The 111,697-nt window shown below is 59.5% G+C and carries 110 protein-coding genes and 1 rRNA gene (1 of these 111 cut by a window edge); 60 read left to right on the forward strand and 51 right to left on the reverse strand.

The genetic code is table 11. The annotated features are described in order from the left end of the window. Genes dnaA through gyrB form a run of 4 tightly spaced genes read left to right on the forward strand, consistent with a single transcriptional unit; the run spans position 1 to position 6,198 of the window. Positions 1-1,521: a chromosomal replication initiator protein DnaA gene (gene dnaA, locus AC3ITA_RS00005; protein ID WP_095943031.1), complete on the forward strand. Its 1,521-nt coding sequence runs from the start codon at positions 1-3 to the stop codon at positions 1,519-1,521. A gap of 39 nt (positions 1,522-1,560) precedes the next feature. After that, entirely contained in the window at positions 1,561-2,664 is a 1,104-nt protein-coding gene (gene dnaN / locus AC3ITA_RS00010) for a DNA polymerase III subunit beta (protein WP_007969885.1), read from the forward strand. Between the two features lie 7 nt (positions 2,665-2,671). Beyond that, positions 2,672-3,775: a DNA replication/repair protein RecF gene (recF, locus tag AC3ITA_RS00015; RefSeq protein ID WP_095943030.1), complete on the forward strand. Its 1,104-nt coding sequence runs from the start codon at positions 2,672-2,674 to the stop codon at positions 3,773-3,775. A 5-nt stretch (positions 3,776-3,780) separates the two neighbouring features. After that, positions 3,781-6,198: a DNA topoisomerase (ATP-hydrolyzing) subunit B gene (gene gyrB, locus AC3ITA_RS00020; RefSeq protein WP_095943029.1), complete on the forward strand. Its 2,418-nt coding sequence runs from the start codon at positions 3,781-3,783 to the stop codon at positions 6,196-6,198. Between the two features lie 330 nt (positions 6,199-6,528). Here the strand turns inward: gyrB and AC3ITA_RS00025 are convergent, their stop codons facing one another. The 4 genes from AC3ITA_RS00025 to glyQ form a co-directional block, all read right to left on the reverse strand. Then, positions 6,529-7,308 (reverse strand): lysophospholipid acyltransferase family protein, encoded by a 780-nt coding sequence (locus tag AC3ITA_RS00025; RefSeq protein WP_032829311.1) that lies wholly within the window; start codon positions 7,306-7,308, stop codon positions 6,529-6,531. Positions 7,309-7,391: 83 nt separating this feature from the next. Further along, complete coding sequence (gene gmhB / locus AC3ITA_RS00030; protein ID WP_489280829.1) at positions 7,392-7,931, reverse strand: D-glycero-beta-D-manno-heptose 1,7-bisphosphate 7-phosphatase; 540 nt, start codon at positions 7,929-7,931, stop codon at positions 7,392-7,394. A 4-nt stretch (positions 7,932-7,935) separates the two neighbouring features. Continuing rightward, complete coding sequence (gene glyS / locus AC3ITA_RS00035; protein ID WP_095943027.1) at positions 7,936-9,990, reverse strand: glycine--tRNA ligase subunit beta; 2,055 nt, start codon at positions 9,988-9,990, stop codon at positions 7,936-7,938. Then, on the reverse strand, positions 9,987-10,940 hold the full coding sequence (glyQ, locus tag AC3ITA_RS00040; protein ID WP_003187265.1) for a glycine--tRNA ligase subunit alpha: 954 nt from the start codon (positions 10,938-10,940) through the stop codon (positions 9,987-9,989). The genes glyS and glyQ overlap by 4 nt, the downstream gene beginning before the upstream one ends. Before the next feature lie 81 nt (positions 10,941-11,021). Here glyQ and AC3ITA_RS00045 point away from each other — a divergent pair, with 81 nt between their 5' ends. After that, on the forward strand, positions 11,022-11,579 hold the full coding sequence (locus AC3ITA_RS00045; protein WP_095943026.1) for a DNA-3-methyladenine glycosylase I: 558 nt from the start codon (positions 11,022-11,024) through the stop codon (positions 11,577-11,579). Positions 11,580-11,619: 40 nt separating this feature from the next. After that, positions 11,620-12,507 carry a lysophospholipid acyltransferase gene (locus AC3ITA_RS00050; RefSeq protein WP_095943025.1) on the forward strand — a complete coding sequence of 296 codons (888 nt, stop codon included), beginning with the start codon at positions 11,620-11,622 and terminating at the stop codon, positions 12,505-12,507. A gap of 67 nt (positions 12,508-12,574) precedes the next feature. On the opposite strand, the gene AC3ITA_RS00055 is transcribed toward AC3ITA_RS00050, so the two are convergent. From AC3ITA_RS00055 to def, 5 genes are all read right to left on the reverse strand, one after another. Further along, the gene (locus AC3ITA_RS00055; RefSeq protein ID WP_150671894.1) at positions 12,575-12,889 is read right to left on the reverse strand and encodes a tetratricopeptide repeat protein; all 315 of its coding nucleotides are present in this window, start codon (positions 12,887-12,889) and stop codon (positions 12,575-12,577) included. Positions 12,890-13,055: 166 nt separating this feature from the next. Continuing rightward, on the reverse strand, positions 13,056-14,432 hold the full coding sequence (trkA, locus tag AC3ITA_RS00060; RefSeq protein WP_046042728.1) for a Trk system potassium transporter TrkA: 1,377 nt from the start codon (positions 14,430-14,432) through the stop codon (positions 13,056-13,058). Positions 14,433-14,454: 22 nt separating this feature from the next. Next, positions 14,455-15,765: a 16S rRNA (cytosine(967)-C(5))-methyltransferase RsmB gene (gene rsmB / locus AC3ITA_RS00065; RefSeq protein WP_150671893.1), complete on the reverse strand. Its 1,311-nt coding sequence runs from the start codon at positions 15,763-15,765 to the stop codon at positions 14,455-14,457. Continuing rightward, positions 15,762-16,721 (reverse strand): methionyl-tRNA formyltransferase, encoded by a 960-nt coding sequence (gene fmt, locus AC3ITA_RS00070; RefSeq protein WP_095943022.1) that lies wholly within the window; start codon positions 16,719-16,721, stop codon positions 15,762-15,764. The genes rsmB and fmt overlap by 4 nt, the downstream gene beginning before the upstream one ends. 57 nt (positions 16,722-16,778) lie before the next feature. Further along, positions 16,779-17,285, reverse strand: a complete 507-nt coding sequence (def, locus tag AC3ITA_RS00075) for a peptide deformylase (RefSeq protein ID WP_095943021.1) — start codon at positions 17,283-17,285, stop codon at positions 16,779-16,781. 184 nt (positions 17,286-17,469) lie between these two features. Between def and AC3ITA_RS00080 the strand changes: the two genes are divergently transcribed. The 3 genes from AC3ITA_RS00080 to tsaC all read left to right on the forward strand — a co-directional run bounded on the left by AC3ITA_RS00080 (position 17,470) and on the right by tsaC (position 20,095). Then, positions 17,470-18,294, forward strand: a complete 825-nt coding sequence (locus AC3ITA_RS00080) for a peptidoglycan-binding protein (protein WP_095943020.1) — start codon at positions 17,470-17,472, stop codon at positions 18,292-18,294. 81 nt (positions 18,295-18,375) lie between these two features. Further along, positions 18,376-19,482 carry a DNA-processing protein DprA gene (dprA, locus tag AC3ITA_RS00085; RefSeq protein WP_150671891.1) on the forward strand — a complete coding sequence of 369 codons (1,107 nt, stop codon included), beginning with the start codon at positions 18,376-18,378 and terminating at the stop codon, positions 19,480-19,482. A 55-nt stretch (positions 19,483-19,537) separates the two neighbouring features. Next, entirely contained in the window at positions 19,538-20,095 is a 558-nt protein-coding gene (gene tsaC / locus AC3ITA_RS00090) for an L-threonylcarbamoyladenylate synthase type 1 TsaC (RefSeq protein WP_095943018.1), read from the forward strand. A gap of 112 nt (positions 20,096-20,207) precedes the next feature. Here the strand turns inward: tsaC and AC3ITA_RS00095 are convergent, their stop codons facing one another. Continuing rightward, complete coding sequence (locus AC3ITA_RS00095; RefSeq protein WP_150671890.1) at positions 20,208-21,185, reverse strand: NADPH:quinone reductase; 978 nt, start codon at positions 21,183-21,185, stop codon at positions 20,208-20,210. Between the two features lie 163 nt (positions 21,186-21,348). Here AC3ITA_RS00095 and hemF point away from each other — a divergent pair, with 163 nt between their 5' ends. Together hemF and aroE are read left to right on the forward strand one after the other, a co-directional pair. Next, entirely contained in the window at positions 21,349-22,263 is a 915-nt protein-coding gene (gene hemF, locus AC3ITA_RS00100; protein ID WP_057716534.1) for an oxygen-dependent coproporphyrinogen oxidase, read from the forward strand. 13 nt (positions 22,264-22,276) lie between these two features. Further along, a complete protein-coding gene (gene aroE / locus AC3ITA_RS00105) occupies positions 22,277-23,098 on the forward strand; it encodes a shikimate dehydrogenase (protein WP_095943016.1) in 822 nt (273 codons plus the stop codon). Positions 23,099-23,212: 114 nt separating this feature from the next. On the opposite strand, the gene AC3ITA_RS00110 is transcribed toward aroE, so the two are convergent. The 3 genes from AC3ITA_RS00110 to betC form a co-directional block, all read right to left on the reverse strand. Continuing rightward, complete coding sequence (locus AC3ITA_RS00110) at positions 23,213-24,781, reverse strand: SulP family inorganic anion transporter (RefSeq protein WP_095943015.1); 1,569 nt, start codon at positions 24,779-24,781, stop codon at positions 23,213-23,215. Positions 24,782-24,932: 151 nt separating this feature from the next. Next, a complete protein-coding gene (gene choX / locus AC3ITA_RS00115) occupies positions 24,933-25,853 on the reverse strand; it encodes a choline ABC transporter substrate-binding protein (RefSeq protein WP_414929632.1) in 921 nt (306 codons plus the stop codon). 16 nt (positions 25,854-25,869) lie between these two features. Continuing rightward, positions 25,870-27,384, reverse strand: coding sequence for a choline-sulfatase (gene betC, locus AC3ITA_RS00120; RefSeq protein ID WP_414929631.1), 1,515 nt, complete (start codon positions 27,382-27,384; stop codon positions 25,870-25,872). Positions 27,385-27,498: 114 nt separating this feature from the next. Here betC and AC3ITA_RS00125 point away from each other — a divergent pair, with 114 nt between their 5' ends. Beyond that, positions 27,499-28,449, forward strand: a complete 951-nt coding sequence (locus tag AC3ITA_RS00125; RefSeq protein WP_095943012.1) for a choline sulfate utilization transcriptional regulator — start codon at positions 27,499-27,501, stop codon at positions 28,447-28,449. Here the strand turns inward: AC3ITA_RS00125 and AC3ITA_RS00130 are convergent. Beyond that, complete coding sequence (locus AC3ITA_RS00130) at positions 28,446-29,108, reverse strand: NAD(P)-dependent oxidoreductase (RefSeq protein WP_095943011.1); 663 nt, start codon at positions 29,106-29,108, stop codon at positions 28,446-28,448. The genes AC3ITA_RS00125 and AC3ITA_RS00130 overlap by 4 nt on opposite strands. A gap of 86 nt (positions 29,109-29,194) precedes the next feature. Here AC3ITA_RS00130 and AC3ITA_RS00135 point away from each other — a divergent pair, with 86 nt between their 5' ends. Further along, a complete protein-coding gene (locus tag AC3ITA_RS00135; protein ID WP_095943010.1) occupies positions 29,195-29,521 on the forward strand; it encodes a DOPA 4,5-dioxygenase family protein in 327 nt (108 codons plus the stop codon). Here AC3ITA_RS00135 and AC3ITA_RS00140 read toward each other — a convergent pair whose 3' ends face one another. Then, entirely contained in the window at positions 29,522-29,923 is a 402-nt protein-coding gene (locus tag AC3ITA_RS00140; RefSeq protein ID WP_489279047.1) for a GFA family protein, read from the reverse strand. 320 nt (positions 29,924-30,243) lie between these two features. Between AC3ITA_RS00140 and AC3ITA_RS00145 the strand changes: the two genes are divergently transcribed. The 9 genes from AC3ITA_RS00145 (at position 30,244) to AC3ITA_RS00185 (ending at position 40,613) form a co-directional block, all read left to right on the forward strand. Beyond that, positions 30,244-31,551: a CitMHS family transporter gene (locus tag AC3ITA_RS00145; protein ID WP_095943008.1), complete on the forward strand. Its 1,308-nt coding sequence runs from the start codon at positions 30,244-30,246 to the stop codon at positions 31,549-31,551. Positions 31,552-31,636: 85 nt separating this feature from the next. After that, positions 31,637-32,404 (forward strand): TerC family protein, encoded by a 768-nt coding sequence (locus AC3ITA_RS00150; RefSeq protein WP_095943007.1) that lies wholly within the window; start codon positions 31,637-31,639, stop codon positions 32,402-32,404. Between the two features lie 299 nt (positions 32,405-32,703). Further along, on the forward strand, positions 32,704-34,362 hold the full coding sequence (locus AC3ITA_RS00155; RefSeq protein ID WP_489279049.1) for a Na/Pi cotransporter family protein: 1,659 nt from the start codon (positions 32,704-32,706) through the stop codon (positions 34,360-34,362). Positions 34,363-34,417: 55 nt separating this feature from the next. Beyond that, positions 34,418-35,794, forward strand: coding sequence for a M16 family metallopeptidase (locus AC3ITA_RS00160; protein WP_489279051.1), 1,377 nt, complete (start codon positions 34,418-34,420; stop codon positions 35,792-35,794). A gap of 228 nt (positions 35,795-36,022) precedes the next feature. Further along, positions 36,023-37,051, forward strand: coding sequence for a DUF5924 family protein (locus AC3ITA_RS00165; protein ID WP_489279052.1), 1,029 nt, complete (start codon positions 36,023-36,025; stop codon positions 37,049-37,051). A 53-nt stretch (positions 37,052-37,104) separates the two neighbouring features. Beyond that, positions 37,105-38,253 carry an MlaE family ABC transporter permease gene (locus AC3ITA_RS00170; protein WP_489279054.1) on the forward strand — a complete coding sequence of 383 codons (1,149 nt, stop codon included), beginning with the start codon at positions 37,105-37,107 and terminating at the stop codon, positions 38,251-38,253. Continuing rightward, positions 38,250-39,053 (forward strand): ABC transporter ATP-binding protein, encoded by an 804-nt coding sequence (locus AC3ITA_RS00175; RefSeq protein WP_095943002.1) that lies wholly within the window; start codon positions 38,250-38,252, stop codon positions 39,051-39,053. The genes AC3ITA_RS00170 and AC3ITA_RS00175 overlap by 4 nt, the downstream gene beginning before the upstream one ends. Position 39,054: 1 nt before the next feature. Then, a complete protein-coding gene (locus AC3ITA_RS00180) occupies positions 39,055-39,993 on the forward strand; it encodes an MlaD family protein (protein ID WP_489279056.1) in 939 nt (312 codons plus the stop codon). Further along, the gene (locus AC3ITA_RS00185) at positions 39,990-40,613 is read left to right on the forward strand and encodes an ABC-type transport auxiliary lipoprotein family protein (RefSeq protein WP_489279057.1); all 624 of its coding nucleotides are present in this window, start codon (positions 39,990-39,992) and stop codon (positions 40,611-40,613) included. Before AC3ITA_RS00180 ends, AC3ITA_RS00185 begins: the two co-directional genes overlap by 4 nt. Positions 40,614-40,734: 121 nt before the next feature. On the opposite strand, the gene AC3ITA_RS00190 is transcribed toward AC3ITA_RS00185, so the two are convergent. Both AC3ITA_RS00190 and AC3ITA_RS00195 read right to left on the reverse strand, forming a co-directional pair. Next, positions 40,735-41,385 (reverse strand): HAD family hydrolase, encoded by a 651-nt coding sequence (locus AC3ITA_RS00190; RefSeq protein WP_489279059.1) that lies wholly within the window; start codon positions 41,383-41,385, stop codon positions 40,735-40,737. Positions 41,386-41,411: 26 nt separating this feature from the next. Next, positions 41,412-41,957, reverse strand: a complete 546-nt coding sequence (locus AC3ITA_RS00195) for a gamma carbonic anhydrase family protein (protein WP_150671880.1) — start codon at positions 41,955-41,957, stop codon at positions 41,412-41,414. 88 nt (positions 41,958-42,045) lie between these two features. Between AC3ITA_RS00195 and prlC the strand changes: the two genes are divergently transcribed. Both prlC and AC3ITA_RS00205 read left to right on the forward strand, forming a co-directional pair. Then, the gene (prlC, locus tag AC3ITA_RS00200) at positions 42,046-44,097 is read left to right on the forward strand and encodes an oligopeptidase A (RefSeq protein ID WP_489279062.1); all 2,052 of its coding nucleotides are present in this window, start codon (positions 42,046-42,048) and stop codon (positions 44,095-44,097) included. Further along, positions 44,094-44,381: a YheV family putative zinc ribbon protein gene (locus tag AC3ITA_RS00205; RefSeq protein ID WP_008018424.1), complete on the forward strand. Its 288-nt coding sequence runs from the start codon at positions 44,094-44,096 to the stop codon at positions 44,379-44,381. The genes prlC and AC3ITA_RS00205 overlap by 4 nt, the downstream gene beginning before the upstream one ends. 41 nt (positions 44,382-44,422) lie before the next feature. Here the strand turns inward: AC3ITA_RS00205 and AC3ITA_RS00210 are convergent, their stop codons facing one another. The 3 genes from AC3ITA_RS00210 to AC3ITA_RS00220 form a co-directional block, all read right to left on the reverse strand. Continuing rightward, positions 44,423-45,067, reverse strand: a complete 645-nt coding sequence (locus AC3ITA_RS00210) for a dual specificity protein phosphatase family protein (RefSeq protein WP_414929626.1) — start codon at positions 45,065-45,067, stop codon at positions 44,423-44,425. Between the two features lie 109 nt (positions 45,068-45,176). Continuing rightward, a complete protein-coding gene (locus tag AC3ITA_RS00215; protein ID WP_414929625.1) occupies positions 45,177-45,725 on the reverse strand; it encodes a hypothetical protein in 549 nt (182 codons plus the stop codon). A gap of 87 nt (positions 45,726-45,812) precedes the next feature. Then, positions 45,813-46,115 carry a hypothetical protein gene (locus AC3ITA_RS00220; protein WP_095942994.1) on the reverse strand — a complete coding sequence of 101 codons (303 nt, stop codon included), beginning with the start codon at positions 46,113-46,115 and terminating at the stop codon, positions 45,813-45,815. Positions 46,116-46,337: 222 nt separating this feature from the next. Here AC3ITA_RS00220 and AC3ITA_RS00225 point away from each other — a divergent pair, with 222 nt between their 5' ends. From AC3ITA_RS00225 to AC3ITA_RS00235, 3 genes are all read left to right on the forward strand, one after another. Next, positions 46,338-47,396 (forward strand): PA0069 family radical SAM protein, encoded by a 1,059-nt coding sequence (locus AC3ITA_RS00225; RefSeq protein WP_095942993.1) that lies wholly within the window; start codon positions 46,338-46,340, stop codon positions 47,394-47,396. A 243-nt stretch (positions 47,397-47,639) separates the two neighbouring features. Then, a complete protein-coding gene (locus AC3ITA_RS00230; protein ID WP_008045785.1) occupies positions 47,640-48,371 on the forward strand; it encodes a carbonic anhydrase in 732 nt (243 codons plus the stop codon). Positions 48,372-48,461: 90 nt separating this feature from the next. Next, entirely contained in the window at positions 48,462-49,988 is a 1,527-nt protein-coding gene (locus AC3ITA_RS00235; protein WP_150671876.1) for a SulP family inorganic anion transporter, read from the forward strand. A 120-nt stretch (positions 49,989-50,108) separates the two neighbouring features. Here AC3ITA_RS00235 and AC3ITA_RS00240 read toward each other — a convergent pair whose 3' ends face one another. After that, positions 50,109-50,759, reverse strand: coding sequence for a hypothetical protein (locus AC3ITA_RS00240; RefSeq protein ID WP_095942991.1), 651 nt, complete (start codon positions 50,757-50,759; stop codon positions 50,109-50,111). A 369-nt stretch (positions 50,760-51,128) separates the two neighbouring features. Here AC3ITA_RS00240 and coxB point away from each other — a divergent pair, with 369 nt between their 5' ends. From coxB to AC3ITA_RS00260, 4 genes are all read left to right on the forward strand, one after another. Then, positions 51,129-52,256 (forward strand): cytochrome c oxidase subunit II, encoded by a 1,128-nt coding sequence (gene coxB, locus AC3ITA_RS00245; RefSeq protein ID WP_095942990.1) that lies wholly within the window; start codon positions 51,129-51,131, stop codon positions 52,254-52,256. A gap of 82 nt (positions 52,257-52,338) precedes the next feature. Continuing rightward, positions 52,339-53,931, forward strand: a complete 1,593-nt coding sequence (gene ctaD / locus AC3ITA_RS00250; protein WP_095942989.1) for a cytochrome c oxidase subunit I — start codon at positions 52,339-52,341, stop codon at positions 53,929-53,931. A gap of 126 nt (positions 53,932-54,057) precedes the next feature. Further along, entirely contained in the window at positions 54,058-54,609 is a 552-nt protein-coding gene (locus AC3ITA_RS00255; protein ID WP_056726726.1) for a cytochrome c oxidase assembly protein, read from the forward strand. Between the two features lie 25 nt (positions 54,610-54,634). Continuing rightward, on the forward strand, positions 54,635-55,522 hold the full coding sequence (locus AC3ITA_RS00260; protein WP_489279066.1) for a cytochrome c oxidase subunit 3: 888 nt from the start codon (positions 54,635-54,637) through the stop codon (positions 55,520-55,522). A gap of 11 nt (positions 55,523-55,533) precedes the next feature. On the opposite strand, the gene AC3ITA_RS00265 is transcribed toward AC3ITA_RS00260, so the two are convergent. Then, a complete protein-coding gene (locus tag AC3ITA_RS00265; RefSeq protein ID WP_095942987.1) occupies positions 55,534-55,737 on the reverse strand; it encodes a twin transmembrane helix small protein in 204 nt (67 codons plus the stop codon). Between the two features lie 71 nt (positions 55,738-55,808). Between AC3ITA_RS00265 and AC3ITA_RS00270 the strand changes: the two genes are divergently transcribed. Genes AC3ITA_RS00270 through AC3ITA_RS00290 form a run of 5 tightly spaced genes read left to right on the forward strand, consistent with a single transcriptional unit; the run spans position 55,809 to position 59,708 of the window. Beyond that, entirely contained in the window at positions 55,809-56,549 is a 741-nt protein-coding gene (locus AC3ITA_RS00270; protein WP_489279069.1) for an SURF1 family protein, read from the forward strand. After that, on the forward strand, positions 56,515-57,108 hold the full coding sequence (locus tag AC3ITA_RS00275) for a hypothetical protein (protein ID WP_489279071.1): 594 nt from the start codon (positions 56,515-56,517) through the stop codon (positions 57,106-57,108). The genes AC3ITA_RS00270 and AC3ITA_RS00275 overlap by 35 nt, the downstream gene beginning before the upstream one ends. 10 nt (positions 57,109-57,118) lie before the next feature. Continuing rightward, positions 57,119-58,189, forward strand: coding sequence for a COX15/CtaA family protein (locus AC3ITA_RS00280; protein ID WP_095942984.1), 1,071 nt, complete (start codon positions 57,119-57,121; stop codon positions 58,187-58,189). Beyond that, positions 58,177-59,076: a heme o synthase gene (gene cyoE / locus AC3ITA_RS00285; RefSeq protein ID WP_095942983.1), complete on the forward strand. Its 900-nt coding sequence runs from the start codon at positions 58,177-58,179 to the stop codon at positions 59,074-59,076. Before AC3ITA_RS00280 ends, cyoE begins: the two co-directional genes overlap by 13 nt. Next, positions 59,073-59,708, forward strand: a complete 636-nt coding sequence (locus AC3ITA_RS00290) for an SCO family protein (RefSeq protein ID WP_095942982.1) — start codon at positions 59,073-59,075, stop codon at positions 59,706-59,708. The genes cyoE and AC3ITA_RS00290 overlap by 4 nt, the downstream gene beginning before the upstream one ends. Positions 59,709-59,875: 167 nt before the next feature. Here AC3ITA_RS00290 and AC3ITA_RS00295 read toward each other — a convergent pair whose 3' ends face one another. From AC3ITA_RS00295 to AC3ITA_RS00305, 3 genes are all read right to left on the reverse strand, one after another. Beyond that, positions 59,876-60,646: a MetQ/NlpA family ABC transporter substrate-binding protein gene (locus AC3ITA_RS00295; protein ID WP_150671871.1), complete on the reverse strand. Its 771-nt coding sequence runs from the start codon at positions 60,644-60,646 to the stop codon at positions 59,876-59,878. A gap of 73 nt (positions 60,647-60,719) precedes the next feature. Then, a complete protein-coding gene (locus AC3ITA_RS00300) occupies positions 60,720-61,394 on the reverse strand; it encodes a methionine ABC transporter permease (RefSeq protein ID WP_056726718.1) in 675 nt (224 codons plus the stop codon). Then, the gene (locus AC3ITA_RS00305) at positions 61,394-62,401 is read right to left on the reverse strand and encodes a methionine ABC transporter ATP-binding protein (RefSeq protein WP_095942980.1); all 1,008 of its coding nucleotides are present in this window, start codon (positions 62,399-62,401) and stop codon (positions 61,394-61,396) included. The genes AC3ITA_RS00300 and AC3ITA_RS00305 overlap by 1 nt, the downstream gene beginning before the upstream one ends. A gap of 210 nt (positions 62,402-62,611) precedes the next feature. On the opposite strand from AC3ITA_RS00305, the gene katE reads away from it, so the two are divergent. Further along, positions 62,612-64,750 (forward strand): catalase HPII, encoded by a 2,139-nt coding sequence (gene katE, locus AC3ITA_RS00310; protein ID WP_095942979.1) that lies wholly within the window; start codon positions 62,612-62,614, stop codon positions 64,748-64,750. 50 nt (positions 64,751-64,800) lie between these two features. Here the strand turns inward: katE and AC3ITA_RS00315 are convergent, their stop codons facing one another. The 4 genes from AC3ITA_RS00315 to zur are packed head-to-tail and all read right to left on the reverse strand — an operon-like array spanning position 64,801 to position 67,603. Next, a complete protein-coding gene (locus AC3ITA_RS00315) occupies positions 64,801-65,517 on the reverse strand; it encodes a PA5502 family lipoprotein (protein ID WP_489279072.1) in 717 nt (238 codons plus the stop codon). Positions 65,518-65,554: 37 nt separating this feature from the next. After that, positions 65,555-66,343 (reverse strand): zinc ABC transporter permease subunit ZnuB, encoded by a 789-nt coding sequence (gene znuB, locus AC3ITA_RS00320; protein ID WP_046042679.1) that lies wholly within the window; start codon positions 66,341-66,343, stop codon positions 65,555-65,557. Then, positions 66,336-67,121: a zinc ABC transporter ATP-binding protein ZnuC gene (znuC, locus tag AC3ITA_RS00325; RefSeq protein WP_007989407.1), complete on the reverse strand. Its 786-nt coding sequence runs from the start codon at positions 67,119-67,121 to the stop codon at positions 66,336-66,338. Before znuC ends, znuB begins: the two co-directional genes overlap by 8 nt. Beyond that, on the reverse strand, positions 67,118-67,603 hold the full coding sequence (zur, locus tag AC3ITA_RS00330; protein WP_095942977.1) for a zinc uptake transcriptional repressor Zur: 486 nt from the start codon (positions 67,601-67,603) through the stop codon (positions 67,118-67,120). Before zur ends, znuC begins: the two co-directional genes overlap by 4 nt. Before the next feature lie 66 nt (positions 67,604-67,669). On the opposite strand from zur, the gene znuA reads away from it, so the two are divergent. Next, positions 67,670-68,599, forward strand: a complete 930-nt coding sequence (znuA, locus tag AC3ITA_RS00335; RefSeq protein ID WP_150671868.1) for a zinc ABC transporter substrate-binding protein ZnuA — start codon at positions 67,670-67,672, stop codon at positions 68,597-68,599. Between the two features lie 71 nt (positions 68,600-68,670). Here the strand turns inward: znuA and AC3ITA_RS00340 are convergent, their stop codons facing one another. After that, positions 68,671-69,621, reverse strand: coding sequence for a homoserine kinase (locus AC3ITA_RS00340; RefSeq protein WP_489279073.1), 951 nt, complete (start codon positions 69,619-69,621; stop codon positions 68,671-68,673). 60 nt (positions 69,622-69,681) lie between these two features. Then, positions 69,682-69,969, reverse strand: coding sequence for a DUF2782 domain-containing protein (locus AC3ITA_RS00345; protein WP_095942975.1), 288 nt, complete (start codon positions 69,967-69,969; stop codon positions 69,682-69,684). 74 nt (positions 69,970-70,043) lie between these two features. On the opposite strand from AC3ITA_RS00345, the gene polA reads away from it, so the two are divergent. After that, positions 70,044-72,857: a DNA polymerase I gene (gene polA / locus AC3ITA_RS00350; RefSeq protein ID WP_489279075.1), complete on the forward strand. Its 2,814-nt coding sequence runs from the start codon at positions 70,044-70,046 to the stop codon at positions 72,855-72,857. A gap of 400 nt (positions 72,858-73,257) precedes the next feature. Here the strand turns inward: polA and yihA are convergent, their stop codons facing one another. Next, complete coding sequence (yihA, locus tag AC3ITA_RS00355; RefSeq protein ID WP_414929614.1) at positions 73,258-73,902, reverse strand: ribosome biogenesis GTP-binding protein YihA/YsxC; 645 nt, start codon at positions 73,900-73,902, stop codon at positions 73,258-73,260. A 191-nt stretch (positions 73,903-74,093) separates the two neighbouring features. Between yihA and AC3ITA_RS00360 the strand changes: the two genes are divergently transcribed. The 7 genes from AC3ITA_RS00360 to AC3ITA_RS00390 all read left to right on the forward strand — a co-directional run bounded on the left by AC3ITA_RS00360 (position 74,094) and on the right by AC3ITA_RS00390 (position 81,338). Further along, entirely contained in the window at positions 74,094-74,384 is a 291-nt protein-coding gene (locus tag AC3ITA_RS00360) for a c-type cytochrome (RefSeq protein WP_095942973.1), read from the forward strand. 45 nt (positions 74,385-74,429) lie between these two features. Beyond that, positions 74,430-75,059 (forward strand): c-type cytochrome, encoded by a 630-nt coding sequence (locus tag AC3ITA_RS00365; RefSeq protein WP_095942972.1) that lies wholly within the window; start codon positions 74,430-74,432, stop codon positions 75,057-75,059. A gap of 198 nt (positions 75,060-75,257) precedes the next feature. Beyond that, positions 75,258-75,899, forward strand: a complete 642-nt coding sequence (locus AC3ITA_RS00370) for a thiol:disulfide interchange protein DsbA/DsbL (protein ID WP_489279078.1) — start codon at positions 75,258-75,260, stop codon at positions 75,897-75,899. A 14-nt stretch (positions 75,900-75,913) separates the two neighbouring features. After that, positions 75,914-76,792, forward strand: a complete 879-nt coding sequence (locus AC3ITA_RS00375) for an endonuclease/exonuclease/phosphatase family protein (RefSeq protein ID WP_057712592.1) — start codon at positions 75,914-75,916, stop codon at positions 76,790-76,792. After that, on the forward strand, positions 76,789-78,765 hold the full coding sequence (locus AC3ITA_RS00380; RefSeq protein ID WP_489279080.1) for a GGDEF domain-containing protein: 1,977 nt from the start codon (positions 76,789-76,791) through the stop codon (positions 78,763-78,765). The genes AC3ITA_RS00375 and AC3ITA_RS00380 overlap by 4 nt, the downstream gene beginning before the upstream one ends. Positions 78,766-78,868: 103 nt before the next feature. After that, complete coding sequence (locus AC3ITA_RS00385) at positions 78,869-79,648, forward strand: N-acetylmuramoyl-L-alanine amidase (protein ID WP_095943056.1); 780 nt, start codon at positions 78,869-78,871, stop codon at positions 79,646-79,648. A gap of 76 nt (positions 79,649-79,724) precedes the next feature. Then, on the forward strand, positions 79,725-81,338 hold the full coding sequence (locus tag AC3ITA_RS00390; RefSeq protein ID WP_095942968.1) for an EAL domain-containing protein: 1,614 nt from the start codon (positions 79,725-79,727) through the stop codon (positions 81,336-81,338). Between the two features lie 7 nt (positions 81,339-81,345). On the opposite strand, the gene AC3ITA_RS00395 is transcribed toward AC3ITA_RS00390, so the two are convergent. Beyond that, positions 81,346-83,136, reverse strand: a complete 1,791-nt coding sequence (locus tag AC3ITA_RS00395; RefSeq protein WP_489279083.1) for an ATP-binding protein — start codon at positions 83,134-83,136, stop codon at positions 81,346-81,348. 10 nt (positions 83,137-83,146) lie between these two features. Beyond that, a complete protein-coding gene (gene algB / locus AC3ITA_RS00400; protein WP_150671863.1) occupies positions 83,147-84,493 on the reverse strand; it encodes a sigma-54-dependent response regulator transcription factor AlgB in 1,347 nt (448 codons plus the stop codon). Positions 84,494-84,932: 439 nt separating this feature from the next. Between algB and AC3ITA_RS00405 the strand changes: the two genes are divergently transcribed. The 5 genes from AC3ITA_RS00405 to AC3ITA_RS00425 all read left to right on the forward strand — a co-directional run bounded on the left by AC3ITA_RS00405 (position 84,933) and on the right by AC3ITA_RS00425 (position 89,063). Then, positions 84,933-85,220 (forward strand): hypothetical protein, encoded by a 288-nt coding sequence (locus AC3ITA_RS00405; protein WP_095942965.1) that lies wholly within the window; start codon positions 84,933-84,935, stop codon positions 85,218-85,220. Positions 85,221-85,292: 72 nt separating this feature from the next. Beyond that, positions 85,293-85,457 (forward strand): DUF1328 domain-containing protein, encoded by a 165-nt coding sequence (locus AC3ITA_RS00410; RefSeq protein WP_095942964.1) that lies wholly within the window; start codon positions 85,293-85,295, stop codon positions 85,455-85,457. A 248-nt stretch (positions 85,458-85,705) separates the two neighbouring features. Further along, positions 85,706-86,011 carry a hypothetical protein gene (locus AC3ITA_RS00415; protein ID WP_489279086.1) on the forward strand — a complete coding sequence of 102 codons (306 nt, stop codon included), beginning with the start codon at positions 85,706-85,708 and terminating at the stop codon, positions 86,009-86,011. A gap of 285 nt (positions 86,012-86,296) precedes the next feature. Continuing rightward, positions 86,297-87,628 (forward strand): glutamate/aspartate:proton symporter GltP, encoded by a 1,332-nt coding sequence (gltP, locus tag AC3ITA_RS00420; RefSeq protein ID WP_095942963.1) that lies wholly within the window; start codon positions 86,297-86,299, stop codon positions 87,626-87,628. A gap of 205 nt (positions 87,629-87,833) precedes the next feature. Further along, positions 87,834-89,063, forward strand: a complete 1,230-nt coding sequence (locus tag AC3ITA_RS00425; protein WP_095942962.1) for a nucleoside recognition domain-containing protein — start codon at positions 87,834-87,836, stop codon at positions 89,061-89,063. Here the strand turns inward: AC3ITA_RS00425 and AC3ITA_RS00430 are convergent. Further along, positions 89,045-90,142: an aminopeptidase gene (locus AC3ITA_RS00430; RefSeq protein ID WP_489279089.1), complete on the reverse strand. Its 1,098-nt coding sequence runs from the start codon at positions 90,140-90,142 to the stop codon at positions 89,045-89,047. The genes AC3ITA_RS00425 and AC3ITA_RS00430 overlap by 19 nt on opposite strands. 59 nt (positions 90,143-90,201) lie before the next feature. Here AC3ITA_RS00430 and AC3ITA_RS00435 point away from each other — a divergent pair, with 59 nt between their 5' ends. Both AC3ITA_RS00435 and AC3ITA_RS00440 read left to right on the forward strand, forming a co-directional pair. Continuing rightward, positions 90,202-90,624 (forward strand): PA0061/PA0062 family lipoprotein, encoded by a 423-nt coding sequence (locus tag AC3ITA_RS00435; protein ID WP_095942960.1) that lies wholly within the window; start codon positions 90,202-90,204, stop codon positions 90,622-90,624. Between the two features lie 40 nt (positions 90,625-90,664). Continuing rightward, entirely contained in the window at positions 90,665-91,084 is a 420-nt protein-coding gene (locus AC3ITA_RS00440) for a PA0061/PA0062 family lipoprotein (RefSeq protein WP_095942959.1), read from the forward strand. 4 nt (positions 91,085-91,088) lie between these two features. Here the strand turns inward: AC3ITA_RS00440 and AC3ITA_RS00445 are convergent, their stop codons facing one another. Together AC3ITA_RS00445 and AC3ITA_RS00450 are read right to left on the reverse strand one after the other, a co-directional pair. After that, a complete protein-coding gene (locus AC3ITA_RS00445; protein ID WP_095942958.1) occupies positions 91,089-91,322 on the reverse strand; it encodes a DUF1161 domain-containing protein in 234 nt (77 codons plus the stop codon). A 177-nt stretch (positions 91,323-91,499) separates the two neighbouring features. Beyond that, positions 91,500-91,931, reverse strand: a complete 432-nt coding sequence (locus AC3ITA_RS00450) for an OsmC family protein (RefSeq protein ID WP_056726695.1) — start codon at positions 91,929-91,931, stop codon at positions 91,500-91,502. Positions 91,932-92,170: 239 nt separating this feature from the next. On the opposite strand from AC3ITA_RS00450, the gene AC3ITA_RS00455 reads away from it, so the two are divergent. Continuing rightward, positions 92,171-93,172, forward strand: a complete 1,002-nt coding sequence (locus AC3ITA_RS00455; protein ID WP_008045867.1) for an LLM class flavin-dependent oxidoreductase — start codon at positions 92,171-92,173, stop codon at positions 93,170-93,172. A gap of 68 nt (positions 93,173-93,240) precedes the next feature. On the opposite strand, the gene AC3ITA_RS00460 is transcribed toward AC3ITA_RS00455, so the two are convergent. Both AC3ITA_RS00460 and AC3ITA_RS00465 read right to left on the reverse strand, forming a co-directional pair. Further along, complete coding sequence (locus AC3ITA_RS00460) at positions 93,241-93,462, reverse strand: DUF1161 domain-containing protein (RefSeq protein ID WP_489279092.1); 222 nt, start codon at positions 93,460-93,462, stop codon at positions 93,241-93,243. Between the two features lie 121 nt (positions 93,463-93,583). Further along, positions 93,584-93,799 carry a dodecin gene (locus tag AC3ITA_RS00465; protein WP_095942957.1) on the reverse strand — a complete coding sequence of 72 codons (216 nt, stop codon included), beginning with the start codon at positions 93,797-93,799 and terminating at the stop codon, positions 93,584-93,586. Positions 93,800-93,956: 157 nt separating this feature from the next. Here AC3ITA_RS00465 and AC3ITA_RS00470 point away from each other — a divergent pair, with 157 nt between their 5' ends. Next, a complete protein-coding gene (locus AC3ITA_RS00470; protein ID WP_095942956.1) occupies positions 93,957-94,280 on the forward strand; it encodes an ElaB/YgaM/YqjD family protein in 324 nt (107 codons plus the stop codon). Here AC3ITA_RS00470 and AC3ITA_RS00475 read toward each other — a convergent pair. After that, complete coding sequence (locus AC3ITA_RS00475) at positions 94,277-95,170, reverse strand: LysR family transcriptional regulator (protein ID WP_095942955.1); 894 nt, start codon at positions 95,168-95,170, stop codon at positions 94,277-94,279. The two genes, AC3ITA_RS00470 and AC3ITA_RS00475, sit on opposite strands and share 4 nt — an antisense overlap. Positions 95,171-95,294: 124 nt before the next feature. Here AC3ITA_RS00475 and trpB point away from each other — a divergent pair, with 124 nt between their 5' ends. Further along, the gene (gene trpB, locus AC3ITA_RS00480; protein ID WP_008002146.1) at positions 95,295-96,515 is read left to right on the forward strand and encodes a tryptophan synthase subunit beta; all 1,221 of its coding nucleotides are present in this window, start codon (positions 95,295-95,297) and stop codon (positions 96,513-96,515) included. Beyond that, positions 96,515-97,327 (forward strand): tryptophan synthase subunit alpha, encoded by an 813-nt coding sequence (trpA, locus tag AC3ITA_RS00485; RefSeq protein ID WP_095942954.1) that lies wholly within the window; start codon positions 96,515-96,517, stop codon positions 97,325-97,327. Before trpB ends, trpA begins: the two co-directional genes overlap by 1 nt. Positions 97,328-97,390: 63 nt before the next feature. On the opposite strand, the gene AC3ITA_RS00490 is transcribed toward trpA, so the two are convergent. The 11 genes from AC3ITA_RS00490 to AC3ITA_RS00540 form a co-directional block, all read right to left on the reverse strand. Next, positions 97,391-99,352 (reverse strand): DUF7844 domain-containing protein, encoded by a 1,962-nt coding sequence (locus AC3ITA_RS00490; RefSeq protein ID WP_489279095.1) that lies wholly within the window; start codon positions 99,350-99,352, stop codon positions 97,391-97,393. Continuing rightward, entirely contained in the window at positions 99,349-99,669 is a 321-nt protein-coding gene (locus AC3ITA_RS00495) for a DUF2388 domain-containing protein (protein WP_057712574.1), read from the reverse strand. Before AC3ITA_RS00495 ends, AC3ITA_RS00490 begins: the two co-directional genes overlap by 4 nt. Then, the gene (locus AC3ITA_RS00500) at positions 99,662-100,015 is read right to left on the reverse strand and encodes a DUF2388 domain-containing protein (protein ID WP_489279097.1); all 354 of its coding nucleotides are present in this window, start codon (positions 100,013-100,015) and stop codon (positions 99,662-99,664) included. The genes AC3ITA_RS00495 and AC3ITA_RS00500 overlap by 8 nt, the downstream gene beginning before the upstream one ends. A gap of 105 nt (positions 100,016-100,120) precedes the next feature. Beyond that, positions 100,121-100,438, reverse strand: coding sequence for a DUF2388 domain-containing protein (locus tag AC3ITA_RS00505; protein ID WP_095942951.1), 318 nt, complete (start codon positions 100,436-100,438; stop codon positions 100,121-100,123). Between the two features lie 142 nt (positions 100,439-100,580). After that, entirely contained in the window at positions 100,581-100,790 is a 210-nt protein-coding gene (locus tag AC3ITA_RS00510) for a DUF1127 domain-containing protein (protein ID WP_095943055.1), read from the reverse strand. 258 nt (positions 100,791-101,048) lie between these two features. After that, positions 101,049-101,264 carry a DUF1127 domain-containing protein gene (locus tag AC3ITA_RS00515; protein ID WP_008018491.1) on the reverse strand — a complete coding sequence of 72 codons (216 nt, stop codon included), beginning with the start codon at positions 101,262-101,264 and terminating at the stop codon, positions 101,049-101,051. 319 nt (positions 101,265-101,583) lie between these two features. After that, entirely contained in the window at positions 101,584-103,077 is a 1,494-nt protein-coding gene (gene scpC, locus AC3ITA_RS00520; RefSeq protein WP_150671858.1) for a succinyl-CoA:acetate CoA-transferase ScpC, read from the reverse strand. Positions 103,078-103,290: 213 nt separating this feature from the next. Then, positions 103,291-104,727: an NAD(P)(+) transhydrogenase (Re/Si-specific) subunit beta gene (locus tag AC3ITA_RS00525; protein ID WP_489279100.1), complete on the reverse strand. Its 1,437-nt coding sequence runs from the start codon at positions 104,725-104,727 to the stop codon at positions 103,291-103,293. Next, positions 104,724-105,074, reverse strand: coding sequence for an NAD(P) transhydrogenase subunit alpha part 2 (locus AC3ITA_RS00530; RefSeq protein WP_053152987.1), 351 nt, complete (start codon positions 105,072-105,074; stop codon positions 104,724-104,726). Before AC3ITA_RS00530 ends, AC3ITA_RS00525 begins: the two co-directional genes overlap by 4 nt. 11 nt (positions 105,075-105,085) lie before the next feature. After that, positions 105,086-106,207 carry a Re/Si-specific NAD(P)(+) transhydrogenase subunit alpha gene (locus AC3ITA_RS00535; RefSeq protein ID WP_489279102.1) on the reverse strand — a complete coding sequence of 374 codons (1,122 nt, stop codon included), beginning with the start codon at positions 106,205-106,207 and terminating at the stop codon, positions 105,086-105,088. A 435-nt stretch (positions 106,208-106,642) separates the two neighbouring features. Further along, positions 106,643-107,542, reverse strand: coding sequence for a LysR family transcriptional regulator (locus tag AC3ITA_RS00540; RefSeq protein WP_095946415.1), 900 nt, complete (start codon positions 107,540-107,542; stop codon positions 106,643-106,645). Between the two features lie 157 nt (positions 107,543-107,699). Here AC3ITA_RS00540 and AC3ITA_RS00545 point away from each other — a divergent pair, with 157 nt between their 5' ends. The 3 genes from AC3ITA_RS00545 to AC3ITA_RS00555 all read left to right on the forward strand — a co-directional run. Further along, positions 107,700-108,881, forward strand: a complete 1,182-nt coding sequence (locus AC3ITA_RS00545) for an acyl-CoA dehydrogenase (protein WP_489279104.1) — start codon at positions 107,700-107,702, stop codon at positions 108,879-108,881. 11 nt (positions 108,882-108,892) lie between these two features. Next, positions 108,893-110,113 carry a CaiB/BaiF CoA transferase family protein gene (locus AC3ITA_RS00550; protein WP_489279106.1) on the forward strand — a complete coding sequence of 407 codons (1,221 nt, stop codon included), beginning with the start codon at positions 108,893-108,895 and terminating at the stop codon, positions 110,111-110,113. A gap of 584 nt (positions 110,114-110,697) precedes the next feature. Then, a 16S ribosomal RNA gene (locus AC3ITA_RS00555) occupies positions 110,698-111,697 on the forward strand; it runs 537 nt beyond the window's last position.

Raw genomic sequence — 111,697 nt, forward strand, 5'->3', positions numbered from 1 at the left:
GTGTCAGTGGAACTTTGGCAGCAGTGCGTGGAGCTTCTGCGCGATGAGCTGCCTGCCCAACAATTCAACACTTGGATCCGTCCACTACAGGTCGAAGCCGAAGGCGACGAGTTGCGTGTCTATGCGCCCAATCGTTTTGTTCTGGACTGGGTCAACGAAAAATACCTGGGGCGTGTTCTCGAATTGCTCGATGAACACGGCAATGGCATGGCACCTGCGCTTTCCCTGTTAATAGGCAGCAAACGCAGTTCGGCACCTCGTGCCGCGCCCAATGCTCCCCTGGCTGCCGCGGCTTCCCAGGCCCAGGCTGCTCAAGCGCCAGCCAGTCCGCCGACGGCACCTGCCGCCGCGTCGACCAAGCGTGCGACGCAAAAAGTGTCTGAGGTCATTGAGGAAGAACCTTCCCGTGACAGCTTCGACCCGATGGCCGGCGCCAGTTCGCAACAGGCTCCGGTTCGCGCCGAACAACGTACCGTGCAGGTCGAAGGTGCGCTCAAGCACACCAGTTACCTGAACCGCACCTTTACCTTCGAGAATTTCGTTGAAGGTAAATCCAACCAGCTGGCGCGCGCCGCCGCCTGGCAGGTGGCAGATAACCCCAAGCACGGTTACAACCCGCTCTTCCTTTATGGTGGCGTTGGCTTGGGTAAAACCCACTTGATGCACGCTGTGGGTAACCATCTATTAAAGAAGAACCCGAATGCCAAGGTGGTGTACCTGCATTCCGAGCGTTTCGTGGCAGACATGGTCAAGGCCCTGCAGCTGAATGCGATCAACGAGTTCAAACGCTTCTACCGTTCGGTGGACGCGTTGCTGATCGATGACATTCAGTTCTTCGCCCGCAAGGAGCGTTCCCAGGAAGAGTTTTTCCACACCTTCAACGCCCTGCTCGAAGGTGGCCAGCAGGTTATTCTCACCAGTGACCGCTACCCGAAAGAAATCGAAGGCCTTGAAGAACGCCTGAAATCCCGCTTTGGCTGGGGCCTGACCGTAGCGGTCGAGCCGCCGGAGCTGGAAACCCGCGTGGCTATCCTGATGAAGAAGGCCGATCAGGCCAAAGTCGAGCTGCCTCACGATGCCGCGTTCTTCATTGCCCAGCGCATTCGCTCCAACGTCCGTGAGCTGGAAGGCGCGCTCAAGCGCGTGATTGCCCACTCGCACTTCATGGGCCGCGATATCACCATTGAGCTGATTCGCGAATCCCTGAAGGACTTGTTGGCGTTGCAGGATAAACTGGTCTCTGTGGATAACATTCAGCGCACTGTCGCCGAGTACTACAAGATCAAGATCTCTGACTTGCTGTCCAAACGCCGTTCGCGTTCGGTCGCTCGTCCGCGTCAGGTCGCCATGGCATTGTCCAAGGAACTGACCAACCACAGCCTGCCGGAAATCGGTGATGTGTTTGGCGGTCGCGACCATACAACGGTCTTGCACGCGTGCCGCAAGATCAACGAACTTAAGGAATCCGACGCGGACATCCGCGAGGACTACAAGAACCTGCTGCGTACGCTGACCACTTGATGAACACCAGCGCAGCTTATTAAGGCAAGGGACTAGACCATGCATTTCACCATTCAACGCGAAGCCCTGTTGAAACCCCTGCAACTGGTCGCAGGCGTCGTCGAACGCCGACAGACCTTGCCGGTACTTTCCAACGTGCTGCTGGTTGTCGAAGGCCAGCAATTGTCGCTGACCGGTACCGACCTGGAAGTCGAGCTGGTTGGTCGTGTTCAACTCGAAGAGCCGGCGGATCCGGGTTCCATCACCGTGCCTGCGCGCAAGCTGATGGACATCTGCAAAAGCCTGCCGAACGATGCGCTGATCGACATCAAGGTCGACGAGCAGAAGCTTGTGGTCAAGGCTGGCCGTAGCCGCTTCACTCTGTCGACACTGCCGGCCAACGACTTCCCTACCGTGGAAGAAGGCCCGGGTTCGCTGACCTGCAGCCTGGAGCAAAGCAAGCTGCGTCGTCTGATCGAACGCACCAGCTTCGCCATGGCCCAGCAGGACGTGCGTTATTACCTCAACGGCATGCTGCTGGAAGTTTCCGCCGGTGTGATCCGCGCCGTGGCCACCGACGGTCACCGTCTGGCCATGTGCTCAATGCAGGCCGATATCGGTCAGCCGGATCGTCACCAGGTCATCGTGCCGCGTAAGGGTATCCTCGAGCTGGCACGCCTGCTCACCGAGCCGGACGGCAATGTCAGCATCGTGCTGGGTCAGCATCACATCCGCGCCACCACCGGTGAGTTCACCTTCACTTCGAAACTGGTCGACGGTAAATTCCCGGACTATGAGCGTGTTCTGCCTAAGGGCGGCGACAAGCTGGTACTTGGCGATCGCCAGGCTCTGCGCGAAGCGTTCAGCCGTACCGCCATTCTGTCCAACGAGAAGTACCGTGGTATCCGTCTGCAACTGGCGAGCGGTCAGCTGAAGATCCAGGCGAACAACCCGGAGCAGGAAGAGGCGGAAGAAGAAGTGGGCGTTGAATACAACGGCGGCTCTCTGGAAATCGGCTTCAACGTGAGCTACCTGCTCGACGTACTGGGCGTGATGACCACTGAGCAGGTTCGTCTGATCCTGTCCGACTCCAACAGCAGTGCGCTGGTGCAGGAATCGGATAACGACGACTCGGCCTACGTTGTCATGCCGATGCGTCTGTAATAGCTAGATGTCCTTAAGTCGCGTCTCGGTCACCGCGGTGCGCAATCTGCACCCGGTGACCTTCTCCCCCTCCCCCCGCATCAATATTCTTTACGGCGCCAACGGCAGCGGCAAAACCAGTGTTCTGGAAGCCATCCATCTGCTGGGGCTTGCCCGTTCGTTTCGCAGCACTCGTTTGTTGCCGGTCATTCAATACGAACAATTGGCATGCACGGTTTTTGGCCAGGTTGAACTGGCGGAGGGTGGGCAAAGCGCCTTGGGCATTTCGCGGGATCGCCAAGGCGAATTCCAGATCCGTATCGATGGGCAGAACGCGCGCAGCGCCGCGCAACTGGCCGAGATACTGCCACTGCAACTGATCAATCCGGACAGCTTTCGATTGCTGGAAGGGGCGCCGAAGATTCGCCGACAGTTTCTGGACTGGGGTGTGTTCCACGTGGAACCGCGCTTCATGTCAACCTGGCAGCGCTTGCAGAAGGCCCTGCGCCAGAGAAACTCTTGGCTGCGGCATGGTACACTTGACGCCGTTTCACAAGCGGTTTGGGACAGGGAACTGTGCCAGGCCAGCGCTGAAATTGATGAATACCGCCGCGCTTATATCAAAGCCTTGAAACCAGTCTTTGAACAAACCTTGAGCGAACTGGTTGAGCTTGAAGGCTTGACGCTCAGCTATTACCGCGGCTGGGACAAGGACCGAGAACTGAGTGCTGTGCTCGCCGGGTCTCTTCAGCGAGACCAGCAAATGGGGCATACCCAGGCCGGACCACAACGTGCTGATTTGCGTCTCAGACTGGGCGCACACAACGCCGCGGACATCTTGTCCCGTGGCCAGCAGAAGTTGGTGGTTTGCGCATTACGGATTGCCCAAGGGCACTTGGTCAGCCAGGCTCGACGCGGTCAGTGTATTTATCTGGTGGATGACTTGCCGTCCGAACTGGACGAGCACCACCGTCGCGCGCTTTGCCGCTTGTTGGAAGACTTACGCTGCCAGGTCTTTATCACCTGTGTAGATCACGAATTATTGAGGGAAGGCTGGCAGACGGAAACGCCAGTCGCTCTGTTCCACGTGGAACAGGGCCGTATCACCCAGACCCACGACCATCGGGAGTGAAGGCATTGAGCGAAGAAAATACGTACGACTCAACGAGCATTAAAGTGCTGAAAGGCCTGGATGCCGTACGCAAACGTCCCGGTATGTACATTGGTGACACCGACGATGGCAGCGGTCTGCACCACATGGTGTTCGAAGTGGTCGATAACTCGATCGACGAAGCTCTCGCCGGCCACTGCGACGACATTAGCATCATCATTCACCCGGATGAGTCCATCACCGTTCGTGACAACGGTCGTGGCATCCCGGTAGACGTGCACAAAGAAGAAGGCGTTTCGGCAGCCGAGGTCATCATGACCGTGCTGCACGCCGGCGGAAAGTTCGACGACAACTCCTATAAAGTATCCGGCGGTCTGCACGGTGTAGGTGTGTCGGTGGTGAACGCACTGTCCAAAGAGCTTGTTCTTACGGTGCGCCGCAGCGGAAAAATCTGGGAACAGACTTACGTCCATGGTGTTCCGCAAGAACCGATGAAAATCGTCGGCGAGAGTGAGACAACCGGTACCCAGATTCACTTCAAGCCATCGGCTGAAACCTTCAAGAATATCCACTTTAGCTGGGACATCCTGGCCAAGCGGATTCGTGAACTGTCCTTCCTCAACTCCGGTGTCGGCATCGTCCTCAAGGATGAGCGCAGCGGCAAGGAAGAGCTGTTCAAGTACGAAGGCGGCCTGCGTGCGTTCGTTGAATACCTGAATACCAACAAGACTGCGGTCAACCAGGTGTTCCACTTCAACATTCAGCGTGAAGATGGCATCGGCGTGGAAATCGCCCTGCAGTGGAACGACAGTTTCAACGAGAACCTGTTGTGTTTCACCAACAACATTCCACAGCGCGATGGCGGTACTCACCTGGTGGGTTTCCGTTCCGCACTGACGCGTAACCTGAACACTTACATCGAAGCGGAAGGCCTGGCGAAGAAGCACAAGGTCGCCACCACCGGTGACGATGCCCGTGAAGGCCTGACCGCGATTATTTCGGTGAAAGTACCGGATCCGAAGTTCAGCTCCCAGACCAAAGACAAGCTGGTGTCTTCCGAAGTGAAGACCGCGGTCGAACAGGAAATGGGCAAGTACTTCTCCGACTTCCTGCTGGAAAACCCGAACGAAGCCAAGCTGGTCGTCGGCAAGATGATCGATGCGGCGCGTGCCCGTGAAGCGGCGCGTAAAGCCCGTGAAATGACCCGTCGTAAAGGCGCGCTGGATATCGCCGGCCTGCCGGGCAAACTGGCCGACTGCCAGGAAAAAGACCCTGCCCTTTCCGAACTGTACCTCGTGGAAGGTGACTCTGCTGGCGGCTCCGCCAAGCAGGGACGTAACCGTCGGACCCAGGCCATCCTGCCGCTGAAGGGCAAAATCCTGAACGTCGAGAAGGCGCGTTTTGACAAGATGATCTCTTCGCAAGAAGTGGGCACCTTGATCACTGCGCTGGGCTGCGGTATCGGCCGCGACGAGTACAACATCGACAAGCTGCGTTACCACAACATCATCATCATGACCGATGCTGACGTCGACGGTTCGCACATCCGTACCCTGCTGCTGACCTTCTTCTTCCGTCAGTTGCCGGAGCTGATCGAGCGTGGCTACATCTACATCGCTCAGCCGCCGCTGTACAAAGTGAAGAAAGGCAAGCAAGAGCAATACATCAAAGACGACGACGCCATGGAAGAGTACATGACGCAGTCGGCCCTGGAAGATGCGAGCCTGCACCTGAACGAAGAAGCACCTGGCATTTCCGGTGAAGCACTTGAGCGTCTGGTGACTGACTTCCGTCTGGTGATGAAGACCCTCAAGCGTCTGTCGCGCCTGTATCCACAGGAGCTGACCGAGCACTTCATCTACCTGCCAGCGGTGAGCATGGAGCAACTGTCCGATCACGCAGCGATGCAGGATTGGCTGGCTCAGTACGAAGTTCGCCTGCGCACCGTCGAGAAGTCCGGCCTGGTTTACAAAGCCAGCCTGCGTGAAGACCGTGAACGTAACGTCTGGCTGCCGGAGGTCGAACTGATCTCCCACGGCCTGTCGAACTACGTCACCTTCAACCGCGACTTCTTCGGCAGCAACGATTACAAGACTGTCGTTTCGCTAGGCGCTCAACTGAGCACTCTGCTGGACGACGGCGCGTACATCCAGCGTGGCGAGCGCAAGAAGCCGGTGACCGAGTTCAAGGAAGCCCTTGAATGGCTGATGGCTGAAAGCACCAAGCGTCACACCATCCAGCGATACAAAGGTCTGGGCGAAATGAACCCGGATCAGCTATGGGAAACCACCATGGACCCAAGCCAGCGTCGGATGCTCAAAGTGACCATCGAAGACGCCATTGGCGCGGACCAGATCTTCAACACCCTGATGGGTGATGCGGTCGAACCTCGCCGTGACTTCATCGAGAGCAACGCTTTGGCGGTGTCCAACCTGGACTTCTGATCCCGGTCGACACCAACGAAAAGGCCAACGCATTGCGTTGGCCTTTTTTATTCGCCGCGTTTTACTCTCTCGCCGGAGCAACACGCGGTCTCATTGCGGCTCCTGTCTCACGACCTACGGGCGATCCAGGCTGCTTCGTCATGGCGAAAGCCTGCGTTTGCTCCGGGCATCAAAAAACCGGCTATATCAGCCGGTTTTTTTACGTCCGAAAAAAACTTATGCACGTTTTTATGATTTTTATCATTCTAAGAAATATGTAAAAAAATCATAAGCTTACATGCAAAAAACAACGTTTTTCGATGAAACGGTACACAGGTTATCCACAGAATCTCAGACAGCCACCTGATCGTTTGAAACCGGCGCTTGCGGGGCCGGTGGCAACGAGCCCATTTCCCGTTGCATCTGCTCGTTCCACGCCTGGACCCGGTCGTTCAATTCAGCAATGGCTCGCGGTCCGGTGCCTGCGGCATACATCGGCTCGCCAATGATCACTGTGATGACGCCCTGCTTCTTCGCCCAACCGGTTTTCGGCCAAAACTTGCCTGCGTTGTGCGCAATCGGCAGCACCGGCAACTCGGCGTTGACCGCCAAGGCGCTGCCACCGCGCGAGAACTTTCCGACGGTGCCGAAAGGAACGCGTGTGCCTTCGGGGAAGATCAGCACCCAGACATTGTCCTTGAGCAATTCATCGCCTTTTTGCGCCACATGCTTGAGCGCGGCTTTCGGGTTGTCGCGATCGATGGCGATCGGTCGCAGCATGGCCATGGCCCAACCGAAGAACGGCACATAGAGCAATTCACGTTTGAGCACCTGGCTCAGCGGTGAGAAGTAGGCCGAGAGAAAGAACGTCTCCCAGGTGCTCTGGTGGTTTGACTGAATGACGCAAGGCCGTTCAGGTACGTTCTCGGCACCCTTCACTTCGTAGCGAATGCCCAGGAACACTTTGCTCAGCCACAGGGCGCAGCGGCACCAGTACACGTTGATGAAGCGATAACGTGCCTTGAAGGGCAGAAACGGCGCGATAAAAAAACTCAAGCTGCACCACAGCAAGGAGCTGGTGCCCAGTAGCAGGTAAAAGAGGAAGGTTCTGATGGCCTGCAATATCGACATGGTGACGTTTACCGTTGCGGGAATTGCCCGCCTGTATAAAGCGCACTCCTGATGGGTCCCTTATCAGGAATTTCAGAAGCACTCTAATTGTGGATAAGTTCTGCGGCAATCGCCGCCAGATCGTCAAAAATCAATGTGCCAACCGGAAGGGTTTTACCCAAAGTCTTTTCGCCTTTCCCGGTCTTTACCAAAACTGGCTGTGAATCGACGGCTTTGGCGGCCTCCAGGTCACCAAGGCTGTCGCCGACGAACCAGAGATTGGTCAGCGACACGTTGTAATGAGCGGCGATGGTTTTCAACATCCCGGGTTTCGGCTTGCGGCAATCGCAGCCTTCGTCCGGTCCGTGCGGGCAGTAAACGATCAGCCCGACTTCACCGCCCTGCTCCGCCACCAGCGCGCGCAAGCGCTCGTGCATGGCATCCAGGGTGGCGATGTCGTAATAACCGCGAGCGATGCCCGACTGGTTGGTAGCGACCGCTACCGTCCAGCCGGCCTTGCTCAACTGCGCGATGGCTTCGATCGAACCGGGGAGTGGAATCCACTCCTCTGCCGACTTGATGTAAGCGTCGGAGTCGTAATTGATCACTCCGTCCCGATCGAGAATCAGCAGTTTCAACAGCAGTCCCTCAACCCAGCAGCGAAATGTCGGCGACGCCGAGGAACAACCCACGCAGACGCGCCAGCAACGCATAACGGTTGGCGCGCACTTTTGCGTCCTCCGCGTTGACCATCACGGCTTCGAAGAACGCATCCACCGGCTCGCGCAGTGCAGCCAGGCGTGCCAGGGACTCGCTGTACTGACGCGAGGCGGCCATTGGCTGTACAGCCTGGTCAGCCTGCTGGATCGCCGAGTACAGGGAGAACTCGTTGGCATTGTCGAAGTACTTCGCTTCCACGACTGTCGGAACGGAGCCTTCGACCTTGCTCAGCAGGTTAGACACGCGCTTGTTCACGGCGGCGAGGGCGGCAGCTTCCGGCAGTTTGCGGAAAGCCTGTACCGCTTGCACGCGCTGGTCGAAGTCCAGGGCAGAGCCTGGCTTCAGGGCACGTACCGACAGGTAGGTCGCAACATCCACGCCTTCGTCTTCGTAACGGGCACGCAGGCGGTCGAAGATGAATTCCAGCACCGAGTCGTTGAGGCCGGCAGCCTTGACCTTGGTCCCGAACGCATTCACGGCGAAAGCCACGGCGTCGTTCAGGTCCAGATCCAGTTGCTTCTCGATCAGGATACGCAACACACCCAGCGCTGCACGGCGCAGTGCGTACGGGTCTTTGCTGCCGGTCGGCAGCATGCCGATACCGAAGATACCCACGAGGGTGTCGAGCTTGTCGGCGATGGCCACGGCCGCACCGGTCAGGGTGCTCGGCAGTTCAGCGCCGGCACCACGCGGCATGTACTGCTCGTTCAGCGCCAGTGCGACATCTTCCGGCTCGCCGTCGTTGAGGGCGTAGTAGTAACCGGCGACACCTTGCATCTCCGGGAACTCGCCGACCATCTCGGTCGACAGGTCGCACTTGGACAGCAGGCCCGCACGAGCAGCCCACGAAGCGTTGCCGCCAATGCGCGCCGCGATGTAGGCGGCGAGTCTGGAAACGCGCTCGGCCTTGTCGTAGACGCTGCCGAGTTTTTCCTGGAACACCACGTTTTGCAGGCGTTGGTTGAAGTCTTCGAGCTTCTGCTTCTTGTCTTGCTTGAAGAAGAACTCGGCGTCGGTCAGGCGTGGGCGAACCACTTTCTCGTTACCGGCGATGATCTGCTGCGGGTCTTTGCTTTCGATGTTGGCCACGGTAATGAAACGTGGCAGCAACTTGCCGTCGGCGTCCAACAGGCAGAAGTACTTCTGGTTGTCCTGCATGGTGGTGATCAGGGCTTCCTGCGGCACGTCGAGGAAGCGCTCTTCGAACGAGCACACCAGCGGCACTGGCCACTCGACCAGCGCGGTCACTTCATCGAGCAGGGCTGGCGGAACGATTGCCGTGCCTTCCTGACGGGTGGCCAGCTCTTCGGTGCGCTTGCTGATGATCTCGCGACGCTCGTTGGCGTCGGCCAGCACGTAGGCGGCACGCAGGTCGGCCAGGTAGCTGGACGGCGAACCGATGCGCACGTTTTCCGGGTGATGGAAGCGGTGGCCACGGGAGTCACGGCCGGCCTTCTGGGCGAGGATGGTGCAATCGATGACCTGGTCACCGAGCAGCATCACCAGCCACTGGGTCGGACGAACGAATTCTTCCTTGCGCGCGCCCCAACGCATGCGTTTAGGGATCGGCAGGTCGTTCAGGGAATCTTCGACGATGGTCGGCAGCAGGCTCGCGGTCGCCTTGCCGGCGATGCTCTGGCTGTAGCGCAGTTTCGGGCCGCTCTGATCGATTTCGCTCAGGTCGACGCCGCACTTCTTGGCAAAGCCCAGTGCCGCCTGGGTCGGGTTGCCTTCGGCGTCGAACGCGGCCTGACGTGGCGGGCCGTCGAGGTTGATGCTGCGATCCGGCTGCTGGGTGGCCAGTGCGGTGATCAGCACGGCCAGGCGGCGCGGGGCGGCATAAACGGTTTTGCTCTCGTAGTTCAGGCCGGCTGCTTGCAGGCCCTTGTCGATACCGGCGAGGAACGCCTCGGCCAGGGTGTTCAGGGCTTTGGGTGGCAGTTCTTCAGTGCCCAGTTCAACCAGAAAATCCAGAGCACTCATTGTGCAGCCTCCAGCTTGGCCAGTACTTCATCACGCAGGTCCGGGGTCGCCATCGGGAAGCCCAGCTTGGCGCGAGCCAGCAGGTAGGCTTGCGCAACGGAACGCGCCAGGGTGCGTACACGCAGGATGTATTGCTGACGCGCGGTCACGGAAATTGCCCGGCGCGCATCCAGCAGGTTGAAGGTATGGGAAGCCTTCAACACCATTTCGTAGCTCGGCAACGGCAGCGGCTGGTCGAGTTCGATCAGGCGCTTGGCTTCGCTTTCGTAGAAATCGAACAGTTCGAACAGCTTGTCGACATTGGCGTGTTCGAAGTTGTAAGTGGACTGCTCCACTTCGTTCTGGTGGAACACGTCGCCGTAGGTCACTTTGCCGAACGGACCGTCAGCCCAGACCAGGTCGTAGACCGAGTCCACACCTTGCAGGTACATGGCCAGACGCTCGAGACCGTAGGTGATCTCGCCGGTCACCGGGTAGCACTCGATGCCGCCCGCTTGCTGGAAGTAAGTGAATTGGGTCACTTCCATGCCGTTGAGCCAGACTTCCCAGCCCAGACCCCAGGCGCCGAGGGTCGGCGATTCCCAGTTGTCTTCGACGAAGCGGATGTCGTGGACCAGCGGGTCCAGGCCGACGTGCTTGAGGGAGCCCAGGTACAGTTCCTGGAAGTTGTCCGGGTTCGGCTTGAGGACCACCTGGAACTGATAGTAGTGCTGCAGACGGTTCGGGTTTTCGCCGTAGCGGCCGTCAGTCGGACGGCGGCTTGGCTGCACGTAGGCGGCGTTCCAGGTTTCCGGGCCGATGGCGCGCAGGAACGTTGCGGTGTGGAAAGTGCCGGCGCCTACTTCCATATCGTAGGGCTGAAGTACCACACAACCTTGCTCGGCCCAGTATTGCTGGAGGGCGAGGATCAAGTCTTGGAAGGTACGCACGGCTGGCGTAGGCTGGCTCACGAAATTCACCTGTTTCTTGGGCTGCGATTTAAAGAGCGGGAGTATACCCGATTCATTGCTGCGCACGCCCCCTGGAGCCTTATGCCACGCTGCTTTTGGTGTTCCGAAGATCCGCTGTACATGGCTTATCACGATCAGGAGTGGGGCACGCCGTTACGGGATGCGCAGGGTTTGTTCGAGTTGCTTTTGCTCGAAGGGTTCCAGGCCGGCCTTTCCTGGATCACCGTACTGCGCAAACGCGAGCATTATCGCCAGGTGATGTTCGGGTTTGATGTCCAGCGCGTGGCGCAGATGAGCGATGCCGAAATCGACGAGTTGATGCTCGATCCCGGCATCATCCGCAACCGGCTCAAGCTCAACGCGGCCCGGCGCAATGCCCAGGCCTGGCTGGCGCTGGAGGACCCGGTGGCGTTTCTCTGGTCGTTCGTCGGTGGTGTGCCTGTAATCAATCATTTCAAGGATCGCAGCGAAGTTCCGGCCGTGACGCCGACCGCCGTGGAAATGAGCAAAGGCCTGAAAAAAGCCGGTTTCACGTTCGTCGGCCCAACCATTTGCTATGCGCTTATGCAGGCTTCGGGCATGGTCATGGATCACACCCGGGACTGCGACCGCTACGCGCAGTTGGTGAACGGCGGTTAGAATGGCCGCCTCGCGCACAGCACAAAATCAGGAGTGACCTGTGGATAAGTTGAAAGGCGCCTTGCTGGTAGGCGCTCTGCGGCTGTTTGCCCTGCTTCCGTGGCGGGCCGTGCAGGCCGTGGGCTCGGCGATTGGCTGGGTCATGTGGAAAACCCCGAACCGTTCCCGCGACGTGGTGCGGATCAATCTGTCCAAGTGCTTTCCGGACATGGACCCCGCCGAGCGTGAACGCCTGGTGGGCCAGAGCCTGAAGGACATCGGCAAGTCCCTGACCGAAAGCGCCTGCGCCTGGATCTGGCCGGCCGAACGCTCCATCGACCTGGTTCGCGAGGTCGAAGGCCTCGACATATTGAAGGACGCCCTCGCCTCCGGCAAAGGCGTGGTCGGCATCACCAGCCACCTGGGCAACTGGGAAGTGCTCAACCACTTCTATTGCAGCCAGTGCAAACCGATCATTTTCTACCGTCCGCCGAAGTTGAAGGCGGTGGATGAATTGTTGCAAAAGCAGCGGGTGCAGTTGGGTAACAAGGTTGCCGCTTCCACAAAGGAAGGCATCCTCAGTGTCATCAAGGAAGTGCGCAAAGGGGGGGCAGTGGGCATTCCCGCTGACCCGGAACCATCCGAATCCGCCGGGATCTTCGTGCCGTTCTTCGCCACTCAGGCGCTGACCAGCAAGTTCGTGCCGAACATGCTGGCCGGCGGCAAAGCGGTCGGCGTGTTCCTGCACGCCCTGCGCCTGCCGGACGGTTCCGGCTACAAAGTGATCCTTGAAGCCGCGCCGGAAGCCATGTACAGCACCGATACAGCGGAATCCTGTGCGGCCATGAGCCAGGTGGTCGAGCGCTATGTGCGGGCTTATCCGAGCCAGTACATGTGGAGCATGAAGCGCTTCAAGAAGCGCCCACCGGGTGAAGAGCGTTGGTATTGAGTCGATTGGAATGATCTGTGGATAACCTTGGCATCGGGGGGTTATCCACAACCGTTCATTCGTCTGATCAGTGCGCCTGACGCTCGAGCTTCTTCAGGAACACCGTCATTTCCTTCTCGGCCTGCTTGTCGCCATGGGCGCGAGCGGCTTCCAGGCCTTGCTCCCAGGCCTGCCGCGCGGCCGCAAAGTCCGCCAGCGCCAGATGGGCCTTGCCCAGTAGTTTCCACGCCGCCGAATACTTCGGATCGAAATCGACGCAGCGTTGAAAATGCTCCGCAGCCTTGGCGTTTTCCCCCAGATCCAGATAGCCCTTGCCCAGACCGAAGCGCAGCAATGAGTTATCCACACCCTTGGCGAGCATTTTTTCCAGGGATTCGATCATGGTGGACTCCTTGCGTGAGGCATGTCAGGGGTTGATTTATTGTAGGAGCGAGCTTGCTCGCGATGAACCCGAGAGCGACGCGGGGTGTCTGGTTTCCAGCATTATCGTTGACGACCATCGCGAGCAGGGCTCGCTCCTACAAAGTCAGGACAGCGCTAAATCCGGATCAGAAGAAACTCAACCCCACATGGAAAAGCTTCTCCACATCGCGAATATGCTTTTTATCCACAAGGAACAGAATCACATGGTCGCCCGCTTCGATCACGGTGTCGTCGTGGGCGATGATCACTTCTTCGTCGCGGATAATCGCACCGATGGTGGTGCCCGGCGGCAGGCCGATGTTTTCGATGGCCTTGCCGATCACCTTGCTCGATTTCGCATCGCCATGGGCAATCGCCTCGATGGCTTCTGCCGCGCCCCGGCGCAGTGAGTGCACGCTGACGATGTCGCCCCGGCGCACGTGGGCCAGCAAGGTGCCGATGGTCGCCAGTTGCGGGCTGATGGCGATGTCGATGTCGCCGCCCTGGATCAGATCGACATAAGCCGGGTTGTTGATGATGGTCATCACCTTCTTCGCGCCCAGGCGCTTGGCCAGCAACGATGACATGATGTTGGCTTCGTCGTCGTTGGTCAGGGCCAGGAAAAGGTCGGCGTCGGCAATGTTCTCCTCCATCAGCAGGTCGCGGTCCGAAGCACTGCCTTGCAACACCACCGTGCTGTCGAGGTGGTCCGAGAGATGACGGCAACGTGCCGGATTCATCTCGATGATCTTTACCTGATAACGGCTTTCGATGGCTTCGGCCAGACGTTCGCCGATCTGCCCGCCACCGGCGATGACAATGCGTTTATAAGTTTCGTCGAGACGGCGCATTTCGCTCATCACCGCACGAATGTTCGCCTTGGCGGCGATGAAAAATACTTCGTCGTCGGCCTCGATCACTGTGTCGCCCTGGGGCAGGATCGGCCGGTCACGACGGAAAATCGCCGCGACGCGGGTTTCCACGTTCGGCATGTGTTCACGCAATTGCCGCAGCTGCTGGCCCACCAGCGGCCCGCCGTAGTACGCCCGCACCGCCACCAGTTGCGCCTTGCCTTCGGCGAAGTCGATCACCTGCAAGGCACCAGGGTGCTGGATCAGACGCTTGATGTAGTTGGTGACCACTTGTTCCGGACTGATCAGCACGTCCACCGGAATCGCTTCGTTCTGGAACAACTGCTCTTCGCGGGTCAGGTACGCGGCTTCGCGAACCCGGGCGATCTTGGTCGGGGTGTGGAACAGGGTGTGGGCGACCTGGCAGGCGACCATGTTGGTTTCGTCGCTGTTGGTTACGGCGACCAGCATGTCGGCGTCATCGGCACCGGCCTGACGCAGCACCGTCGGGAATGAACCGCGACCCTGCACCGTGCGAATGTCCAGGCGGTCGCCAAGGTCGCGCAGGCGTTCGCCATCGGTGTCGACCACAGTAATATCGTTGGCTTCGCTGGCCAGGTGTTCCGCCAGCGAACCGCCGACCTGCCCTGCACCGAGGATGATGATTTTCATCCAGTCACTCCATTGAATCCATTTAACCGCGCGCGGCGGCGATCTTGATCAGCTTGGCGTAGTAGAACCCGTCGTGGCCACCTTCCTGGGCCAGTAACTGGCGACCATGGGGCTGCTTGATGCCGGCCGCCGTGGCGAGGTCCAGTTCACGAGCACCCGGCGTGCGGGCGAGGAAGGCTTCGATGACTTCGGTGTTCTCGGTCGGCAGCGTGGAGCAGGTGGCGTACAGCAGGATGCCACCCACCTCCAATGTGGTCCACATGGCGTCGAGCAACTCGCCCTGTAGCAGTGCCAGCGCGGCGATGTCGTCGGGTTGGCGGGTCAGCTTGATGTCCGGGTGACGACGAATCACACCCGTGGCCGAGCATGGCGCGTCCAGCAGGATGCGCTGGAACGGCTTGCCGTCCCACCACGCCTGAGTGTCGCGACCGTCGGCGGCAATCAGTTCGGCGCTCAGTTTCAGGCGTTCGAGGTTTTCCCGCACCCGCACCAGCCGCTTGGCCTCCAGGTCTACCGCCACGACACCGGCCAGTTTTGGCTCGGCTTCGAGGATGTGGCAGGTCTTGCCACCTGGCGCACAGCAGGCGTCCAGCACCCGTTGGCCCGGCGCGAGGTCGAGCAGATCGGCAGCCAGTTGCGCGGCTTCGTCCTGCACGCTGATCCAGCCCTCGGCGAAGCCTGGCAGGCCGCGCACGTCGGTGGCGGCTTCGAGCACGATGCCGTCGCGGCTGTACACACATGCTGTGGCGGCGATACCCGCGTCAGTTAGCAAACCGAGGTAGGCATCACGGCTGTGATGGCGACGGTTGACCCGCAGGATCATCGGCGGATGCGCATTGTTCGCCGCGCAAATGGCTTCCCATTGCTCTGGCCAGAACGCCTTCAAAGATTTCTGCAACCAGCGCGGGTGAGCGGTGCGCACCACCGGATCGCGTTCCAGCTCGGCGAAAATTGTTTCGCTCTCGCGTTGAGCATTACGCAGCACCGCGTTGAGCAACGCCTTGGCCCAGGGCTTTTTCAACTTGTCGGCGCAACCGACGGTTTCACCGATGGCGGCATGGGCCGGGACGCGGGTATAGAGCAGCTGATAGAGACCGACCAGCAACAGTGCCTCGACATCGGCGTCGGCGGCTTTGAATGGTTTCTGCAGCAGCTTGGCCGCCAGTGCCGACAGGCGCGGCTGCCAGCGCGCGGTGCCAAAGGCCAGGTCCTGGGTGAAGCCGCGATCACGGTCCTCGACCTTGTCCATCTGCGTAGGCAGCGAACTGTTGAGCGAGGCTTTTCCGCTCAGGACAGCGGCAAGTGCCTTGGCGGCGGCCAGACGCGGGTTCATTGAGCGTCCGCCGCTTGACCGAGGACAGTGCCGGCTGCGAATTTCTCACGGCGGCTGTTGAACAGGTCACTGAAGTTCAGCGCCTTGCCGCCGGGCAATTGCAGGCGGGTCAGGCACAAGGCCTGCTCGCCGCACGCGACGATCAGACCGTCCTTGCTGGCGCCGAGGATTTCACCCGGGGCGCCTTTGCCTTCGGCCAGATTTGCGGCCAGCACTTTCAGGGCTTCGCCGTTCAAGGTGCTGTGGGTGATCGGCCATGGGTTGAAGGCCCGCACCAGACGCTCCAGCTCAACGGCCGGGCGACTCCAGTCGATGCGTGCTTCGTCCTTGTTCAATTTGTGCGCGTAGGTGGCCAGGCTGTCGTCCTGCACTTCGCCCTCCAGGGTTGCGGCGGCGAGGCCGGCAATCGCCTGGACCACGGCCGGCGGGCCCATTTCGGCCAGGCGATCATGCAGGCTGCCGCCGGTGTCTTCGGCGCTGATCGGCGTAGCGACCTTGAGCAGCATCGGCCCGGTGTCGAGGCCGGCTTCCATGCGCATCACGGTCACACCGCTTTCGGCGTCCCCCGCTTCCACGGCGCGCTGGATCGGCGCCGCACCACGCCAGCGTGGCAGCAGCGAGGCGTGACTGTTGATGCAACCCAGGCGCGGAATATCCAGCACCACTTGCGGCAGGATCAGGCCGTAGGCGACGACCACCATCAGGTCCGGCTTCAGTGCAGCCAATTCAGCCTGAGCATCTTCATTGCGCAAGGTCGGCGGTTGCAGCACCGGGATATTGTTCTCCAGAGCAAGCTGCTTGACCGGGCTCGGCATCAGTTTTTGCCCGCGACCGGCCGGACGATCCGGTTGAGTGTAGACCGCGACGATCTCGTAAGGGCTGCTCAGCAGGGCCTTGAGGTGTTCGGCGGCGAATTCCGGGGTGCCGGCAAAGACAATGCGCAGTGGCTCAGGCATGGGTGACGTCTCTTGAAAAGAAAAAGGCTTGCCGCAGCAAGCCTTTGAAGATGGGCATCAGGCGTTCTGGCGATGAAGCTTTTCCAGTTTCTTCTTGATGCGGTCGCGTTTGAGCGTCGACAGGTAATCGACGAACAATTTGCCGTTGAGGTGGTCGCATTCGTGCTGGATGCACACGGCGAGCAAATCTTCGGCGATCAGTTCGTAAGGCTGGCCGTCGCGGTCCAGTGCCTTGACCTTGACCCGTTGTGGGCGATCTACGTTTTCGTAGAAGCCCGGCACCGACAGGCAGCCTTCCTGATACTGGCCCATCTCGTCGGTCAGCGGTTCGAACTCGGGGTTGATGAACACTCGTGGTTCGCTGCGGTCTTCGGAGAGGTCCATCACGACGATACGTTTGTGCACGTTGACCTGGGTAGCGGCGAGGCCGATGCCAGGCGCTTCATACATTGTTTCAAACATGTCGTCGACCAACTGACGCACTTCGTCGTCCACTACGGCCACTGGCTTGGCGATAGTGCGCAGACGCGGATCAGGGAATTCGAGGATGTCTAAAATGGCCATAAGCTTGATTAGTGCACGTGTGAAGTAAGGTCGGGTCGATGGCCTGGCGGTCCGAAGATGCAGGCTACCGTTGTAAAACGTAGCTCCCTTTTGTTGACAAGCAAGTCTTGATAAGCAAGCAGGGAGCGAGCCTCTGACGGCTCTGGCGTTTCACGCGAATGCACATAATAAAGGGATTCACCGCATGAGGAAATCACTACTCGCCCTGCTGCTGCTGGCCTCGGCCGGTTGGGCGTACGGGCAAGTGCAACTTCGGGAAGATATTCCCACCATAAAGCTGTCGCCTCAGGTGCGTAGCAGCCCGGCAACCGAGGCTATCCCCGGCATTGCGCTGAAATCCATCAACAGCTTTCTGCTGAGCAACCGCATCGTCGACAAGGCCGAGGATTTCGACAAGGCGCCTTACATCGTCGCTGGCGATTCCGAACGCGTACTCAGCGGCGCGGGTGACCGCATCTTTGCCCGTGGCCATTTCGATCCGGCGCAACCGGCGTATGGCATCTTCCGCCAAGGCAAGGTCTACACCGATCCGCAGAGCAAGGAGATTCTTGGGATCAACGCCGACGACATCGGCAGCGGTGAGGTCGTGGCGACCGAAGGCGACGTCGCTACCCTGGAGTTGCAACGCACGACCCAGGAGGTCCGCCTCGGCGATCGTTTGTTTAGCGGTGAAGAGCACGCGATCAACTCGACCTTCACGCCCAGCGCACCGAGTCACGAAATCAACGGTTTGATCATCGATGTACCGCGTGGGGTCACGCAGATCGGCGAGTTGGACGTGGTTACGCTGAACAGGGGGCAGCGCGACGGCCTGGCCGAAGGCAATCTGCTGGCGGTAATGAAGACCGGCGAAACCGTGCGCGACCAGATTACCGGTCAGCCGTTGAAAATTCCCGATGAGCGCGCCGGTCTGCTGATGGTTTTCCGTACCTACGACAAACTCAGTTATGGGCTGGTGCTCAGCGCTTCGCGCTCGCTGTCGGTGATGGACAAGGTGCGAAATCCGTAAGCGTGCTTCACAAGTTACCAACAGAGTTATCCACAGCTTATTCCCGTTTGTACGGGGGCTTATTACGATCAAGGATGATCCATGTCGCTGCCTGCTGTTACACCGGTTTCCCCCGCGGAACTGGAAGCTCGATTACGTCTGCACCGTTTGCCGGAACTCGGTCCGGCACGGTTCAAGAAGCTGCTTGAAGCCTTTGGCTCGGCGTCCAAAGCGATCAGCGCACCGGCCAGTGCCTGGCGCGCGCTGGGTTTGCCACTGGCCTGTTCCGAGGCCAGGCGTAGCACTGAAATCCGTGACGGTGCCAGTCATGCATTGGCCTGGCTGGAGCGCCCGGCCCAGCATTTACTGATGTGGGACCAGCCGGACTACCCGGCCCTGCTGGCACAAATCAGCGATGCACCGCCGCTGTTATTTGTCGCGGGCGATCCGGGCATTCTGGAAAAACCACAACTGGCGATGGTCGGCAGCCGTCGCGCATCCCGGCCAGGAATGGACACCGCTGCCGCATTTTCCCGCAGCCTGGCAGGTGCCGGTTTTGTCATTACCAGCGGCTTGGCCCTGGGCATTGATGCCGCCGCGCACCAGGCCGCGCTCGACGTCGGCGGGCAAACGGTCGGTGTGCTCGGTACGGGGCTCGAGAAGTTTTATCCACAGCGAAACAAACGCCTGGCGGACGCCATGATCGCTATGGGCAGCGCAGTGCTTTCGGAGTTTCCGCTGGACGCTGGGCCCAGCGCCGGCAACTTCCCCCGGCGCAACCGGATCATCAGTGGTTTGTCTCTCGGGGTGCTGGTGGTCGAAGCCAGTGTCGCCAGCGGTTCACTGATCACCGCGAGGCTGGCGGCGGAACAGGGGCGCGAGGTGTTTGCGATGCCCGGGTCGATCCATCACCCCGGCGCCCGCGGCTGTCATCAGTTGATCCGGGACGGTGCGGTGCTGGTGGAAACCATCGAACATATCCTCGAAGCCTTGCGCGGCTGGCAACGACTGCCGTTATCCACAGAAATCTGCACCCCTGCAACGACTCACCCGCTGTTGAAACTGCTGCTTTCCGCGCCTCTCACCAGTGAAGCGCTGGCCGATGCAAGCGGCTGGGCCTTGCCGAAAGTGCTGGCGGCGTTGACGGAACTGGAAATGGATGGCCGCGCCGTGTGCGAAAGCGGGCGCTGGTTTGCGCGGGTGAGCTAGGTTTTATAAACAAGATCGGTAAACTGCGCAGAGCCTTAGTCTGGAGTGTTTTTTCATGGTCAACAGTTGGCGTGTGCAACAAGCCGCGCAAGCAATTCGCGCCGGGGCGGTGATTGCCTACCCAACCGAAGCAGTCTGGGGCCTGGGTTGCGACCCGTGGGACGAGGAAGCGGTGGAACGTCTGCTGCTGATCAAGGGCCGTTCTATGGATAAGGGGCTGATTCTGGTCGCCGACAACATCCGTCAGTTCGATTTCCTCTTCGAAGACTTCCCCGAGTTGTGGATGGACCGCATGGCCAGCACCTGGCCGGGTCCGAACACCTGGTTGGTGCCGCACCAGAACCTGCTGCCGGAGTGGATTACCGGCGTGCATGAAACCGTGGCGCTACGGGTCAGCGATCACCCGATGGTGCGGGACTTGTGCGCGCTGGTCGGGCCGCTGGTGTCGACGTCGGCCAACCCGCAGGGGCGCCCGGCGGCGCGTACGCGAATTCGCGTCGAACAGTATTTCCGTGGCCAGGTGGATCTGGTGCTGGGTGGCAATCTGGGCGGGCGCAAGAACCCGAGCGTGATTCGCGATCTGGCGACGGGCAGGGTTGTGCGCCCGGACTGATACCCAGGTGCGCCCATCGCGAACAGGCTCGTTCCCACATGGGTTCTGTGTCGAACACAAATCCCCTGTGGGAGCGAGCTTGTTCCGGGCGGCGTTCCGCCGATGGCGTCAGTCAGGGCAACAACACCACCGAGCCCGTCGTGCGCCGCGCCGACAACTCGGTCTGCGCCTTCGCCGCTTCAGCCAGTGGATAACGCTGGCTGATGTCCACGGTCAGCTTGCCGCCGATGATCATCTCGAACAACTCGTCGGCCATGCGTTGCAGGCTCTCGGCGTTGTTCGCATAAGTGCCCAGGGTCGGCCGGGTCACGTACAGCGAGCCTTTCCCCGCCAGGATCCCCAGGTTCACGCCGTCGACCGCGCCGGACGCATTGCCGAAACTCACCACCAGCCCACGCGGCGCTACGCTGTCGAGTGAAGTCAGCCAGGTGTCCTTGCCAACGCCGTCGTACACCACCGGGACTTTTTTGCCGTCGGTCAATTCCAGCACGCGTTGCGCGACATTTTCATGGCTGTAGTCGATGGTCGCCCAGGCGCCGTTGGCCTTGGCCAGCGCGGCTTTCTCCGCTGAGCTGACAGTGCCGATCAACTTCACGCCCAAGGCCCTGGCCCACTGGCAGGCCAGGGAACCGACTCCGCCGGCCGCGGCATGGAACAGGATGGTTTCGCCACCCTTGAGTTCATACGTCTGACGCAGCAGGTACTGCACGGTCAGGCCCTTGAGCATCACGCCGGCCGCCTGTTCGAAGCTGATGGCGTCCGGCAGTTTCACCAGATTGGCCTCGGGCAAGACGTGAACATCGCTGTAGGCGCCCAGTGGCCCGCTGCCATAGGCCACGCGATCGCCGATCTTGAAACGGGTCACGTCGCTGCCCACCGCCTCGACCACGCCCGCACCCTCTGAACCGACACCGGACGGCAGAGATGGCGGTGGATACAAACCGCTGCGGTAATAAGTGTCGATGAAGTTCAGGCCGATGGCCTTGTTGGTCACGCGCACTTCCTTCGGACCTGGCTCGGCGGGTTGATAATCCACGTATTCGAGCACTTCGGGGCCGCCATGGGCGCGGAACTGGATACGCTTTGCCATCAGAACTCTCCATAGGTCGTTTTACCAGGCTCCCTATCGGACTCCTAAGCTTGATCTTCGTCAACTGCGACGGGGTGACTTGCGATGGTATGCTACGGGCCCATTTGCGCAGGCTGAGCTCCAATGGAGCGCCGCGTTGTTTTGCCCGATTCAAGGTGATGACATGACGACCCGCACCGAGGCCGTAAAAGCCTACCTGCTCGACCTGCAAGACCGTATTTGCGCTGCCCTGGAAGCCGAAGACGGCGGCACGCAATTCGTCGAAGACGCCTGGACCAGGCCGGCGGGCGGTGGCGGTCGCACCCGCGTGATCGAAAACGGCGCGGTGATTGAAAAGGGCGGCGTCAACTTTTCCCATGTCTTCGGCAGCGGTCTTCCACCGTCTGCCAGCGCCCATCGACCGGAACTGGCCGGTCGTGGCTTTGAAGCCCTGGGCGTGTCGCTGGTGATTCACCCGCACAACCCCCACGTGCCGACTTCCCACGCCAACGTGCGCTTTTTCATCGCTGAAAAAGAAGGTGAAGAACCGGTCTGGTGGTTCGGTGGCGGCTTCGACCTGACTCCGTATTACGGCAACGAAGAAGACTGCATCCACTGGCACCGAGTCGCCGAGCAGGCCTGTGCGCCGTTCGGTCCGGACGTCTACCCGCGTTACAAGGCCTGGTGCGACAGCTACTTCCACATCAAGCATCGTCACGAGCCGCGTGGCATCGGCGGCCTGTTTTTCGACGACCTGAACGAGTGGGACTTCGACACCAGCTTCGCCTTCATGCGCGCCATCGGCGACGCGTACATCGACGCCTATCTGCCGATCGTGCAGCGCCGCAAGAACGATGCGTTCACCGCCAAGCAGCGCGAGTTCCAGGAGTTCCGCCGAGGCCGCTACGTTGAATTCAACCTGGTCTACGACCGCGGCACGCTGTTCGGCCTGCAATCGGGTGGGCGTACCGAGTCGATCTTGATGTCGCTACCGCCGCAAGTACGCTGGGGCTACGACTGGAAGGCCGAGCCTGGCAGCGAAGAAGCCCGCCTGACCGAGTATTTCCTGCAAGACCGCGATTGGTTGGCCGAAGCCTGAACGAGGAAACCTGATGGACCGTTATGTCGTATTCGGTAACCCGATAGGCCACAGCAAGTCGCCGTTGATCCATCGCCTGTTCGCCGAGCAGACCGCGCAACAACTGGACTACAACACACTGCTGGCGCCACTCGACGATTTTTCCACCTGTGCCCGGACGTTTTTCCTCGAGGGACGCGGCGCCAATGTGACGGTGCCATTCAAGGAAGAAGCCTATCGGCTGGCGAACAGCCTGACGGCGCGGGCGCAACGGGCCGGAGCGGTGAACACCCTGAGCAAACTGGCCGATGGCAGTCTGCTGGGCGACAACACCGATGGGGCCGGGCTGGTGCGCGACCTGACGGTCAATGCCGGGTTCAGTCTCAAGGGCAAACGCATCCTGCTGCTCGGCGCTGGTGGCGCGGTGCGTGGTGTTTTGGAGCCGTTGCTGGCCGAGCAACCGGCATCGGTGATCATCGCCAACCGCACGGTAGAGAAGGCTGAGTTGTTGGCGGAACTGTTCTGCGATCTGGGGCCGGTCTCGGCCAGCGGCTATGACTGGTTGCGGGAGTCGGTGGACCTGATCGTCAACGCGACGTCGGCGAGCCTGACCGGCGATGTGCCGCCGATTGCATCCAGCCTGATCGAGCCTGGCAAAACGGTGTGCTACGACATGATGTACGGCAAGGAGCCGACCTCGTTCTGCCGCTGGGCCAGCGAACACGGAGCTGCGGTGGCGATGGATGGCTTGGGCATGCTGGCCGAGCAAGCGGCGGAGGCGTTCTTCCTGTGGCGCGGTGTGCGTCCGGAGACGGCGCCGGTGTTGGCCGAACTTCGCCGGCAGTTGGCGTTGTAACCCCTGTAGGAGCAAGCCTGCTCGCGATTGCGGTGGGACAGTCAGCAGAGATGTTGAATGTGATTCCGTCATCGCGAGCAGGCTCGCTCCTACAGGGATTTGCGAAACGTCGGATTAATCCTCAAACCGAATCGGGCACTTCTGCGCCCCTTCCAGCTTCCTCAACTCCTCCACCACCTGTGGCCGGGCCCGGCGCAAGGTCAGGCTGCGATCCTGGCGAAGCAGGCGTCGCGCTTCCTGATGCAGCATTTCCACCCCTGAATAGTCGATGAAGTTGATCTGCTGTGCCTCGATCACCACGCGCGCGCCGTGCATGCGTTGCAGGCGCACTTGCAGGTAATGGCTGGCGCCGAAAAAGATTGAGCCCCCCACCCGCAAAATGTCTTCCTCGCCATCTCGCACATGCTGCACCCGTGGTTGCGATGTGCGCTTGAGGTAGAAAAAAAGCGAGGCCAACACACCGGCGTAGATCGCAGTCTGCAATTCCAGCAACAACGTGGCGACGCAGGTCAGCGCCATGACCACGAATTCAGCACGGCTGACCCGCAACAACGCGCGAATGCCGCGATGGTCCACCAGTCCCCAGGCGATCAACAGAATGCTCCCGGCCATCGCGGGAATCGGGATGTGTGCGATCAGGCTCGCGCCGAAGATCGCAAACAGCGCCACCCACAATGCCGAAAAAATTCCGGCCAGTGGCGAACAGGCCCCCGCTTCATAGCTCAGGCCTGAGCGAGTGAAAGAGCCGGCTGACAGCGATCCGGAAAAAAACGCACCGACGATATTCGACAGGCCTTGGGCACGAACTTCCTGATTCGCGTCGAGTAATTGCTGCGAACGTGCGGAGATCGAGCGAGCAATCGACAGGCTGGTGACCAGCCCGAGCATACCGACCGCCACCGCGCTGGGCAGCAGGCGCAGGATCAGATCGAGATCCAGCGGCAACGGACTGAAAGGCGGCAGTTTGCCGGTAAAGGCGCTGACCAGTTGCACATGGCCGAACATTGATGGCCAGAGCCAAACCAGCAAGCCGCCGAGGATCAGAGTGATCAAGAGCGTCGGCCAGCGTGGCAGCAGCAGCTTGAGGATCACGCCCACCACCACTGTCGCCAGCCCCAGTGCCAGCGAAGGTTTGTCCACTTCGCCGAAATGACGCAACAACGTGATGAAACTGTCCAGCGCGGTGGCCTGGATGGGCAGGTCCAGCCCCAGCAGGTTAGGTAATTGACCGATGGCAATCACCACGGCGGCACCCAGGGTGAAGCCGAGTACCACCGAGTGCGAGACGAAATTCACCAGCGCGCCAAACCGCAGCAAACCCAGCAGCCACTGAAAGAGGCCGGCAAGAAACGTCAGCAACAGGATCAACATGACGTAGTCCTGCGACGCTGGCACGGCCAGAGGACTGACGCTGGCGTACAGGACAATGGAGATGGCCGCCGTAGGACCGCAGATCAGATGCCAGGACGAGCCCCAGAGACAGGCGATCAACACCGGGATGATTGCTGCGTACAGGCCGTATTCCGGCGGCAGGCCGGCAATCAGTGCGTAGGCAATGGATTGCGGCAGTGCGAGAATCGCGCCGCTGAGGCCAACGATCAGGTCGCGACCGACACTGGCGCGGGTTTGCCGGGGTAGCCAGGTGAGGAAAGGGAAGAGTGAATGGCGGCTTGGCAGGGCCATGGGGCCTCTCGGTGAATGACTGTAAATGCGTCAGGGTGGTGTGTCAGATGTCATGACGCAAGAGCATAAATCGATTCGCGAGCAGGCTCGCTCCCACAGAGACTGAGCGGACCTGTGGGAGCGAGCCTGCTCGCGAAGGCGTCCTTGAACCTTAAAGCTTGGCTTTGACCGCCGGCAACGCATCTTTGCCATCCACGGTTTTCACCCCATCGAGCCACTTGTCCAGCACTGCCGGGTTGGCCTTGATCCACGCCTTGGCCGCGTCGGCATTGCTGACTTTCTTGTTCACCACCTCGGCCATGATGCTGTTCTCCATGTCCTGGGTGAAACTCAGGTTGGTCAGCAGTTTGCCGACGTTCGGGCAGGCCTGTGCATAACCTTTGCGAGTCAGCGTATGCACGCTGCCGGTATCACCGAAGTATTTCTCGCCGCCCTTGAGGTAATGCATTTTCAGTTGCACGTTCATCGGGTGCGGGGTCCAGCCGAGGAAGGTCACGAATTTCTGTTTTTTCACCGCGCGGGACACCTCCGCCAGCATTGCCTGCTCGCTGGACTCGATCAATTTCCACTGGCCCATGTCGAAATCGTTTTTCTTGATGATTTCTTGCAGTGAGATGTTCGCCGGGGCGCCGGAGCCGATACCGTAGATCTTGCGGTCGAACTTGTCGGCGTATTTGTTCAGGTCGGCAAAGTTATGCACACCCGCGTCCCACACATAGTCCGGAACGGCGAGGGTGAATTCGGTACCGTCGAGGTTCTTCGCCAGTTGCGTGACATCGCCGTTGGCGACGAACTTGTCATAGAAGCCCTGCTGCGCCGGCATCCAGTTTCCCAGGAACACATCGACCTGGCCATCCTTGAGCCCGCCAAAGGTGATCGGCACCGCGAGAGTGTCGACCTTGGCCTTGTAGCCCATGCCGTCCAGCAGAAACCCGGTGATGGCATTGGTCGCGGCGATGTCGCTCCAGCCCGGGTCGGCCATTTTCACGGTCTCGCAACTCTGCTCGGCAAACACCGATGCACTGCCCAGAGTCAGGAGCCCGACCGTCAGTACTGTGGATAACCTTTGCATGGACTTCCCCTTAACATTATTGGTTTTGGCAGGGTTGTGGATAACGTGCTTTACGCTCCAGATCGTCGAGGTCGATGTGGTTGCGCATGTATTGCTGACTGGCGTCCACCAGCGGCTGGTGATCCCAGCTCTTCAGCTTGCCGAGGGTCAGCGCCTCGGTCACGAAGCGTCGGCGCCGCTGGCTGGCGAGCACCTGCTGGTGAATCGCCGGAATGTTCCATTTGGCCCGCGCTTCGACAAGAAAATCGTCGAACAGCTGGCGATGCTGCGGCGAATGGCTGAGTTCTTCCAGTTCGCGAGGGTCATTCTGTACATCGAAGAGTAGGCAAGGGTCGTCTTCGCTGTAGATGAATTTGTAGGCGCCCCGGCGAATCATCATCAACGGGCTGATGGTGCCTTCGGCCATGTATTCGCCGAACACTTCATCGTGGCCGCCTTGCCCTTGCAGGTGCGGGACCAGCGAGCGGCCGTCCAGCGGCAAGCCCGGTTCCAGCGAGCCGCCGGCCAGTTCAACGAAGGTCGGCAACAGGTCTGCTGTGGAAACACTGGCGCTGACCCGACCGGCGCCGAATTGCCCCGGTGCGCTGATCAGCAACGGCACCCGTGCGGCCATTTCATACCAGTGCATTTTGTACCAGAGGCCGCGCTCGCCGAGCATGTCGCCGTGGTCACCGGAAAACACAATGATGGTGTCATCGATCAGCCCGGTATCCTCGAGGGTTTGCAGGAGTTTGCCGACGTTGCTGTCGATATAGCTGCACGCGCCGAAATAGGCACGGCGGGCATCGCGGATCTTGTCCACAGGCAGCGGCTTGTCCCACAGGTCGTAGACCTTGAGCAGGCGTTGCGAGTGCGGATCGAGATCGTGCGGGTCGGGGGTTGCAGGCAGCGGGATATCGTCATCGTCGTACAAATCCCAGAAGGCCTTGGGAATCGTGTACGGATCGTGTGGGTGAGTCATGGAAACGGTCAGGCAGAACGGCTGGTCGCCATCCTCGCGGATATGGTCGAACAGGTACTGCTGGGCCTTGAACACCACCTCTTCGTCGAAATCCAGCTGATTGGTACGCACGCACGGGCCGGCCTGCAGCACCGACGACATGTTGTGATACCAGGTCGGGCGCACGTCCGGTTCATCCCAGTTCACCGCCCAGCCGTAGTCAGCCGGGTAAATGTCACTGGTCAGGCGTTCTTCGTAGCCATGCAACTGGTCTGGCCCGCAGAAATGCATTTTTCCCGAAAGGGCAGTGCGATAGCCGAGGCGGCGCAGGTAGTGGGCGTAGGTCGGTACGTCGGCGGGGAAATCGGCGGCGTTGTCATAGGCGCCGATCTTGCTCGGCAACTGGCCGCTGACCAGGGTGAAACGCGATGGCGCGCACAATGGGCTGTTGCAATAAGCGGAGTCGAACACCACGCCTTGTGCGGCGAGGCGGCTGAGATGAGGCAGTTTGATGGGCGATGGGCCGTAGAACGGCAACATTGGCGCGGCCATTTGATCGGCCATGATGAAAAGAATGTTCTTGCGCTTCATGTGATCGCGGCATTCCATAGTGGATGTTTATGCGAGAGTGCTGGCTTCGAGAATGAAACCCCAGCACCTTGCGGTAAAGCCCATGCACGGCAATGACTAGGATAAGCACAGCTTATGTATGACGCCCTTGGTGACCTGTCACTGGATTTGCTTCGCACCTTCGAAGCGGCGGCCCGTCAGCACAGTTTTACTGCGGCGGCGGTTGAGCTGGGCACCACGCAACCGGCCATCAGCCAGCAGATCAAGCGCCTGGAAGTACAACTGGCGACCCGCCTGTTCGACCGCATTTATCGTGGCATCGAACTGACTGAGGCTGGGCAGATTCTTTTCGAGCAGGTTCAGCTCGGTTTGCAGAACATCGATGCAGGATTGAACACAATCAGCGCACAGCAACAGCACGAAGTGCTGCAGGTGGCCACGGATTTTGCCTTCGCCGCGTATTGGTTGATGCCGCGCCTGCACCGCTTTCACGCGGCCAATCCGCAGGTGGATGTCAGCCTGGTCACCAGTGAACGCAGCCATAACATGCTACGTACCGATATCGATGTGGCGGTGCTGTTCGGCGATGGCCGCTTCAAGCAGGGTGAAAGTCATTGGCTGTTCAGCGAAGAAGTGTTTCCGGTGTGTAGCCCGCAGTTGTTGAGCGAACGTTCCATGCCCTTGCCGGCCCAGGCATTGCTGGAGTTTCCGTTGTTGCACCTGCGTGGGGAACACAGCAGTAACTGGTTCGACTGGAGTGGTGTGTTCCGCGAACTGGGCATCACCTCACCCCCGGCGCCCGGGCAGTTGCGCTTCGACAATTACACTTTATTGATTCAGGCGGCGATTGGCGGCCAGGGGGTGGCCATCGGCTGGCGCCACCTTGTGGATAACTTGCTGGCGCAAGGGTTGTTGTGTCGACCGATCGGCGAAACGGTGATGTCGAGACTGGGTTACTACGTGGTTCTGCCCCAGCGCAAACGACGCGGAGCGTTGATCCAGCAGTTTGTGGATTGGTTGATGGCCGAGCAGGCCGGCAGTGCGCAATCGCTCAACGGCCTGACGCTGCCGTCCATTGCGGTTTAGCTGTCAGTGGCGATGAAGTTGACGTGCTCGCCGATGTGCAGGTTCAAGTGCAATTCATCGGCAATGCCCACGGCGGTGCGGGCCAGCCTTGCGAGTGGTTCGGTCAGTCCCGGCTCGAGGTTGCCACCGATTTGGGCAAAATGTTCGATGGTCAGCCCCGGTACCCCACGCGGTTCGTTCACCAACGTCCACTTCAAAGAACTGTTTTGCAGTGCCTCGCGGATTTCCTCGGCGGCGTGACGTTGCAAGCTGTCTTCGGATTCCGGATCGTCCAGCACGTCGAAATCACCCACCAGAAACAATCGGGCGATGTTCGCTGCCTGCATGCCATCGATTAGCGCATCCACCGCCAGCACCTGCTCGACCGGGCCCGGTACGACGGTTTTTTCCACGTGTTCGCTGTTGAACGGTAAGCCTGGAGCGTCCAGTAAGCAGATGACCACGGAGCTGCCGGCCACACTCTGCCTGACCCGTTGCGCGTCGAACAGGTCGCCAGTCTTGGTGCGCATCCCTGGACGGGGTGCCAGAGCATTGAGATCATCGAGAATCGCGATCACTTCATGCTGGCGCCGCAGCATTTCAGCCATCAGCGCACTGCCCAGGCTACTCATGGCACCATAAAGCACCACTTTCACGACGGGGGTTTCAGCATTTTTCATGGCTGGGCTTCCTGTTTTCCAGCGCCTATATGATGTTTGACCCGCAGGAACCAGCGAGGGTTCGAACAGCTTGCAGAGGGATTCAGATGCAGCAGATCACGGGTTACCACGCCCACGTCTATTTCGATGCCAGCACGATCGGGCAAGCGCGGGCCTTGTGTGAGCAGGCAGCGCAATTGTTTCCACTGAACATGGGCCGTGTGCACGAGCGCCCGGTCGGTCCGCACCCGGACTGGAGCTGCCAGCTGGCGTTCGAGCCGCAGGTGCTGGGCGACGTGCTGCCGTGGCTGGCGCTCAACCGCAAGGGCCTGGTGGTGTTTCTGCACCCGGACACCGGTGACGATTTGCTTGATCACACCGAGCACGCGATCTGGATGGGCGCCATTCGTCCGCTGGACCTGACTGTTTTTTGATCAGAGTGTTTCCTGAGCCTCCCCGGGCAAGTGTTCGTCCAGATGCAGCCATGGCAAACGGCTGTCGGTCCAGATGTGCCGCTCGGCCCGTGCTTGCTCGGGATGGTCGAGGGTGGCGATGGTCAGGTCGATACTTTCCGGGCTCAGAAGCGTCACCAGCGCCAGTTGCGCCCCACAATGGCCGCAGAAATATCGTGCGCAGGTGGTTGAAGAATCGTACCGCGACGGCGTCCCGGCCAGCCATTGAAAGGCCGATACCGGCACGGTGATCCAGGTGGTCACGATGCCGCCGCTGACCCGTCGGCAAATCGAGCAATGGCAGTGGGCAATATCGTGCAGCGGCCCGCTGAATTGATAGCGCAGTTGCCCGCAATGGCAGCCGCCGGTGTGAAGCTCACCCATGTTCAACCTCCCGCCCTGTGTTCAGGGACTTGAAACCCGATCCGACGATCGGTTGCACATCCGGTCCTTGCTTTCATCGCCGAAAGCTGGCTGAAAGCTTCCCCGATTAGGATCGCCCCCACTACCGGCAACAGACCGGTTGGCCAATGCCAGCGTTTTATCGCTCGCACAGCCCATTTAACAACAACAATGGTGATTCTGATGTCCTCTTCTACCCGCCAATTCGCTGTAACTCCGCCCGTACGTCTCGTGCTTTCCGTTCTGCGCTGATCCCGCCCGATCCGCTCATTCCCTAGTCGCGCTACGCCTGGAGTATTCCCATGCTGACTTTCCTTGGCTTCGCCATGGTCATCACGTTCATGTTCCTGATCATGACCAAGCGCCTTTCCGCGCTGATCGCTCTGATCATCATTCCTATCATTTTTGCCCTGTTCGGCGGTTTTTCGCCGAAGATCGGCCCGATGATGCTTGAGGGCATCACCAAGCTTGCGCCGACTGGCGTGATGCTGATGTTCGCTATCCTGTACTTTGCCCTGATGATCGACTCCGGCCTGTTCGACCCGGCCGTGCGCAAGATCCTCAAACTGGTCAAGGGCGACCCGCTGAAGGTTTCGGTCGGCACCGCCGTTCTGGCGCTCGTGGTCTCCCTCGATGGTGACGGCGCGACCACTTACATGATCTGCGTGGCCGCCATGCTGCCGCTCTACAGCCGTATCGGCATGAGCCCGCGGATCATGGCCGGCCTGATCATCCTCGCCGGTGGCGTGATGAACATGACCCCATGGGGCGGCCCGACCGCTCGCGCGGCCAGTGCGCTGCACGTGGACCCGTCCGACATCTTCGTACCGATGATTCCTGCGATGCTGGCCGGTGTGGTGGCGATCCTGGTCATTGCCTACTTCTACGGCAAGCGTGAACGTGCACGCCTGGGTGAACTGCACCTGGTGGGCGATGAAATCGACCACAGTGAAATCAGCGTTTCGCAGTTCCCGGATGCCCGTCGTCCGAACCTGATCTGGTTCAACGGCGCCCTGACGCTGGCCCTGATGGGCACTTTGATCACCGGCCTGCTGCCGTTGCCGGTGCTGTTCATGGTGGCGTTCAGTATTGCCATGATCGTCAACTATCCTTGCCTGCAACAGCAGAAGGATCGCGTCGCGGCCCACGCCGGTAGCGTGCTGGCTGTGGTCGGGTTGATCTTTGCGGCCGGTATCTTCACCGGTATCCTGACCGGCACCGGGATGGTCGACGCCATGTCGAAAAGCCTGTTGGCAGTGATTCCGGACTTCCTCGGCCCGTACCTGGCGGTGATTACGGCGCTGGTAAGCATGCCGTTCACTTTCTTCATGTCGAACGATGCATTTTATTACGGCGTGTTACCGGTTCTTGCCGAAGCCGCCAGCCATTACGGTATAACCGCGGTGGAAATGGCACGTGCCTCGATCGTCGGTCAGCCCGTCCACCTGTTGAGCCCGCTGGTTCCATCGACCTACCTGTTGGTGGCCCTGGCCGGCATCGATTTCGGTGACCACCAGCGCTTCACCCTGAAGTGGGCAGTGCTGGTTTGTATCTGCATACTGATTGCTGCACTGCTGTTGGGGACTTTCCCGGTGTTCAGTACTCTATAAGCCCAAGACTCACCACTTCGGGTCCAGGCTTCGCTGTTTGAAGTCCGGGCCCGTTGTGGTTTAACAATCGCTCAAAGGAATACACATGGAATGGCTGACCAACCCTGAAATCTGGGTTGCCTTCTTCACCCTGACCGCCCTGGAAATCGTCCTGGGTATCGATAACATCATCATGATTTCGATCCTGGTCAGCCGCATGCCCAAACACATGCAGGCGCGCACCCGGATTTTCGGTCTGGCGCTGGCCATGATCACGCGAATCCTGCTTCTGCTGTCGATCACCTGGGTCATGCGCCTGACGGCGGACCTGTTCGTAGTATTCGGTCAGGGCATTTCCGGACGCGACCTGATCCTGTTCTTCGGTGGTCTGTTCCTGCTGTGGAAAAGCTCGCAAGAGATGTACCACGCACTGGAAGGTGAAGACGAAAGCAACGACGAACCTTCGGGCAAGGGCGGCAACTTCCTCTACACCATCGTCCAGATCGCGATCATCGACATCGTGTTCTCCCTGGACTCGGTGATCACCGCTGTCGGCATGGTTTCCCACGTACCGGTCATGGTCGCGGCAATCATCGTGGCGGTACTGGTGATGATGTGGGCATCCGGCACCATCAGTGAGTTCATCGACAAGCACCCATCGCTGAAGATGCTGGCGCTGTCGTTCCTGCTGATCGTCGGTACGGTGCTGATTGCCGAATCCCTGGACGTGCACGTGCCAAAAGGCTACGTCTACTTCGCCATGGCGTTCTCGCTGGCGGTGGAAGCGATCAACATCAGGATGCGCACTGCCATCGCGAAAAAGAAGAAACAGCAGGATCCGGTAAAGCTGCGCAAGGACATTCCAGGCCAGTAACCCTGTAGGAGCGAGCTTGCTCGCGATGGACTCGAGCGCTCCGCGCTAATCTCGTAAACACGCGTTTTCGTTTACGACCATCGCGAGCAAGCTCGCTCCTACATAAAATCGGGGCTTCGGGCCCCTTTTTTCATACCTACGTGAACCAGGTTTCATGACAGTTCTGTTTCAATCCCTTCTTTGGCTATGCGATGCTGGCGCGTAGACCGTTAGCCAACTACAGCTTAAGTACAGAACGTAGAACGTCGCGCGGTACCGTCAACTTGCTCCATTGGGGCGCTACACCACAGGGGGTCATTATGCTCACCCTGCTCAATTTGCTTTCTGCCGTGGCCCTGCTGATCTGGGGCACGCACATCGTCAGAACCGGCATCCTGCGGGTCTACGGCACCAACTTGCGCCATGTCATCAGCCACAACATGACCAACCGCTGGCTGGCTTTCCTCTCCGGGATCGCCGTGACGGCGATGGTCCAGAGCAGCAACGCCACCGCCATGCTGGTCACTTCCTTTGTCGGCCAGGGCCTGATGGCGCTAACGCCGGCGTTGGTCACCATGCTCGGTGCCGATGTCGGTACGGCCCTGATGGCACGAGTACTGACGTTCGATCTGTCGTGGTTGTCGCCCCTGCTGATTTTTGCCGGGGTGATTTTCTTTCTGTCGCGCAAGCAGACCCGACTCGGACAGATGGGCCGTGTCGCCATTGGTTTGGGGTTGATCATTCTGGCGCTGCAACTGATTGTCGAAGCTGCGCACCCGATTACCCATGCCAAAGGGGTGAAGGTGATTTTCGCCTCGCTCACCGGCGACCTCCTGCTCGACGCCCTGGTCGGCGCGCTGTTCGCGATGGTGTCCTATTCCAGCCTGGCCGCTGTGTTGCTCACCGCGACCCTGGCGGGCGCCAATGTGATCAGCCTGCCGGTGGCCATCGGGCTGGTGATCGGCGCCAATATCGGCAGCGGCATTCTCGCCTTCCTTAGCACCAGCATGCAGAACGCCGCCGGGCGCCAAGTGGCGCTGGGCAGTCTGCTGTACAAACTGATTGGTCTTTTATTGATCATTCCTGTGCTCGATCCGCTGGTGCGCTGGCTCGATGGCCTGGATTTCAGCCCCCAGGAAATGGTCATTGGCTTTCACCTGCTCTACAACACCGCGCGTTGCCTGATCCTGCTGCCCAGCGTCGGGCCGATGGCCAGGTTTTGTGCCTGGGTGCTGCCGGAGCGTCCGCTGGCCAACGGTACGGCCAAACCCCGGCACCTTGACCCCACGGCATTGGTCACCCCCGGTTTGGCGCTGGCCAACGCGGCCCGGGAAACCCTGCGCATGGGCGACCTGATCGACAACATGCTCGAAGCGATGGTCGACGTGTTGCGCGGCAAGCAGACTGCCGTCACTCAGGAAATCCGTCGCCTGACCGACGATGTCGAAGCGCTCTACAGCGCGATCAAGTTGTATCTGGCGCAAATGCCCCGGGAAGATCTCAGCGATCAGGACAGCCGGCGCTGGGCGGAAATCATCGAGCTGGCGATCAACCTGAAACTGGCCAGCGACTTGATCGAACGCATGCTGCGCAAGGTCCAGCAGCAGAAAACTTCGCAGCGCCGGTCTTTTTCCGAAGTCGGGCTGGACGAGTTGACCGGGCTGCAAACTCAGTTGATTTCCAACCTGCGGCTCGGGATGTCGGTGTTTCTCAGTGGCGACCCGGAGAGTGCCCGCCAGCTGGTGCGTGAAAAACGTCGTTTCCGCGCACAGGAACGGCGCCTGGCTCACGCTCATGTCAGCCGCCTGCAACGTAAAATCGTGCAAAGTATCGAAACCAGTTCGTTACACCTGGAGCTGATCGCCGACATGAAGCGTCTCAATTCGCTGTTTTGCAGCAGTGCGTACGTGGTGCTGGAAACATCGGACACCGGTGCGCTGGTGGTCGACGATTTGAGCGACATCACACATTCACCCTGAACGTCCACGGTTACCTGAAGTCTGTTGAACTTAGCTAGCCGTACGGAAGCTTGTTATGCGTTGTTTGTTGTTCGCCTGCCTTTTGCTTGGTTCATTCCCGTCATTCGCCCTGGATCGTTTCCAGGTCGAGGGCTATACCCTGCGCAACGGTTTGCAGTTGCTGCTCAAACCCGGCACTGACCGCGGGCATGTGGCGATCCGGCTGGTGGTCGGCGTTGGCCTGGACGATTTCAAGTGCCAGGAAAAGGAGCTGCCGCATCTGCTGGAACACCTGTTGTTCAGCGGTATCGACGCCAGCGGCGAAGGCGGACTGGAAGAAAGCATGCAGGCTCTTGGCGGCGAGTGGAACGCGTTCACCAGCAATGCCGATACGACCTTCGTCATCGAAGCCCCGGCGAAAAACCAGCGCAAGGTGCTTGACCTGCTGCTGGCGTTGCTGACCCAGACCCGCTTCGACGACAGCGCTATCAACGCGGCCAAGCAAGTGGTCGAACGTGAAGACGGCGGCCACTACTCGCACCTGCAACGCTGGCTCGATCGTCAGGACCTGGGCCACACGGCCAGCAAACAACTGGCCGTGGAATTGGGCCTCAAATGCCCGGAGCGTGCGCAAGTCGATGACCTGACCCGTGAACAACTGGAGCAGGTGCGCAAGGACTGGTATGCGCCGAACAACATGACCCTGATCGTGGTCGGCGACCTCGACAAGTTGCTTCCGGCCTATCTGGAGCGGGCGTATGGTGCGCTGGAAGCGATTACGCCTGGCGAGCACCCGCCGCTGCCGCAAATCCAGGCCAGCGCCGCCCATGAGCGCACCTTGACCCACGGGCTGGTCGGCAACGGCGCCAAGTTGCACTGGCTGGTGCCGGAGCCGGTACTGGAGGATGGGCACGACCAAACCTTCGATTTGCTCAAGGACTACCTGGATTGGGCGCTCTATCGCCAGCTGCGCCTGGCTCACGGTTTGTCCTACGGCCCGTGGGTGGAACGCGAAGTGTTCGGCGGCGTGGGTTTCATGAGCCTCAATGCCGACCTTGAACGCGACGACGTGGCCGATGCCGAACAAGTACTCGAGGACCTGAAGGCCGGATTGCTCAAGGACGGCCTCAATGCCGACACCTTCAACCGCCTCAAGCAGGCAGCGATTGCCCGCCAGGCCTGGGCCGTACAAGGCAACAGCGCGTTGGCCGACTACTACTGGAGCGCCATCGGCAACTACGAGGACGGCCGCTTTACCAACCCGGCCCGTGAGCTGCAGGGGGTGACCCTGGAAGAAGCGAACAAGGCCGTGCGTGAATTGCTCCTGCAACCAGGGTATTTGCGGATCGAGAGGGCGTTGTTCAGTTATGACCAGTTGATGTGGTTGGTGGTCGGTGGGGCGGGCTTGATCGTGTTGATGCTGGTGGGCTGGCGTTTGCATCGCAGGAAGTAACCATTCCATGTGACAACGGCCTGAGAGGCCTTGCCGGTTACCTGTGGGAGCGAGCTTGCTCGCGATAGCGGATTGTCAGCCGACGAAAAATGTTGGATGTGCCGACCTCATTGCGAGCGAGCTCGCTCCCACAGGTGCGTGGCGTAACTGACCGTGAACCCTCGCCACAGCGCCGCACCAGCGGTACCCTGTCGAGGTTTTTTCCTACGACGACTGTGAAACCGCCGAATGCAAAACCTGACCCTTTTCGTACAGCGCATCCTCGAATTGATGAAGCGCTACCCTGGGGTCATTGCGCTCTGTGGTTTCATCTCCGGGGTGGGCAGTTTCATTCTGGTCGATCGCCAGCAAGGCCTGGCGAGCTGGATCACCACCATCATGCTGATCAGCTGGATCTGGCTGATGCTGGAAAACAGCCTGACCAAGCTGTTCACGCGCATATTCAAGCGCGAAATACCAGAACCCTTGCTGCGTTACGCAACGCAGATGATCCATCAGGAAAGCCTGTTCTTTGTCCTGCCGTTCTTCTTCATCACCACGACGTGGAACAGCGGCCAGTTGTTTTTCACCGGGCTGCTGGGCGTTGCGGCGCTGATTTCGATCATCGACCCGCTCTACTACAAGTGGCTGGCTCCACGGCGTTGGGCGTTTCTGGCCCTGCACACCCTGACCCTGTTCGCCGCGCTGCTCACCGCGTTGCCAGTGATCATGCACCTGACCACCGCGCAAAGCTTCAAATGGGCACTGGGTATCTCGGTGCTGTTGTCGTTCCCGAGCCTGGCGTCGATCTTCCCGATTCGTACCCTGCGCAATGCGCTGGCGATATTGAGTATCACCCTGGGCATCGGCGCCGTTGGTTGGACGCTGCGTTCGTGGGTGCCACCGGCGACGCTGTGGATGACCGACGTGGCCATCAGCACGCAAATGCAGGACCGCACGCCTGGCGCCAGCCTCGACGAAGTCAGTGCCGAGCAGATTCGCAATGGCGGGCTCTACGCCTACACCGCGATCAACGCTCCACGTGGCCTGGGCGAACGGATTTATCATGTCTGGCAGTTCAACGGTAAAGAGGTCGACCGCATCCCCCTGGATATTCGTGGCGGACGCAAGGAAGGTTACCGGGCCTGGACCCACAAGCAGAACTTCCCGGGCAACCCGGCCGGCAAATGGCAGGTTCGGGTGTTGACCGAAGATGGCCAGGTCATCGGCGTGCTGCGTTTCAAAGTCACGGACAGCACAGCGATCAAAGAAAAGTAGTCCGGTTCGTGCTATTACGTAGGCTGCGTAATCACTGAACAAGCACGGAGCTTATGATCAGCAGCACGATGGCCGGCAACGCCCGATTGGACACGTCGATTACCCCTGCGCTGTTGCGGGTGACGGGCGACTGGACGCTTGCCCATTACGCGGACCTCAAGCTGTTGAGCGAAAAACTCCACGGCCAGTACGACGCCAACACCCCCCTCGACCTCAATGGCCTCGGCGCCCTCGACACCGCCGGCGCTTCGCTGTTGGTCGAACTGCTCGGCTCCGAGCGCCTCGGTCGTTCCGCCGAACATCCTGATTGCACACTCTGCGCTGCCGATCGGGCGTTGCTGCAAACCGTCTACTGCTCGTTGACCGACTTCTGCGTACCGATCAAGGAACCGCAAGTCAGCGTTTCCATTCAGTTGCTGACCCGTATAGGCCGCGCGGTGGACACCGTCTGGCAGGACACCCTGCAACTGCTGGGTTTCGTCGGCCTGATCATCGAAACCATCGTCCGCGGCCTGTTCCGTCCCAAGTGCTGGCGCGTCACGCCGATGATCGCCCATATCGAACAGACCGGTCTCGACGCCGCCCCCATCGTTGCGTTACTGACTTTTCTGGTGGGCGCCGTGGTGGCGTTTCTCGGGTCGACGGTGTTGGCCACGTTTGGCGCCACCGTCTTCACCGTGGACCTGGTGGGGTTTGCCTTCCTGCGCGAGTTCGGTGTGTTGCTGACCGCGATCCTGATGGCCGGACGCACCGCCAGTGCGTTCACGGCGCAAATCGGTTCGATGAAGGCCAACGAGGAGATCGACGCCATCCGCACCCTGGGCCTCGACCCTGTGGAGTTGCTGGTGGTGCCGCGGGTCCTGGCGTTGCTGATCTCCCTGCCGATGCTGACCTTCCTGGCGATGCTGTCGGGGATTATCGGTGGTGCCGTGGTCTGCGCGGTGGCGCTGGATATCTCGCCGGCGATGTTCCTGTCGCTGTTGCAATCGGACATCGGCGTTCAGCACTTTCTGGTGGGTATCGTCAAAGCGCCGGTGTTCGCCTTCCTCATCGCCGCCATCGGTTGCCTGGAAGGCTTCAAGGTCAGTGGCAGCGCTGAGTCTGTGGGCGCGCACACCACGTCGAGTGTGGTGCAGTCAATTTTCGTGGTGATCGTGATGGATGCGATCGCCGCGATGTTTTTCATGGAGATGGGGTGGTGAGTCGTATCCCTCGAGCGCCCTGCGAGGCGGTGATTGAAGTCCGTGGGCTGTGCAACCGTTTTGGAAGCCAGAGCGTGCACGAAAACCTTGATCTGGACTTGTACAAGGGCGAGATCCTCGCCGTGGTCGGCGGCTCCGGCAGCGGCAAATCGGTGCTGCTGCGCAGCATTGTCGGGTTGCGCCAGCCCAGCGAAGGCGTAGTGAAAGTCTTCGGGAAAAACCTGCCGACCTTGTCCGAACATGAGCGTTCGCTGGTGGAGCGGCGATTCGGCGTGCTGTTCCAGAAAGGCGCGTTGTTCTCTTCACTGACCGTGACCGAGAACGTTGCCCTGCCGCTGATCGAACACGCCGGCTTGAGCCGCAACGACGCCGAGCACCTGGCAGCGGTGAAAATGGCCCTGGCCGGGTTGCCGCTGTCGGCGGCGCAGAAGTACCCCGCGTCGCTGTCCGGCGGCATGATCAAGCGCGCCGCGCTGGCCAGGGCGTTGGCGCTGGACCCGGACATCCTGTTTCTCGACGAGCCCACCGCGGGTCTCGACCCGATTGGTGCCGCCGCGTTCGACCAATTGATCCTGACCCTGCGCGATGCCCTGGGCCTGAGTGTCTTTCTGGTGACCCACGACCTCGACACGCTCTACACCATCACCGACCGGGTGGCGGTGCTGGCGCAGAAAAAGGTGCTGGTGGCGGACGCCATCGACAAGGTATCGGAAACCAACGATGCGTGGATTCACGAATACTTCCATGGCCCTCGCGGCCGCGCGGCATTGACAGCCGCCCAACAGCTCAAAGAGGTCTGACATGGAAACCCGAGCCCATCATGTATTGATCGGCCTGTTCACCGTGATTGTGGTGACGGCCGCGCTGCTGTTCGGCCTGTGGCTGGCCAAGTCCAGTGTCGACACCGAGTTCAAGGACTACGAGGTCGTGTTCAACGAGGCGGTCAGCGGATTGTCCAAGGGCAGTTCGGTGCAGTACAGCGGGATCAAGGTCGGCGACGTGATCTCGCTGCGCCTGGACCCGAAAGACCCGCGCCGGGTGCTGGCGCGAATTCGCCTGGCCGGCGATACGCCGGTCAAGGAAGACACCAATGCCAAGTTGGCCCTGACCGGGGTCACCGGGACTTCGATCATCCAGCTCAGTGGCGGCACACCACAGAGCCCGACGCTCAAGGGCAAGGACGGCAACCTGCCGACCATAGTCGCCTCGCCCTCGCCCATTGCCCGACTGCTCAATGACAGCGAAGACCTGATGGCCGGGGTGACCACGCTGATGCATAACGCCAACCTGATGTTCTCCACGGAAAACATCGAGCGCATCAGCAACACCCTGGAGCACCTGGAACAAACCACCGGGACCATTGCCGAGCAGCGCGGCGATATCCGCCAGGCCATGCAGCAACTGGCCTCGGTGGGCAAGCAGGCCAACACCATGCTGGAGCAGACCACGGCGCTGATGCGCAATGCCAACGGGCTGCTCAACGAGCATGGCAAGGAAGCGCTGGGCAGCGCCGAGCAAGCGATGAAGTCGCTGCAGGAGAGCAGTGCCACCCTCAACAAACTGATCACCGCCAATCAGGACTCGCTCAACAGCGGCATGCAAGGCCTCAATGGCCTGGGCCCGGCCGTGCACGAGATGCGCGAAACCTTGAGTTCGTTGCGTACCATTACCACACGCCTGGAAGCCAACCCCAGCGGTTACCTGCTGGGCAGTGACAAGACGAAGGAGTTCACGCCATGAAGCTGATTCGGATTGCCCTCCTCGCTGGCTTCACGCTGATCAGTTCGTGCTCGATCCTGCCCAAGCCCGAGCCCTTCGAGGTCTATCGATTGCCGTCGGCCCAGAGCGCATCGGCCAACTATGGCACGCCACAGCGCTGGTCGCTGCGCCTGAGCACATTCCAGTCCAGCGAAGCGTTGAACAGTCCGAACATCGCAGTGATTCCCCAGGGCGATGTGATCAGCCACTACAAGGGTTCACGCTGGAGCGACCCGGCGCCGGTGCTAATGCGCAATCGCCTGCTGGAAGGTTTCCAGCATGACGGACGGGTGCCGTTGCTGAGCACCGATGACAGCATTTTCCAGACCGATCTTGAATTGGGTGGCAGCCTGCTGGCGTTCCAGACTGAATATCAGGGTAAGAACGCCAGCGCGGTCGTGCGTCTGGATGCATTGCTGGTGCGCAGTTATGACCAGCGCATCCTTGCCAGCCGCCGTTTTGAAGTGCGCCAGCCTTTGAGCGATGTGCAGGTTCCGGCGGTGGTGGTCGGGTTCGGTCAGGCGAACGATCAGTTGACCGCGCAGGTGGTGAACTGGGCGGTTGAGCAAGGGCAGAAATTGGCGCCGCCACCCAGACCTTGAATACTTACGCAGTCCACCTGTGGGAGCGAGCCTGCTCGCGATAGCGGTCTGTCAGACACATTGATTTTGAATGTGCAGCCGCCTTCGCGAGCAGGCTCGCTCCCACAGGGGTAAAGCTGTATCAGCTCTGCAAAAACGCCTGATGCAGCTCAGCCAGCGTTTCAAAATGATACGCAGGCGCTTCGGCACTCAACTCTTCATGGCTGCCGAACCCGTAACCCACTGCCGCCGCGTCCAGGCCATTGCTACGCGCGCCGATCAGGTCGTGCTTGCGGTCACCGATCATCAAGGTGTTGGTCGGCTCCAGGTTTTCTTCCGCAATCAGGTGAGCGATCAGCTCGACCTTGTTGGTTCGGGTTCCATCCAGTTCGCTGCCGTAAATCACTTTGAAGTGTTTGGCAAAGTCGAAATGCCGGGCGATTTCCCGGGCGAACACCCAGGGTTTCGAGGTAGCGATATACAACTGCCGCCCTTGTCCGCCCAAGGTTTCCAGCAGCGGCGTGACGCCCTCGAACACGCGGTTTTCGTAGAGGCCGGTGACTTTGAAGCGCTCGCGGTAGAAGTTCACCGCCTCCCAGGCCCTGGCTTCATCGAAGCCGTAGAACTGCATGAACGCCTGCAGCAGCGGTGGGCCGATGAAGTGTTCGAGCTTGGTCAGGTCCGGTTCATCGATACCCAGTTTGCCCAAGGCGAACTGGATCGAACGGGTGATGCCCTCGCGCGGGTCGGTCAGGGTGCCATCGAGGTCGAACAAAACGGTTTGGTAATGCATGTCGAATCCTGAATAAGGGGGCCGGGTCAAAGCTGGTCGTAGCCTTCGGCCAGATGCAGGTCCTTGAGCTTCACGTAGTTCGCCGCGCTGTAGGTGAAAAAGGCGCGCTCTTTGTCCGTCAGCGGGCGGATCTGCTTTACCGGGCTGCCTACATACAGGAAGCCGCTTTGCAGATGCTTGCCCGGCGGCACCAGGCTGCCGGCACCGATGATCACATCATCGTCGACCTCCGCGCCATCCATGACGATGCTGCCCATGCCGATCAACACCCGGCTGCCCACCGAGCAACCATGCAGCATGACCTTGTGGGCGATGGTCACGTCATCGCCGATCAGTAACGGATAGCCGTCCGGGTTGAACGGCCCGGCGTGGGTGATGTGCAACACGCAGCCATCCTGCACGCTGGTGCGCGCTCCAATGCGGATGCGGTGCATGTCGCCGCGGATCACTGTCAGCGGCCAGACCGAGCTGTCTTCGCCAATTTCAACGTCGCCGATCACCACCGCCGAGCCGTCGACAAAAGCGCCTTTGCCCAGCAGCGGAGTGTGGTTCTGATACTTGCGAAGGTTCACGATAGGGTTTCTCTCTGTTGCTGATAGCTGCGGTGAACGTCGATTGTAATTAAGATGGCAGTATGTTTCTCCAGCCAAGGTATCAACCGTGAGCGTGAACAACCCTCTTTTGCAGTCCTATGACCTGCCGCCGTTCTCCGCCATCCGCGCCGAACACGTACAACCGGCTATTGAACAGATCCTGGCTGACAACCGTGCCGCTATCGCCGAGATCCTCAAGACCCAGGTCAAACAGCCAACGTGGGCTGGCCTGGTGCTGGCGATGGACGAACTCAACGACCGTCTGGGCGCTGCCTGGAGCCCGGTCAGCCATCTCAATGCCGTGTGCAACAGCGCTGAACTGCGTGAAGCCTACGAGTCTTGCCTGCCAGCCTTGAGCGCCTACTCCACCGAATTGGGCCAGAACCGCGAACTGTTCCAGGCTTTCGAAGCCCTGGCCTGCAGCCCGGAAGCCGCTGGTTTCGACGTGGCGCAGAAAACTATCCTGGAACACTCCCTGCGTGACTTCCGTCTGTCGGGTATCGACCTGCCGGAAGCCGAACAGAAGCGTTACGCCGAAGTGCAGAGCAAGCTGTCCGAACTGGGCAGCCGTTTCTCCAACCAGCTGCTCGATGCCACTCAGGCGTGGACCAAGCACATCACCGATGAAGCCGCCCTCGCCGGCCTGACCGACTCGGCCAAGGCGCAAATGGCCGCCGCGGCCCAGGCCAAGGATCTGGACGGCTGGCTGATCACCCTGGAATTCCCGAGCTATTACGCGGTGATGACCTACGCCCAGGACCGTGCACTGCGTGAAGAAGTCTACGCCGCCTACTGCACCCGCGCGTCGGACCAGGGGCCGAATGCCGGCCAGAACGACAATGGCCCGGTCATGGAAGAAATCCTCGACCTGCGTCAGGAACTGGCCAAGTTGCTGGGTTTCAGCAGTTTTTCCGAGCTGAGTCTGGCGACCAAAATGGCCGAATCCAGCGATCAGGTGCTGAGCTTCCTGCGCGACCTGGCCAAGCGCAGCAAGCCGTTCGCCGTCCAGGATCTGGAACAGCTCAAGGCTTATGCCGCCGAACAGGGCTGCCCGGATCTGCAAAGCTGGGACAGCGGTTTCTACGGCGAAAAACTCCGTGAACAGCGCTACAGCGTGGCCCAGGAAGCCCTGCGCGCCTACTTCCCGATCGACAAGGTGCTCAGCGGCCTGTTCGCCATCGTCCAGCGTCTGTACGGCATCGAGATTGCCGAGCAGAAAGGTTTCGACACCTGGCACCCGGATGTCCGCCTGTTCGAGATCAAGGAAAACGGCCAGCACGTCGGCCGCTTCTTCTTTGACCTCTACGCCCGCGCCAACAAGCGTGGCGGTGCGTGGATGGACGGCGCACGCGACCGTCGTCGCACCGCTGGTGGTGTATTGCAAAGCCCGGTGGCCAACCTGGTGTGCAATTTCACCCCGGCCGACAGCGGCAAGCCTGCGCTGCTGACCCACGACGAAGTCACCACCCTGTTCCACGAGTTCGGTCACGGCCTGCATCACCTGCTGACCCGCGTCGAGCATGCTGGCGTGTCCGGCATCAACGGCGTGGCCTGGGATGCGGTCGAGCTGCCGAGCCAGTTCATGGAGAACTGGTGCTGGGAGCCTGAAGGCCTGGCGCTGATTTCCGGTCACTATGAATCCGGAGAACCGCTGCCGCAGGACCTGCTTGGGAAAATGCTTGCGGCGAAAAACTTCCAGTCCGGCCTGATGATGGTTCGCCAACTGGAGTTCTCGCTGTTCGACTTCGAACTGCACGCCACCCACGGCGACGGCCGCAGCGTGCTGCAAGTGCTCGAAGGCGTGCGCGACGAGGTTTCGGTGATGCGTCCACCCGCCTACAACCGGTTCCCCAACAGCTTTGCGCACATCTTCGCTGGCGGTTACGCCGCGGGTTACTACAGCTACAAATGGGCTGAAGTGTTGTCCGCCGATGCGTTCTCGAAGTTCGAAGAAGAAGGCGTGCTCAACGCCGACACCGGTCGTGCGTTCCGCGAAGCAATCCTGGCCCGTGGCGGCTCCCAGGAGCCGATGGTGCTGTTCGTCGACTTCCGTGGTCGTGAGCCATCAATTGACGCACTCTTGCGCCACAGCGGCCTGAGTGAGGACGCGGCAGCATGAGTGAGGGGCCTGTGATTACGAAAAAACGCTTTATCGCCGGGGCGGTCTGCCCTGCATGCAGCGAGCCGGACAAGTTGATGATGTGGAACGAAGATCAGGTCCCGCACCGAGAGTGCGTGGCCTGCGGTTACTCCGATACACTCAATGAGCAAGGGCTGTCGGTGCCCAAGGAGTTGGGTACGCGGGTTAACACCAGCGCACTCAAACCTGCCGACACCAAGGTTCAGGCGGTTCAGTTCTTCCCGAATCCGAAACTGAAGAAAAAGCCTGACGAACAACACTGAGTGAAAAAAGCCCCCGTTGCGCAATGCAACGGGGGCTTTCTTTATTCGATATGAGCGGACTTGAACCAGCTCTTCATTGAACACGCGGCGAACGGGCTGGTGCTGCAATCGCCATTGGCCAAGGCGGTGCGCAGTTTTTCCACGTCGGCCTGCATCATGTAGCGAATGCCGTCCTTGAAGTGGGTGCTGTCACCAAAGCCGCCCTGGGTCATTTCGTTCAGGGCCTCCTCCTTGGTCCAGCCCTGGATGACAACCCGGTACATGGCTGCCATCAGGCCGGTACGGTCGGAACCGTGTTTGCAGTGCATCAGCACCGGGCCTTTGGCTTCAGCAGACTGAATGGCGTGCAAGGCCTTGAGCACATCGGCGTCATCGACATGGTTGGTGCGATAAGGCAGTTGTACTTGCGTGATGCCTGGCGTGGACAACCAACTGGAGTCTGCTTCGGGCAGGAAGTTGATCACTGTGCCCACCTTGAGTTTCTCCAGCAGCGGCACCGCGCCCTTGTCCGGCAAGGCACTGCGATAGAGCGTCGGCGACATCTGGAAGAGGTTGTATTGCTTCTGGACCGGTTGAGCCCAGTCTGCCGGACGCTGCATCACACCGTCGTCAGCAAGTGCCGGTGTCAGGTTAACGAGTGCAACCAGCGACAGGCATATTGCAGATAAAAAACGTGGAAAAGGCATGCTTGAGCGACCGTTCAGAAAGGGACGGGAAGAGGGTGGCAAGGATCAGCCATGCACGGTCAAAGGCCTGTGAGCTGACTGTCAAAGAATCGTGAAGTCCACGCTCAGGTTATAGTTTCAGTTTGATGAATGATTTGAGCATCTCGTTCAGTTCGACCCCATAGTCAAACACTTGTCCAGTGAGAGGGTTGCGCTCCCAACCTTCAAAAGACAAGCCGGCATCCGCTGACTTGGTCTCGAACACTACGCGGCTATACAGTTGATGATCATCTTCATCAATGTCAAAAATCTCAACATCTACTCGAAGCTCGGGTGGTTTAGCGGGAAGACAATAAAGGTACGCTATGCCCTCTGGAGCAATTATTTGTTGATGATAAAAATCGAGTGCAAGTTGTGTAAGTGCGGCAATGTCCTTTTTGTCGATGCTATTGCCTGGAATAACATTGACATCGGACCATGGATCAAAATCGAGCTTTGAAGTCTTGCTATCGTTTTTTATATGGAGTGTCACGGAGGGAGCGCTTGCGAGAACATCAGCGAACTGCTCCATTGTTTTATTTGGATGCTCGTCTGCCCTTATTGGCTTGATAACTATCTGCACATTTTCTGGCGTTTTTATTTTTTGTAGATAAGCACCGGTTTTTATGGGCTTGGACATTTTTGATTCTCGTGGCTGTCTGGAATGCACGCGGGAGCCCGCATGCATTCGGCAATCATGCTTTTCCAGTGATTGGAAAGTCAGGGCTCAGGGATTGACGATACTGGCATAAGCCTTTGCCAGCGCCTGTAACTTGGCTTTGTCCTCGGCACCGATCTTTCCGTCGAGATCGACATCCTTGCCAACGGCCCTGATGCTGAACGAGTTACCACGGTCCGTGGAAACAGCAGTGTAAAACTCCGAATCGACCAGGCTTTCAATTTGAACATTATTTGCCGCATCCCAACTTAACTCTTTTCGCGCCAGTTGCAGCGAAACCAGTGTGTTGGGCTCCGAAGGACTCGGTTGCATGAGTTGCAGAAAGATGCCGCGCTGATTAAAGAAAGACATTAATAAATCCTTTTATTTGATGACTGTTGAGGGTGTTGCTTGTCTGGCTGAATATACGGGGGGGGATTGGATCTAACCACTGACTATATGTTTCCTCAGTTTTCCCATCTTTGATGAACAAGTAACTCATGACGCCTTGTCACCAGATGAACGGCTGAGCGGTACTGGTCGATTCGCGGCTGGTCGTATACTGTATGAATATACAGATCAAGGAGTCCGCCGATGGTTAGCTCTCTGCCTCCCCGCGGCCGCGGCACCGCAACCAACCCGCACAACCGCTTTGCCCCCCGCCATTCGGTGGTTGAGGACGACGGTTGGTATCAGGAAGTACCGCTTACCCAGGGCACCGAGGTGAGCATTGAAACGGCGAAAACCATCATTACCCGCAACACGTCGCCGGACTTGCCCTTCGACCGATCGATCAATCCCTATCGCGGCTGCGAGCATGGCTGCATCTACTGCTACGCGAGACCAAGCCATGCCTATTGGGACATGTCGCCTGGGCTGGATTTCGAAACCAGACTCATCGCCAAGACCAACGCCGCGCAGGTGCTGGAGGAACAACTCTCAAAACGTGGGTATCAATGTGCGCCGATCAACCTCGGCTCCAACACCGATCCCTATCAGCCGATCGAGCGCGAATACAAGGTCACCCGGCAAACCCTTGAAGTACTCCTGCGTTACCGACACCCCGTGACCATCGTCACCAAGGGCTCGCTGATCCTTCGCGACCTGGACCTGTTGACCGAGCTTGCCAGCCAAAGATTGGTGGCGGTAATGATCAGCCTGACCACACTGGACGACGAGCTCAAGCGTATCCTTGAACCCCGGGCCGCAGCGCCCAAGGCCCGGTTGCGGGCGATCAGGGTCATGCGCGAGGCGGGCATTCCGGTGGGCGTGCTTTGTTCACCGATGATTCCGATGATCAACGACAGCGAGCTCGAAAGCCTGCTCACCGAAGCCTGGGCGGCAGGGGCGCAAAGTGCTGCTTACATGATGTTGCGCCTGCCGTTGGAGGTGGCGCCGCTGTTCGAAGAATGGCTGGGCGCCCACTATCCACAACGGGCGGCGCATGTGCTCAGCCTGATTCGCCAGAGTCGTGGCGGTGAACTCTACGACAGCCGCTTTGGTGCTCGTATGCGCGGTGAAGGCCCCTTCGCCGACCTGCTGGCACAGCGCTTTGCCAAAACCATCAAGCGCCTGGGGCTCAATCACCGGGAAGGCTTTGACCTGGACTGCAATGCCTTTTGTCCGCCGGGTCGCCAAATGTCGTTGATTTGAGGACAATTGGCCTATGGTTGGTACTGAAGATCACGCTCGAGCCTTAGGCGGGTCACGTTTTTTGTGACCTGGAACACGCATTCTAGAGCGGTTTATTCAGTTTCAATTAAGATTCGGTCGCTACCTTGTTCATCGAGTGACTGATGGGTCGAGATGTTTGGCCTGGATGTTTTTTCACCAGCCACTGGCTTCACACCGGACCACACGGGATGACTCCCTGAGCCCGCCAATGAGGATGAATTGATGAGTGACAAGGATAAACAGCCGTTGGCTGCGTCGGCTTCAGCCCAACCCGAGGCCGAAACCGCCGATGCAGCGTTGCAGCACATCGTTGACGGCTTTTTGCATTTTCATCATGAGATCTTTCCTCAGCAGGAAGAGCTCTTCAAGAAACTCGCCACGGCCCAGCGGCCACGAGCGATGTTCATCGCCTGCGCCGATTCGCGCATCGTTCCCGAGTTGATTACCCAGAGCTCCCCCGGCGACCTGTTCGTGACCCGTAACGTTGGCAACGTCGTGCCGCCTTACGGGCAAATGAACGGGGGTGTTTCCACGGCCATCGAGTACGCCGTACTGGCTCTGGGGGTACACCACATCATCATTTGCGGGCATTCCGACTGCGGCGCCATGCGCGCTGTGCTTAACCCGGACAGTCTGGAAAAAATGCCCACGGTCAAGGCCTGGTTGCGTCATGCTGAAGTGGCCAAAACCATGGTGCAGGAGAACTGCAACTGCTCTAGCGAAAGCGAAAGCATGCACATCCTCACCGAAGAGAATGTGATCGCTCAATTGCAACATCTGCGCACCCATCCGTCGGTGGCCTCGCGCATGGCTAACGGTCAGTTATTTATTCACGGCTGGGTCTACAACATCGAAACCAGCGAAATCAAAGCGTATGACGCCGATCAAGGTTGTTTCCTGCCGCTCAATGGCAGCCTGCCGATTCCCGTGGCGACGCCCAAAGCGCGCTTCTAAACCCTCCTAAATCGTTGTGTGGTTCAGCCGAGGCTGCCGTTCAGGCAGCCTGGCTTTGCCATGCCTGAAGAAAACTTCGGGAGATTCACCATGCGTGCTGCTCGACTCAAAGCTGTTCTGCCACGGGAGCTGCTGGCTTCGGTGGTTGTGTTTCTGGTCGCCCTGCCCCTGTGCATGGGCATCGCGATTGCCTCGGGGCTGCCGCCGGCCAAAGGCCTGATCACCGGCATCATCGGTGGTCTGGTGGTCGGCTGGTTGGCCGGCTCGCCGCTGCAAGTCAGCGGCCCGGCGGCGGGCCTGGCCGTTCTGGTATTCGAACTGGTCCGCCAGCACGGTATCGCCATGCTTGGGCCCATTCTGTTGCTGGCGGGTTTGCTGCAATTGGTGGCTGGCCGTTTGAAGCTGGGCTGCTGGTTTCGGGTGACGGCACCTGCGGTGGTGTACGGCATGCTTGCCGGGATTGGCGTGCTGATCATCCTGTCTCAGGTGCATGTGATGCTGGATGCCGTGCCCAAACCCTCGGGCCTGGATAACCTGGCGGCCTTCCCGACAGCGCTGGCTCAGGCGTTGCCCACGTTTGGCTGGCAAGCCGGGTTGCTCGGTTTGTCGACGATCGCCGCCATGTGGCTTTGGGAGAAACTCCGTCCGCAATCCCTGCGCTTCATTCCTGGCGCGCTACTGGGCGTCGGCCTGGCCACGGTTGCCAGCCTGGTGCTGGCGTTGCAGGTCAAACGGGTTGAGGTACCGGCCAATCTGACGGAAGCCATAGACTGGCTGAAGCCCGCGGACCTGCTCAACCTGGCTGATCCGACCTTGCTGATCGCGGCGTTTGCCGTGGCCTTCATCGCCAGCGCCGAAACCTTGCTCTCAGCCGCTGCGGTTGATCGCATGCACAGTGGTCAGCGCTCGGACTTCGACCGGGAACTGTCGGCGCAAGGTATCGGCAACATGCTGTGTGGCCTGCTTGGGGCACTGCCGATGACCGGCGTTATCGTACGCAGTTCGGCGAATGTTCAGGCCGGCGCAACCACGCGGTTTTCGACCATTTTCCACGGTCTGTGGTTGTTGGCGTTCGTGCTGTTGCTGTCCAGCGTGCTGCAAAGCATTCCGGTGGCGAGCCTGGCGGGCGTGCTGGTGTACACCGGTTTCAAGCTGGTGGATCTCAAGGTCTTCCGTGGTTTGGGCCGGTATGGTCGGGCGCCGATGTTCACTTATGCGGCAACCGCACTCACCATCGTTTTCACGGACCTGCTGACCGGCGTGTTGATTGGCTTCGGCCTGACGCTGGTGAAGCTGGCGCTGAAAGCTTCGCGGTTGAAAATCAGCCTGATCGACCTGCCTCAGGACGGTGAAATGGAATTGCGCCTGGTGGGGGCGGCGACCTTCCTCAAAGTGCCAGCGCTGACCCAGGTGCTGAGTAGTATTCCACCAGGCGCGACGGTGCATGTGCCGCTCAACAACCTGAGCTATATCGATCACTCGTGTCTGGAACTGCTGGAGGAATGGGGTCGGGCGAACGCGGCCAAGGGGTCGAAGCTGTTGATTGAATCACGGGGGTTGAAGCGCAGGCTCGAAGGCAGGGTTCGTACCAACACGGGTATTGGTGCGGCTGGCTGAGGCCCAATGTGGGAGCGAGCTTGCTCGCGATGGCGGCGGATCAGTCAACGTTGATGTTGAATGTCATGACCCCATCGCGAGCAGGCTCGCTCCTACAGGAGGACAGTGTTTACCGGTGGATCAAGCCGCCGGCTGATCCAGTTCCAGGCCTACGCCCAGGCGGCGGGACATGCACGGCCAGCGTTTCCACGCGGCGCCGGTGTCCGGGCTGCTGAGCTTGTCGCGGTAGGCTTCCACCGACTCTAGCGCAAAGCTCTCTTCGGTCAACATTTGCTCGAACGCGTGATGTACGACTTCGTCCAGTTGGTTGGCAAATTCCTCACCGATCAATTGGTGAGCAATCAGGTTGGCGACAGTCATGTCCAAGGGGATCAGTGGCTGGCCGAAATGCTTGATGTACAGGTCGTTGACCTCTTCGACAAACCGGTGCGCCAGGTAAGCTTCATCCAGCAGGCTGTCGAGCCCGACATGGCCGGCCATGATGGCTGGCGGCTGGAGGAAGTACTGCTCGGCGATACTCAGTACCGGTTTGATCTGTGACTCAATGCCCGCTTCCCTGGCGACTTCATTGGCTGCATCCAGCAGATCGGGCACTTCTTCGATGTAGGCGGCGACAAATCGCGTCAGTACGCCGTTGGTATCGGCCTCCGGCAATTGGATCGCCGGGTGCAGATGAGGCAGTTTACTTTCCAGCTGACGCGTCAGCAGACCGGTCTCGGCTTCGTGTTGTTGGGCTTTTTGGATCTGCTCGCGCAATGCGGCGGTGTTCATGAAAACTCCAGGAAACAAGGCAATGAAATAGGGAAGACATAACTTAGCTGGCTTACGAAAAATGCTAAGACGCATTTGTCATAATTATTTCATCCTTGAGACGGCTCCGTTATATCGATTTGCCACCACTCGTCTGCATCCTTCTCCATTCGTGCCCTGCAACGCAAGTCAATGCTGTTTCAGATCATTTACGCCTTCGCATTGCGAGGTCAGAGTCGCTGTCTATACTCGGGGTGGAATGGAGTTAGCTGATGACGCCCGACTGCATATGCAGCAAGGCCCGGTGCTCAAGTTCGTAGTCTGATGCAGCCGCTCCCTTGCCGCAGGTGAAAGCCGGCGGGATAACAAGAACGATAAGGGGAACCCGCAATGATGCGACATCCACATGTCTGGATGGGCCTCCTGTTGTGGTCGATTTTCAGTCAGGCGCAAGCGGCCTGGACTGTGAATATGGCGCCTGGAGCGACTGAAATCAGTCACGCAGTATTCGACCTGCACATGATCATTTTCTGGATCTGTGTGGTGATCGGCATCATCGTATTTGGTGCCATGTTCTGGTCGATGATTCTCCACCGCCGCTCGACCGGGCAGGTGGCCGCCAAATTTCATGAAAGCACCACCGTCGAAATCCTCTGGACCATCGTGCCCTTCCTGATCCTGGTGGCCATGGCGATTCCCGCTACCGCGACCCTGATCAAGATGTACGACGCCAGCGAGCCGGAAATCGATATCCAGATCACCGGCTATCAGTGGAAGTGGCACTACAAATACCTGGGCCAGGACGTCGAGTTCTTCAGCAACCTGACCACTCCTCAGGATCAAATCCACAACAAGGAAACCAAGGGCGAGCACTACTTGCTCGAAGTCGACAAACCATTGGTGCTACCGGTCGGCGCCAAAGTGCGCTTCCTGGTGACCTCCGCCGACGTGATCCACTCCTGGTGGGTGCCGGCTTTTGCGGTCAAGCGCGACGCGATTCCCGGGTTCGTCAATGAAGCCTGGACCCGCATCGACAAGCCCGGCATCTACCGTGGCCAGTGTGCCGAGTTGTGCGGCAAGGATCACGGCTTCATGCCGACCGTGGTCGAGGTCAAGGAAAAGGCCGATTACGAAAAATGGCTGGCCGAGCGCAAGACCGAGGCCGCGCAACTCAAAGAGCTGACCAGCAAGGAATGGACCCTCGACGAGCTCAAGGATCGCGGCGACAAGGTCTATCACACCACCTGCGTGGCCTGTCACCAGGCCGAAGGCCAGGGCCTGCCGCCGATGTTCCCGGCGCTCAAGGGCTCGAAGATCGCCACCGGGCCGAAAGACGCTCACCTGAGCATTGTCTTCCACGGCAAGCCTGGCACCGCCATGGCCGCATTCGGCAAACAACTGTCGGAAGTCGATATCGCAGCGGTCGTGACCTATGAACGTAACGCCTGGGGCAACAACAAGGGCGACATGGTCACGCCTAAAGAAGTGCTGGAGCTGAAACAGGCGGAAAGCAAATGACCCGGTCTATTGCGCACGAAAGGAACCGGTCGGGGCTAAGCACCCCGGCCTGCCCAGCCCATCTGTTTGCAGGAGACAGGACATGACTGCTGTAATCGATGAACATGTTCATACCGCCACCGACCACGCCCACGGCCCTGCTAAAGGCCTGATGCGCTGGGTGCTGACCACCAACCACAAGGACATCGGTACGCTGTACCTGTGGTTTGCGTTCTCCATGTTCCTGCTTGGCGGTTCGTTCGCGATGGTTATTCGCGCCGAGCTGTTCCAGCCTGGGCTGCAGATCGTCCAGCCGGAGTTCTTCAACCAGATGACCACCATGCACGGTCTGGTGATGGTCTTCGGTGCGGTGATGCCGGCCTTCGTCGGTCTCGCCAACTGGATGATCCCGCTGATGATCGGCGCGCCGGACATGGCCCTGCCGCGCATGAACAACTTCAGCTTCTGGCTGTTGCCGGCGGCGTTCCTGCTGCTGGTGTCGACCCTGTTCACTCCGGGTGGCGGACCGAACTTCGGCTGGACGTTCTACGCACCGCTGTCGACGACCTACGCGCCGGAAAGCGTGACCTTCTTCATCTTCGCCATCCACTTGATGGGGATCAGTTCGATCATGGGCGCGATCAATGTGATCGCCACCATCCTCAACCTGCGCGCCCCCGGCATGACGTTGATGAAAATGCCGTTGTTCGTCTGGACCTGGCTGATCACCGCGTTCCTGCTGATCGCGGTGATGCCGGTACTGGCCGGTTGCGTGACGATGATGCTGATGGACATCCATTTCGGCACCAGTTTCTTCAGTGCCGCCGGTGGCGGAGACCCGGTGCTGTTCCAGCATGTGTTCTGGTTCTTCGGTCACCCCGAGGTATACATCATGATCCTGCCGGCGTTCGGTGCGGTCAGCTCGATCATTCCGGCTTTTTCGCGCAAGCCACTGTTCGGCTACACCTCGATGGTCTACGCCACGGCGAGTATCGCGTTCCTGTCGTTCATCGTCTGGGCGCACCACATGTTCGTGGTCGGCATTCCGCTGGTGGGTGAGCTGTTCTTCATGTACGCCACATTGCTGATTGCGGTGCCGACGGGTGTGAAGGTGTTCAACTGGGCCAGCACCATGTGGCAGGGCTCGCTGACGTTCGAGACGCCGATGCTGTTTGCCGTGGCGTTCGTGATCCTGTTCTCCATCGGCGGTTTCTCCGGGTTGATGCTGGCCATTGCCCCGGCGGACTTCCAGTACCAGGACACCTACTTCGTGGTCGCGCACTTCCATTACGTGCTGGTGCCGGGGGCGATCTTCGGGATCTTCGCCTCGGCCTATTACTGGATGCCGAAATGGACCGGCCACATGTACGACGAAACCCTCGGCAAGTTGCATTTCTGGTTGTCGTTCATCGGCATGAACCTGGCCTTCTTCCCGATGCATTTCGTGGGGCTGGCGGGCATGCCGCGACGGATTCCGGACTACAACCTGCAATTCGCCGACTTCAACATGGTGTCGTCGATCGGCGCATTCATGTTCGGCGCCACGCAGATTTTCTTCCTGTTCATCGTGATCAAGACCATTCGCGGCGGCCCGGCGGCACCGGCCAAGCCATGGGATGGGGCTGAAGGCCTGGAGTGGAGCATTCCGTCACCGGCGCCGTATCACACCTTCACCACGCCGCCGGAAGTGAAATGAACGCGCGCCTTGTAGGAGCGAGCTTGCTCGCGATGGCCGTCAACGATAACGCTGGAAGCCTGACACACAACGGCGCTCTCAAGTTTTTCGCGAGCAAGCTCGCTCCTACAGGGTTGTGCGGAAGTCATGGCTGACTCAATTTCGATGAAGAAGCTGGTCACGCGCCTGCTGACCGTGGTGGTGGCAATGTTTGTGTTCGGCTTTGCCCTGGTGCCGATCTACGACGTGATGTGCAAGGCCTTCGGCATCAATGGCAAGACCGGCGGGCAGTACGAAGGTGAGCAAACGGTCGACACCTCGCGGCAGGTGCGCGTGCAGTTTCTGTCGACCAACACCGCTGACATGCCTTGGGACTTTTACCCCAAACATGACGAATTGACCGCGAACCCGGGGGCTGTGAACGAGATGATCTTCATCGCCCACAACCCCACCGATAAGCCGATGAGCGCCCAGGCCGTGCCGAGCATTGCGCCCAGCAATGCGGCGGCGTACTTCCACAAGACCGAATGCTTCTGCTTTACCCAGCAAGTGCTGCAGCCCGGTCAGCGGATCGAGATGCCGGTACGTTTCATCGTTGACCGTGACATGCCCAAGGATGTGAAGCACCTGACGCTGTCCTACACGCTGTTCGATATCACCGCCCGACATCCACCGGTAGCTGTAAACACTGGCGGCTGAGCGTGCCCGATAAGGAGAACAATAAATGGCAACTCATGAACATTATTACGTCCCGGCCCAGAGCAAATGGCCGATCATCGCAACTGTCGGGATGTTCGTCACAGTGTTTGGCCTGGCCACCTGGTTCAACGATCTGAAAGCGGCGCGTCCGGAATCCCACGGGCCGCTGATCTTTTTCGTCGGTGGCCTGTTGGTGGCTTACATGCTGTTTGGCTGGTTCGGCACGGTGATCAAGGAAAGTCGCGGTGGCTTGTACAGTGCACAGATGGATCGCTCGTTCCGCTGGGGCATGAGCTGGTTCATTTTCTCGGAGGTGATGTTCTTCATCGCCTTTTTTGGCGCGCTGTTTTATGTCCGTCACATTTCCGGGCCGGCGCTCGGCGGTGAAGGCGCCAAAGGCATTGCGCACATGCTGTGGCCGAACTTCCAGTTCACCTGGCCGCTGCTGAGCAACCCCGACTCGAAACTGTTTCCGCCGCCCAGGGAGGTCATCAGCCCCTGGGGCCTGCCGTTGCTCAACACCGTGTTGCTGGTGAGTTCCAGCGTGACTGTGACCATCGCCCACCATGCCTTGAAAAAGGGCCATCGCGGTGCACTGAAACTCTGGCTGTTGCTCACCGTATTGCTCGGCTGTGCGTTCCTCACCTTCCAGGCCGAAGAGTACATTCACGCCTACCACGAACTGGGCCTTACCCTGGGTTCGGGCATCTACGGCGCAACTTTCTTCATGCTCACCGGGTTCCACGGCGCCCACGTCACCATCGGCACCATCATCCTGTTCGTGATGCTGGTGCGGATCATGCGCGGGCACTTCGACAACGAGCACCAGTTCGGTTTCGAAGCGGCGAGCTGGTACTGGCACTTCGTGGATGTGGTGTGGATCGGGCTGTTTGTTTTCGTCTATGTGCTCTAAGGCAGCTACAGCTACCAGGGGGCATTGGAAACCAGCTGGCCGCTGAAAAAGCCCCAGGCGATCAGACCGAGGGTAATGGCGGCCAGAGTGACACGCACACTCAAGGCAATGACGAGGCGGTTTGAGCGGCTGTCGTCCTTGACCAGAAAAAACAGGCCGCTGAACAGGCTGACAACCGTGGCAATCAGCATCAGGACGATGGCTGCTTTGAGCATGGTGAGACTCCGGGGGGATAAGCGATGCACTTGAGTATAGCTATCGCGATGACCGACTTTCTGGCAATGCCATGAAGCGCTTTCGGCCGGGTATCGTGCCAACGCTGGTGGTGGCGATGTTGCTGCCGCTACTGGTGTCCCTGGGGTTCTGGCAGTTGAGCCGGGGCGCGGAGAAAAGCGCGCTGCTGCAAACCTACGCCGAGCGCCGGGCCGCCGAGCCGATGGCCAGCACCGAACTGCAACACACGACAGACCCGGCCTTCCGTCGGGTTCACCTGTACGGCCAGTTCGATGCTGAACACAGCCTGCTGCTGGATAACAGTCAACGCAACGGCAAGGTCGGCGTCGAGCTATTGCAACCCTTTCACGATCAGGCATCCGGGCTTTGGTTGCTGGTTAATCGCGGTTGGCTGGCATGGCCGGAGCGCCGCACACCACCGCAATTCAAGACACCTGCCGAAGCAGTCAGCCTCGACGTGTGGGTCTACGTCTCCCCCGGTGCGACGTTCCAATTGCACGCTGACCCCACAACGTTGACGTGGCCGAAGCTGATTACGGCCGTTGAGCCAGACAAGCTCTGGGCCGCCCTGAATCGCGAAGGTTTTGCCTACGAACTACGTGCTGAAACCGGCCCCGTCACCTATCAGGCTGAATGGCCAGTAGTCGCCACGGACCCGGAAAAACACGTCGCTTATGCCGTGCAGTGGTTCGCCATGGCGATCGCCCTGTTCGGTCTTTATCTCTATCTCGGCTGGCACAACGCAAAGGAGAAACACCATGGGAGCGGCCATGAATCCACCCAGCATGTCTGAGGCGAAACCGTCGGTGAACCGGCGCAAGGGCCGTATGCAACTGCTGTTGATCCTGCTCGGGGTGATCGGTCCGATGATCCTCGCCACCGGCATGTACAAGCTGAATTTCTGGGTGCCCGAGGGCCGCAGTTATCACGGCGAACTGATCGGCAACGGCCAGACCCGCGCGGACATCGGCGTGCAAGCCCGGGAAGATCGCTGGCAGATATTGGTGACCTCACCCAAGGATTGCGCGGTGGACTGCCAGCAACTGGTGTATCTGGCGCGGCAAATCCAGATCGGCCTGGGCCGCGATGCGTCCCGCGCCAGCCATGCATTGGCCGCCGCGCAAACGCTGAACAGCGATTACGAGACTAAACTTCAACGCGAGTACCCGCAGTTGCAACGCTATTCACTGGACTTGCCTGCCTACACAAAAGTCGCCCAGAGCAATGACGCGCCGCACCTGTGGATCATCGACCCCCACGGCAATCTGGTGCTGCGCTACGACCCGTCGGTAAAGGGCAAGGACCTGCTCAACGATCTGCGCCACCTGTTGAAACTGTCGAACATCGGATAAGGGCATCGTCATGGCCAAGCCTGGATTTCGCCTCGCGTTGTTTGCCACCTTACTGGCACTGATTGTGGTGTTGCTCGGTGCCTACACCCGCCTGACCCACGCCGGCCTCGGCTGCCCGGACTGGCCCGGCTGCTACGGTTTCATCAGCGTGCCGAAAAGCGAAGCTCAGCTGGCCCATGCCGAATTGCATTTCCCGGACGCTCCGGTCGAGGCCCACAAGGGCTGGAACGAGATGGTCCACCGCTACTTCGCCGGCACTTTGGGGCTATTGATCGCGGTGTTGGCCGGTCGTTCGTGGGTGCATCGCCGACATCCCGGGCAGCCGGTGAAGCTGCCGTTGTTTCTGTTGGCGGTGGTTGTTGGCCAGGCCGCGTTCGGCATGTGGACGGTAACGCTAAAGCTCTGGCCGCAGGTGGTCACCGGGCATTTGCTGGGCGGCTTCGCGACCTTGAGCCTGTTGTTTCTGCTGACCTTGCGCCTGTCCGGCGTAGTGCCGGCGCTGACCGTGCCACGACGTTTGCAACACTGGGCGACGGCGGGGCTGCTGCTGGTGATCGGGCAAATCGCCCTCGGTGGCTGGGTCAGTTCCAATTACGCCGCCGTAGCCTGTATCGACTTCCCGACCTGCCACGGCCAGTGGTTGCCACCGGCGGACTTCGCCAACGGCTTTCACCTGACCCAGCACATCGGCCCGAACTACCTCGGCGGGCAACTGGACAGCGACGCCCGTACTGCGATTCACCTGACTCACCGTATTGGCGCCCTGTTGGTGACTTTGGTGCTGCTCGGTCTGGCATGGCAACTGAAAGCCGTCGGCATGACGCGCCTGGCAGGCCTGGTGCTGATCGCCCTCGGCGCACAAATCACCCTGGGCATCAGCAACGTGCTGTTCCATCTGCCACTGCCGGTGGCTGTCGCACATAACGCGGGCGGCGCGGCGCTGTTGCTGACCATGGTGCTGGTCAATTACCACGCCCGAACCAGTCTGGTCCGGGTCAAGCAAGCGCGCTGGCACTTCAGCCCGCGTAAACACTCAGCCGGGCCCATAACAATAAAAGGAGAGATGCCATGGCGATTCTGATCGGCGAACGTCCCAGTCAGGCGATCTGGCGTGACTACCTGGAACTGACCAAACCCAAAGTCGTGGTGCTGATGCTCATCACTTCACTGGTGGGGATGTTCCTCGCGACCCGTGCCGGGGTGCCGTGGACGGTGCTGATTTTCGGCAATCTGGGCATCGCCCTGTGTGCCGGTGGCGCAGCGGCGGTCAATCATGTGGTGGACCGGCGCATCGACGCGGTGATGGCGCGCACCCGCAAACGGCCGCTCGCCGAAGGCCGGGTTTCGCCGACCGCAGCGCTGACGTTCGCGCTGGTGTTGGCGGTTCTCGGACAAGCCATGTTGCTGGCGTTCACCAACCCGCTGACAGCGTGGTTGACCCTCGCCTCGTTGCTTGGCTACGCGGTGGTCTACACCGGATTCCTCAAGCGCGCGACCCCGCAGAACATCGTCATCGGTGGTCTGGCCGGTGCCGCGCCGCCATTGCTTGGCTGGACCGCCGCCACCGGTCACGTCAGCGCCGAACCGCTGTTGCTGGTGCTGATCATCTTCGCCTGGACCCCGCCGCACTTCTGGGCGCTGGCGATCCATCGCAAGGAGGAATACGCCAAGGCCGATATCCCGATGCTGCCGGTCACCCATGGCGAGCACTACACCAAGATTCACATCCTGCTATATACCTTCGCATTGCTTGCCGTCAGCCTGATGCCTTATGTGATCCACATGAGCGGCACGCTCTACCTGGTCTGCGCGCTCGGGCTGGGCGCGCGGTTTCTGCAATGGGCCGTGGTGCTGTACCGTGGCACTCGGCCGCACGCGGCGATCAACACGTTCAAGTACTCTATTTACTACTTGTTCCTGCTGTTTATCGCCCTGCTCGTAGACCACTACCTACTGTTGAACCTATGACTCGAACCCAGAAAACCGTCTTCATACTCGTCGCCCTGGTCGCACTGATCCTGGGCCTGACCGTCAACAAGGTATTGTCCGGGAAAAACCAGGGCGATCCGACGGCGCTGATCGACGCCGGTATCATCCTGCTGCCGCAGAGCCGTAATCTGCCGGACGTGACGATGACCAATCAGGACGGCCAGCCGGTCGCGATCAATGAATTGAAAGGCAAGTGGAGCCTGCTGTTCTTCGGCTACACCTTCTGCCCGGACATCTGCCCGACCACCCTCGCCCAGTTGCGGCAGATCAAGAGCGAGTTACCGCCCGAGGCTGTGGATAAACTGCAAATCGTGCTGGTCAGCGTCGACCCCAATCGCGATACACCCAAGCAGCTCAAGCAGTACCTGGGCTACTTCGACCCGCAGTTTGTTGGCCTGACCCCGGCGTCGACCGATGAGCTGCAAACGATCGCCAACGCGGTGAGCATTCCATTCATTCCGGCGGACACCAGCAAGCCGAACTACACCGTTGACCACAGTGGCAACCTCGCGGTGATCGGGCCGGACGGCACCCAGCGCGGGTTCATCCGTGCGCCGTTGAACAATGCGAAGCTGGTGGCGCAGTTGCCGGTGATGCTCAAGCGCAATTAAGCACCGCAATCCCTCTGTAGGAGCGAGCTTGCTCGCGATGGAGTGTCAGTCGACATCACAGTGGCTGACACACCTTCGCGAGCAAGCTCGCTCCTACAAGGGGCTGTGTTTCAGGCACAAAAAAGGGGCGCATTCGATGCGCCCCTTTTTGCGTTGCAGCAGTTCGGTCAGAACGCCGGCACCACCGCGCCTTTGTACTTCTCGAGAATGAAGGCCTTCACTTCCTGGCTGTGCAAGGCAGCAACCAGTTTCTTCATCGCGTCGCTGTCCTTGTCGTCCGGGCGAGCCACCAGAATGTTCACGTAAGGCGAGTCGCTGCCTTCGATGAACAGCGCGTCCTTGGCCGGATCGAGCTTGGCCTCCAGCGCGTAGTTGGTGTTGATCAGCGCCAGGTCGACCTGGGTCAGCACGCGCGGGATGGTCGCGGCTTCCAGTTCGCGGATTTTCAGGTCCTTGGTGTTCTCGGTGATGTCCTTCACGGTCGACAGGATGTTGTTCGAATCCTTCAACTTGATCAGGCCGGCCTTGGCCATCAGCAGCAGCGCACGGCCGCCGTTGGTGGCATCGTTCGGGATAACCACGGTGGCACCGCCAGGCAGTTCGGCAATGGTCTTGTACTTGTTGGAGTAAGCGCCCAAGGGCTCCAGGTGCACGCCGGCCACGGAAACCAAGTGGGTGCCCTTGGCCTTGTTGAACTCATCCAGGTACGGCTGGTGCTGGAAGAAGTTGGCGTCCAGGCGTTTTTCCGCGACCTGCACGTTCGGCTGGATGTAGTCGGTGAATACCTTGACCTTCAGGTCCACGCCCTCTTTGGCCAGGGCCGGCTTCACGAATTCGAGGATCTCGGCGTGGGGAACCGGAGTGGCCGCGACGGTCAGGGTTTCAGCGTGGGCAGAGAATGCAGCAACGGCCGCGAAGGCCACGAGTAGTTTTTTCATTCAGCTAACTCCATGTGAGGTGCCCGCTTGCGGCGCCCGTTTGGCGCCTGCCAGCGAATGGCCGGCTCATGTCTTATTTACGGGAGAAATGCACAACCAATTTGTCGCCAACGGTTTGCAGCACCTGGACCAATACCAGCAGCAATACCACCGTCACGACCATTACATCGGTCTGGAAGCGCTGGTAACCGAAACGGATCGCCAGGTCACCCAGACCACCGGCGCCCACGACACCGGCCATCGCCGTGTAGGAAACCAGTGTAATGGCTGTCACCGTAATCGCCGCGAAGATGCCCGGACGAGCCTCCGGTAGCAAGGCATTGGTGATGATCTGTCGCGTGGTCGCGCCCATGGCCTGGGTCGCTTCGATGATGCCGCGATCCACTTCACGCAGGGCGGTTTCCACCAGGCGGGCGAAAAACGGCGTGGCACCCACCACCAGCGGCGGGATTGCACCGGCGACACCCAGGGACGTACCGGTGATCAACACGGTGAACGGGATCATCACGATCAACAGGATGATGAACGGCAGCGAACGCAGGATGTTCACCACCAGCGACAACATCGCGTAGACGCCTTTGGCTTCCAGCAACTGACGCGGGCTGCACAGGAACAGCAGCACGCCAAGGGGCAAGCCGAGCAGCACGGTGAACAGCAGCGAACCGCCGAGCATCAGCATCGTGTCGCCAGTGGCCAGCCAGATTTCGAACCAGTCGATATTGGCGAAGAAACTTGTCAGGGCTTCCATTAGCGCAGCACCTCCATGTGGACGTCGGCAGCGGTGAAGCGGGCAAAGGCCGCTTCCATATCACCGCCGGTCACGGCCAGGGTCAGTTGCCCGTAGGGGATGTCTTTGATGCGGTCGATACGACCGGCCAGGATGCTGTAGTCCACACCGGTTTCCCGGGCGACAGTGCCCAACAGCGGTGCGTAGGTCGCTTCGCCCTGGAAGGTCAGACGCAGGATGCGCCCCGGTACGTGAGCGAAGTCGTCACGCTGTTCGCTTTCGTCGATCTGCTCGTCTTCCTGCACGAAGCGCTTGGTGGTCGGGTGCTTCGGATGCAGGAACACCTCGGCCACCGAGCCTTGCTCGACGATCACGCCGGCGTCCATCACGGCTACCTGGTCGCAGACCCGGCGGATCACGTCCATCTCGTGGGTGATCAAGACGATGGTCAGTTTCAGCTCGCGATTGATCTCGGCCAGCAATTGCAAGACCGATGCGGTGGTTTGCGGGTCGAGGGCGCTGGTGGCTTCGTCGCACAGCAGGATTTTCGGCTTGGTCGCCAGCGCACGGGCAATGCCGACACGCTGCTTCTGCCCGCCGGACAATTGCGCCGGGTACTTTTTCGCGTGGTCGGACAAACCGACCCGCGCCAGCAACTCGGCCACGCGGGAATCGATCTCGTTGCGCGACAGCTCGCCGGCCAGAGACAGCGGCAGCGCGACGTTGTCGGCGACAGTCTTGGAGGCCAGCAGGTTGAAGTGCTGGAAAATCATCCCGACCTGTTGACGGAAGCGGCGCAGGCCGTTGGCGTCGAGGGCGGTGACTTCTTCACCGTCGACGATGATCTTGCCGCCGCTGGCATTTTCCAGGCGATTGATCAGACGCAGCAGGGTACTTTTTCCTGCGCCGGAATGACCGATCAAGCCGTAAACCTGCCCGTTCTCAATCGTTAGACTGGTCGGATGCAGGGCGGGGATTTCCTTACCGGCGACGCGGTAGGTTTTGTGGACGTTTTGAAACTCGATCACGTAGCGAACCTTGTGGGGCGCGTTAGAAAAGGATCAGCGGTTAGCCGGGCGCGCATTTTAGCCTGTCCGTATAGAGGTTCTTAGCATTTATTTCGCATTTGTCCTGCCATTTGGCAATAACGCGATCAAAGGTCAGAAAAAAGGAACGGCTGACGAAGCCCGTCAGTCACTACTTAGGCCACTGGAATACGCCTGAGGAGTTCACGCCTGATGAGTACCAAGAAGCCTGCCGCCACCCAGAGTGCCGTGGCCGGGTCCGATACCCCGGACCGCCATAACACCAACACCAAGCTCGACAGCCTGGAAACGTTTCGCTCCGATGCCACTGAGCAGGCCTTGCGTACCAACCAGGGCGTGAAGGTGGCGGACAACCAGAACACCCTGAAGGCCGGGGCCCGCGGGCCATCGTTGCTGGAAGATTTCATCATGCGTGAAAAGATCACGCATTTTGATCACGAGCGGATCCCGGAGCGCATCGTTCACGCTCGTGGCGCTGGTGCCCATGGTTATTTCCAGAGCTATGAAAGCCACTCTGTGCTGACCAAGGCAGGTTTCCTGCAGGATCCAGCGAAGAAAACCCCGGTCTTCGTACGCTTTTCCACGGTGCAGGGGCCGCGTGGGTCTGGCGATACCGTGCGCGACGTACGAGGTTTCGCGGTGAAGTTTTTCACCGATGAAGGCAATTTCGATCTGGTGGGCAACAACATGCCGGTGTTCTTCATTCAGGACGCCATCAAGTTTCCCGACTTTGTGCATGCGGTCAAACCCGAGCCACACAACGAAATCCCTACCGGGGGGTCGGCCCATGACACCTTCTGGGACTTTGTCTCGCTCGTGCCGGAGTCGGCGCACATGGTGATGTGGGCGATGTCCGACCGGGCGATCCCGAAAAGCCTGCGCAGCATGCAGGGCTTCGGCGTGCATACCTTTCGCCTGATCAACGCCGAAGGAAAATCGCGGTTCGTCAAATTCCACTGGCGCCCCACGGCCGGCACTTGCTCGCTGGTGTGGGATGAGGCGCAGAAGCTTGCGGGTAAAGATACCGACTACCACCGTCGTGATTTGTGGGAGTCGATCGAGGTCGGCGACTATCCGGAGTGGGAGTTGGGGGTGCAGGTCATCGAAGAAGAGAACGAACATGCCTTCGATTTCGACATTCTTGACCCCACCAAGCTGATCCCCGAAGAGTTGGTCCCTATCACGCCACTGGGCAAGATGGTGCTGAACCGCAACCCGGACAACTTTTTCGCCGAAACCGAGCAGGTCGCCTTCTGCCCCGGACATATCGTCCCGGGAATCGACTTTTCCAATGACCCTCTACTGCAGGGGCGATTATTTTCCTACACCGACACGCAAATAAGCCGACTCGGCGGGCCGAACTTTCACGAGATCCCGATCAACCGCCCGGTGTCACCCTTCCACAACGGCCAGCGGGATGCGCAGCACCGCACCACTATCGACAAGGGGCGTGCCTCCTATGAGCCAAACTCCATTGATGGCGGCTGGCCAAAGGAAACGCCGGCCTCCGTTCAGGACGGCGGGTTCGATAGCTACCCGGAACGCATCGACGCCAACAAGATTCGCCAGCGCAGCGAGTCGTTCGCGGACCACTTCTCCCAGGCTCGCTTGTTTTTCCACAGCATGAGTGAACATGAACGGGAGCACATCATCTCGGCCTATAGCTTTGAGTTGGGCAAGGTTGAGCGCGAGGCGATTCGCGCCCGGGAAGTGAACGAAATCCTCGCCAATATCGATCTGGAGTTGGCCAGGCGTGTGGCGCAGAACCTTGGATTGCCTGCGCCCAGTCGAGGAACCATCGAGGTGCGCAAAACCTCACTGGATCATTCGCCGGCATTGAGCCAGGCCAATCTGTTGCCGGAGAGCATCAAGACGCGGAAAGTCGCGATTTTGGCGGCGAACGGTGTCGATGGCGCCTCGATCGATGCAATGAAGAAAGCGCTGAAAGCGGAGGGCGCCCACGGGAAGTTGTTAGGACCAAGTTCGGCGTCAGTGAAAACGGCCGATGGCAAAACCCTGGCTGTCGATGCTTCGATGGAGGGATCGCCGTCGGTGACGTTCGATGCGGTGTTCGTGCCGGGTGGAGCAGCGTCGATCAAGTTGTTGAGCACTGACGGTGTGGCGCTGCACTACCTGTTGGAGGCATACAAGCATTTGAAGGTTATCGCCTTGCAGGGCGAGGCGAAGCAGTTGCTGGATGTGTTGAAGCTGGAGGCGGATGGGGGATTGATCGTGGGCGCGGATGTAAAATTGATCAAACCGTTTCTGGTCGCGATCGGGCAGCATCGGGTTTGGGACAGGGAGGCGAAGGCCAAGGCGATTCCGGCCTGAGGGTTTTACTGCCAGACAGGACGCCTTCGCGGGCAAGCCCGCGATGCTTTTCAGGGTTTACGCGGGCTCAGAACCATCTGCGCCGGAACACCGCGCAAAATCTGCCGCTCGAGCTTCAGATCAAACTCAGGATCGAGTTTCTTCACCCGTTTGGTCAGCAAGTTAGCCAGCCAGGGGTAATCGTTGGTGCGTGGAGCCTGAATGCTTACGTCGCACGCAAAATTCACCACATCGGCGGCGATGGCATCCAGTTGGCGACGCAGTTTGCCCATATCGTTGATATTCAGCACGACCGTGGTGCTTTCAGCCGTCAGGTCGATGACCTTGGCTTTTGGCCTGGCTTCGGCAGCCTTTAGGGCGGCTTCGGCTTTTTCCAGCTCGGCCTTGCGCGCCTGGGCAATCGAGCCGTTGACTCCACCGGTCAGTGCCGGAGCCTTGGGCATCAATGCGCGGGCACGGCTCAGGGCGGTCGCGGCGGCATCCACGTCACCCTTTTGCAACACGCTCTGGCTGCGGCGCAGATAGGCTTCCGCCAGTTGCCGCTGGTATTGCTCAAGGGAAGCATCGTTGGGCGATTCGGCCTGCAAGGCTGCCAATTGATCTTCGGCAATGGCCAGTTCATCGCTGGCGATGTTTTGCTCCAGCTGCACGATGGCCATGGCCCGTGCATCGGCGGCCTTGGTGGCTTCCGATGGCGTGCTTTGGCAGGCGCCCAGCAGCAAAGAAAATGCGACAAGGAGCAGATAACGGGAGGCGAACGACTTCATTCCTGCGACTCTCTATTTGCGCAAAAAACGAGCAAGTCTACACCCCTCGACGGGGCAGAACAAAACTCAGCAGAAATAGCGCGGCGGCCGTCACCACAATCGACGGGCCGGCCGGGGTGTCCTTGAACCAGGACAGCGCCAGCCCGCCACACACAGCGAGTATGCCCAGCAGGCTCGCGCCCAGTGCCATCTGCTCCGGCGAGCGGGCGTGACGTTGTGCCGCAGCCGCCGGGATGATCAGCAACGAGGTGATCAGCAATACGCCGACGATTTTCATCGCCACGGCAATCACTACGGCGATCAACAGCATCAGGGCCAGGCGCAATCCTGCGACCGGCAGGCCTTCGACCCTGGCCAGTTCTTCGTGCACCGTGATCGCCAGCAATGGGCGCCACAACGCAACCAGCAAGAGCAGTACCGCAGCGCTGCCGCCAAGGATCCAGGCCAGATCGGTCGGACTGATCGCCAGCAGGTCACCGAACAGATAGGCCATCAGGTCGATCCGCACTTCGTGCATGAAGCTTAGTACCACCAGGCCCAGAGAGAGCGTGCTGGGTGCGAGAATTCCCAAAAGTGTGTCGGACGCCAACGGCTGGCGTTGTTGCAACGTCACCAGCATCACCGCCAACAGCAAGCAGCCAACGGTGACGGCAACGGTCGGGCTGACATCCAGCAGGAAGCCCAGGGCCACCCCGAGCAATGCCGCGTGGGACAGGGTGTCGCCGAAATAGGCCATGCGCCGCCAGACCACGAAAGACCCCAGGGGGCCTGCGACGACGGCCAGGGCCAGGCCTGCAAGCAGGGCGTAGAGCAGAAAATCAGCCATGCTTGCAGCTATCTCCGTGAACATGGGGTTGGCCCGATGCGGGCGCCTTGACCACCGAGCCGTGCAAGTCGTGGGCGTGGTCGTGGTGGTGGTGATAAATCGCCAGGCTTTGTGCGTTCTTTCCGAACAGCTCAACGAAAGCCGGATCGCCGCTAACCTGCTCGGGATGCCCGGAGCAGCAGACGTGGCGATTGAGACAAACCACCTGATCCGTGGTGCTCATTACCAGATGCAAATCGTGGGAGACCATCAGCACGCCGCAACCGTGACGGTCGCGCAGGCGAGTGATCAGGCTGTACAGCTCGGCCTGGCCGGCTACGTCGACACCCTGTACCGGTTCGTCGAGTACCAGCAGTTCAGGCTCGCGCAACAAGGCGCGGGCCAGCAACACGCGTTGCATTTCGCCACCGGAAACGCTTTGCACCGGGCTGTCGATCACCTGTTCGGCGCCGACTTCCTTGAGTGCCGCCAAGGCCATCGCACGGTCCACGCCCGGCACCAGGCGCAGGAAACGCAGGACCGACAGCGGGAGGGTCGGATCGACATGAAGTTTTTGCGGCATGTAACCGACCCGCAGTTTCGGCTTGCGCCAGACGCTGCCGCTGTCCGGTTTCAACAGGCCGAGCACGGCTCGCACCAGGGTGGTTTTGCCGGCGCCGTTGGGGCCGATCAGGGTAACGATCTGCCCCGGCTCGACGCTCAACTCGATGTTGTCCAGCACCGGTTGCCCGGCGAACGTGACGGCAACCTGCTCAAGACGGATCAGCGCGTTGCTCATCTAGCCCCCTGGCAACCCGAGCAGAGACCAACCACTTCAACGGTTTGGCCTTCGACGACGAACCCGACATCCCTGGCGCAGGCGATGATCGCGTCGCTGATGGATTTTTGCTCAAGTTCGATCGCGGCGTGGCATACACGGCAGATCAGGAATTGACCCTGGTGGGCATGTTCCGGGTGATTGCAGCCGATGAAGGCGTTGAGCGAGGAAATGCGATGGACCAGGCCGTTCTCCAGCAGGAAATCCAGCGCACGGTACACCGTCGGCGGCGCGGCACGGCGACCGTCCTGCTCGCTGAGAACCGCGAGAATGTCATAGGCCCCCAGCGGCTTGTGGCTTTGCCACACCAGTTCCAGCACTCGCCGGCGCAACGCGGTCAGGCGCAGGCCTTGACGTGCGCACAGGGCATCGGCCTCGGACAAAGCGCTGTGAACGCAATGTGAGTGGTCGTGGGGACGGCTGGCGATCGGTGTTTTTAGCATGAGCGGCGACGAGGTTTGTGAGAGACGTTATTATGTTACCCGTTCTCGCCTCTTCGAGTGGTCATCGTGTCCCGACTTTTTTCTGTTTTTGTCGCATTTATCGCAAGTTTTCTGCTGATCGGTCCGGCGCAGGCCGAGGTCAAGGTCCTTACCAGCATCAAGCCTCTGCAGTTGATCGCCGCGGCGGTGCAGGACGGCGTGGCGATCCCCGAGGTTTTGCTGCCACCGGGTGCCTCACCGCATAACTATGCGTTGCGCCCTTCCGACGTACGCAAGGTGCAATCGGTGGACCTGCTGTACTGGATCGGCCCGGACATGGAAGGCTTCCTGCCACGGGTACTCAATGGTCGTACGTTGCCCAACGTCGCCGTGCAGGATTTGCCAGGCATGAAACTGCGCCGCTTTGCCGAAGATAGCCACTCCCACGCGGAAGAGGCCGAACAGGCCGAAGACCACGACCACGATCACCGTCCGGGCAGCCTGGATGCGCACCTGTGGCTATCGCCGGTCAACGCCCGGGTCATCGCCACGAAAATGGCGGCGGACCTGAGTGTCGCCGATCCTGACAATGCCGCGCGCTATCAGAGCAATCTGAAAGCCTTTGACGATCGTCTCGATGCGTTGGATGCGCGCCTGAAGAAACGCCTGGCCGATGTTCAGGGCAAGCCTTACTTCGTTTTCCACGAAGCTTTCGACTACTTCGAGGACGCCTACGGCCTCAAGCACGTGGGCGTATTCAGCGTCGCGGCCGAAGTGCAACCCGGTGCCCAACATGTCGCGGCGATGCGTGCGCGTTTGCAGGAAGTCGGCAAGACGTGCGTGTTCAGCGAACCACCGCTGCGGCCGCGCCTGGCGGAAACCCTGGTGGCGGGTTTGCCGGTGAAACTGGCTGAGCTGGATGCGCTGGGCGGGTATACGCCGGCGACTGCTCAGGGTTATGAGCAGTTGTTGGAGAAGCTGGGGAATGATTTGGCGGGGTGCCTGGAGTCGTTGTAACCGCACCAGACATGTGGGAGCGAGCTTGCTCACTCCCACAGGGTTGCGGTGACCCTGCAGGAGCGAAGCTTTTAAAGGGCGAAAGGCAACGGCGTATTGACCGTCTGCCGTTGCGCCAGGCGCGACTGGAACTCCATCGGATCGTGAATCAACACGTCTTGTCCGGCGAATGACTCCGCCGCGATCAGGCGTGACAACCAGAACCGTACGCAAGCCACCCGCAGCATGGTCGGCCACAACTCGGCTTCGGCGGCGGTGAACGGTCGCAGGGCTGCGTAAGCGCCGAGCATGGCCCGCGCTCGCGGTCCATCGATCACGCCATCGTCGTCCGAGCACCAGTCGTTCAAGGCAATCGCCACGTCGTAGAGCATCGGCCCGGAACAGGCGTTGTAGAAATCGATCAGCCCGGTCAGGTGCGTGCCTTCGAACATCGCGTTGTCCCGGAACAGGTCGGCGTGAATGTTCGCCCGCGGCAGTGCCAGGATTTTTTCTTTCTGCCGGGTGATTTCTTCCAGCGCCCGCTGCAGCAGGTCTTTCTGTTCGGCACCGAGGTGCGACAAAAACTGCGTGCCCTCTTCCAGCATCCAGTCCAGGCCGCGATCGGTTTTGCGTTTGATCATATTGGCCTGGGTCGCCAGGTGCAGATGGCCGAGCAACTCGCCAATCTGTGCACAATGTTGCGCGTTGGCTTGCTTGATGTGCTTGCCGGTCAGGCGCGGTTGCAGCAGCGCAGGTTTGCCCGCCAGTTCGCGCAAGGCCACGCCGTCGGTGGTGCGCAAGGCGTAAGGCACCGGCAGGTCGGCGCTGTGCAGCACGTCGAGCAACTCGATGAAGAACGGCATTTCCTGGACCGGACCGCGCTCGACCAGGGTCAGGACGAACTCGCCCTGCTCCAGGCTGATGAAGAAATTGGTGTTTTCGCTACCGGCGGCAATCCCCTGGAAATCAAGCAGGCGGCCGAGGCCATAAGGGGCGAGAAAAGCTTCCAGCTCGGGCCGAGCCAGGGGGGTGAACACAGACATGTTTAAACTGCCAGTACGGGCGCCGCTCGTGAGCCGGCGCCGATTAAAGTTAAGGACGACTTACCACTTAAATATTTCCCACGCCGGAATCAGCATATCCGGGTAGTCGGAGCGGACGAAGTTACCCTCCGAACCATCCGCTCGCACCAGGAAATACGGCTTGCCAACCTTCGGGGTGACCTTGATGGCGTACAAAAAGCCGTTTTGGCGGTATTCCTGAATGGTTTTATCGCCTTCCGTGCGAATGGTTACATCCGGATCTGCCGATGGGGCGTCATCCGCCGCCATGACGGCCAAAGGTGTGATTGCAAACAAGCCAGCCAGCAACAGGCGATTTAGTGTGCGCATGATAACCTTGTCCCTTTGTCGTCAACGGTCCCGCTATTCTAGCGCCGGACCCGCCGAAAAGGTTGATCCTGCTCATGAGCCAAGCCCCCCTCGTCCTGGTGGACGGTTCTTCTTACCTGTACCGCGCCTTTCACGCGCTGCCACCGCTGACCACGTCCAAAGGCCTGCCGACCGGCGCGGTCAAGGGCGTGCTGAACATGCTCAAGAGCCTGCGCAAGCAATATCCGGATAGTCCGTTCGCCGTGGTGTTCGACGCCAAGGGTGGGACTTTTCGCGATGAGATGTTCGCCGAATACAAGGCCAACCGCCCGAGCATGCCCGACGACATGCGCGTGCAGATCGAGCCGCTGCACCAGAGTGTGATCGCCCTGGGCTTCCCGCTGCTGTGCGTCGAAGGCGTCGAGGCCGATGACGTAATCGGCACTCTGGCCCGCAGCAGCGCGGCGGCGGATCGCCCGGTGATCATCTCCACCGGTGACAAGGACATGGCGCAACTGGTCGACGGTCACATTACCTTGGTCAACACCATGACCGGTAGCAGCATGGACGTGGAGGGCGTGAAGGAGAAATTCGGCGTCGCTCCCGAGCAGATCATCGATTATCTGGCGCTCATGGGCGATTCTTCCGACAACATTCCGGGTGTTCCAGGTATCGGTCCGAAGACCGCTTCCGGTCTGCTGGTCGGTGTGAACGGCGGCCTGACCGAGCTCTATGCGCAGCTCGACATCGTGCCGACTCTGCCGATTCGCGGCGCCAAGACCCTGCCGGCCAAACTCGAAGAACACAGGGAAATGGCTTTCCTCTCTTATCGGCTGGCGACCATCAAGGTCGACGTGCCACTGGACATCGGTCTCGATGACCTGCAAATGGGCGCGGAAGATCCGGCGAAACTCTACGAGTTGTACACCCTGCTGGAGTTCAAGAGCTGGCTGAACGACCTGGATCGCGACGCCAAACGCCTGGAGCTGAGCGCTGCCGCCGAGCCGGGGCCGGTCGTTGATCTGTTTAGCGCCACCGAGGTCGAGGTCGAGGCCGCCGTCGTGGTGGTCACTGAAGTCCGATATGAAACCATCCTGGATCAGGCGCGTTTCGATGCCTGGCTGGAAAAACTGAACAACGCCCAGCTGTTTGCTTTCGACACCGAAACCACTGGCATCGATGCGCAGCAGGCGCAACTGGTGGGCCTGTCGTTCGCGGTGCAGGCCAACGAAGCGGCCTACATCCCGTTGACCCACTCCTACATCGGCGTACCGCAGCAACTGGACCGCGACACGGTCCTGCGCGCGCTCAAGCCGATTCTGGAAGATCCGAACAAGCTCAAGGTCGGCCAGCACGCCAAGTTCGACATGAACATCCTGGCCAACTGCGCCATCGGCGGCGATCAGGCAAACGGCATTACCGTGCGGGGCATCGCCTTCGACACCATGCTTGAGTCCTACGTGCTCAACTCCACGGCCACGCGCCATGACATGGACAGCCTGGCGCAGAAGTACCTGGACCACACCACGGTAAGTTTCCAGGACATCGCCGGCAAAGGCGTGAAGCAGCTGACGTTTGATCAGATCGCTCTGGAGCAGGCCGGGCCTTACGCCGCCGAAGATGCGGATATCACCTTGCGTCTGCACCAGACCCTGTTCGAAAAGCTCTCGGCCATTCCGAGCCTGGCCAGTGTGCTGACCGACATCGAAATCCCGTTGGTGCCGGTATTGGCGCGTATCGAGCGCCAGGGCGCATTCGTCGACGCCGCCTTGCTGGGCGTGCAAAGCATCGAACTGGGCGACAAGATGGTGGCGCTGGAGCGTGAAGCCTTCGAGATTGCCGGCGAGGAATTCAACCTCGGTTCGCCCAAGCAACTTGGCGTGATCCTTTACGAGAAGCTTGGCCTTCCGGTGTTGAAGAAAACCGCCAAGGGCCAGCCCTCCACCGCCGAAGAGGTGCTGGCCAAGCTGGCAGAAGACGACTACCGATTGCCGAAAGTGCTCATGGAATACCGCTCCATGAGCAAGCTGAAAAGCACCTACACCGACCGTCTGCCGGAGCAGATCAATCCGCGTACCGGGCGGATCCATACCTCGTACCACCAGGCTGTGGCATCCACCGGGCGGCTGTCCTCCAGTGATCCGAACCTGCAGAACATCCCGGTGCGCACCGCCGAAGGGCGTCGCATCCGCCAGGCCTTCGTGGCCCCGGCCGGTTACAAGCTGCTGGCGGCGGACTATTCGCAGATCGAACTGCGGATCATGGCTCACCTGTCCCGGGACGAAGGGCTGATGAACGCCTTCCGCCACAATCTGGACGTACACACCGCGACCGCCGCCGAAGTGTTCAAGGTCGAACTGGCCGACGTGACCTCCGACCAGCGCCGCAGCGCCAAGGCGATCAACTTCGGCCTGATCTACGGCATGGGCGCGCAAAAGCTCGGCAAGGACATCGGCGTCGACACCAAGACCGCCAAGGCCTACATCGATACCTACTTCGCTCGGTACCCCGGCGTTCGCCAGTACATGGACCGCACGCGTGCCCAGGCCGCCGAGCAAGGTTATGTCGAGACGTTCTTCGGCCGTCGCCTGTACCTGCCAGACATCAACTCCAACAAGCCGCAAGAGCGCGCCGCCGCCGAACGCACGGCGATCAACGCACCGATGCAAGGCACCGCGGCGGATATCATCAAGAAAGCCATGGTCGCGGTGGATAACTGGCTGACCGCGTCGGGCCTCGACGCCAAAGTCATCTTGCAGGTGCACGATGAGCTGGTGCTCGAGGTGCGTGAAGACCTGGTCGACCAGGTTCGCGATGAAATTCGCGTGCACATGAGCGAGGCAGCGAAACTGGATGTGCCGTTGCTGGTCGAAGTGGGTGTCGGAAACAACTGGGATGAGGCTCACTGAGCCTTCTTGTAGGAGCGAGCTTGTTCGCGATGGAGTGTCAGGCACATCGATTTCGACTGAAATTCCATCGCGAGCAAGCTCGCTCCTACAGAAAATTGTCGTGTTCTGTTGCGGCATAGTGCCGCGGGGCGAAAACAGCTTAGTCCGAAAGGCAGTCAGAGTTATTTCAAAGCTATTTGAAAAAAATCTGAACTAATCTTGCATACCACCACTCAGAGTTACTGAATGGCTGGTGAAGCCCTTCGATGCTCCTATGTTGTGTTAAGTGTTGGCAGATATCTGGACCCCGCCCTAGCGGTCTAGAGCTTGAACCCCGGAACTTCTCCCTCCCCATATGAAGCCCGGGGTTTTTTTTGCCCCGAGAAAACTGCCTGCGTGCGCCGCAGGCAGTTTTCGGCACTTACTGAGCTTCTGCCTCGACACCCTTGTCCGCCAGCTCCATCCAGCCAGCCAGTACGGTGTAGGCATCTTCCAGGCCCATGCGTTTTGGGGCCGAAAACAGCTGGATTGTCACCAGATCGCCCCAGCCCTTGCGGATTTCCGCCTGAACCTTGAGCAGTGTGTTCTTGGCCGCGCCATAGGTCAGCTTGTCCGCTTTGGTCAGCAGAATGTGCATCGGCATGCCGGCAGCCACGGCCCAGTCGAGCATCAGCAGGTCGAAGTCGGTCATCGGATGGCGGATGTCCATCATCAGGATCAGACCTTTCAAACTCTCGCGACCACCCAGATATGCCTCCAGGTGACGCTGCCAGTGTTGCTTGAGCGGGATCGGTACTTTTGCATAACCGTAACCCGGCAGGTCGACCAGACGGCGTTCATCGTCTAGCTTGAAGAAGTTCAACAGCTGTGTGCGCCCCGGGGTTTTCGAGGTGCGCGCCAGGCTGGCGTGGGTCAGGGTGTTCAAGGCACTCGACTTGCCGGCGTTGGAACGCCCGGCGAAGGCGACTTCGAAGCCCTCGTCATCCGGACATTGGTCGACTTTGGCGGCGCTGAGCATGAAGGTGGACTGTTGGCACAGACCGAGGATGGGATTCTTGAGTTGCATGGGATTTCCGATGTGGGCGGCGCCAGGAATGGGGGCGGCAAGCAGTGTCGCTTCCGTTTCAGTGACGCCAGTATATAATGCCGCAGATTTTGTGTGCGCTTTGTCCCAGCGTAGGATGAAGTTCACGAGAGCGACAGACCTTGATTGCGCACTAGAACGCAGCTCGCTCTCAACCCTGAAAAGGTCGTTTTATGACGAAATGGCTGCTAGCTGCCGGTGTCTTGATGCCGCTTTACAGCGCTCAGGCTACACAGGATCCGCAAGCTGTGTACAACCGTGTTTGTGGTGCCTGTCATTCCGGCCAACTCCCCATGGCGCCGAAAAAAGGCGATCAGGAAGCTTGGACGCCGAGGTTGGCGAAAGGTATGGAGACGCTGGTGCAACACGTGACCCAGGGTTTCAAGGCGATGCCGCCGCGTGGTTTGTGCATGGACTGCAGTGCCGAGGATTACCAAGCCATCATCCTTTGGATGAGCGAGTAAGCCCGGTCCATAACTCTTAACCCTTAGCCGTAGTTGGATTAGCTGATGAAGAAATTGATCGTGAGTCTGCTGTTGACCGTGGGCATCTCCGGCATGGCCCATGCTGCAGGTGAGGCAGTACAACCGGGTGATGCAAAAGCCGGCCAGGCCAAAGCCGCCGTCTGTGGCGCCTGCCACGGCCCGGATGGCAACAGCATGGCGCCAAACTTTCCAAAACTGGCGGGTCAGGGTGAACGCTACCTGACCAAGCAATTGCACGACATCAAGTCGGGCAAGCGCACCGTTCTGGAGATGACCGGCCTGCTGACCAACCTGAGCGATCAGGACCTGGCGGACATCGCCGCCTACTTCGCCAGCCAGAAAGGCAGCGTCGGAGCCGCCGATCCGAAGATCGTCGCTCGCGGTGAAGCCCTGTTCCGTGGTGGTGACCTGGCCAAGGGCCTGCCAGCCTGCACCGGTTGCCACTCGCCAAATGGCGCAGGTAACGCGGCTGCCGGTTTCCCGCACCTGGGTGGCCAGCACGCTCAATACGTCGGCAAGCAACTGGTCGATTTCCGCAAGGAAGACGGCGGCCGTACCAACGACGGCGATACCAAACCCATGCAGAGCATTGCCAAGAAGCTGAGCGACGAAGACATCGCCGCGGTGTCCAGCTACATTCAGGGCCTGCACTAAGGCCGGTGGATCGGGCGTTGAACGGCGTGCTGATCGCCTGCAACGTTAACGCTCGATTAATCCGTTGCAACGAGTATAAAAAGGGTGGCCTTGGCCGCCCTTTTTTGTGGCCGCTGCCGTTACACTACAGAACTCAAGCCCGCCAGGATCTGTCTGAAAACAACCGCGCGAGGCGAAAAAATTGTCCAGGAGTAAAGCATGCGTAATCTGATCATCAGCGCCGTTTTTGCCGCTGCCAGCCTGTTCGGCATGACTGCCCAGGCTGCTGACGCCCCCGCCGCACCTTATGTCGAACTGAGCAATCCGGTTCCGGTCGCCGTGCCTGGCAAGATCGAAGTGGTAGAGCTGTTCTGGTACGGCTGCCCGCATTGCTACGCCTTCGAGCCAGTGATCAATCCGTGGGTCGAGAAGCTGCCTTCGGACGTGAACTTCGTGCGCATTCCAGCCATGTTCGGTGGCCCGTGGGACGCTCACGGTCAGATGTTCCTGACACTTGAAGCCATGGGTGTCGAGCACAACGTTCACGCCGCGGTATTCAATGCGATTCAGAAAGAACACAAGAAACTGACCGACAAGGATGAAATGGCCGACTTCCTCGCTACCCAAGGCGTGGACAAGGACAAGTTCCTCGCGACTTTCGACTCTTTCGCTATCAAGGGTCAGATCGTCAAGGCTCGTGAACTGGCCAAGAAGTATGAAATCTCCGGCGTTCCAACCATGATCGTCAACGGTAAGTACCGCTTTGACGTGGGTTCTGCCGGCGGTGCCGAACAGGCTCTGCAACTGGCCGACAAACTGATCGACAAAGAGCGGGCGGCTAACAAGGCTGCCGCCAACTAAGGGCAGTCACTGCCATGCGCCGATGGGGCACTGAACGCATCGTTGGCCTGCATGATCCGCGGGTCAACGAACATCATCTGGAGTCCACGGGCCTGCCCGCAGACAGTCGTCTGCGCTTGCTCAGTTTCAATATCCAGGTCGGCATCAGTACCGAGCGCTATCGGCATTACCTGACCCGGGGCTGGCAGCACCTGCTGCCGCACACCGGGCGTGCCGACAATCTGCAGAAAATCGGCAATCTGCTGGGCGACTTCGATCTGGTCGCCTTGCAAGAGGCTGATGGCGGCAGCCTGCGATCAGGCTACGTCAATCAGGTCGAACACCTGGCCCAGCTCGGTGCCTTTCCCTACTGGTATCAACAACTCAATCGCAATCTTGGTCGCCTGGCCCAGCACAGCAATGGCGTGCTCAGCCGATTGCGCCCGTGGGCAATTGAAGATCATCCGTTGCCGGGGCCAAAGGGTCGCGGAGCCATTCTGGTACGGTTCGGCGAAGGTCCGGAAGCACTGGTGGTGGTCATGATGCACCTGGCGTTGGGCGCCCGGGCACGCAGTCTGCAACTGGCCTATATCCGCGAGTTGATTGGCGACTACAAGCATCAGGTACTGATGGGCGACATGAACACCCATGCCAGTGACCTGCTGCAACATTCCCCGTTGCGCGATCTCGGCCTGCTCGCGCCGCAACTGGAAGCGACGTTTCCCAGCTGGCGCCCACAGCGTTGCCTGGACCATATCCTGCTGAGCCCGAGCCTGACCCTGGAAAAGGTCGAGGTGCTGGCACAGCCCATTTCCGATCACCTGCCGGTCGCGGTAGAGATTCGTTTGCCGGGTTCGCTCACGGCCGATGCATTGCCCGCGTTGAGTCCTGCCCCTCGCGGATCCCATGAATGAGCGACGAAGCACAGCGCTGGAAAGAGAAATACCTCAAAAGCATCGAACAACAGGAAAAGCTCGAACGTCGCTGGGACGCGCGGCTCGACTTGCTGCGTCGCGGGCTGGTGCGCAGCACCCTGGCGGCGGAAGGTACAGACCGCGCGGTTGACCAATGCATGAAGGAAATGCGCGAGGTCGTGCGCACCGATGACATGGACGCCGGCCTGGCCGCGCTGATTCCACGCCTGGAAAAAGCCGTGCTCGACTCGGAGCAGCGACGGGAAACCCGGGTCAACCAGACCAGTGCCGCCCTGACTGCGCTGGTCACGCAATTGCAAACATTACCGCTGCCGCGGGATGTGAGCCGGCCACTCAAGAGTTTCGCCAAGCAGCTGGAGGCGCGGGTCAGTCAGGCACGTGAGATACCCTTGCTGCTCAGCGAGCTGAGTGGCTTGCAGGGCCAAGCCCTGAGCCAGCTGGAGACCCCGACGGAGAACGGCCGGCCGGGCTTGCTGCAGCGGTTGTTCGGCGGTCGTGAAGCGGAGGAGGCGGCATCAACGGTTATTTCTCCTGACCTGGTCCCTGTAGCCGAGAACCCTGCGGCAACTTTCGAGATTCCCCCTGCTGAGCGGGTTGAAGACGACTCCGCACCGACCGAGCCAACCGTGGCTGCGCCTGCTCCGGCAGTCGTGGCTTTTGCCTCCCCGGCTGTGGAATCTCAACCGGCCAGTGCCGCCGCGATAGAAATCGAACCGGCCGAGCAACCGACACCGGAAACCATCTCGACGCTTTCTGAGTCGGAATCAAACCCAGACGAGCTGACCGTGCAAGCATCGCCCGATAGCTTGCCTTTACCTCCGATGCCCATGGAGGACGTAGCCGCCGTCGATCAGGCACCCTCCGAACACGACATTCTCTACGCACTCCCGGATTCCCCCGAGCCCTCCTACAGCTCGGTGGCCAGCCACATCGAAGACACGCTGCTGGGGCTACTCGACGATCTGACATTGCCCGAGCGTCATCGCCCGCAAGCCGAATCCATGCGCGATCGTCTGAAAAACGGTCTGAACTGGTACGAGTTGCTGCCGATCCTCGACGACTTCGCCACCTTGATGCTGGCCATTACCGACAGCGGCCAGCATGAGTTCGAAGCCTATCTGCAACGACTGAACGAGCGCCTCGAATCGTTCCAGAGCAACTTGCAGGCCGCCACCGCAGGACACGCCGACAACCGTTCGGCCGCGCGGCAGATGGACACGCAGATCCGCGAACAGGTCGATGGCCTGCAAAGCAGCATGCAGGAAGCCGCGGACCTGGAAGATCTCAAGCACGTACTGGAAAACCATCTCGAAGGCTTGCTGGGCACCATGGATCAGCACCAGAAGCAGCGCGATGAGCGTGAGCAAGAAGTCGCTGCGCGCCTGCACAGTCTGGCCGAGCGGGTCGCCCATATGGAACAGGAGGCCCAGGGTTACCGCGAGCACCTAGAAGAGCAGCGGCAGAAGGCATTGGTCGACCCGTTGACCGGGCTGCCCAACCGCGCGACCTGGAGCGAGCGCCTGCATCATGAAGTCACACGATGGCAGCAACATGGCAACACGCTGTTGCTGGCCATGCTCGACCTCGATCATTTCAAGCGCATCAACGATAACTACGGGCACCTGGCCGGTGACAAAGTGCTGAAAATCATTGCCAGCGTGTTGCGCAAGCGGCTGCGCGGGACGGATTTCATTGCCCGGTTTGGCGGCGAGGAGTTTGTGCTGTTAATGCCATCCACGGTGCCGGCGGCGGGGCTGAAGTTGCTGGAAAGCTTGCGGGCCTCCATTGAGGCCTGCCCGTTCCACTTCAAGGGAGAGCCGGTGACCATCACCGTGTCTATCGGGATGACGGCGTTCAGGCCGGGTGAACATGGCGATCAGGTGCTTAAAAGAGCCGATCAGGCGCTGTATCGCGCGAAAAATGCCGGCCGCAACCGGGTGGAACCCAGCTGACGGTTATTTGTTCCATTTTGTTTAATTCGATGGGATTACCGTCTGCCAGCAAGGCATTACGTTACACTGTTGCATTATTGTCTTGTGTGTAATGCCTTTCGCCATGAAATATTTTGCTCTGATCGTATCGCTGATTGTGCTTGCCGGCTGTGCCAGCGGTCCTCGTTTCGACACTAGCCACCCTTCGGCCAATTACGACAGCCGCGTGCAATTTGTGGTGGTGCATTACACCAATGCCTCGCTGGAGCGTTCATTGCAATTGCTGACCCACGGTGAAGTCAGCAGCCATTACCTGATCGGTGACGACAAGGGCGCCACCATCTACAAGCTGATGGATGAAAACGTGCGGGCCTGGCACGCCGGGGAGAGCGAGTGGGATGGCCGAACCTGGCTGAATTCCAGCTCCATCGGTATCGAAATCGTCAATCCGGGGTTCAAGGACACCCCGACCGGACGCCTGTGGTATCCCTACACCGAAGATCAGGTCCAGTCGTTGATCGTGTTGCTAAAGGACATCAGCAAGCGTCACGGCATAAAACCTCGCGACATCATTGGCCATAGCGATATCGCACCCTTGCGCAAGCTGGACCCGGGGCCGCTGTTTCCCTGGAAGCGTCTGGCTTTTGAAGGCCTGGGCATCTGGCCGAATGAACAGTCGGTGGCACGCCAGCAAATGTTGTTCGCCGAGCAGTTGCCGAGCATCAGCTGGTTTCAGGCGCAGTTGGCCCGCCTGGGTTATGCTTCGCCACAAACCGGCGAGCTCGATGTCGCGACGCGACATGTGATCGCGGCATTTCAGATGCATTTCCGTCCGGCGCGCTTCGATGGCACTCCGGATGCGCAAACTGCCGCGCTATTGTTGGTGTTGAATCAGACAAAATAATGACGCCCGCCCGACGGTCAGGGCTTTTTTCCAATCAGCAGCTATAACTCATTGGTAATCCTTCGGATATTTCACAATGACTGCTGCTCGAGAGACCTTCCGTAGTTGGTTCCATCGCCCCTGGTTCCTGGGGCTGATGTCTACTGTCTTGAGCGCAACGTTATTGATGGCCGGCAGCCTGTTCGTCGCCATACACCAGGTCGAGCAAAACGAAAGCGAAGAAATGAATGCTCAGGGCGAACGCTTCCTCGCCCGTCTGGAACAGCTCTTCGGTCAATTGCGTGAAAGTCTTGACGACCTTGAAGCGCAACCGTTGCGCGGCTGCGATGCTGAAATGATCGCAACCTTGCAGCAGGTTTCGTTCAATTATCGCTTCGTCTACGAAGCCGCCTACATGGACTCCTCGCGAATCTGCTCCAATCGCCCCCGCCAGGAAGGGTTGTCGCTGAGTCGATCGCCAGACATCAAAGGCCCGACTTACAGCTATTGGCTCAACACCACCACCGAACCCGATGAAAACCGCGCCGCGCTGATGCTCGGGCGCGGGAATTTTCGGGTCGCGACCTCTCGCGGGCATTTGACCGATATGGTCGACCTGTCGCCGGGCAGCAGCTTACTGGTGGTCCTCGACCATGGCGCGCGCGCGATTCCGGTGCTCGGCGCTTCTCAGGTCTGGCCGCCGACCGAGGCCTGGCCACCGAAAAACCGTGATGCGCTGCAGATCACCCAGGCACGCCTGATATACCGCATGCCCACCGACAACCCGGAATATCAATTGGTGTTGATCAGCCCACGCACCGGCATGCATATCCCGGCGGTCTGGTGGTGGTTGTTGCCGGCCAGCCTCGGGCTGGGCACCTGTGTTGGGTTCCTGGTGTTTCTGCTGGTACGCCAGCGGCAGTCGCTGGACGCCGAACTGACCGGGGCGATTCGCCGTGGCGAGTTGCAGGTGCTGTATCAACCGATCTTCGACCTTGATAGCCGCAACTGTGTCGGGGCTGAAGCACTGCTTCGCTGGCGCAGGCCGGACGGCACCCTGACCAGTCCCGACCTGTTCATTCCGATGGCGGAGAACACCGGGCAGATTCGCCAGATGACGGACTTCGTCCTGCAACGCCTGCTCGAGCAACTCGGCCAGTTGCTGCGTGCCAACCCGCAGTTGTACATCTCGGTCAATCTCGCGGCGTGTGATGTGATGGTTCCGCGGATCGGCCAGGTGATGGCGCGGCTGCTGACCCTGCATCGCGTCGCTGCGCGGCAAATTGCCTTTGAAGTCACCGAGCGCGGGCTAGTCGATGTGGTGGTGGCCCGGGAAAACCTGCAAGCGCTGCGGGATGTCGGGCACCAGGTGTTGATCGATGACTTTGGCACCGGCTATTGCAGCCTCGCCTATTTGCAGACCCTGCCGGTCGATTGCCTGAAAATCGACAAGGCGTTCATTGATGCGCTGGGCCATGACGCCGCCAGCAGCGGCGTGGCCCCGCACATCATTCACATGGCCCAGTCGCTGCACCTGAAGGTGATTGCCGAGGGTATCGAGCATGAGGCCCAGGCCGCGTTCCTGTGCAGCGAAGGCGTGAAGTTCGGCCAGGGCTGGCTTTTCGCCCGCGCGCTGAGCGCAGTGCAGTTCACTGAATTGATTACCCGGGGGCGTCGTCGGGGAGGCCGGCGCCTGGATGATGAAGCGTGAGGGTGATCTACACGGTCAGCGTCATATAGAACTGAGTACCCTGCCCCGGCCGTGAATAGACGCCTATCCGCCCGCCATGCAATTGCACGATTTCCTTGCACAAGGCCAGCCCGAGCCCTGCCCCGCCTTTCTTGCGTCCAACCTGCACGAACGGCTCGAAGATACGCCCCTGCTGACCGTAGGCAATGCCTTCACCGTTGTCCTCGACACTGATGATGACCCGGTCTCCGTGCCGCCGGGCCTGCAGGCGTATCCGCCCACCGGAGCCGGTGTGACGCAAGGCGTTGTCGAGTAAGTTGTCGAGTACCCGGTCCAGTTGTGGCGGGTCGGCCTGCAACCGCGGCAAAGGTCCCTGCACTTCCACCAGCAGATTGATCTCCTTTTCTTCGGCCGCCGTGGCAAAGCGTGACTGTGCCTGTTCCAGCAACGCCTCGATGGAGCACGGCGTCAGGGTGAGTTTCTGCAAACCGTTCTGGTAACGGGAGAAATTCAGCAGGTCATTGATCAGCTGCATCAGCCGCTGCATCTCTTCATTCACGGTATTGAGCAGGTCGGCTTCCCGGGAGTCCGGAGCAAAGTGCGCGCGCTCACGGAACAATCCGAAGGCCATGTGCATGCCGGTGACCGGTGTGCGCAACTCATGGGAAGCGCGCAATACAAATTCGCTGCGTACCCGTTCGAAGGCTCGTTGTTCGGTGACGTCATGCAGCACCATCACGGCACCCAGGATATGGCCCTGGGTATGGCTGACCGGGGTCAGGCTGTAGGTCAGCAGTCGAGACTCGCCATCGACTTCGACACTCAAGTCTTCCGGTGCCCGCTCCAGCGTGCCCCCGCGCAGCACCAGTTGCAGCTGCTCATCGAGCTCGGGGCGCTCCAGCGCCGTGCCCAACCCCTGACCCAGACGATCGGACTCCCAGCCCAACTGACGCTGGGCCACAGGGTTAAGGTGTTCCAGATGGCCCTGGCGGTCGATCATCAGCAGTCCGTCGTCAATGCTGTCGAGCACGGCCTGCAAGCGTTGCTGGCCGGCCAGCAGCTCATCGACGTTGGTGGCCTGATGTTCGCGCAGCGCCTGGGCCATGATCCCGAAGCGCCGGGTCAGTTGGTTCAGTTCCATCGCCGAAGAAATTGGCAGGGTGACATCGAAATTGCCTTGGCCGATATTGTCCGCCGCCTTGGCCAAGGCCTCGATGGGCTCCCCGAAACGTCGGGCAATGGCCTGCGCGGTCACGAAGCCGATGATCAGCACTGCCAGCCCCACCAGGCCAAGCAACCCGGCAATCAGCAGTGCCTGCTCCCGGGCCTGGCGCTCGGTACCGCTGATGTTATCCAGCGCGCGCTTGTGCTCGGCGATCAGACCGTTGCGTAGCGCGTTGAATTTTTCCGTCAGGTTGTCGTGGCTGCTGAGCACATTCGACGGGTCCGGGGAGGTTTCATAAGCCTGGATAAAGCTCTCGTAGTCGGCCTTGGCTTTTCTGAAGCCGTGCTCGCTTTCGGTTTCTGCCGGCTCCTGGGCGATGCCTTCCTCCAGCAATTCGAAGTAATGCTGCTTCGAGGCGGCGAAAGCGGCGGAGTCAGGCTTCTCGCTGAGCATGATGATCAGTTGATCACCCAGGGTCTGACGCAGCTTGAGCCCCAGGTCCAGGGTGATGAAGTTACTGCGGATCAGTACTTCCTGGCTTCCGGCCATTTGCATCACGCTGACCAGCCCGAGCAAGAGCCCGAGCAACGCGACGGTGATCAGTGCGGAGATGCTCAGGAAAAGCCGGGTCCGCAATTTCAGCGGCAGTTTCATCGGCTAATGCTCACAAGTTGTACTGCTTGCGTTTGCGGTACAGCGTCGAGGCGTCGATGCCGAGGGTTTTCGCCGCTTGATCCAGGGTGTCGGCGGTGGCGAGGACCGCCCCGATGTGAGCCTTTTCCAGCTCCTCCAGGCTCAACGCCGCGCCGATGTGCGGTGCATTGTTGACCGGGGTTTCGGCCATGCCCAAATGACTGATCTCGACCCGTTCCTGCGGACAGATGATGCTTGCCCGTTCAATCACATTGCGCAGCTCACGGATGTTGCCCGGCCAGCGATAGCCCAGCAGTGCTTCCCGGGCCTCGTCGCTGAAGGCGCGCGCGGGACGGGCGTACTCCTTGACGAAGCGCGCCAGGAAGCGGTCGGCCAGGTTGAGAATATCTTCGCGGCGTTCGCGTAGCGGTGGCAGGTGCAAGGTAATGACATTCAGGCGATAGAGCAGGTCTTCACGGAAGCGACCGTCGCGCACCATGTCCTCAAGGATGAGGTTGGTGGCCGCAAGGATGCGCACATCGGCACGGCGGGTCACCGGATCACCGACGCGCTCATATTCCTTGTCCTGAATAAAACGCAGCAACTTCGGCTGCAATGCCAGGGGAAAGTCGCCGATCTCGTCGAGAAACAGCGTTCCGCCGTCGGCCTGGCTGACTCGCCCCAAGGTACTTTCGCTGGCGCCGGTGAAGGCGCCGCGGCTGTGGCCGAAGAGTTCGCTTTCCATGAGCTCGGCGGTCAGCGACGGGCAGTTGATCGTGACGCAGGATTTTTTCGCGCGTTTGCTCCAGCCGTGAATGGCTTGGGACAGTTCGCCCTTGCCGGTACCTGACTCACCCAGAATCAGGATATTGGCATCGGTCGTGGCAACCTGGCGGGCGGTTTCGAGTACCACTTTCATGGCCGGGCTGTGGGAGTCCAGACCATCCTGGGGCTTGCGCACCTCGCCTTCCAGGGCTTCCAGTCGCGCCGAAAGTTGCCGCACTTCCAGTTGCTTGGCGGCTGCCAGCCGCAATTGATCGGGGCTGCACGGTTTGACCAGATAGTCGACGGCGCCGGCCTGAATCGCATCCACTGCCGTGTCGACGGCTGAGTGGGCAGTGACGATCACCACCCGCATCCAGGGTGCCTGGATACGCATTTGGGCCAGCACATCAAGGCCGTTGTCTTCACCCAGGCGCAAGTCGAGGAAGCACAGGTCGAAGACCTGCCGCTGCAACAAGACTTCTGCCTGCGCGGCGCTGGTGGCGGTGGCCACGCTGTAGCCTTCGTCTTCGAGGCAGTAACGGAAAGTACGCAGGATGGCGGACTCATCATCCACCAGCAGAATGCGGCCTTGATGCTCAGTGGCGGATTCCATTTTCCTACGCTCCTTAATGAAAGATCTTAATTTAGTCCCGGAGAAATCGGGCAAGTTGCATGATTGATTCTGAGCCTTTCCTGTTCAGGCAGAGTAGCTCTCATCCGATGCATCGGTTAGCCACATGATTTTGCGGGTCTTTTGATTGATACCCGGTCTCTGCCGGCGGCCAGCGTGAGTCTCTGACCTGCGCACCCTCCTCTCAATTCAAAAAATTTAAGCCTTCCTTCAATTCAATCGTGCAATACGCACGACGGCACAAGGGGCATCGTGCAGGATGCGCGCGGAGTGGTTTCTTTGATGCTAATAACACATTGATACTAAAGGAAATATTTTCGAATCAAGGCTGGCATGCGCCCTGCAGTTGTCTGGTTAACCAGGGCATTCATAAGCAAGCGCCCGCTATCGAATACCGACCCCCAGTGGCAGGAGCTCCAGGATGAAACGTCAACATGCCGCCCACCTGCACCTCTGGCCTGTGCATATCCAGCAAGGACTGTTTGCTGTTCTGGCGCTGTTGATCACCCTGATCGGCGGCCAGCAGTTTCTGCGCTGGGAGCTGAGCCGGCAGCCGGAAGCTCCATGCCTGTCGATTGCGCATCCGGCCCAAACCCATTTCAGCGCTGTCAGCCGCGAGCAGGCCGATAGCACCCCGACGCGCATGATGGATGTCGACCAGGCCGGGCCTGTGGGTGAGATACGTCATCAAGAGCGTTGGGTGTTCTAGGCAAAACTTCCGCCGCACCCCATGCGCCGGGAAAACGCAGCACCTCTAAACAGAAGCGTAAGGAGAATCACCATGTTGAGCTGGGCAATCACATTCCTGATCATCGCCATCATCGCCGCTGTACTGGGCTTCGGTGGTATCGCGGGCACCGCCACGGGTATCGCCAAGATTCTGTTTATCGTGTTCCTGGTGATGTTCATTGCCTCCTTCTTCTTTGGCCGTCGCGGTCGAGGCTGATATGAGAGGGGTGTTCAAGACACTGGCAGCCGCCCTGCTGTTGGGCGGTAGTGCCATGGCATGCGGGCTGGCGTTTCCCCGGTATGCCTGACCTGCGCATGCAGGGCTTGTTGGCAGGACAGAATTTGTACACGAAGGAGGTCACAGCGCCTCTTTCCACCTGCGCCACCTGAGGAGGGTCGGCGCATGACCAAGGGGTCGGGACGTTCTGCCTGTTTCAGGGGCGGAGTGACCTACAGGTACAGGGAGTGCCTGCGCAAGGGCCGGGTCAGGAAAAGCTGCTGCGCAAGTTCGTCGGACTGCCAAGGCTCGACGGGCTTGCGAAGGGCTTGATCAAGCAACACTTTGAAATAGAGCGCTCGTCCCGTTTCATCACTGTTTTCTCGTCCTTGTCCTTGTTACGTCGGAAAATACTTTTCCCGGTGTTTCATCTGCGACCGTATATCGAGAAAAATCACCTTTCTTTGGCCGCGATTTTTCCCTTCGTCCTGCGGGATTTTGCTGAAAAACCAACGCTCGGCCACTGCTCAAAAAATATTCAATCTGCTCTGTGATGGCCGGTTCACGGCACTTATGCCTGCCGAAATGTCGTATTCGAACCGGTTGGGACGCGCGTTTCGCTAAAAAAACCTCATGCCGATTCGGCATGGGGTAGGCGTTTACGGCATTAGACGGCGCTCCCTTGCATCGGAATAGTTGCGCCTTTTTTCGCCTGCCAGAGAGCTGCAAACACGAGCTCCGGGGCACCTTATACGGGGGGCAGATGCACTGGACTTTTTCGCCATAAGCGTTCCAGTTCGCGCATCTCCCTGAGTCAAACAATAAGTAAGGGTAAAGATATGAAGAAGGCAAAGCTTAGCCTCGCCTGGCAGATCCTCATCGGTCTGGTATTGGGGATTGCAATCGGTGCGCTGCTCAACCATTTCAGTGCCGAAAAAGCCTGGTGGATCAGCAACGTTCTGCAACCGGCAGGCGATATCTTTATCCGTCTGATCAAGATGATCGTGATCCCGATCGTCATTTCCTCTTTGATCGTCGGCATTGCCGGCGTCGGTGACGCCAAGAAGCTGGGGCGCATCGGCTTCAAGACCATCATCTACTTCGAGATCGTCACCACCATCGCCATCGTGGTCGGTCTGCTGCTGGCCAACCTGTTCCATCCGGGTGCCGGCATCGACATGAGCACCCTGGGCACTGTGGATATTTCCAAGTACCAGGCCACGGCGGCCGAGGTTCAGCATGAACACGCGTTCATCCAAACCATCCTCAACCTGATCCCGTCGAACATCTTCGCGGCGATGGTTCGCGGCGAAATGCTGCCGATCATCTTCTTCTCCGTATTGTTCGGTCTCGGTTTGTCGAGCCTGCAGGCAGACCTGCGCGAGCCGCTGGTGAAGATGTTCCAGGGCGTATCGGAAAGCATGTTCAAGGTCACTCACATGATCATGAACTACGCCCCGATCGGCGTGTTCGCACTGATCGCGGTGACTGTGGCCAACTTCGGCTTCGCCTCGCTGATACCGCTGGCCAAACTGGTGATCCTGGTTTACGTCGCCATCGCCTTCTTCGCTTTCGTGATCCTGGGCCTGATCGCTCGTCTGTTCGGGTTCTCGGTGATCAAGCTGATGCGCATCTTCAAGGATGAGCTGGTACTGGCCTACTCCACCGCCAGCTCTGAAACCGTGCTGCCGCGAGTGATCGAGAAGATGGAAGCCTACGGCGCGCCGAAGGCCATTTGCAGCTTCGTGGTGCCGACCGGTTACTCGTTCAACCTCGACGGCTCGACCCTGTACCAAAGTATCGCGGCAATCTTCATTGCCCAGCTGTATGGCATCGACCTGTCGATCAGCCAGCAACTGCTGCTGGTACTGACCCTGATGGTCACCTCCAAAGGCATCGCCGGTGTACCGGGCGTGTCCTTCGTGGTGCTGCTGGCCACCCTGGGCAGCGTCGGTATTCCGCTGGAAGGCCTGGCGTTCATCGCTGGTGTCGACCGCGTCATGGACATGGCCCGTACCGCACTGAACGTGATCGGCAACGCCCTGGCCGTTCTGGTTATCGCTCGTTGGGAAGGCATGTACGACGACGCCAAGGGCCAGCGCTACTGGAACTCCCTGCCGCACTGGCGCAGCAAGGAAAAGCTGCCAGCCGGCGAAGTTTCCAGCAACTGACACAAATCCCCCTGTAGGAGTGAGCCTGCTCGCGATAGCGCAATTTCGAACAACAGAGATGTTGAATGTACCGCCCTCATCGCGAGCAGGCTCGCTCCTACAGTGAGCAGCGCAGGCAGTAACAAACAAACCCCGGAGAAATCCGGGGTTTGTCGTTTCTGGCCACCCCGCTATCATTCGCGGATCTTTTGGGGGGATTTGACTGATGCTCAATGGCCTGTGGCTTGGCTTCTTCATCGTGGCAGCCGTATCGGCGCTGGCCCAGTGGCTGATTGGCGGCAACGCCGGGATATTCGCGGCGATGGTGGAAAGCATTTTTGCCATGGCCAAGCTGTCGGTCGAAGTCATGGTGCTGCTGTTCGGCACCCTCACCCTCTGGCTGGGCTTTTTGCGCATCGCCGAGAAAGCCGGCATCGTCGAATGGTTGGCCAAGGCCTTGGGGCCACTGTTCTTGCGCCTGATGCCTGAAGTCCCGCCGGGCCATCCGGCCATCGGCCTGATCACCCTCAACTTCGCCGCCAATGGCCTGGGCCTGGACAACGCCGCCACACCGATCGGTCTCAAGGCCATGAAAGCGCTGCAAGAACTCAATCCCAGCGCGACCGTCGCCAGCAACGCACAGATCCTGTTCCTGGTGCTCAACGCCTCCTCGCTGACCCTGCTGCCGGTGACGATCTTCATGTATCGCGCCCAGCAAGGCGCGCCTGACCCGACGCTGGTGTTCCTGCCGATCCTGCTGGCGACCAGTTGCTCGACCATTGTCGGCTTCCTGTCGGTGGCATTCATGCAGCGATTGCGCATCTGGGACCCGGTGGTGCTGGCCTACCTGATCCCCGGCGCCCTCGCCCTCGGTGGTTTCATGGCGTTGCTGGCGACCCTTTCGGCGACTGCGCTGGCCGGCCTGTCATCGATACTCGGCAACCTGACGCTGTTTGGCCTGATCATGCTGTTTTTAATGATCGGCGCGCTGCGCAAAGTGAAGGTCTACGAGGCCTTCGTTGAAGGAGCCAAAGAGGGTTTTGACGTCGCCAGGAACCTGCTGCCCTACTTGGTGGCGATGCTCTGCGCGGTGGGCGTACTGCGCGCGTCCGGGGCTCTGGACTTCGGTCTGGACGGGATCCGTCATCTGGTGGAATGGGCCGGTTGGGACACACGTTTCGTTGACGCCCTGCCGACGGCGATGGTCAAACCCTTCTCCGGTAGCGCCGCCCGGGCGATGCTGATTGAAACCATGAAGACCTCGGGCGTGGACAGCTTCCCGGCGCTGGTGGCGGCAACGGTCCAGGGCAGTACCGAAACGACGTTCTATGTCCTGGCGGTGTACTTCGGCGCCGTGGGTATCCAGCGCGCACGCCATGCCGTCGGTTGTGCATTGCTGGCCGAGCTTGCCGGGGTGCTGGGCGCGATCGGGGTTTGCTACTGGTTCTTTGGTTGATTGGCTCCGTCAGCCAAAGCCTTCAGCGTGGCCTTGCGCTCGTCCGTCGGCAAGGCGCCAAGCTTTTCCACGGCGGCGTAAAATTTAAGCCAGTCGCCATTTTCCTGATGAAACAGCGCGCCAAATGCCGGCACCCATTGGTCGTACAAGCCAAACGGCAATAGCCGGGCATTGTTCATGGGTGCATGGATCCAGGCGTCGTAGCGTTTGTCTGCGGCCCACTGACTGTCGCGCAATTGCCGGTATTCGTTGCGCAAGCGCTCGAATTCGGCCGCCTTGCGCTGGCGCATTTGTTCGGTGGGCAGCGGCAAGGTGTAGAGCTTCTCCAGTCGGGTGCGGGTGTTGAGCACCAACTCGGTGAACTGTTCGCGCTGACGTGCCTGCGCATTGTTGTCCGGTGGCAGGTGGCGGTAGGCGCGCCATTGGCGAGTACCTTCCTGCTCGACGAAGGTGGCGAAGGATTCGTTGAACTCCGTGTCGTCCTTCACATAGACGCGTTGATGGGCCAGTTCGTGAAAGATCAGCGTGGCCAGTCGTTCATCCCCCCAGCCCATCATCGAACTGATGATCGGGTCGTTGAACCAGCCGAGTGTCGAATAGGCCTCGACGCCGCCAATCGACACGTCCATGCCTTGCAAGCGTTGCAAAGCCGCTGCGCCGCGGGCTGCGCTCTGGTTGTAGTAACCGCGATAGGCCACGCAACCGGCAATGGGGAAGCAGTGGTTTATGGGCTTGAGGGAAAATTCCGGCGTAGCGAAGACATTCCAGACGACGAAGGGACGCCCAATGTCCGCGTACAAGCGGTAACTCTGGTTATCCGGCAGGTGCAATTGCTGGCTGGCGAAGGTTCGGGCCTTTTGCGATTGCTCCAGGTGTATACGCAGTTTTTGGTCGCGCGCCGGGTTGGCAATCACGCTGGAAACCGGCTCCCTGGTCCGCAGCAACTGAAGTTGGCCGCTGACCAGTTGGCTGTAATAGCTGGCGCTGGTGCAGCCGTTGAGCAACAAAAACAACAGGCTCGGAAACAAAACGCGAAAAACGCGATCAAGTAACCCAAGGCTAGGAAGCGGCCTGATCACAATAATTCTTCCTTGGAGAGTCTTTCCGCAAGACTATCCCGCCAGACTGGAGCTCCGCTATGCGCATGTTGATACTGACAGGAGGCCTGCTGATGCTGGCCGGCTGTGCTGGTTTCGGAATACCCCGCCATGATCCTGCGCAAGCCTGGATCGACCTGGACTCGAAGCAAGAGGATACGGCGCTGCAGGCGCTGGAGGTCGATAACAGGATCACCGACGATAAACGCTATTTCCAGGTTCATCCCGGTAGTCATGAGTTGACGGTCCGCTACCAATTCTCGGTCCAGCCTACCAACATTGGCCCTGACGCCGAGCCGTTGTGGCGCGATTGTCAGTTGAACGTGAAATTCAGCGATTTCAACGCGGGTGAGCGTTATCAACTACAAGCGGGGAACATCGGCTTTCGGCCTTGGGCGAAGCTCTACGATCAGCAGCGCAGGGTGATTGGCCAGGGCACGCCGGCAGGCTGTCAACACACCTGATCGGCGTTATGCTGGATGTATATCCCTTGGGACATCCATCATGCGCAAGTTGATGCTGTTACTCGCCGTCGGTGTTGTCACGGGCTGTCAAAGCCCGATGCCGACACCCAATCCAAAAATGGCCTGGGTCGAATTCTCTACGCCCTTCCCTAACGACAAGTTGTTGATGGCCGAGCGACTGGATAAACAACGCCTGCGCGACGGGCGTTTTTTCGAGGTCACGCCGGGCAGCCATGAACTGATTGTGCGTTTCGACTTTGAAGTGCCTGGTGGTGGGTTGGGCATGATGAGCGGCCCTTCGGAGCGGCTGTGCTACCTGACCATCAAATATGATCATTTCGAAGCCGGTCAGCGTTATGTGCTCGAAGGCCGTTCCATCGCCTTTACCCCCGGCGCCCGGCTGTACAACGCCAAGCGGGAGATCGTTGCTGAAGACCGGGAGTCTTACTGCTTGATGTGAGATGTCAGCGGTCGTTCTTCTGATAGATGATTTTCCTGGTGCCGTTTTCGCACGAGCCAACGACCATGTTCTGGTCGTGTACCTCGTCGTTGGTGACGATTTCAAGCGTATAGGAAGTGACGCCGCTGGCCTGGATCTTGGCTTCGATCTCGGCCTTGAGTTCTTCGCAGGGTTTCGGTGCCGCCAGAGCCGAAGTGGCCAGTGCGCAACAGATAACCGCCAGGGTAAAACGTATCATGGTTGAAGCTCCTTTGAGGCAGCACGCACAATCGTGGTTTTTGCTGCTGTCATTTATTCGACCACAGTTTTAACGGGCAAGTCTGTCGCGACGCAAAAAAGATCGCAGCCTTGAGCACCTTTTACCGAATGATCCCGGTAGATTGCACAAAGCAGCGATCTTTTTTTCAACGAAAATCTAGCCGACCAATGTTGCCTCCAGGCTGATCTTCGCATTCAGCACTTTGGATACCGGACAGCCCTCTTTGGCCTTGTTGCTGAGCTCTTCGAACCGGGCCTGGGTCGCTCCAGGGATTTTCGCCTTCAGAATCAATTTCACTGCGGTGATCGCAAAACCGCCGTCCACTTGATCCAGAGTGACTTCTGCCTGGGTGTCGATACTATCGGCCTTCAGACCGGCATCACCGAGAATCATGGAAAACGCCATGGAGAAACAGCCGGCGTGGGCCGCGCCGATCAGCTCTTCCGGGTTGGTGCCCCGGCCGCCTTCGAATCGCGCCTTGAAGCCATAGGGTGCTTCCCGGAGCACGCCGGTTTCTGTGGAAATCGAGCCAATGCCGGTTTTCAGATCACCTTCCCAATGAGCCGAAGCTTTCTTAACGATAGCCATGCCTGCCTCCTCAAGATTGGCGCGAAACGTCGCGCCTTCGTGGTTTTCGTTTGCCAGGGTTGTGAGGATAGACGGTGGCGCAAAGTTCATCTCGTCTGATCAATCTGCTTTTTTCGTAGGATTTTTTACCAGGCTATTGAAACTCGGGTATATGCCCTCATTGCATGAACACGCTTTTGGATTCGGCAGGTTTGCGTTCGCAAGAACAAACCTGCGCCCTCAATTGGAGAAGCAGGTTTATGAAACGACTGTCCGATATCAAGTTCTCGACCCTCGATCTGGTGCCAGTGCGCGAGAACGGCAGCGCGGCCCAATCGCTGCGCAACTCGCTTGACCTGGCGCAGCATGTCGAGAAGTTCGGTTACAACCGCTTCTGGGTGGCTGAGCACCACAACATGGATGGCATCGCCAGCTCCGCCACTTCAGTGCTGCTCGGGTATCTGGCCGGTGGTACGTCGACCATTCGAGTCGGTTCGGGCGGAGTGATGTTGCCCAACCACGCACCGTTGGTGATCGCCGAACAGTTCGGCACTCTGGAAAGCCTTTATCCGGGCCGGATCGATCTGGGCCTGGGGCGTGCCCCCGGTTCCGACCAGATGACCGCACGTGCACTGCGCCGCGAACGCTCCGGCAGCGCCGACGACTTCCCGGAAGATGTGGCGGAACTGGTGCGCTACCTCGGGCCACGTACCCCGGACCAACGCATCATCGCGATGCCGGGAACCGGGACCAATGTGCCTGTCTGGTTGTTGGGGTCGAGCCTGTTCAGTGCGCAACTGGCGGGTGAGCGTGGTTTGCCCTACGCCTTCGCATCGCATTTCGCACCGCGCTACATGCATGAAGCGATTCGGGTCTACCGCAATCACTTCAAACCGTCAGCCGTTTTGGACAAACCTTATGTGATGCTCGGCGTGCCATTGGTTGCAGCCGATACCGACGAGCAGGCCGATTACCTGGCGACCTCGGTCTTCCAGCGGATTCTCGCCCTGATGCGTGGCCAAAGCCTGGTACAGCGTCCGCCAGTGAAGACCATGGACGGCCTGTGGCTGCCCCATGAGAAAGATGCCGTGCACGATTTCCTTGGCCTGGCCATGATCGGCAGCCCGCAGAAAATCCGCGCCAAACTCGAGGTCCTGATCGAGCAGACCCAGGCTGACGAGCTGATTTTCACCTGTGACCTGTACGAACATGCCGATCGCGTGCATTCCTACGAATTGCTGGCGCAGGTCATGCGGGGCTGATACTCAAACGGCAGGCATGAAAAAGCCGGCGCCACGGCGTCGGCTTTTTCATTCGGGCGAGAATCGGCCTACTTTTTATAGACGATCACTTTTGCGCCCGCTTCGCATTTGCCAACAACTTTCCCGCCGGCAGCGGCACCTTTATCGGCGATCTCCAGCGAATATCCGGAAACGCCCTTGGCATCAAGTTTCGCTGCGATTTCGGCTTTCAGCTCTTCGCATGGCTTGCCGCCCGCCAATGCGCTCCCCGCAAGGCTCAACAAACCTACTGCCAACATAAACTTCTTCATCGGTTGCATTCCCTGGTCGGATCATAGGGGTAACCAGCCGTCAGCCGGACGCACTCATGTAGTGCTTTGCCATTCCCTATGGCATTCGACCGGCGTGCAAGTTCAGAAGACTAGTCCAAAGTCAGCTGCTGGCAATCCGGAACCCGACTTTCAAGGTCACTTGAAAGTGCGCAGCCTTGCCGTCCCTGATGTGCCCACGGGTCTCGGTCACTTCAAACCATTCCATGTACTTGATGCTTTTGCTGGCTTCGGTCAGCGCGTTATTGATCGCATCTTCGATACTGCTGGTGGACGAGCCGATCAGCTCGACTTTCTTGTAGGTGTGATGGTCAGACATGGCGTTCTCCTCGGCGTGTGAATTACAGATTAGCAGTGATTTTTTCTATTTCTTCCGTCGGCCGTTCTGAGGGTGAAGTTCAGATTTTCTGCACTTTCTCGAACCCATGAAGTCCCAACCAACACACGCCACTCATCACCAATGCAGGAGAGCCACCATGGCCAACACCTCGTTACGCAAAGCCTCATTGCAAAGCATGGAAGCCGAGATCGAGAGTCTGCTCAAGTCATTGGAAAGCTTGAAGGACGACGCCTCGGACGAGTCGCGTAAAACCCTCAAGACCCTGAAAAGCAACGCCGAGAATGCCTTGAAGCATTCGCGCCATCTGCTTGCCGATGCCTATGAAGAGGTCAAGGTCAAAACCCGTGAAACCGGGATTGCCACTCGGGACTACGCCCAGGAACACCCTTGGACAGCAGCGGGTGTCGCAGTGGGTGCATTGGGCCTGTTGGCCGCTTATCTGTTGTGCAAGCGTGATTAATCCGCTCGACGCAGCTCGTTCTTGAGCCACTGCGCCAGTTGCCGGGCGCGCCCGTCCGCGGCGCGCTTGGGTAGCCACAACGCCAGTTGCGCCGGGGTTTCACTGAAGCCCCAAGGCGCAACCAGGCGGCCGGCCTTCAAGTCCTCCGTCACCAAGGGTTCGGGGGCAATCGCCACGCCAAGACCTGCGACGGCGGCTTCCAGCAAGTAATACAAATGTTCAAATCCCTGACCGTACTTCAACGCCCTGGCGTCGAGCCCGCGTGGTTGCGCCCAGTTCGGCCAGGCTTGCGGGCGTGAGGTGGTATGCAGCAAGGGTTCGCTCAGCAGTGCGGTTTCCGGCGCCTGCTTGAGTCGTGCATAGCCGGCGAACCGCGGACTCATGACCGGGCCGATACGTTCACTGGTCAGCTCAAAAACCTGCATGTCCGCAGGCCAGGGTGGCTCGGCAAATACCAGCAAGGCATCCAGCCCGGGTCTTCGCGGATCCAGATCGCCTTCTCCGGCCGACAGGTGCAGGCGCAAGTCCGGCAGGTCGGCGTTGAGTCGGCCCAGTCGCGGGATAAACCAGCGCGCCAGCAGACTTCCCGAGCAACCGAGCACGAATGGCGCATCGGCTGTGCTTTGTGTGAGTTCGGTGCAGACGCTACGCAGGCGCTCGAAGGCTTCGCTGCTGGCGTCACGCAGTCGCAACCCGGCATCTGTGAGTTTCAGGCCGCGACCGTCCTTGATGAACAGGCTTAAGCCGAGGTGTTCTTCAAGCACCTTGAGTTGCCGGCTGACCGCACCGTGGGTGACGTGCAACTGTTCGGCGGCTTGACTGACGCTGTTCAGGCGGGCAGTGGCTTCGAAGGCTCGAAGCGCGTTCAGCGGAGGAAGGTCATGGCTCATTTGATCTGTGAGTTTTCCTGACAGGTTGTGGCGATCTTATCGGTTTTCAGGTCGGGGCGTCAGGGGTAGAGTGAAGCCCACTATCTCTTTATGCATCACTTCACGCATTCAACTGGAGCGCCCCATGACCCAGACTAATCTGCGCAACGGCCCTGATGCCAACGGCCTGTTTGGCGCGTTCGGCGGCCGCTACGTTGCCGAAACCCTGATGCCGTTGATCCTCGACCTGGCCCGCGAATACGAGCTGGCCAAGGAAGATCCTGCATTCAAGGAAGAACTGGCTTACTTCCAGCGCGACTACGTCGGACGTCCAAGCCCACTGTACTTCGCCGAGCGTCTGACCGAATTCTGCGGCGGTGCGAAGATCTACCTCAAGCGTGAAGAGCTGAACCACACCGGCGCGCACAAGATCAACAACTGCATCGGCCAGATCCTGCTGGCGCGGCGCATGGGCAAGAAGCGCATCATCGCCGAGACCGGCGCCGGCATGCACGGTGTGGCCACTGCCACCGTCGCTGCGCGTTTCGGTCTGGATTGCGTAATCTACATGGGCACCACTGACATCGAACGTCAGCAGGCCAACGTGTTTCGCATGAAGCTGCTGGGCGCCGAAGTGATCCCGGTAGTGGCCGGCACCGGCACGCTGAAAGACGCGATGAACGAAGCCCTGCGTGACTGGGTGACCAACGTCGACAGCACCTTCTACCTGATCGGCACCGTGGCCGGTCCGCATCCTTACCCGGCAATGGTTCGCGACTTCCAGGCGGTGATCGGCAAGGAAACCCGCGAGCAGTTGCAAGCCCAGGAAGGTCGCCTGCCAGACAGCCTGGTGGCGTGCATCGGTGGTGGTTCCAACGCCATGGGCCTGTTCCACCCGTTCCTCGACGACAAGAGTGTCGAGATCATCGGCGTTGAAGCCGCCGGTTACGGTATCGAGACCGGCAAGCATGCGGCCAGCCTGAACGGCGGCGTACCTGGTGTGTTGCACGGCAACCGCACCTTCCTGCTGCAGGACGACGATGGCCAGATCATCGATGCCCATTCGATCTCCGCTGGCCTGGACTATCCGGGCATCGGCCCGGAACACGCCTGGTTGCATGACATCGGCCGCGTTCAGTACACCTCGGTGACCGACGACGAAGCCCTCGCTGCATTCCACCAGTGCTGCCGCCTGGAAGGGATCATCCCTGCCCTGGAAAGCGCCCATGCCTTGGCTGAAGTATTCAAGCGCGCACCGACCTTGCCTAAAGATCACCTGATGGTGGTCAACCTGTCCGGCCGTGGCGACAAAGACATGCAGACCGTGATGCACCACATGGAACAATCCAAGCAGGAGAAACACTGATGAGCCGCCTGCAAACGCGTTTTGCCGAACTCAAGGAACAGAACCGCGCCGCCCTGGTGACCTTCGTCACCGCTGGCGACCCGAGCTACGACACGTCCCTGGCCATCCTCAAGGGCTTGCCGGCGGCTGGCGCCGATGTGATCGAGCTGGGCATGCCCTTCACCGACCCGATGGCTGACGGCCCGGCCATCCAGCTCGCCAACATCCGTGCGTTGGGTGCCAAACAGAATCTGGCGAAAACCCTGCAAATGGTTCGCGAGTTCCGCCAGGACAACAACGATACGCCACTGGTGCTGATGGGTTACTTCAACCCGATCCACATGTACGGCGTACCGCGTTTCATTGCCGAAGCCAAGGAGGCTGGCGTTGATGGTCTGATCGTGGTCGACCTGCCGCCCGAACATAACGGCGAGCTGTGCGACCCGGCGCAGGCCGCGGGCCTGGACTTCATTCGCCTGACCACGCCAACCACCGACGATGTGCGCCTGCCGACCGTTCTCAACGGCAGCTCCGGCTTCGTCTACTACGTCTCGGTGGCCGGTGTGACCGGCGCCGGTGCCGCCACGCTGGAACACGTCGAGGAAGCGGTCGCCCGTCTGCGTCGCCATACCGACCTGCCGATCAGCATCGGTTTCGGTATCCGGACTCCGGAACAGGCAGCGTCCATCGCGCGTCTGGCGGACGGTGTTGTGGTGGGCTCGGCGTTGATCGATCACATCGCCAATGCCACCTCCCCGGAACAAGCCGTGGATGGCGTGCTGAGCCTCTGCTCGGCGTTGGCCGAAGGTGTGCGTAAGGCCCGCGTCAGCTGAAGGTAAAGTTCCTGAACGCTGTAAACCGTGTGGGAGCGAGCTCGCTCCCACACGGTTGCGGTATCAAGGCAACTCTATCCCGCCTGATGCCTTGTGCAGTTTGCGCAGGTGCTCACCGATCTGCTTCACGTTGGCCTCGTTGGCGGCCATTTCGGCGGCACGGCCCGGTTCAAGCAAGGCTCTCACTTCCTTGTCCAGATCCCCGGACAGCGCCAGGAGCTGCTTCTGGCGTTGGCTGCTTTCCGATTCCAGATGCTTCCACTCGCTTGGTTGCGGCAACCCGTAACCTGCGGTCCCCAGCAATTCTGCCGGGCGGCTGAGGAAGCCGCTGTTGGCGAGAATCTGCTTCAGCGTCTCGTTGGCCTTGTCCATGCCGCCGTTTTTCAGCTCCCGAGCGCCCAGATAGCGTTGCTTCACCTCGTCCTGGGCCAGCAGCATCTGTCGACGGAAACTCGCCTGTTCCAGCAGCAGCAATGCCGCGCTAGTACGCAAATCAGCCTGTTCGAACCATTGCCGCCGCTCTGCGGCTTTCAAATCCAGCCACTCTTCGACAGTTTCCTGTTTGATCGGCATCTGCTTTTTCAACACGTCGAACATCGCTTGGTAGCGATCACGGAAGGAGTCGAAGCGATAACCCAGGCGCAGTGCTTCGCGAGGATCATCCAGCACGCTGGTATCGGCCAGACCACGCCCCTTGAGCACTTCGAGCATGCCGTTGGGCATGATGTTGTCCAGACCCACCAGCTGCGGGTTGTTAGTGCTGCTACGCAGCAGTTTCAGTCCTTCTACTGCACAGTTGTTGGACAGGAAGAAGTAGTTGCCGTCGTAGCTCCAGTGCATTTCGGCGGCGTGCTCCACCACATCATCGATCTCGCGGCGCGACAGGTTAAGTGGCACTGAGGCCAGGCTGCGCAACTCGGTCTTGGTGTATTCATCGATGACCTGGGAAAGCGGCAGGACAAACAGGCGCGATGGGTACTTGCCGACCAGCCCGTTCCAGCTCGACATCTGCACATCACCGACAAAAGCACGGTACGACAGCACCAGATGCTGGTCCAGGTCCAGTCGGCAATCCGGTCCGCGTGGCCGGCCCGGTGCGCAAATGACCAGGCGCAACATGCTGTGACCCCAGTAGCTGAACAAGTTCTGGTTAGCTTCGGCCAGCAGGTAGTCGATGGCGTAAACCCGTTCAGGATCGACCTGGCCCAGTGGTGTTTTGGCGAAATCACTGCCGGCATTGAGGAAGGCGACGGTTTTGCCGCAAGCGTCTTTGGCCGTGGGTGCCCAGCCGAAATGTTCTTTGTAGTAGCGGTACAACGCGGGACGACGGCAGGCGTAGCTCGGATCGAGCAGGAAGTACTCCATATTGACCGCGACGAACTCCTTGGGGCTGCTCGTCTCGTAGATGTCCGGGCTGCGCGCGATCTGCCGGTTGTACTGTTCGCGCTCGCCACGACGGCCGACGTATTGCGGCCAGCCGGCGAGGTCGAGCAGGCGTGGATCATCGCTAAGGGTATAGCGGCGGCCGGTCTGGCCGCGGCATTGGTCGGGGATGCCGACCAGCCCTGAGCTGCTGTCTTGTCGGGTACAGCGTTGAATCAGTGTGCGCTCTGCCTTTGGCCACAGGCGTGAGCGATCGTAGATGTGAGTCAGCTCGTGCAACACCGTGGCCAGCATTTCCCGGCGCACGGTGCCATGGGGGCGATGGGTCTTCTTGGTCGCGGCGCTGCCATCGGTGAGGCCGGCCAGCAGGTTGCGGTTCAGATCGAGTTCGGACACCAGTGTCGCCTGACCGTAGGCATTTCTCGGCATGTCATCGGTCCAGCCGACATCGATGCGCCGGTCCAATTGTTCGACAAAGCGTGGCGGCAGTGCCTGCATGGCTTCATCGAGCAACGCCTGGCTGGCTTGCTGTTGCGCGGGCGTCAGACCTTCGGCCTTGAGCTGTAATTGAAGGCCAGCGTGGGCCGTGTTGCCGAGCAGCAACAGGGCTCCGGCCAGCAGCCAGGCGCCTGGACGCTTCACAGTGCGAGGATGGCTTCGGCGAGATCCTGGTCACTGGCGTCACGAGCTTCCGGCACACGGGTGCGCAGCAAATCGAAGGCGGATTCCAGGTGAGCGCCACGAATGTCGCCATTGCTGGCAACGAAACTGGCGGCGTCGTCCTGGGCTTCGCGCACGATTTTCGAATCGCGAATGGACGTGGTGGTGTCGGAGGTGAAATCGAGGGTGCGCTGGGTAGCACGGATCAGAATATTACTGGTGGCAACCAGAGTATGTGCCTGGGCCACATCGGCCAACAGCAGCAGGCCTAAGGTGGCAGCAATCAGCGGGTTACGCATGGAATGACTCCAGAAAAAACAGGGATAACCATTGGACGAGAATTGCTTGTGCCAGTTCAAGGTCGCTGGCATGAAGTTTTGCCTGGGTTCGGCGCAGATACCGCAGGGCCGACTCCAGTTGTGCGGCTCTTAGTTGGCCGTCACTGGCAATGAATGCCGCGGCGTCATCCTGGGCTGCGAGCAGCAGTTTATGGTCGAAGGGGGCGGAGGTCACCATGCTTGTGGCATATCCACTGGCCACGACCCCTTGGGTTGACAGGTTAAAGGCGTCGTAGGCGTGGGCTGAGCCTGAACAGGCGGCAGTAACCATGACTGGAGTGATCAACAGATTTGCAAGAAAACGCATGAGACTCGACAGTTAAAAGTGAGTCCCAAGGCTAGCGCAAGGCCCATTCCAGAGCCAGCACGGAAATATTGGGACACGTCGAGCGTGTCCCCGGCCAGAAGTCGATCAGATCGTCAGGATCGCCTGCGCCAGTTGTGCATCGGTTGCGTTCAACTGGGGGGCCTGATGACGAATATGGTCGAGCGCGCTTTCCAGTTTCACCCCGCGGATGGAACCTTCGCTGGCAACGAAGCTGGCGGCGTCGTCACGTGCTGCGAGCACGATCTTGTCATCTTTGAACGAAGACGTGATGTCGGACGTCGCATCGGAACTGGATTTGAGTGCCCCAACGACTGCGTCGGTGGTCACGATAAAGCTGGTGGCGTGGGAATTGGCTGCTACGGCAAGCAGGGCTGCAGCGCTGAGCAAGCGAAGTCGGGACATGGTGTAACTCCTAGGGTAAGCCGATTGGAAGATGGCGCAGTGTCTGCAAAGTCAGACGCCAGGCGCTTGGCGCTCGCCACGTTCTGACCTGATATTAGGCCTGAGTGTGTCAATTCGAACAGCCCGACATGCAAGCAGGCAGTCAGCGCCAGAACGGTTTATCCAATTCATTGATGCGCTCAGCATGGCTGATGCAAAGATCCGATAGCTGACGATCATCGAGTTGAGCCAGTAAACGCCGTGTTCTCGCCCTTTCCAGACTAGCGAAGAGTCTTGTTAACAGGTATCTGACCCAGCGCAAGCAAGGTCTCGATTGAACCTGTGGTGTGGAAACATCCTGTAAAGAACTCATGGCGCGGTCCCTGTCCTGATAAGTAGAGGGCTCCATGCTGACACCGGTCGAATATCCGCTACAGACACACCGCGACGATATTGTACTCATTCAGTTTGTTGTTTTTACAAACTGTACTGGTTTCTTGGTTTTCTACTGTTCGAGCGGACTTGACAGGCCAAAACGACAAAACCCGTCGTGGTTTCCCACGACGGGTTTTGTTTTTTCAATTCGGGTTGCTGGCGGTGGACCCTTCAGGTCAGAGCCAGCGACGCTAACTTAGCGCCAGAACGGCTTGCTCAGCTCTTCGTAGCGTTGTGCTTCGCTAATACCGGCGTCAGCCAGCAGACGCGAATCCAGACGAGCCAGTTGATGGCGGCTGGTGATGCGGCGCTGCCACAGCATCAGGTTGGCGATAACGCGCAGAGGCAGGGAAGCCTGGGTTTTTGCAGCGGTGTCTTCGAAGAACAGTTCGGAACTGAGTGTACGTTCCATGGTTTTCATCCTTCCGCTTATGGCGGGATTAGGTAGTGGCTTAACTGGTGCCCATGATCCTCTCGTTTGCCTAGTCTCTGTAGATACAGTTCATCTGTATTGTAAGAGCTCAGTTAACTGTTTAAAGGGGGTGTACTGGTCTGAATTGAGGCAACTGTACCTGTCTGCACTATTAAGGTGCAAAACTGTTGTTTTGGCTTGGTGGTGTAGGAGTTTTCCTAAAGAAACGACCAGTACAGCAGTACAGTTTTTTTAATATTCCGAAGGGGCAAGGGCAAGCTGACGAAACTGTGTTTGCGCCAGCTGCTATCTGTACCAATTACTTCTTCAGCATTTGCCCGGTTTCTTCCAGGTTGATGTGCCAGCTCAGGGCGTCACGCAGGATGTGGGGGGTGTGCCCGCCGATGGCGCACGCGGCGGTGAAGTAATCATTCAGCGCCTGGCGGTAATCCGGGTGCACGCATTTGTCGATGATGACCCGGGCGCGTTCCCGAGGCGCCAGGCCACGCAAGTCTGCCAGGCCCACTTCGGTCACGAGAATGTCGACGTCATGTTCGGTGTGGTCGACATGGCTGACCATCGGCACCACGCTGGAGATCGCACCGCCCTTGGCGATCGACTTGGTCACGAACACGGACAGGTGTGCGTTGCGCGCGAAATCGCCCGATCCGCCGATGCCGTTCATCATCCGCGTGCCGCAGACGTGAGTGGAGTTGACGTTGCCGTAGATATCGAACTCCAGTGCCGTGTTGATGCCGATGATGCCAAGGCGGCGCACGACTTCAGGGTGGTTGGAGATCTCCTGCGGGCGCAGAACCAGCTTGTCCTTGTAGCGCTCCAGATTGCCGAACACGTCGGCATTGCGTCGGCTCGACAGGGTGATCGAACTGCCCGAAGCAAAACTCAGCTTGCCGGCGTCGATCAGGTCGAAGGTCGAGTCCTGCAGCACTTCGGAGTACATCGTCAGGTCTTCGAACGGCGAGTCGATCAAGCCGCACATCACCGAGTTGGCGATGGTGCCGATACCGGCTTGTAGCGGGCCGAGTTTGTTGGTCATGCGCCCTGCTGCCACTTCCTGTTTGAAGAAGTCGATCAGATGATCGGCAATGGCTTGGGTCTCGGCGTCCGGCGCCAGCACCGTGGAGGGCGAGTCAGCCTGGTGGGTGACTACGATGGCGACGATTTTTTCCGGTGGAATCGGGATGGCGGTGCTGCCAATGCGATCGTCGACCTTGACCAGCGGAATCGGCGTACGAGTCGGACGGTAGGTCGGAATATAGATGTCGTGCAGACCTTCGAGATTCGGGTTGTGCGCCATGTTGATCTCGACGATCACGTGCTTGGCGAAAATCGCGAAGCTGGCCGAGTTGCCGACCGAAGTGGTTGGCACGATATGTCCTTGCTCGGTTATCGCTACGGCTTCAATCACGGCAATGTCCGGCAGCTTCAATTGCTGGTTGCGCAATTGCTCCACGGTTTCCGACAAGTGCTGGTCGATGAACATGACCTCACCGGCATTGATCGCCTTGCGCAGGGTACTGTCGACCTGAAACGGCATGCGTCGCGACAGCACACCGGCTTCGGTCAACTGTTTGTCGAGGTCGTTGCCCAGGCTTGCGCCGGTCATCAGGCTGATCTTCAGCGGCGTGACCTTGGCACGCTCGGCCAGCGCCTGAGGGACGGCCTTGGCTTCGCCGGCGCGAGTAAAGCCACTCATGCCGACGGTCATGCCGTCCTCAATCAGGGCGGCAGCGTCGGCGGCGCTCATCACTTTGTCCAACAACGAAGGCAGGCGAATACGGTCACGGTACATGGATTGTTATCTCGGGCAACAGGTAGCAGGACGTGCAGTCTAGTGAATTGCGCCAGCTTCTGTCCCGCTACCAAGGTCGCAATCGAGGCGTCTATTCAGGGCCTTTCAAGCAAAACACCGTTACCGGATCGGTAACAAAAGGACAGTTTGTCCGACGATTTGCGCAAACAAAAACGCCCCGACGAGTCGGGGCGTTCCGTGTGCCGCAGAGGGTTAGTCGACAGCTTTTACCATGTCCTCGATGACCTTTTTAGCGTCGCCGAACACCATCATGGTCTTGTCCAGGTAGAACAGCTCGTTATCCAGACCGGCGTAGCCGCTGGCCATCGAGCGCTTGTTGACGATGATGGTCTTGGCCTTGAACGCCTCGAGGATCGGCATGCCGGCAATCGGCGATTTCGGATCGTTCTTCGCGGCCGGGTTGACCACGTCGTTGGCGCCCAACACCAGTACCACGTCGGCCTGGCCGAACTCGGAGTTGATGTCGTCCATCTCGAACACCTGGTCGTAAGGCACTTCGGCCTCGGCCAGCAACACGTTCATGTGGCCGGGCATCCGACCGGCCACCGGGTGGATCGCGTACTTCACGGTCACGCCGCGATGGGTCAGCTTCTCGGTCAGTTCCTTCAGCGCATGCTGGGCCCGCGCAACCGCCAGGCCGTAACCCGGCACGATGATCACGGTGTCGGCGTTGGTCAGCAGGAAGGTCGCGTCGTCAGCCGAGCCGGATTTCACCGGACGGGCTTCTTTCGAGCCCGCCGGGCCGGCCGCCTCTGCCGTGTTGCCGAAGCCACCGAGCAGCACATTAAAGAAGGAGCGGTTCATCGCCTTGCACATGATGTACGAGAGGATCGCACCGGAGGAGCCCACCAGTGAGCCTGCGATGATCAGCATCGAGTTGTTCAGCGAGAAGCCGATACCCGCCGCGGCCCAGCCGGAGTAGCTGTTGAGCATCGACACGACCACGGGCATGTCCGCGCCACCGATCGGGATGATGATCAGCACGCCGAGCACGAAGGCCAGGGCCAGCATCACGGCGAAAGCGGTGTAGTCGCCGGTGAGCATGAAGGTCACGCCCAGGCCCAGGGTGGCCAGGCCCAGCAGCAGGTTCAGCTTGTGCTGACCGCCGAACTGGACCGGCGCACCCTGGAACAGGCGGAACTTGTATTTGCCCGCCAGCTTGCCGAAGGCAATGACCGAGCCGGAGAAGGTGATTGCACCGATGGCGGCGCCGAGGAACAGCTCCAGGCGGTTACCGGCCGGGATCGCGTCGCCGAGGTTCTGCACGATGCCCAGCGATTGCGGCTCGACCACGGCTGCCACCGCAATGAACACCGCTGCCAGACCGATCATGCTGTGCATGAAGGCGACCAGTTCGGGCATCTTGGTCATTTCGACGCGTTTGGCCATGATCGAACCGGCAGTGCCGCCGATCAGCAGGCCGACGATCACGTAGACGATGCCGTCTTGTGCCAACTCGGAGCCCAGCTTGTAGATCAGGCCCACCGTGGTGAGAATCGCCAGGCCCATGCCGAGCATGCCGAACAGGTTGCCACGACGCGACGTGGTGGGGTGCGAGAGGCCCTTGAGCGCCTGGATGAAGCAGACCGAGGCGATCAAATACAGGGAAGTAACCAGGTTCATGCTCATGCTTGCTGCACCTCGGCCTTGACTGCTTCGGCCTTGGCCGCCGGCGCTTTGGCCGCTTTTTTCTTGAACATTTCCAGCATGCGGCGGGTCACCAGGAAGCCACCAAACACGTTGACGGCGGCCAGGGCCACGGCCAGGGTGCCCATGGTCTTGCCCAGCGGGGTCACGGTGAGGGCGGCGGCGAGCATGGCGCCGACGATCACAATGGCCGAAATGGCGTTGGTCACCGCCATCAGCGGCGTGTGCAGTGCCGGTGTGACGTTCCAGACCACGTGGTAGCCGACATAGATCGCCAGCACGAAAATGATCAGGTTGTAGATACCGTGAGAGATCAGCATGTCTTCCATTATTTTTATCCTCAGCCGTTCTTGCGCACGATCTGGCCGTCGCGGCACATCAGGCACGCGGCGACGATATCGTCTTCAAGGTTGATCACCAGTTGTCCGTCTTTATCGAACAACAGTTTCATGAAGTCCAGCAGGTTGCGGGCGTACAGCGCCGAAGCGTCAGCCGCCACGGCGCTGGCCAGGTTGGTCGGGCCCACGATGGTCACGCCATGTGCGACGACCACCTGATCGGCCACGGTCAGCGGGCAGTTGCCGCCCTGGGCGGCCGCGAGGTCGATGACCACCGAGCCCGGTTTCATCTGCGCCACGGTTTCTGCACTGAGCAGCGTCGGTGCCTTGCGGCCGGGAATCAGTGCGGTGGTGATCACGATGTCCGCCTGCTTGGCGCGTTCGTGCACGGCCGCGGCCTGGCGCTGCATCCAGCTGGCCGGCATCGGGCGGGCGTAACCGCCGACACCGACGGCGCACTCACGCTCTTCATCGGTCTCGTACGGCACGTCGACGAACTTGGCGCCGAGGGATTCGATCTGCTCTTTTACCGCAGGACGCACGTCGGACGCTTCGATCACTGCACCCAGGCGTTTCGCCGTAGCGATCGCCTGCAAGCCGGCCACACCGGCACCAAGGATCAACACGCGCGCCGCTTTCACGGTGCCCGCAGCGGTCATCAGCATCGGCATGAAGCGCGGGTAGTGGTGCGCGGCCAGCAACACGGCTTTATAGCCGGCGATGTTGGCTTGCGAGGACAGTACGTCCAGGCTCTGAGCGCGGGAGGTACGAGGCGCGGCTTCCAGGGCAAAGGCGGTAATGCCGCACTCGGCCAGCTTAGCGATGGTTTCATTGCTGAACGGATTGAGCATGCCCACCACAACGGTGCCGCTCTTGATCAGCGCCAGCTCGCTGTCGCTGGGCGCGACCACCTTCAAAATCAGCTCTGCACCAAACGCATCGTTGGCGCTGCCAATGTTTGCGCCTGCCGCTTCATAGGCACTGTCGACAACGCTGGCATTAATGCCGGCGCCGCTTTGTACAGTGACCTTATGGCCCTGGCCGATCAGCTTCTTGATGGTTTCCGGGGTTGCAGCAACCCGTGTTTCACCGGTCTGGGTTTCGAGAGGAACACCAATGTGCACGTCAAATCTCCTGCGTGATCTTGTTGAGTAAACCCATGCACTACGGATGGTGCGGCTGGGGCGGCCGATCAGCACGATCCCGCCAAATCAGGGCGGGGCGCGGCATTTTGCAGGCGAACTTTGTGCCCTTCAAGGGATTATGACGGGTGACGGAAAATTAACTACAAGTCACCCCGTGACCGAATGTCGCAACCAACTGCCTCAATCCCTTGCAGACCGTGCTTTTCAAGGATTCTGGCCGAAATTGAAGAATTTACACATCGGCCGTATGAATGATGCGGCATCGCCTAGAAATAGTGGCGCAAAGCCGCGTCATCAGGCGCTTGTGGGACGTTTGTACGACTTCTCGATACAGTTTGCTGTTATGCGACAAATACGTATATCTGTAGGGCTTTAATTTAGCTGACTACGGGGTCAAGTAAGCTTTGAGAGCCTTTATCCCTCTAGGCTGTAGCTGTGCGCCTGATTTACCAGCCAGTCTCGAAATGCCCTTAATGATGCGGATTCGACCTTTCGCTCAGGAATCATCAGGTAATAAGCCTTGATGCTGGACAGTGCTTGCGGGTTGGCGATCACCAAGCGTTTCTCTTTCAACTCCCTTTGAATCAGGAACGGCGGGATCAGGGCGATGCCCATGTCGTGCATGGCTGCCTGGGCGAGCATGGAAAATAGCTCGTAGCGGGGGCCTGTCATGTCTCGCGGGACATTCAGGTGTTGGGAGTCGAACCATTGGCGCCAGGCATAAGGGCGGGTGGTTTGTTGCAGGAGAGGTAAGTCGGCAATTTCGTCGGGTGTCAGACCGGTCTTGTTTCCGAGCAGGTTGGGGCTACAAACGGGCATCGGATTTTCACCCATCAGTCTGTGGGATTCTGTACCCGACCAATCTGCGTCACCGAAGTAGATGGCGGCGTCGAAATCCGTGTCGGCGAACAGGAACGGGCGCGTGCGGTTGGTCAGGTTGACCGTTACTTCCGGGTGTTTTTGCTGGAAATCTTTAAGTCGCGGCAACAGCCATTGGGTGCCGAAGGTCGGAACCACGGCCAGCTCGATCACGTTGGTGCCTTGCTGGCCCATCACGGACAAGGTGTCGCGCTCAACGGCATCGAGTTGAGTGGCCACTCGACGGCTGTAGGAGAGTCCGGCTTCCGTCAGCTTGACCCCGCGCCGCGAGCGTCGGAACAGTTCCACGCTGAGGAACTCTTCAAGGCTGGCGATCTGTCGGCAAATCGCCCCTTGGGTCAGCGACAGTTCCTGGGCGGCCTTGGTGAAGCTCTCGTGGCGCGCTGCGGCCTCGAAGCTGATCAGGGCGGTGGTGCTGGGTATCTTTCTGCGCATGTACGTCAACCTCACTAATACATCGCATAAAGGCTCTTTCACGACGTTTCGGAGTGAGAAAATAGCACAACAGTATGCAAAATCCTCGTTTGCCGTGGCACCGATCCGGGCCTAGGATCAGTCCACGTTATTTGACCCGATTCGAGAGGACACACTCATGGGCGGTAAAGCTAGCTTCAACTGGATCGATCCCCTGCTGCTGGATCAACAGCTCACTGAAGAAGAACGCATGATTCGCGACACGGCTGCGCAGTTTGCTCAGCAGAGCCTTGCGCCGCGCATTCTTGAAGCTTTCCGTCATGAGAAGACCGATCCGGCGATCTTCCGCGAAATGGGCGAAGTCGGCCTGTTGGGTGCAACCATCCCCGAGCAGTACGGTGGCAGCGGCCTGAACTATGTCAGTTACGGCCTGATCGCCCGAGAGGTCGAGCGCATCGACTCCGGCTATCGCTCGATGATGAGCGTGCAGTCCTCGCTGGTGATGGTGCCAATCAATGAATTCGGTACCGAGGCGCAGAAGCAGAAGTACCTGCCGAAACTGGCGTCGGGCGAGTGGATCGGCTGCTTCGGTCTGACCGAGCCTAACCACGGCTCCGATCCGGGCGCGATGATTTCTCGTGCGCGTAAAGTGGAAGGTGGCTACAGCCTCACCGGCAACAAGATGTGGATCACCAACAGCCCGATCGCCGATGTGTTCGTGGTCTGGGCCAAGGACGATGCCGGCGACATCCGCGGCTTCGTTCTGGAGAAAGGCTGGAAAGGCCTGAGCGCTCCGGCGATTCACGGCAAGGTGGGCCTGCGGGCATCGATCACCGGTGAAATCGTGATGGACAACGTGTTTGTGCCGGAAGAGAACATCTTCCCGGACGTCCGTGGTCTGAAAGGTCCTTTCACTTGCCTCAATTCTGCACGTTACGGCATCTCCTGGGGTGCGCTGGGCGCGGCCGAGTTCTGCTGGCACACCGCTCGCCAGTACACCCTGGATCGTCAACAGTTTGGACGCCCGCTGGCCGCTACCCAGTTGATCCAGAAGAAGCTGGCCGATATGCAGACTGAAATCACCATGGCGCTGCAAGGCTGCCTGCGTCTGGGTCGTATGAAGGACGAAGGGACTGCTGCTGTCGAAATCACTTCGATGATGAAGCGCAACTCTTGCGGCAAGTCCCTGGATATCGCGCGCTTGGCTCGCGATATGTTGGGCGGCAACGGCATCTCCGATGAATTCGGTGTCGCGCGTCACCTGGTCAACCTGGAAGTGGTGAACACCTATGAAGGTACGCACGACGTCCATGCACTGATCCTCGGTCGTGCGCAAACCGGCCTCCAGGCGTTCTATTAAGGAGAACGTCCATGGGCGCGCTATCGCATCTACGGGTACTGGATTTATCGCGGGTGCTGGCCGGGCCTTGGGCCGGGCAGATCCTGGCCGACCTTGGCGCTGAAGTGATCAAGGTCGAGCGTCCGGGTAACGGCGATGACACGCGCGCCTGGGGACCGCCGTTCCTTAAAGACGCTTATGGCGAGAACACCAGCGAGGCCGCCTATTACTTGTCGGCCAATCGCAACAAACAATCGGTCACCATCGACTTCACTCGCCCTGAAGGGCAAAAGCTGGTGCGTGAACTGGCGGCCAGGTCGGACATCCTGATCGAGAACTTCAAGGTCGGCGGTCTGGCGGCTTATGGTCTGGACTATGAATCGCTGAAGGCGATCAATCCGGATCTGATCTATTGCTCGATCACCGGGTTCGGCCAGACCGGTCCTTACGCCAAGCGTGCGGGTTATGACTTCATGATCCAGGGGCTGGGCGGCCTCATGAGCCTCACGGGGCGACCTGAAGGCGAAGAAGGCGCGGGGCCGGTGAAGGTTGGCGTGGCGCTGACGGACATCCTGACCGGGCTGTATTCGACTGTCGCGATCCTCGCAGCGCTTGCGCATCGGGATCACGATGGCGGGGGTCAGCATATCGATATGGCTCTGCTGGACGTGCAGGTGGCTTGTCTGGCCAACCAGGCTATGAACTACCTGACGACAGGCAATGCGCCTAAACGTCTGGGGAATGCTCATCCGAACATCGTGCCTTATCAGGATTTTCCTACGGCGGATGGCGATTTTATCCTTACCGTCGGGAACGATGGGCAGTTTCGCAAATTCGCGGAAGTGGCCGGGCAGCCGCAGTGGGCGGACGATCCGCGTTTTGCGACCAACAAGCTGCGGGTGGCAAACAGGGCAGTACTGATCCCGCTGATCCGCCAGGCGACGGTGTTTAAGACGACCGCTGAATGGGTGGCGCAACTGGAGCGGGCTGGCGTGCCCTGCGGGCCTATCAATGACGTGGCGCAGATGTTTGCCGACCCTCAGGTCAAGGCGCGCGGGTTGGCTATCGAGCTGCCGCATGCGCTGGCCGGGATGGTGCCTCAGGTGGCGAGCCCGATTCGACTGTCTGAAACGCCGGTGGAGTACCGTTTTGCGCCTCCTCTGCTGGGTGAGCACACACTGGAGGTTTTGCAGCGGGTGTTGGGCCTGGATGCCGGGGCGGTGTCCGCATTCAAGGCTTCTGGCGTTCTCTGATAGATCTCTTCTATATAGAGGAGAGTTTCGGCTCCTCTATATAGGCTCCTTTTGGGGTGTTTTGCTGCTTTGTGCAGCATATTGATAGAAAACCTAAATCAGTGCTTGACGGCAGATTTCAGATGTCTATAATTCGCCCCACTTCCGGCGCAGTCGAAACGGAAAACTCCTTGGTAAGCAACGAGTTACGCAGTTTTCGGCAGCAGGTTGCTTCAGTTCATCGAAGCCGAAAGGGAGTTGAAAAAGAGGTGTTGACAGCAGCGTGTAACGCTGTAGAATTCGCCTCCCGCTGACGAGAGATCTGAAGCGCAAGTGGTTGAAGTTGAAAAGGAAACTTGGAAAACTTCAGAAAATAATCACTTGACAGCAAATGAGGCTGCTGTAGAATGCGCGCCTCGGTTGAGACGAAAGATCTTAACCAACCGCTCTTTAACAACTGAATCAAGCAATTCGTGTGGGTGCTTGTGGAATCAGACTGCTAGTCAACAGATTATCAGCATCACAAGTTACTCCGCGAGAAATCAAAGATGTAACCAACGATTGCTGAGCCAAGTTTAGGGTTTTCTCAAAACCCAAAGATGTTTGAACTGAAGAGTTTGATCATGGCTCAGATTGAACGCTGGCGGCAGGCCTAACACATGCAAGTCGAGCGGATGACAGGAGCTTGCTCCTGAATTCAGCGGCGGACGGGTGAGTAATGCCTAGGAATCTGCCTGGTAGTGGGGGACAACGTTTCGAAAGGAACGCTAATACCGCATACGTCCTACGGGAGAAAGCAGGGGACCTTCGGGCCTTGCGCTATCAGATGAGCCTAGGTCGGATTAGCTAGTTGGTGAGGTAATGGCTCACCAAGGCGACGATCCGTAACTGGTCTGAGAGGATGATCAGTCACACTGGAACTGAGACACGGTCCAGACTCCTACGGGAGGCAGCAGTGGGGAATATTGGACAATGGGCGAAAGCCTGATCCAGCCATGCCGCGTGTGTGAAGAAGGTCTTCGGATTGTAAAGCACTTTAAGTTGGGAGGAAGGGCATTAACCTAATACGTTGGTGTTTTGACGTTACCGACAGAATAAGCACCGGCTAACTCTGTGCCAGCAGCCGCGGTAATACAGAGGGTGCAAGCGTTAATCGGAATTACTGGGCGTAAAGCGCGCGTAGGTGGTTTGTTAAGTTGGATGTGAAAGCCCCGGGCTCAACCTGGGAACTGCATTCAAAACTGACAAGCTAGAGTATGGTAGAGGGTGGTGGAATTTCCTGTGTAGCGGTGAAATGCGTAGATATAGGAAGGAACACCAGTGGCGAAGGCGACCACCTGGACTGATACTGACACTGAGGTGCGAAAGCGTGGGGAGCAAACAGGATTAGATACCCTGGTAGTCCACGCCGTAAACGATGTCAACTAGCCGTTGGGGGCCTTGAGCTCTTAGTGGCGCAGCTAACGCATTAAGTTGACCGCCTGGGGAGTACGGCCGCAAGGTTAAAACTCAAATGAATTGACGGGGGCCCGCACAAGCGGTGGAGCATGTGGTTTAATTCGAAGCAACGCGAAGAACCTTACCAGGCCTTGACATCCAATGAAC

The organism is Pseudomonas sp. GL_090, assembly GCF_057837765.1.

Excerpts from the sequence above, each read along its gene's own strand:
- AC3ITA_RS00465 (WP_095942957.1), bottom strand. The coding sequence starts at position 93,799 with ATGTCTGACCATCACACCTACAAGAAAGTCGAGCTGATCGGCTCGTCC.
- scpC (WP_150671858.1), bottom strand. The coding sequence starts at position 103,077 with ATGTACCGTGACCGTATTCGCCTGCCTTCGTTGTTGGACAAAGTGATG.
- AC3ITA_RS00150 (WP_095943007.1), top strand. The coding sequence starts at position 31,637 with ATGGAATGGCTGACCAACCCTGAAATCTGGGTTGCCTTCTTCACCCTG.
- ctaD (WP_095942989.1), top strand. The coding sequence starts at position 52,339 with ATGACTGCTGTAATCGATGAACATGTTCATACCGCCACCGACCACGCC.
- AC3ITA_RS00365 (WP_095942972.1), top strand. The coding sequence starts at position 74,430 with ATGAAGAAATTGATCGTGAGTCTGCTGTTGACCGTGGGCATCTCCGGC.
- katE (WP_095942979.1), top strand. The coding sequence starts at position 62,612 with ATGAGTACCAAGAAGCCTGCCGCCACCCAGAGTGCCGTGGCCGGGTCC.
- AC3ITA_RS00515 (WP_008018491.1), bottom strand. The coding sequence starts at position 101,264 with ATGGAACGTACACTCAGTTCCGAACTGTTCTTCGAAGACACCGCTGCA.
- AC3ITA_RS00205 (WP_008018424.1), top strand. The coding sequence starts at position 44,094 with ATGAGTGAGGGGCCTGTGATTACGAAAAAACGCTTTATCGCCGGGGCG.
- AC3ITA_RS00180 (WP_489279056.1), top strand. The coding sequence starts at position 39,055 with ATGGAAACCCGAGCCCATCATGTATTGATCGGCCTGTTCACCGTGATT.
- AC3ITA_RS00135 (WP_095943010.1), top strand. The coding sequence starts at position 29,195 with ATGCAGCAGATCACGGGTTACCACGCCCACGTCTATTTCGATGCCAGC.
- AC3ITA_RS00410 (WP_095942964.1), top strand. The coding sequence starts at position 85,293 with ATGTTGAGCTGGGCAATCACATTCCTGATCATCGCCATCATCGCCGCT.
- betC (WP_414929631.1), bottom strand. The coding sequence starts at position 27,384 with ATGAAGCGCAAGAACATTCTTTTCATCATGGCCGATCAAATGGCCGCG.
- AC3ITA_RS00525 (WP_489279100.1), bottom strand. The coding sequence starts at position 104,727 with ATGAGCATGAACCTGGTTACTTCCCTGTATTTGATCGCCTCGGTCTGC.
- AC3ITA_RS00300 (WP_056726718.1), bottom strand. The coding sequence starts at position 61,394 with ATGGAAGCCCTGACAAGTTTCTTCGCCAATATCGACTGGTTCGAAATC.
- AC3ITA_RS00475 (WP_095942955.1), bottom strand. The coding sequence starts at position 95,170 with ATGAGCCATGACCTTCCTCCGCTGAACGCGCTTCGAGCCTTCGAAGCC.
- AC3ITA_RS00445 (WP_095942958.1), bottom strand. The coding sequence starts at position 91,322 with ATGATACGTTTTACCCTGGCGGTTATCTGTTGCGCACTGGCCACTTCG.
- gltP (WP_095942963.1), top strand. The coding sequence starts at position 86,297 with ATGAAGAAGGCAAAGCTTAGCCTCGCCTGGCAGATCCTCATCGGTCTG.
- AC3ITA_RS00190 (WP_489279059.1), bottom strand. The coding sequence starts at position 41,385 with ATGCATTACCAAACCGTTTTGTTCGACCTCGATGGCACCCTGACCGAC.
- AC3ITA_RS00280 (WP_095942984.1), top strand. The coding sequence starts at position 57,119 with ATGGCCAAGCCTGGATTTCGCCTCGCGTTGTTTGCCACCTTACTGGCA.
- AC3ITA_RS00240 (WP_095942991.1), bottom strand. The coding sequence starts at position 50,759 with ATGAACACCGCCGCATTGCGCGAGCAGATCCAAAAAGCCCAACAACAC.
- rsmB (WP_150671893.1), bottom strand. The coding sequence starts at position 15,765 with ATGAACCCGCGTCTGGCCGCCGCCAAGGCACTTGCCGCTGTCCTGAGC.
- AC3ITA_RS00235 (WP_150671876.1), top strand. The coding sequence starts at position 48,462 with ATGCGTGCTGCTCGACTCAAAGCTGTTCTGCCACGGGAGCTGCTGGCT.
- AC3ITA_RS00155 (WP_489279049.1), top strand. The coding sequence starts at position 32,704 with ATGCTCACCCTGCTCAATTTGCTTTCTGCCGTGGCCCTGCTGATCTGG.
- AC3ITA_RS00435 (WP_095942960.1), top strand. The coding sequence starts at position 90,202 with ATGCGCATGTTGATACTGACAGGAGGCCTGCTGATGCTGGCCGGCTGT.
- AC3ITA_RS00025 (WP_032829311.1), bottom strand. The coding sequence starts at position 7,308 with ATGTCGATATTGCAGGCCATCAGAACCTTCCTCTTTTACCTGCTACTG.
- znuB (WP_046042679.1), bottom strand. The coding sequence starts at position 66,343 with ATGGCTGATTTTCTGCTCTACGCCCTGCTTGCAGGCCTGGCCCTGGCC.
- glyS (WP_095943027.1), bottom strand. The coding sequence starts at position 9,990 with ATGAGTGCTCTGGATTTTCTGGTTGAACTGGGCACTGAAGAACTGCCA.
- AC3ITA_RS00455 (WP_008045867.1), top strand. The coding sequence starts at position 92,171 with ATGAAACGACTGTCCGATATCAAGTTCTCGACCCTCGATCTGGTGCCA.
- AC3ITA_RS00140 (WP_489279047.1), bottom strand. The coding sequence starts at position 29,923 with ATGGGTGAGCTTCACACCGGCGGCTGCCATTGCGGGCAACTGCGCTAT.
- AC3ITA_RS00370 (WP_489279078.1), top strand. The coding sequence starts at position 75,258 with ATGCGTAATCTGATCATCAGCGCCGTTTTTGCCGCTGCCAGCCTGTTC.
- trkA (WP_046042728.1), bottom strand. The coding sequence starts at position 14,432 with ATGAAAATCATCATCCTCGGTGCAGGGCAGGTCGGCGGTTCGCTGGCG.
- AC3ITA_RS00385 (WP_095943056.1), top strand. The coding sequence starts at position 78,869 with ATGAAATATTTTGCTCTGATCGTATCGCTGATTGTGCTTGCCGGCTGT.
- coxB (WP_095942990.1), top strand. The coding sequence starts at position 51,129 with ATGATGCGACATCCACATGTCTGGATGGGCCTCCTGTTGTGGTCGATT.
- AC3ITA_RS00540 (WP_095946415.1), bottom strand. The coding sequence starts at position 107,542 with ATGCGCAGAAAGATACCCAGCACCACCGCCCTGATCAGCTTCGAGGCC.
- AC3ITA_RS00450 (WP_056726695.1), bottom strand. The coding sequence starts at position 91,931 with ATGGCTATCGTTAAGAAAGCTTCGGCTCATTGGGAAGGTGATCTGAAA.
- AC3ITA_RS00340 (WP_489279073.1), bottom strand. The coding sequence starts at position 69,621 with ATGTCTGTGTTCACCCCCCTGGCTCGGCCCGAGCTGGAAGCTTTTCTC.
- algB (WP_150671863.1), bottom strand. The coding sequence starts at position 84,493 with ATGGAATCCGCCACTGAGCATCAAGGCCGCATTCTGCTGGTGGATGAT.
- AC3ITA_RS00045 (WP_095943026.1), top strand. The coding sequence starts at position 11,022 with ATGCCACGCTGCTTTTGGTGTTCCGAAGATCCGCTGTACATGGCTTAT.
- AC3ITA_RS00510 (WP_095943055.1), bottom strand. The coding sequence starts at position 100,790 with ATGAGTTCTTTACAGGATGTTTCCACACCACAGGTTCAATCGAGACCT.
- AC3ITA_RS00500 (WP_489279097.1), bottom strand. The coding sequence starts at position 100,015 with ATGCGTTTTCTTGCAAATCTGTTGATCACTCCAGTCATGGTTACTGCC.
- AC3ITA_RS00550 (WP_489279106.1), top strand. The coding sequence starts at position 108,893 with ATGGGCGCGCTATCGCATCTACGGGTACTGGATTTATCGCGGGTGCTG.
- AC3ITA_RS00425 (WP_095942962.1), top strand. The coding sequence starts at position 87,834 with ATGCTCAATGGCCTGTGGCTTGGCTTCTTCATCGTGGCAGCCGTATCG.
- dprA (WP_150671891.1), top strand. The coding sequence starts at position 18,376 with ATGTCGCTGCCTGCTGTTACACCGGTTTCCCCCGCGGAACTGGAAGCT.
- fmt (WP_095943022.1), bottom strand. The coding sequence starts at position 16,721 with ATGCCTGAGCCACTGCGCATTGTCTTTGCCGGCACCCCGGAATTCGCC.
- AC3ITA_RS00130 (WP_095943011.1), bottom strand. The coding sequence starts at position 29,108 with ATGAAAAATGCTGAAACCCCCGTCGTGAAAGTGGTGCTTTATGGTGCC.
- AC3ITA_RS00170 (WP_489279054.1), top strand. The coding sequence starts at position 37,105 with ATGATCAGCAGCACGATGGCCGGCAACGCCCGATTGGACACGTCGATT.
- AC3ITA_RS00110 (WP_095943015.1), bottom strand. The coding sequence starts at position 24,781 with ATGGCCCTGCCAAGCCGCCATTCACTCTTCCCTTTCCTCACCTGGCTA.
- AC3ITA_RS00360 (WP_095942973.1), top strand. The coding sequence starts at position 74,094 with ATGACGAAATGGCTGCTAGCTGCCGGTGTCTTGATGCCGCTTTACAGC.
- AC3ITA_RS00225 (WP_095942993.1), top strand. The coding sequence starts at position 46,338 with ATGGTTAGCTCTCTGCCTCCCCGCGGCCGCGGCACCGCAACCAACCCG.
- AC3ITA_RS00405 (WP_095942965.1), top strand. The coding sequence starts at position 84,933 with ATGAAACGTCAACATGCCGCCCACCTGCACCTCTGGCCTGTGCATATC.
- AC3ITA_RS00505 (WP_095942951.1), bottom strand. The coding sequence starts at position 100,438 with ATGTCCCGACTTCGCTTGCTCAGCGCTGCAGCCCTGCTTGCCGTAGCA.
- AC3ITA_RS00290 (WP_095942982.1), top strand. The coding sequence starts at position 59,073 with ATGACTCGAACCCAGAAAACCGTCTTCATACTCGTCGCCCTGGTCGCA.
- AC3ITA_RS00165 (WP_489279052.1), top strand. The coding sequence starts at position 36,023 with ATGCAAAACCTGACCCTTTTCGTACAGCGCATCCTCGAATTGATGAAG.
- AC3ITA_RS00220 (WP_095942994.1), bottom strand. The coding sequence starts at position 46,115 with ATGTCTTTCTTTAATCAGCGCGGCATCTTTCTGCAACTCATGCAACCG.
- AC3ITA_RS00160 (WP_489279051.1), top strand. The coding sequence starts at position 34,418 with ATGCGTTGTTTGTTGTTCGCCTGCCTTTTGCTTGGTTCATTCCCGTCA.
- AC3ITA_RS00260 (WP_489279066.1), top strand. The coding sequence starts at position 54,635 with ATGGCAACTCATGAACATTATTACGTCCCGGCCCAGAGCAAATGGCCG.
- recF (WP_095943030.1), top strand. The coding sequence starts at position 2,672 with ATGTCCTTAAGTCGCGTCTCGGTCACCGCGGTGCGCAATCTGCACCCG.
- AC3ITA_RS00295 (WP_150671871.1), bottom strand. The coding sequence starts at position 60,646 with ATGAAAAAACTACTCGTGGCCTTCGCGGCCGTTGCTGCATTCTCTGCC.
- yihA (WP_414929614.1), bottom strand. The coding sequence starts at position 73,902 with ATGCAACTCAAGAATCCCATCCTCGGTCTGTGCCAACAGTCCACCTTC.
- AC3ITA_RS00530 (WP_053152987.1), bottom strand. The coding sequence starts at position 105,074 with ATGGAAGACATGCTGATCTCTCACGGTATCTACAACCTGATCATTTTC.
- AC3ITA_RS00395 (WP_489279083.1), bottom strand. The coding sequence starts at position 83,136 with ATGAAACTGCCGCTGAAATTGCGGACCCGGCTTTTCCTGAGCATCTCC.
- choX (WP_414929632.1), bottom strand. The coding sequence starts at position 25,853 with ATGCAAAGGTTATCCACAGTACTGACGGTCGGGCTCCTGACTCTGGGC.
- dnaN (WP_007969885.1), top strand. The coding sequence starts at position 1,561 with ATGCATTTCACCATTCAACGCGAAGCCCTGTTGAAACCCCTGCAACTG.
- AC3ITA_RS00185 (WP_489279057.1), top strand. The coding sequence starts at position 39,990 with ATGAAGCTGATTCGGATTGCCCTCCTCGCTGGCTTCACGCTGATCAGT.
- AC3ITA_RS00270 (WP_489279069.1), top strand. The coding sequence starts at position 55,809 with ATGAAGCGCTTTCGGCCGGGTATCGTGCCAACGCTGGTGGTGGCGATG.
- AC3ITA_RS00095 (WP_150671890.1), bottom strand. The coding sequence starts at position 21,185 with ATGGCAAAGCGTATCCAGTTCCGCGCCCATGGCGGCCCCGAAGTGCTC.
- AC3ITA_RS00265 (WP_095942987.1), bottom strand. The coding sequence starts at position 55,737 with ATGCTCAAAGCAGCCATCGTCCTGATGCTGATTGCCACGGTTGTCAGC.
- AC3ITA_RS00145 (WP_095943008.1), top strand. The coding sequence starts at position 30,244 with ATGCTGACTTTCCTTGGCTTCGCCATGGTCATCACGTTCATGTTCCTG.
- AC3ITA_RS00460 (WP_489279092.1), bottom strand. The coding sequence starts at position 93,462 with ATGAAGAAGTTTATGTTGGCAGTAGGTTTGTTGAGCCTTGCGGGGAGC.
- trpA (WP_095942954.1), top strand. The coding sequence starts at position 96,515 with ATGAGCCGCCTGCAAACGCGTTTTGCCGAACTCAAGGAACAGAACCGC.
- AC3ITA_RS00380 (WP_489279080.1), top strand. The coding sequence starts at position 76,789 with ATGAGCGACGAAGCACAGCGCTGGAAAGAGAAATACCTCAAAAGCATC.
- AC3ITA_RS00275 (WP_489279071.1), top strand. The coding sequence starts at position 56,515 with ATGGGAGCGGCCATGAATCCACCCAGCATGTCTGAGGCGAAACCGTCG.
- AC3ITA_RS00315 (WP_489279072.1), bottom strand. The coding sequence starts at position 65,517 with ATGAAGTCGTTCGCCTCCCGTTATCTGCTCCTTGTCGCATTTTCTTTG.
- znuC (WP_007989407.1), bottom strand. The coding sequence starts at position 67,121 with ATGAGCAACGCGCTGATCCGTCTTGAGCAGGTTGCCGTCACGTTCGCC.
- zur (WP_095942977.1), bottom strand. The coding sequence starts at position 67,603 with ATGCTAAAAACACCGATCGCCAGCCGTCCCCACGACCACTCACATTGC.
- AC3ITA_RS00230 (WP_008045785.1), top strand. The coding sequence starts at position 47,640 with ATGAGTGACAAGGATAAACAGCCGTTGGCTGCGTCGGCTTCAGCCCAA.
- tsaC (WP_095943018.1), top strand. The coding sequence starts at position 19,538 with ATGGTCAACAGTTGGCGTGTGCAACAAGCCGCGCAAGCAATTCGCGCC.
- AC3ITA_RS00470 (WP_095942956.1), top strand. The coding sequence starts at position 93,957 with ATGGCCAACACCTCGTTACGCAAAGCCTCATTGCAAAGCATGGAAGCC.
- AC3ITA_RS00375 (WP_057712592.1), top strand. The coding sequence starts at position 75,914 with ATGCGCCGATGGGGCACTGAACGCATCGTTGGCCTGCATGATCCGCGG.
- AC3ITA_RS00495 (WP_057712574.1), bottom strand. The coding sequence starts at position 99,669 with ATGCGTAACCCGCTGATTGCTGCCACCTTAGGCCTGCTGCTGTTGGCC.
- hemF (WP_057716534.1), top strand. The coding sequence starts at position 21,349 with ATGACGACCCGCACCGAGGCCGTAAAAGCCTACCTGCTCGACCTGCAA.
- trpB (WP_008002146.1), top strand. The coding sequence starts at position 95,295 with ATGACCCAGACTAATCTGCGCAACGGCCCTGATGCCAACGGCCTGTTT.
- AC3ITA_RS00080 (WP_095943020.1), top strand. The coding sequence starts at position 17,470 with ATGAGGAAATCACTACTCGCCCTGCTGCTGCTGGCCTCGGCCGGTTGG.
- AC3ITA_RS00055 (WP_150671894.1), bottom strand. The coding sequence starts at position 12,889 with ATGATCGAATCCCTGGAAAAAATGCTCGCCAAGGGTGTGGATAACTCA.
- AC3ITA_RS00440 (WP_095942959.1), top strand. The coding sequence starts at position 90,665 with ATGCGCAAGTTGATGCTGTTACTCGCCGTCGGTGTTGTCACGGGCTGT.
- def (WP_095943021.1), bottom strand. The coding sequence starts at position 17,285 with ATGGCCATTTTAGACATCCTCGAATTCCCTGATCCGCGTCTGCGCACT.
- AC3ITA_RS00125 (WP_095943012.1), top strand. The coding sequence starts at position 27,499 with ATGTATGACGCCCTTGGTGACCTGTCACTGGATTTGCTTCGCACCTTC.
- AC3ITA_RS00390 (WP_095942968.1), top strand. The coding sequence starts at position 79,725 with ATGACTGCTGCTCGAGAGACCTTCCGTAGTTGGTTCCATCGCCCCTGG.
- AC3ITA_RS00345 (WP_095942975.1), bottom strand. The coding sequence starts at position 69,969 with ATGCGCACACTAAATCGCCTGTTGCTGGCTGGCTTGTTTGCAATCACA.
- aroE (WP_095943016.1), top strand. The coding sequence starts at position 22,277 with ATGGACCGTTATGTCGTATTCGGTAACCCGATAGGCCACAGCAAGTCG.
- AC3ITA_RS00255 (WP_056726726.1), top strand. The coding sequence starts at position 54,058 with ATGGCTGACTCAATTTCGATGAAGAAGCTGGTCACGCGCCTGCTGACC.
- cyoE (WP_095942983.1), top strand. The coding sequence starts at position 58,177 with ATGGCGATTCTGATCGGCGAACGTCCCAGTCAGGCGATCTGGCGTGAC.
- AC3ITA_RS00215 (WP_414929625.1), bottom strand. The coding sequence starts at position 45,725 with ATGTCCAAGCCCATAAAAACCGGTGCTTATCTACAAAAAATAAAAACG.
- AC3ITA_RS00545 (WP_489279104.1), top strand. The coding sequence starts at position 107,700 with ATGGGCGGTAAAGCTAGCTTCAACTGGATCGATCCCCTGCTGCTGGAT.
- polA (WP_489279075.1), top strand. The coding sequence starts at position 70,044 with ATGAGCCAAGCCCCCCTCGTCCTGGTGGACGGTTCTTCTTACCTGTAC.
- AC3ITA_RS00210 (WP_414929626.1), bottom strand. The coding sequence starts at position 45,067 with ATGCCTTTTCCACGTTTTTTATCTGCAATATGCCTGTCGCTGGTTGCA.